The following is a 114518-nucleotide window of genomic DNA, read 5'->3' as shown; positions in this document are numbered from 1 at the left end:
CTTGACCGGCGTGCCGGCAAAGAATGCCGCATTGAGCTTGCCCGCATCGAATCCTGACATCGGCGCGCAATCGAGTCCGACCGCACGCGCGGCCATGATGAAGTAGCCCCCCTGCAGCGAGGAGTTACGCATGGCCGTGGCTTCGATCACCGGCTGGTTGCCTGCAAACCACGAGCGCGCATCGGTGGACGGATAGAGCTGCGGCAGCTTTTCATAAAACTCCATGTCCATGCCGATGATTGCCGTCACCGGGGCGGTGCGGGTCTTTTCGACATTGCCTGAATTCATGCAGCCCAGGAGTTTGTCCTTTGCCTCCGGCGATTTAACGAAGACAATGCGCGCGGGCGAACAGTTGGCCGATGTTGGCCCCCATTTCATCAGATCGTAGATCTGCTGCAACTGTTCGTCCGACACCGGACGGTCCTGCCAGCCCTGTTGAGTGCGTGCCTGCAGAAAAAGGGCATTCAGTGCGGATTCGTTCAACATGAGGTTTTCCCTTTTTGATGGTCGTTGTTGAAAGTCGTGCTTTTGGCACAGGCCGATCATGTTAGACGAATCGCGTTTCGGCTGCCGGTATCGGTACAATGACCGCTTCTCGCAAACCTGAAGTTCTCCACAACGATGTTTACCCCATCCCAGCATGACGTGCGCCGTTTTTTCTGCGAAACCTTTCGCAAGGTGCGCGCCAACGAAATCCTGACGCCACTGGAAGCGATTGCCCGCGACTGGATCGTGCAGCATGAGGAATATGCGGATGCACTCAAGGATGTGGAGGCAGCACTTGCAGCCGACTATTCCGTCGAGCGTGGACAAAGCAATCCATTCCTGCATCTGTCCATGCATCTCTCGATTGCAGAGCAGATCTCGATCGATCAGCCGCCGGGTATTCGCGCCGCGTTTCTCGGCCTCGCGCAGCGCCTCGGCTCCGAGCATGATGCGCATCACCAGATGATGGAGTGTCTGGGCGAGATGATCTGGACTTCGCAGCGCAGCGGCCTGCCTCCGGACGGTGCCGCCTATATTGAGTGCGTCAAGCGCCGATAACCCGGCGCAGCCTCGCCTGAACAGCGAGTGTTCATGAAGGGTCCCGAAGACGGGACACAAAAGCCTGATGAAAAAACAAAGGCCACGCTGAACGTGGCCTCTGCGGTTCGTGCCTTGGCCGGAGGATTACTTGCGCAATACCAGCGTCCCCGGCAGGCTGTTCAGGTAGGCGGCGATATTCTGGATGTCTTCTCGCGACAACGGTTGCACCTGCGCCCCCATGATCGCGTTGCCGCGCCCGTTCGCTCCGTTAGCGCCTCGCTTGTACGCGGTCAACGCAGCGGCGAGGTAATCCCGGTGCTGACCCGCAAGCTTGGGATAGGAAGGATCGATCGGGGTGTTGTAGTCCTTCCCGTGGCAGGAAGCACAATTGTATTTTTCCGCCGCGGCCTTTCCGGCATCGACATCACCGGCGGCAAGGGCATTGAAGGAAAACAAGGCGGCAGCGGTTGCGACAATTCTCTTCATCATGCGTCCCCTTACTTTTGCTGTGAGTAGTAAGCCGCAAGATCGGCAATATCCTGATCCGACAGGCCGGCGGCAATGCCGCGCATGCTCGGATTCTTGCGGTCACCCTTCTTGTAGGCGTTGAGCGCACTCTCGATGTACTTGGCCGACTGGCCGCCGATCATCGGCACCTGGTAAACCTCGGGGAATGCTGCCTTGTAGCCCGGGATACCGTGGCATCCGATGCACATGGCAATCTTGTTTTCTGCCGCCTTGGCATTGCCGGTGATTTCGGCAGCACCTGCAACGTTGGCAATACCCACGAGCGCAAGAAACGCAAATAGTTTTTTCATGGTATTTGGGGATGGTAGGTACGACATATCAGGAACTCGCCCACAGATGCGCCCGCTTGCTCACCGGCATGGCCGCATCGCGGACAAGGCCTTGATGTTCTAGGCGATTGCCGTCTCCCTGCAATCTGTAGGTGTTGCTCCTACACACCAAAGCGAATTGATTCTACATCAAGAATTTCTATCCGTCCGGGCAACACTCACTTATATTGCTGTACCTCATCCAACCCGGCGTTCGGCCATCTCGCCGGGTCGCCGCACGTCATTGTGGCCTTCTTCGGGCAAGGGCAGCGGCAGCACCGTCGCAGACCTTCTCTCCGGCAGCAGGAAAGAGCGCGACGCGAGCAAAATGCGCTGCAGCGCGGCTTGATAAACTTTGCGCCGCAGGCGTCTTGGCACCTCTCTCGCCCGCAATGCCAGCGCAAGCGCACAGAAGACGGCAATCCCCACGTTGAGTATTCCTGTCAGCACAACGCCGCCCAGCGCGAGCCAGAATTCAGCGCTGGTTACCACCGACCAGCCGATGCTTCCGGCCGCAGCGCTCAGCTCGCCCGCAGACACGGTGACATGGCGGATATCGAAAGGCAGCCCGAAAAACTGGGCGAGTGCGGGCGCCATGCCTAACAGCAGCGCCAGCGAGAGGACGCCGGCAATCGCCGCTACATGTTTCTCCAGCCACGCGGCCATGCGACCGGCGCGCGCCATGCCAAGCACGCGCGCAAGGCGGCGATGGCGGGCAAGTGCTGCGCGCATGCGGTTCAGCGCAAACCAGTTATCGACAAAGCCGGCAACCACGCTCGACAACCAGAACAGGACGCCGGTGACGGCCGCCATCAGCGGTGCGGTTCCGACAAGCGACAACCCCTTCAGCATTTCATGCGCCCTTTCAACATTCATGACGGGCGCGCCCAGCATGAATGTCATCATCCCCGCGATCACAGCAATGACCGGCACGACGGTCATCAGGTTGCCGCACAGCGTCGCTACCTGTGCCCGCACGATTCCGGCCACTTCCGTCATCAGGCCGCGCAAGCCATTGTCGTTGTCGAGCGCCTCCATGCTGGACGCGAGAACGGGCGCGATGACAGGCGACTGCATCGCAGCAACCGCACCACCGACCGCCAGGGCGACAACCAGCCCCGCCGCATAAATCAATGACGATGCAAGGCCGCCGAAGAAGCCTGTAGCGTCCATCGCGGGCAGGACACCTGCAAGCAGCACAACCATTGCCATTGCCGCCCCGCCACGCCAACCGGCCTTCAGCCTGGAATGGCACTCGGCCCGGTCGCGGGCGGCGTATTGCTCGCCATGGCTGGTATTGCGCTCGACCATTTTTCGGGCGAGCAGGGAAAAACTTCGGCTGAACAATCCGCTCACGGATGAACGATGGTGATGCGCATGAACGAGATCCGCGAGCAATGCCTTTACCTGCGACGGCAGCTCCCCTGTCATCGCTCCGGAACGCAGCTCTATCAGCCGTGCCATGCGCATCAGCTGGGCACGCATGCGCTCGACACGATATACAAGGCTGACTGATACGCCATGTTCGTCGAGGTGCGCGTAGATCCGGTCGGTCTGCGCCTGGCATACCGCGATCAGCATGCGCACGCTGCGCAGTGCCGACTCGTCGCCTGCCCCGGCCAGCAGGTACTTCTCAAGCTCCCTGCGCAGCGCCATGAAGGGCGTGGCCTGCAAAGGCATCGCAGGCTCCAGACGCTGGCGGAAATCGGGACTGATGCCCACAGCAATGATCATTGATGTGAGATAGGTGAGCGCTTCATCGATCTGTTGTTGTAGCTTGTGCGCAATGCCGTCATCGGCGCACAGCTTCCACAGGCGCACCAACGTTGTGTGGTCGAGCTCCGTCAACCAGACGGCGTCTGACGGCTGCGGGAACATCGCAGCAAACAATAAAGACAAATCCGTCTGCACTAGCGCCCTCGGCAACACTGCCTTGGCGATGCGGCCGGACAGTTCGCTGAAGAATGCGGGTTCGCCCGGCAGGCCGGTGGCACAGAACAATTCCGGCCCCAGCGCTTCACGCAGCGTCTTCTGCAAGGTCAGCTGGACCGTACGCCGCACATCGCGGTGTTCGTCGAGCCAGTCCAGAAGGCATCGGGTGCGTGTGTGCCGAATGCGGGTCCACGCCTGATCGCCCAGCCGGGAAACATGCGGTCGCCTGCGCAGCCATTCGGCGACATCAATCATCCAGTTCGCGCGCTCCGTCCAGTCCGCCGAGGGATTGGCACGGCGCATCAGGGCTTCGACCTGCATCTGGCATTCCAGGAGATGGTCGCCATGCTTCGGTGATCCTTGGCGGAAGCGTCGCCAGATCACCCACACTTTCATCAGGGAGATTTTCATGAACTTGTTTTCAGAGGGAATATTGATGCGACGGACGCAGGGCCGTGTGGCAACGGTCTGCGATCGCGTTCTCGCTTATACTTTGTTTTATTTTCTTCTCGATGACACAACGCTATGCGACAAGAAACACGCTTCGAAGGTTCCCAGAACTATGTTGCAACCAATGATCTGAAGCTGGCAGTCAACGCCGCGTTGACGCTGCAACGGCCGCTGCTGATCAAGGGCGAGCCGGGCACCGGCAAGACCATGCTGGCCGAGGAAGTCGCCGCCGCGCTCGGCATGCCGCTGCTGCAATGGCACATCAAGTCCACCACCAAGGCGCAGCAGGGCCTGTATGAATACGATGCTGTGTCGCGCCTGCGCGACTCGCAGCTTGGCGACGAACGCGTAAAGGACATCCACAACTACATCGTCAAGGGCGTGCTGTGGCAGGCGTTCACGTCGGACCAGCAAGTGGTGCTGCTGATCGACGAGATCGACAAGGCCGACATCGAATTCCCGAACGACTTGCTGCGCGAGCTCGACCGCATGGAGTTCTATGTGTACGAAACCCGCGAGATGGTGCGCGCAAAGAACCGCCCGCTGGTGATCATTACGTCGAACAATGAGAAGGAATTGCCGGACGCCTTCCTGCGCCGCTGCTTCTTCCACTACATCAAATTCCCGGACAAGGACACGATGGAACAGATCGTCGATGTCCACTTCCCGCAGTTGAAGAAAGACCTGCTCGCCCAGGCGCTGCAAACCTTCTACGAAGTGCGCGACGTTGCTGGCCTGAAGAAGAAGCCGTCCACTTCCGAACTGCTCGACTGGCTGAAGCTGCTGCTGGCGGAAGACATTCCCGCCGAGGCGCTGCGCAGCAAGGATGCAAAGGCGGTGGTGCCACCGCTGCATGGCGCGCTGCTGAAGAACGAACAGGACGTACACCTGTTCGAGCGGCTGGTGTTCATGTCGCGCACGAACCGTTAATCAATTCCGCACATCGCCATGGCCTTCGTCGCGCCCATTACTCTCGCTGGACGGCACGCCACGCTGGAGCCCTTGTCGTTCGAGCATGAGGAAGGCATTCGCCTTGCCGTTGCCGACGGCGAACTCTGGAAGCTCTTCTTTACCACCGTGCCGAAACCGGAGAACGTGCGCACCTACATCGAAGGCCTGCTGGGACAGCGTGAACGCGGCACGGCAATGGCATTCGCCGTACGTGACAACAGCAACGGCGAGATCGTCGGCGGCACGCGCTACCTGAACATCGATGCGCCCAACCGTCGCCTTGAGATCGGCGGCACCTGGTATGCATCGCGCGTGCAGCGCACCGCCGTCAATACCGAATGCAAGCTGATGCTGCTCACGCATGCGTTCGAGACGCTCGGCTGCATCGCGGTGGAGTTCCGCACCGACTGGTTCAACAAGCGTTCGCAGGCGGCCATCGAGCGCCTCGGCGCTAAACGCGACGGCCTGCTTCGCAACCACATGATCATGCCGGACGGGCGAGTTCGCGATACCGTCGTGTACAGCATCATCGAGAACGAGTGGCCGGGCGTAAAGCGCAATCTGCTCCACAAGCTGGAGGCGTAATCATGCTAATCGATTTCTTTTTCACCCTGAAAGACGCAAAGATTCCGGTCTCGATCAAGGAATTCCTGGTCCTGCTGGAAGCAATGCAGAAGAACGTGATCAGCCCGTCGCTGGACGACTTCTACTACCTGTCGCGCGCGACGCTGGTCAAGGACGAGGCGCATTACGACAAGTTCGACAAGGCGTTCGGCCTGTACTTCCGCGGCGTCGACGCGATCTTCGAGAAACACCCCGAGATTCCGCTCGAATGGCTGCAGAAGCGCATGGAGCGCGAGCTGACGCCAGAGCAAAAGGCGGCGATCGAGAAGTTCGGCTATGACAAGCTGATGGACCGGCTGAAGGAGTTGCTCAAGGAGCAGAAAGAGCGCCACGAGGGCGGCAACAAGTGGATCGGCACCGGCGGCACTTCGCCATTCGGTAACGGCGGCACCAACCCGGAAGGCATCCGCATCGGCGGCGAAGGCGGCAACCGTTCAGCCGTGAAGGTGTGGGAAGCACGCGCATTTCGAGATTATGACGGCGAACGCGAACTCGGCACGCGCAACATCAAGGTAGCCTTGCGCCGCCTGCGCAAGTTTGCGCGCGAAGGGGCGGAGGAAGAGCTGGCGCTGGACGACACGATTCGTGCGACCGCGAACAATGCCGGGTACCTCGACATCAAGATGCAGCCGGAGCGCAAGAACAACATCAAGGTGCTGATGCTGCTCGATGTCGGCGGCACGATGGACGATCACATTGCGCGCACCGAGGAACTGTTTTCCGCGGCGAAGACCGAGTTCAAGAACATGGAGTTCTACTACTTCCACAACTGCGTGTATGACTACCTGTGGAAAAACAACCGCCGCCGCCACGCCGAACGCTTCCCGACGTGGGATGTGCTGCGCAAGTACACGCCCGACACCAAGCTGATCTTCGTCGGCGATGCGACCATGAGCCCGTATGAAATCCTGTCCCCTGGCGGTTCCGTCGAGTACAACAACGAGGAGCCGGGCTCGGCCTGGCTGCAACGCTTCACCAGCACTTTCCCGAAATTCATCTGGCTGAACCCGGAGCCGGAAGGCCTATGGCAGTATCGCCAGTCGATTTCCGTCATCCGGCAATTGATGAACAACCGGATGTTCCCGGTCACGATCGATGGACTGGAGCGGGGAATGCGCTTGCTGAGCAAGTAAGCATCAGGCAGACCTGCGCAGACTCATGCGCGGGATCCGGGCAGTCGTCACGCTCGTGCCGCATCCCGCACCAGGGGCAGGAACCGCTTCAGGACGCTCTTGAGCTGATTGCTGGCTACGGGCTTGTTCAAATAACCGTCGACGCCGACGCGCCGCGCCTGCTCTATGTCGTAGACGAAGGGTTCTCTTGTCAGGAAAACCACCGCTGTCTTGATGGAACGGTCTTTTTCCTTTACGGTCCAGCAGAGTCGATACGGGTCGACAGCCGGCGTTGAGGTATTGATCAGCACCATTGCTGTCGGGGATTGACGGCTGAGCGCAACCGCCTTTTCCTCATCCCCGGCCCATTCCACGGGAAGGTTGTAGCGAGAAAGAATATCGGACAGATGGTCGCGAAAGGCGGGATTCTTGTCGACGACCAGCACCATGCCGTCACCCGGCACATGCTGTCGCAGCTTGAGGTATTTGCCCGGATCCGCCAGATCGATACCCAGCCGGTCACGGTGCCGCCGTTCCGGCACAACGATGATGTCCGATGCCTCCAGCCGGGATAAGGCATCCGCGCGCTGTTCGACCAGGCGGTCGAGCTTCTCGATGAGGTGCGCCCAGCGGATCGGTCTCGGCACCCGCGGATACGGCAAATCGATCGCTTGCGCGCCAACCAGCAATGCCGGACGTACGGGACTCGGACGCAGTTCGGCGAGGATCAGCAACGCCTTCATTTGTCCGGCATTGACGACATACAAATCAGGGTCTTGCAGGTTGCCTTCCAAAAGGCGTGCATATGCATATCCCTTGCCCCACCCTGCCGCAAAGGCAACATCGAAGGCAGCGTTTTCCTCGTCGGAAAAACCAATGAGGCGGACAGCGAACGGGAAACTACGTTTAAGCATCTCGCGATTCTATAAATAATTCCTGCCTCCGGTAAAAAACTTGTTGTTTACACGATGTGGTTAACTGGTAACAACCGTAACAGAGTGTTGATGCCCCTTGTCGTTGCAGCGTATCGTTGCGCCTTAGCGTTGCATTTTCATATTTCGTTTTCACCCTTGCGCACCGCTGCCAACACGTATTTCAAACCAATTCCCCAAGTGCGCCCTCCAACGCGCAGGCGGTCGGCTTTTTTCATTAGAATGCAGGAACTTATGTTTAAATGCGTTCTTTCAAGCAACAACCGCAATCACTGATTCCAGGTGTTTCCTCTGAATGGCAACTAAAAAATCCTCAGCTTCCGATTACAGCGAATCATCCATCCGGGTCTTGAAGGGACTCGAGCCGGTCAAGCAGCGCCCGGGCATGTACACCCGCACCGAGAATCCGCTGCACATCATCCAGGAAGTCATCGACAACGCGTCCGACGAAGCGCTGGGCGGCTTCTGCAAGAACATCGTGGTCACCCTCAATACCGACGGCAGCGTCAGCGTCGAGGACGACGGCCGCGGCATTCCGGTTGGCCTGCATCCGGAAGAAAAAGTTCCGACAGTCGAAATCGTCTTCACCCGCCTGCATGCCGGCGGCAAGTTCGACAAGGGTTCCGGCGGTGCCTACTCCTTCTCCGGCGGCCTGCATGGCGTCGGCGTGTCGGTGACCAATGCCCTTTCCACCCGCCTCGAGATCACGGTCTGGCGTGAAGGCGGCATGCACCAGCTCGCGTTTGCCCACGGCGACGTAGTTGAAAAACTGAAGACGCGCCCGCTGGCCCGCGACGAGAAAAAGAACGGCACGCGCGTGACCGTGTGGCCGGATGCGAAGTACTTCGATTCGTCCGCCATCCCGATGGCCGAGTTGCAACGGCTGCTGCGCTCCAAGGCAGTGCTGTTGCCGGGCGTGAAGGTCACACTGGTCAACGGCAAGAACGGCGAGAGCCAGACGTGGCACTATGAGCAGGGCTTGCGCGGTTACCTGATCGAATCGCTGGCACAGACATCCAGTGCCGAACCGCTGATCCCGCTGTTCGAAGGCGAGCAGTATGCGAATGGCAATGCGGAGTCGGAAGGCTTTGCCGAGGGTGAAGGCGCAGCCTGGGTGGTCGCCTGGACCGAAGAAGGCAACGTGGTGCGCGAATCCTACGTGAACCTGATCCCGACGCCGGCTGGCGGCACGCACGAAGCCGGCTTGCGCGAAGGCCTGTTCGGCGCGGTCAAGAGCTTTGTCGAAATGCATGCGCTGCTGCCGAAGGGCGTGAAGCTGCTGCCGGAAGACGTCTTTGCGCGCGTGTCCTTCGTGCTGTCCGCCAAGGTGCTGGACCCGCAATTCCAGGGTCAGATCAAGGAGCGCCTGAATTCCCGCGATGCCGTGCGCCTCGTCGCGAGCTTTACCAAGCCGGCGCTGGAGCTGTGGCTGAACCACCATGTCGACTACGGCAAGAAGCTGGCCGAACTGGTGATCAAGCAGGCCCAGTCGCGCCTGCGCTCGGCGCAGAAAGTGGAGAAGAAAAAGTCGTCCGGCGTCGCCGTGTTACCGGGCAAGCTGACCGATTGCGAATCGGACGATATTTCCCGTAATGAGCTGTTCCTCGTCGAGGGTGACTCGGCGGGCGGTTCCGCCAAGATGGGCCGCGACAAGGAATTCCAGGCAATTCTGCCCCTGCGTGGCAAGGTGCTGAACTCCTGGGAGACCGAGCGCGACCGCCTGTTCGCCAACAACGAGATCCATGACATCGCCGTCGCCATCGGCGTCGATCCGCACGGGCCAAACGATACGCCAGACCTGTCGGGCCTGCGCTACGGCAAGATCTGCATCCTGTCCGATGCGGACGTCGACGGCTCTCACATCCAGGTGCTGCTGCTGACGCTGTTCTTCAAGCACTTCCCGCAACTGATCGCACGCGGCCACATCTGCGTCGCGCGTCCGCCGCTGTTCCGTGTCGATGCGCCCGCGCGCGGCAAGAAGCAGGCGCAGAAGCTGTATGCACTGGATGACGGCGAACTGACGGCAATTGAAGACAAGCTGCGCAAGGACGGCGTGAAGGAAGGCGGCTGGGCGATCTCCCGCTTCAAGGGTCTGGGCGAGATGAATGCGGAGCAGTTGTGGGAAACCACGATGAATCCCGATACACGCCGCCTGCTGCCGGTGTCGCTGGGTGACTTTGACCTCGCGGCGTCAGAATCGCGCTTCAACATGCTGATGGGCAAAGGCGAAGCTGCCGCCCGTCGTGCCTGGCTGGAAGAACACGGCAACGAAGCGGAAGCGGATATCTGATTACGGTGTAGGGTGCGCTTTGCGCACCAGCATCGGTTCAACATTTTTTGGTGCGAACTGCGCACCCTACTATCAACATGACTGAACAAGCAAACCTGTTTGACGACATGCCTTCCGGCAGCAGCGGTGGTGGTGGCGACAGCGAAGCGCTGACGCTGGCGACCTTCGCCGAGCGCGCCTACCTTGACTATGCGATCTCTGTTGTAAAGGGGCGCGCACTTCCCGATGTCTCCGACGGCCAGAAGCCGGTGCAGCGCCGGATCCTGTACGCGATGAACGAGCTGGGACTCAACTCGACCGCGAAGCCGCGCAAGTCCGCTGCGGTGGTCGGCGACGTGCTGGGCAAGCTGCATCCGCACGGCGACCAGTCGGTGTACGACGCGCTGGTGCGCATGGCGCAGGACTTTTCACTGCGTTATCCGCTGATCGATGGCCAGGGTAACTTCGGCTCGCGCGACGGCGACGGCGCAGCGGCGATGCGTTATACGGAAGCGCGGCTGACGCCGATCTCCAAGCTGCTGCTCGACGAGATCGACATGGGCACGGTCGATTTCCAGCCGAACTACGACGGTTCGACGCAGGAGCCGAAGCTCTTGCCTGCGCGCCTGCCCTTCGTGCTGCTCAATGGCGCTTCCGGCATCGCGGTTGGCCTCGCGACGGAAATTCCGTCGCACAACCTGACCGAAGTCGCAAAGGCTGCGGTTGCGATGATCCGCAATCCGAAGCTCACGCATGCGGAGGTGATGGAAATGATCCCCGGACCGGACTTCCCGGGCGGCGGGCAGATCATCACGCCGGCGGCGGCGATCACAGAAATGTACGAGAACGGCCGCGGCACGCTGAAAGTGCGCGCGCGCTGGAAGATTGAAGACCTCGCGCGCGGCCAGTGGCAGGCAGTCGTGACTGAACTGCCGCCCGGCACGTCGGCGCAGAAGGTGCTGGAAGAAATAGAGGAACTCACCAATCCGAAGGTCAAGACCGGCAAGAAAACGCTGCTGCCCGAGCAGCTCGCACAAAAGCAGATGATCTTGTCGGTGCTCGACACGGTGCGCGACGAGTCCGGCAAGGATGCGCCGGTGCGCCTGGTGTTCGAGCCGAAGTCGAAGAACCAGGATCAGACCGAGTTCATGAACATCCTGCTGGCGAATACTTCGCTGGAGACCGGCACGTCGATCAACCTCGTGATGATCGGCGGCGACGGCCGTCCGCGCCAGAAGGGGCTGTCGCAGATCCTGCGCGAATGGATCGAGTTCCGCTTCGCGACGATCACGCGCCGCACGCAATTCCGCCTGCAGAAGGTGGACGACCGCATCCATATCCTCGAAGGCCGCGAAGCGGTGCTGCTGAACATCGACAAGGTAATCAAGATCATCCGCGAATCGGACGAACCAAAGCCGGCGCTGATCAAGGCCTTCAAGCTGTCCGACCGCCAGGCGGAAGACATCCTGGAAATCCGCCTGCGCCAACTGGCGCGCCTGGAAGCGATCAAGATCCAGCAGGAGCTCTCCGAGCTGCGCAACGAGAAGCAAACGCTGCACGATCTGCTCGACAATCCGGCCTCGATGAAGAAGCTGGTGATCAAGGAAATCGAAGGCGATGCCAAGCAGTTCGGCGATGCACGCCGTACCCTGATCGAGGAAGCGGAACGTGCCAGCGTCGAACAGAAAGTGGTCGACGAGCCGGTCACGGTCGTCGTCTCGCAGAAGGGCTGGGTGCGTGCGCGTACCGGCCACGGCCATGATCCGGCCCAGTTCACTTTCAAAGCGGGCGACAGCCTGTACGGCACGTTTGAATGCCGCACCGTCGACACTTTACTCGCCTTCGGCTCCAACGGCCGCATCTACTCCGTTGCGGTATCGGCATTGCCCGGTGCGCGCGGTGACGGCGTGCCGGTCACAACGTTGATCGAACTGGCCAGCGGCACGCGCTTGCTGCACTACTTCGCCGGCCCGGGGGACACGACGCTGATGCTGGCGTCGACCGCCGGTTACGGCTTCACTGCGAAGGCAGGCGACATGGTCAGCCGTATCAAGGCAGGCAAGGCGTTCATGACGCTCGATGAAGGCGACGAGCCGCTGGCGCCGCGCGTTGTCGCCGCTGACGCGAGCGCGATCGCATCGCTGTCCGAGAAAGGACGCCTGCTGGTGTTTGGCATGGATGAGATGAAGAGCCTGTCCGGCGGCGGCCGCGGCGTGATCCTGATGGAGCTGGAGAAGAACGAGAAGCTGCTCGCAGTGCAACCGATCAGCCAGAAAGGTGTCGTCGTGTCCGGCGTCGGTCGTGGCGGCAAGGCGCAGGACCTGCCGCTGTCCGCTTCCGCACTCGCGCCGCATATCGGCAAGCGTGCGCGCAAGGGCAAGGCGCTGGAAGGAACGAAGCTGAAGCCGGCAGTGCTTGCAGCGATACGGTAGGCCGTAGCGGCGCTTTGCGCATCCTGCAGCGTATAAGGAAACGGGCCTCTCTTTCGACAGGCCCGTTCTTTATTGAAGCCAATGCTGCAATTCTTCGCCGGATCAGTCCGGCTCTTGTCCGGCGCTTAAATGCGGTCTGTAGGGTGCGCTGTGCGTACCGCTTTTCGGCGTTGGGAAGGTGCGCAGAGCGCACCCTACCTTTGTCTTGGTTCCGCCTCTCTCAGCCGGTGCTTGAGAACCGTAGCGCGGTATGAGCCTGGACGGGAAAATCAGTTTGTAGGGTGCGCTCGGCGCACCGCTTTCCGGCACTGGTAAAGGTGCACAGCACGCACCCTACATCCGATAAAAAAGCGGGGCTGTCCAAAGACAGGCCCGCTTTTTCACTGGTGCTCCGGCAATGACGGCTTAGAGCTTCGAGGCAATCAGTTTTCCGAGTCGCGCCACACCTTCGCGGATTTTCTCCGGCGGCACAGTGACGAAGCTCAGGCGTAGCGTGTTGTTCTCCGGCGTATTGGCGTAGAACGGCGCACCCGGCACGAAGGCGACATTCTGTGCAACCGCCTCGTCCAGCAGTTTCATCGTGTCGATGTGCTTTGGCAGCGTGACCCAGATAAACATGCCGCCTTCCGGCTTGGTCCAGGTGACGGACGCCGGGAAGTGTTCCTTCAATGCAGCCATCATTGCATCGCACTGGTCCGAGTAGAGTTTGCGGATAGTCGGGATGTGCTGGTCGAGGAAACCGTCCTTGATCGCTTCGTACACCACCATCTGCGTCAGCTGCGCGGTGTGCAGGTCGGCCGCCTGCTTTGCCTGCTCCAGCTTGCGCACCAGCGGCAGCGGCGCGACCACGTAACCGAGGCGAATGCCAGGCGTAAGCACCTTGGAGAAGGAGCCCATGTAGATGACGCCGTCCGGGTTCATCGAGATCATCTTCGGCAGCGGCTCGCCGCGATAGCTGAGCGCGCCGTAAGGATCGTCCTCGATCAACGGCAGGCCGAGGCGCGCGCAGGTTTCCACCAGCGCGGTGCGGCGCTCTACCGACAGGGTGCGGCCGGTCGGGTTCTGGAAATTCGGCAACGCGTACAGCAGGCGTGCGCCCTGCGCGACGCCGGCCACCTGTTCCGGCAGCAGGCCGTGGTCGTCGGTCGGCACCGACATGAATTCGGGCTGGTAGACGGAGAAGGCCTGCAAGGCGCCGAGATAGCTGGGCGTCTCGACCAGCACCTTGCTGCCTTCATCGATCAGGACTTTCGCGAGCAGGTCCAGGCCTTGTTGCGACCCGGATACCATCAGTACCTGTTCCGCGGAGATTTTCGCGCCGCCAGTGGAAAGCGACGCGGCGATCCATTCGCGCAGAGGGCCGTAGCCGTCGGTCGGGCCGTATTGCAATGCGACCTTGCCCTGGTTCGCCAGCACCGTATCGAAGGCGGCGCGCATGTGCTCGACCGGGAAGGTCGCCGGGGACGGCAGGCCGCCCGCAAAAGAGATGACTTCCGGACGGACTGTCACCTTCAGGATTTCGCGGATGACCGAGCTTTGCAGCTGCTCAGCGCGTTTGGAGAATTGCCAATTGATCGGTGCGGGGTTTTCCATTTTCATACTTATCTCATTAATGAATGACGGCTTGCGCCGCGATGTCGGGCTGCTGGTGGCAGCCTTCTGGAGAACGGCGCCGGGTACACGTCGTCCGCATTTAACTTGTCTTTACTGCCTGTCTTTGATGCTTGTACTTCCATCGGCGGCTATTACGCCACCAAGTTCCCTTCGATACAGGTGACGGCTTCGCCACCCAGCCAAATCACATCCTGTTCGTGCACGATTCGGAGATGGCCGTCACGGCCGATGCAACGCCCTTGACGCGCCGCGTAATCAACGGCACCGCGACGCTCGCGCAGGTAATACGCGACGGCACCATTGCCGCTGCCGCAGACCGGGTCTTCCGGCGTGCCTTCATGTGGCGCAAAGGAACGCACTTCCACTATTTCACCATCGAACCCGAACAGGTTCACGCCATTCGTGCCGGCAAGCCGCGCGGTTGCCGCGACCGTCGCCATGTCAGGGCGCAGGCTGCGCAGCGTTTCGCCACTGGCAACCGGTGCGGTGAGCCAGGTAATGCCGAGATCGACCACGACAGGTGCGTCCTGCAGCTTGGCGCCAACCGCTTCTTCGAGCGCCATGCGCACCGCGTCGCTGACCGGCCGGAAGGTCGCCTTCGGCAACGCGAGGCGGATGCCCGCACCATCGGTCTTAAGCCGGACCAGTCCGACGCCGCATTCCTGCACCAGCTCGCCCGCTTTTTTCGGCACGCCGCCGGATGACAGCCATGCATGCGCACTGCCGATCGTCGGATGGCCGGCAAACGGCAGTTCGGTCAGCGGAGCAAAGATGCGCAAGCGGTAATCCGCTTCCGCATGCTCGGGCTTGCAGACGAAGGTGGTTTCCGACAGGTTGGTCCAGCGCGCGATCGCCTGCATCTGCTCCGTCGACAGTCCGTCGCCGTCGAGGATCACCGCCACCGGGTTGCCCTTGTACGGCACGGTGGTGAAGACGTCGACTTGCTTGAACCGGCGTTGCATGCGTGATTACCCTTGCGTGGAAATCAGGCGACTTCGGCGATCAGTTCGATCTCGACGCAGGCGCCCAGCGGGATCTGCGCGACACCGAAGGCCGAGCGGGCGTGCTTGCCCTGCTCGCCGAACACCTCGCCCAGCAGGTCGGATGCGCCGTTGGTCACCAGATGCTGCTCGGTGTAATCCGGTGTGGAATTCACGAGACTCATCACCTTCACGATGCGCTTGACGCGGTTGAGGTCGCCACCACAGGCTGCCTGCAGCGTCGCGATCAGGTCGATGGCAACGGCACGGGCCGCCTGCTTGCCTTCCTCGGTGGTCATGTTCTTGCCGAGTTGTCCAACCCAGACCTTGCCGTCTTTCTTGGCAATATGGCCGGAGATGAAAACGGTGTTGCCTGTCTGCGCAAACATCACATAGGAGGCCGCCGGTGCAGCGACCGGAGGAAGTTCGATGTTGAGTGCTTTGAGTTTTTCGTAGAAAGACAAGATGGTCTCCAGATCGTGATAGCCGGGCGATGGGGTAAAGCTGTCGATTTTACCCGTTAGCGTCGGATCGTCATACGGCGTCCTGCAGCAACGACCGCAATCACCGCAAGCGCGAACATAAGGTTGTTTGCCTCCAGCGTTTCGCCCAGGATCAGTGCGGCGCCGACCAGCGTCATGAAAGGTTGCAGAAGTTGCACCTGTCCGACGCGGGCAATGCCGCCAAGCGCCAAGCCTTTATACCAAAAGAAAAACCCAATAAACATCGAAAAAAGTGACACGTAACCGAATCCTATCCATGCCTTGGCAGAGGCGGTGATGCCGTATTGCCAACCCAGCCATAGGGTGATCGGCAACAGGACGGGCATGGACAGCACCAGCGCCCAGCAGATCACCTGCTGCCCGCCCATGGTCTGCGACAGGCGCCCGCCTTCGGCATAGCCCATAGCGGCCGCAGCGACCGCGCCGAGCAATGCAAAATCGGCAAAGTGCAACGTGCCTCCGCCTTGCATCAGCGCAAAAGCAATGACGATCAGGCTGCCGATGACGGCAGCGATCCAGAATCCGGCCGACGGCCGCTCGCCGAAGCGCAGCGCACCGAACAAGGCGGTTGCCAGTGGCAGGATGCCGACTACGACCGCACCGTGAGACGCGGGCACATAACGCATTGCAATCGACGACAGGACCGGGAAGCCGACCACAACGCCTGCGGCGGTGATCAGCAGCGCCCGCATCTGCGCTGATGTCGGGCGTGGCGCGCCGAGCCACCACAGCAGGACGGCCGAGCCCATCGCCGCGACGACGGCACGGCCGAGCGCCACCAGCACGGGGTTCAGTTCGGCTACCGCCATGCGGGTGAAAGGCAGCGTCAGGCTGAAGATCGCCACGCCCACCACGCCAAGCAGCATGCCGCGGGTTTCCTGTGTCATTGTGCGTTCCATCTTTGCCTCGCTTCTGTCATTTGGCTGGTTCAGCACGGTGCGCCATGCGGCGCGCTCAGGATGCGTGCGAATTGGTCATGATCCACATTCCCACCGCACAGCGGCAGGCCGACCCGGCGACCGCGCAGGCCATCTTTCCTCTGCAATGCGGCGGCCAGTGACGCAGCACCCGCGCCTTCCGCAAGGTTATGCGTGGCGATGAAGTACAGACGCATTGCAGCCGCAACCTCGTCATCGCTGACCGCAACGATGTCTTCGGCGTACTTGAGGATGATGCCGAGCGACGTGTCGTCCGGCACACGGCACGCCATGCCGTCCGCAACGACGGTCGAGACTGGCGACTCCAGCTTGCGCCGCTGTTCGAACGACAGTTTGTACGCCAAGGCATGGGCCGACACCACGCCGACGATGCGCGTCGACAGGCTCAACGCATTGCGGGCGGCGATTGCACCGCAGATGCCGGAGCCCTGCCCGATCGGGACGAACACGACGTCGAGATCGGGCTGCGCCGTGAACAGTTCCATCCAGTAGGTACCGACGCCGCGCACGAGGTCGCGGTGGTAGGAAGGAATCATGTGCAGCGACCGCTCCTCGGCAAGCTGCATCGCGTGTTCCCGGCTTTCCTGGAACTCGCGCCCGTGCTCGATCAGGTTGACGCCGAGCGCACGCATCGCCGCGTTCTTTTCCCTGCTGTTGCCATGCGGGACGACGATGGTCGCCTGTATGCCGTGGCGGCGCGCTGCATAACCGATCGACTGGCCGTGGTTGCCGCGCGTAGCAGAGATCACGCCGTCCACATCCGGCGCGCGCCGCGCCAGCTCATGCATATACACCAGCCCGCCGCGCACCTTGAACGCGCCAGTCGGCGTGTGGTTCTCGTGCTTGATCCAAACCTGCGCGTCGAGTGCCTCGTCCAGCAAGGGCCAGCGGTATTGCGGTGTGGGCGGCATCGCGCGATAGACGATCTGCGCGGCGGAGTCGAGTTCGCTCTTGTCGGGAAGCTGGTGATTCATGGTTGGCTCGGGTTGGCTTGAGGTTTGTTGTCGGTTGAACTATCCTAAACGACGAAACCAATACAGTACCAGTACAGTTACCCAAATAATCCTGACCACTGTCACGGCAAAATGACCAGTACAGCCCAACTCCGCAAAGTCGCCGATATCGCTGCCGCCGCACCACAGGTGCTCTCGCGCGAATCCGGCGAATCGCTGGTGGACCAGATTGTCCGCTCCATCGAGTCACGCATTGACGACAGGCTGTTGCGCAGTGGCGTGCGCATGCCGTCGATCCGCCAGTTTGCCGAGACGCACCGCGTGTCGCGCTTTACGGTGGTGGAGGCATATGACCGCCTCGTGGCAAAAGGTTTCCTCGAATCGCGGCGCGGGTCGGGTTTTTATGTGCGGGAACGCTCACCGTCCATCGTCGCGGCACAGGGCCCGCGACCGGTGGATGCCGTGCCACAGCAACTCGATGTGGTCTGGCTGGTGCGCAACATGTTCCGCCAGCATCCGCCGCACAAGATGCCGGGCTCCGGCCTGCTGCCGTCCGACTGGCTCGACGGCGAACTGATCGCCAACGGCCTGCGCGCCATCAGCCGCCAGCACCAGAACCTGCTGCTGCAATACGGCAATCCACAAGGCTTCCTGCCGCTGCGCCAGCAACTGCAACTGAAGCTGGCCGAGCTGGAAATCGCCGCCACGCCCGAGCAGATCGTCACCACCTCCGGCATCACGCAGGGGCTGGACCTGATCGCGCGACACTTCACGCTGCCGGGCGACACCATCTTCGTCGATGATCCGGCGTGGTTTTTGATGTTCGGCTCCTTCGCCACGCTCGGCGCCAAGGTGATCGGCATCCCGCGCCTGCCAGACGGGCCGGACATCGCAAAGCTGGCCGAGCTGGCGGCGGTCCACAAGCCGAAGTTCTACGTCATCAACTCGGTACTGCACAATCCGACCTCCACCTCGCTGTCGGCGGCCAAGGCCTTCCAGGTGCTGAAGATCGCCGAGCAGCACGACATCATCATCGTCGAGGACGACATCTACTGCGACCTGCATCCCGGCAGCGCGGTGCAGCCCGCCACGCGCATCGCCGCGCTCGACCAGTTGAACCGCGTGATCTACCTCGGCGGCTTTTCCAAGACGCTCGCGGCCAACCTTCGCGTCGGCTTCATCGCCACCTCGCCCGACATGGCCCAGCGCCTGTCCGACCGCAAGATGCTCACCACGCTCACCACCTCCGACCTCGGCGAACGCGTGGTGTACAAGATCCTGTCCGAAGGCCACTACCGCAAGCACGTGGACCGGCTGCGCAGCAAGCTCGACGGCATCCGCGACAAGACCATCAAGCAGCTGGAACGCACCGGCGTCACTGTCGACATCGCGGCACCAGCCGGCATGTTCGTCTGGGCCGATACCGGCCGCGACACTAACGTGCTCGCCGAAAAGGCCTTGGAAGAAGGCTACCTGCTCGCGCCCGGCAGCCTGTTCTCGCCCAGCCAGCTGCCTTCGACGCGGATGCGGATCAATGTCGCGAATATGGGGGATGCGGGGGTGTTGCGGTTTTTGGAGAGGCGGCTTGGGGAGTGAGTGGCAAACATTAGCAAGGTGCGCCATGCGTACGGCCTTTTCGTCGCGCATTGAAAAGGGGGGCTAGCCAATCCGTACGATTCAGTGCGCGGAACGCCCTCCCCTTGCTCACGCCCACCGCCAATTGACGGGATAACGCAGCAGCCTGTCGCTGATCGACCGAAGATGCGACCGCGGCGAATCAGCCGCGGCGCTCATCACCTGCCTTTGCAATAGGCGAACACCGTGTTTGGATTACAACGGAAAGTGCCTCGGTCAGGGATATGGTTGACACCGAGACTCGCCGGAATATCGCGATTAGGGGCGTCGCGGTCGGTGGGATGAATGCCAAAACCGCAGCCATAGGCGCGGTAGCCCGCAACCATACCGAGGTCCCGGATATTATTTCCTCCGCATGCCTGACGGACGGCCACGTTGCCGGACTGAGTGTCGAGCACGCCGCTCATGTTTTGCAAGGGACCTCGGCAAAGCCACGCCTTGCCGCCGTTCTTGGGCGGCTCGCACAGGGTAATGCCTTCCCGGTAGATAACCGGTCGGTTGCGCGCCTCTTCCTCCTGGCGCTTGACCTCCTCTTCCAGCTGCTTGCTGCGCGCGAGCATGTCCCGCTCCGCCCGCTCCCTTTGGGCGGCTTCCTCCCGCCGGCGGCGCTCTTCCTGCTCTGCCTCGGCCTCCTGCTGCCGTTTGCGCTCGGCCTCGGCAGATTCGCGTCGGCGAGTGTCTTCCACGCGCCGCTGCTGCTGCGTAGCCTGCGCCACGCTCTGCTGTTTGCGCTCGGTCTCGGCCTCTGCCCGGCTCGCCCCGGCCCTGTCCTGGCGCGCCTGCTCCTGCTGAGCCAGCACTTTCCTGGCGTGCTGCCAATCGGCTTGGTATTGACGCTCCTTTTCCTCGCGCTCCGCCCTAGCCCTTTCCGCCGCAATGCGGCGCGCATTTTCGAGCGTCTGTTCACTCCTGCGCCGACTTTGCTCGACATAATCATTGACCACCGGCTTCACGCCCGACAGCACTTGCCCCACCGCCTCAGAAGCACGGATTGATGCCCGGGTGCGTTCCCTGGACGCCTTTTCTTCCGCGAGGCGGGCCAGTTCAAACAAACGCCTGCTTTTCTGTTGTGGCGTCTCACGAATGAACCTCTCGGTGTAGACAGTTTCCCAACGCCCGTTGTTCAGCTTCTGAAGCTGCCGAACCAGAGTCGTCGGATCATCGAGCTGAAGGACCCGGCGGGCATTTTTCTGGTGAAGATCGGGGAAGATTAGCTGCTCATCGGTGAATTGCGCGTTCCAGGGTTGCGTCCTGCGCGAGACATTATTACCCTGCCAAAAATTGTATTCGACGTATCCCTCCAATTCCTCCGGATTACGACCGATCATGTGGATGCTCATGGTCGTCCCACCGGATGAATCTGCGCGCCAGGCCGTCTCTATAGTCTGATCGACAGGCGACCATGAAAATGTCAGGCATCCGTCGTACCTGAACCTAAACAACCTGTCGCCGGTGGGCTGAGCCGGAAGCTCCGATTCATACCAGCTATAGCCCACCAGTTGACGCATAAGCCCCCAGCGTTCGTCAGGCAGGAAGGCCCAATATCGCGTGCTGCGCGCGGTCTCCCAGTCAGTGCCGAAAAACAAAGGCATTTGCTGTTCGGTCTCAAGCAGCGTCCCTTGCGGTTCGAGCTTGTAGATAAACCTGAGCCGCTTTTCTTCTGTAAAAATCGCCTCCCCATCCATTCCAAGCGTCAGGTCGCCGCTTGCGGAAACCACGCCGTGCTCATTGCGACGGCTGACTTCCATGCGCGGGGATGGCCCCGCATGCCAGGTGAATTCCAGAAGCTGCGCATGACTGCTCCAGTCGCCTGTGCCTTCCTTGCGCCATACCTGACTGGCCAGGGGAAGCCATGCGCCCCAATCGGCGAGAGGGTTCGCATCGGTCGGTGAACCTGCGCCGATTACTGCCTGCACCGCAGGTGCGTCGGTCGCGGCACGAGATGGGGCTTGTACTGCCGCCGCCGACGCCACACGCGGGTCATTCGCACTGACACCGGACTGACTCTGGAAACGCCAGACATCCTTGATGCCGGCAATCTCCGAGCCGTTCAGGCTGACGTAGTGTTGCTCCCACACACCGCCCTGGGGGGCGACCACATGCATGGGCCATTTGAAGAATCCGGTGCAGACGAAAAGCACGCTGCCGTCGGGCTGCACTGTACCGGTACGGCTGTCGCATACGCCATTCGTCGCAGCCATGCGCAGCTCACCGGGTTGATCGCCACGGGTAATAACATGTGTCATCACTCTACCGGACTTGTCCAGCAACTCCCAGCGTTCGACCAGCTCGACGCCGACCTCACGCCACTCGACCGTGATCTTCCAGTTGCTTCCGAAGCTGTTATCCCCAATCCGATTGCCTCCCAGCCAGGCGGTCCCCGCCAAGTTGGCGTAGACCCCCCACTGCTCCGAGCTCACAGGAGACGCTTCGCCGTGCACGGGTGTCGTTAAGAAGATCCATCCCAGGAAGAGGGTCGAAAAAAATCTGGTCACCAGCGTTTTCATGAGTCTGAAAGTGTATTGCGTTAAAGCAAGGATACAGGTGATCGATACAACTGCACACTGTGTCAAGGAGGTCAGACGCTGATGGTGTTCAAATCCGCCCCAAATCCGGGCTTCATGGATGAAGGTTCTTGTCAGATGGCGCTATCCTTCTCGGCCTACTTGTCCTAGCGAGCGCCGGGTGCGCTCTACGCACCGTTTTTTATCGGGCGCTGGAAGCTGAGCCAAACCATCATGTGTGAATCGGTGCACAAAGCCTACTCCTCCTTCCATCCCCCACCCAGCGCCTGAATCAGTGCAATCGCCGCCGTCTGTCGATCCGCCTGCGCCTGCACCAGCGCGCGCCTTGCATTGAGCGCACTGACCTGCGCGCTGACCACTTCCGAGAAGCTGATCTGCCCGGCGCGGTAGCGGTTCAGCTGCAGCGCCTCCGCTTCGTCGGCGGCCTGCGATGCCTGCCGGCGCAGTTCCAATTGGCGCGAGAGCACCTGCGACGCCGACAGCTGGTCTTCGACATCCTGGAAGGCGGCGAGCACGGTTTGCCGGTAGCGCGCGGTTGCCTCGTCGTGCGCGGCCCGCGCACCTTCCACGCGCGCGCCGGTGGCGCCGGCATCGAACACCGTCTGCGCAACCGATAGGCCCAGCGACCACAGCGCGTTGCCGGCGCTGAACAGGTCCGAGACGCGGCTGCCGCTGGAGCCGTAGGAGGCGCTCAGTCCAATGCTGGGGAAGTAGGCGCTGCGCGCGATGCCGATCTGCTCGTTGGCGACGGCGACGCGCCGTTCCGCCGCCGCGATATCGGGCCGGCGCTGCAGCAGCGTCGAAGGCACGCCGACCGGCACCTGTGGCACAACCGGATTCCAGTCGGCGGGCGCGAGCGTGAAGTCGCCGGGCGCCTTGCCGATGAGTACGGCGATCGCATGTTCGAGCTGTGCGCACTGGCGCTGCAGTCCGGCCTCGTCCGCCTGCGCGTTCGCCAGCTGCGTTTCGGCCTGCAGCACGTCGGTTTTCGGCGCGATGCCGGCGGCGTAGCGGTTGCGGGCGATCTGCAGCGCGCGCTGGTAGCCGGCGATGGTGTCGCGCAGCAGCGCGGCCTGCGCATCGGTCTGGCGCAGCGACAGGTAGTTCGTTGCCAGTTCGCCCTGCGCCGACAGCGTGGCGGAAGCGAGATCAGCGGCGCTGGCCTGCGCACTGGCGGTGGCGCTGCTGACGCCGGCGCGCAGCCGGCCCCAGACGTCCGGCTCCCAAGTGCCGCCGATGGAGAGCCGCACATTGTTGCCAGTACGGCTGCTGCTGCCAGCGCCGGCAGTGGTGGAGCTTCCGCCGCCTCCGGAGCGCGTAGCGCCGCCATCCAGCGACACCACCGGGAACAGCGCGGCGCGCTGCTCGCGCACCAGCGCGCGGGCCTGCACGTAGGCAGCGGCGGCGGCAGCGACGTTCTGGTTCGATACCTCGACGGCGGAGGCCAGCTCGTTCAGCAGCGGGTCGCCGAACAGCGTCCACCATGCGCCGCGATCGATTGCATCGGCGGGCGTGGCCGGCACCCAGTCACGCGCTTCCTTGAACACAGCAGGCACCGGCGCGGCCGGACGCTCGTAGGTGGGACCGACGACGCATCCGCCAAGCAGGACAGGCAGCAGGCAGAGGGACGCGAGGCGGCGGGTCTTCAGCTTTGGAAAGTCAGGCATTGTCTGGTTCATCTCAGGTGGATTCGGGGGAAGGCGCATCGTCGCCCAGATGGCTCTCGCGGCTCAGATGGCGCTCGTCCGTGCTGCGGCGGCGCAGCTTGTCGAGCAGCAGATAGACCACCGGCGTGGTCAGCAGCGTCAGCAGCTGGCTGGCGATCAGGCCGCCGATGATCGCGACGCCGAGCGGACGGCGCAGCTCCGCGCCTTCGCCGAAGCCGATCGCCAGCGGCAGCGCGCCGAGTGCCGCCGCCAGCGTGGTCATCAGGATCGGGCGGAAGCGAAGCAGGCAGGCTTCGCGCACCGCCGCCAGCGGCGTCAGGCCGCGCGCGCGTTCGGCTTCCAGCGCGAAGTCGATGATCAGAATCGCGTTCTTTTTCACGATGCCGATCAGCAGGAACACGCCGATCAGCGCGATGACGGAAAACTCCATCTTGAACAGCAGCAGCGCCAGCACCGCGCCGACGCCGGCCGACGGCAGCGTGGACAGCACCGTGACCGGATGCACCAGGCTCTCATACAGGATGCCGAGCACGATGTAGATCACCACCAGCGCCGCGAGGATCAGCAGCGGCTGCTGGCGCTGTGATTCCTCAAAGCTGCGCGCGGTGCCGGCAAAGCTGCCGCGCACATTGGTCGGCATGCTGATGTCAGCCTCCGCCTGGCGGATCGCCTGCTGCGCTTCGCCGAGGTTGACGCCTTCGGGAAGATTGAAGGAAATCGTTGTCGCCAGTTCCGCATCTTCGTGGCTGATCGAAGCGGGCGTTGCGCGTTCGGAAAAGCGGGCGAACGCTGACAGCGGCACCATGGTTTTCTGCGTGTTGCTGAGGGCCTGTCCGCTCGATGGGTCGCGCAGCGCGGGGTTGACGGTGGCGGCTGCCGTGGTTGTAGGTGCCGTGGTTGACGTTGCGTTTGACGTTGCGGTTGCTGCTGTGGTTGCTGAAGACACATTCCCGCTGGCGGGCACATAGATATCCTTCAGCGCCTCCGGGCTGGTCGCGTACTTCTTCGCGACCTCCATGACCACGTGGTACTGGTTCAGCTCGTCGTAGATGGTCGCCGCCTGCCGCTGGCCGAAGGCGTTGTACAGCGCGTTGTTGACGTCGCGTGCATTGATGCCGAGCCGCGCGGCGGTATCACGGTCCACTTCGACGTAGGTTTCCACGCCGTTTTCCTGCTGGTCCGTGTCCACATCCGTCAGCGCCGGCTGCCGCTTCATGGCGTCGGCCAGCCGGATGGCCCAGGTGCGCAGATCCTCTCGGTTGTCGCTCTTCAACGTGTACTGGTAGGTGGAGTTGCTCTGGCGTCCGCCCATGCGCAGGTCCTGCACCGGATTGAGGAACAGGCTGATGCCGGTGACTTGCGCCAGCTGCGGCCGCAGCCGCGCGATCACCGCCTGCCCGCTCTCGCCGCGTACGTCCGCCGGCTTCAGGTTGACGGACACGAAGCCGCCGCCTGCACGCGAGCCGCCGGTAAAGCCGACTACGGTTTCCACCGCCGGGTCGTGCCGGATGATGTCGACCATTTCGCGCAGCTTTCCTTGCAACGCCTGGAAGGAAATGCTCCGGTCCGCGCGCAGGCCGCCGCTGAGCAGGCCGGAATCCTGCTGCGGGAAAAATCCCTTGGGCGCCGCCATGAACAGATACACGTTGAGCCCGACCACTGCCGCCAGGATGAACAGGATCAGCCAGCGGTGGTACAGCGCCCAGTCCAGGCTGCGCTCGTAGCTGCGGTGCATAAGGTCGAAGCCGCGCTCGAAGAAACGGGAGATCCTGCCGGGCGGGCGCTGCTCGGCACCGGGCTTGAGCAGCCACGCGCACATCATCGGCGTGGTGGTCAGCGAGATCAGCATCGAGATCAGCACCGCCGCCGACAAGGTGACTGCAAACTCGCGGAACAGGCGCCCGATCTGCCCGCCCATGAACAGCAGCGGGATGAAGACCGCAACCAGCGACAGGCTGATCGACAGCACGGTGAACCCGACCTCGCGCGCACCGAGCAGCGCCGCGCGGAAGCGGTCCATGCCGGCCTCGATGTGGCGGCTGGTGTTCTCCAGCACCACGATCGCGTCATCCACGACGAAACCGGTCGCCACCGTCAGCGCCATCAGGGAGAGGTTGTTCAGGCTGAAGCCGAGCAGATACATCACGCCGAAGGTGCCAAGCAGCGATACCACCGTCGCCACGCCGGGAATGATCGTGGCGCGCAGGTTGCGCAGGAAGGCGCTGACCACGAGCACCACCAGCACCACGGCGATCACCAGCGTCAGCTCGATTTCCTGCAGCGACGCGCGGATGGAATGCGTGCGGTCGGACGCGACCTGCAGCTGCACGTCCTGCGGCAGCTGCGCCTGCAGCGACGGCAGCTGCGCGCGCACTGCATCCACGGTATCGATCACGTTGGCGCCGGGCTGGCGCGTGACCAGCACGATCACCGCCGGCTGGCCGTTGAACAGGCCGAGCGTGCGCACATCCTCGGGGCCGTCGCTGACTTCAGCGATATCTTCCAGCCGCACCGCTGCGCCGTTGCGCCACGCCACGACCAGCCCGCGATAGTCGGCTGACGTGGGACGGCCGGCGCCAGCATCGGCCTGAGAGTAAATCTGCAACCGCCGCCCTTCCCCTTCGACCACACCCTTGGGCCGCGTGGCGGAACCGGACTGGATTGCGGCACGCACGTCTTCCATGCTGATGCCGTGGCGGTTGAGGGCGAACGGCAATAGTTCCACGCGCACCGCTGGCAAGGAACCGCCGCCGATTTCGACGTCGCCCACGCCCGGTACCTGCGCCAGCCGCTGCTGCACCAGGTTCGACACCTCTTCGTAGATCTGGCCCGGCGAGCGCGTGGGCGAGGTCAGCGCGAGGATCAGCACCGGCGCATCGGACGGATTGATCTTGCGATAGGTCGGATTGCTGCGCAGCGTCGCCGGCAGATCGGCGCGCGAGGCGTTGATTGCCGCCTGCACCTCGCGCGCGGCAGCGTCGATCTTGCGGTTGAGCTCGAATTGCAGGCTGATGCGGGTCGAGCCGTTGCCGCTGTTGGACGTCATTTCGTTGACGCCGGCGATGGTCCCCAGCCGCCGCTCCAGCGGCGTGGCCACGCTGGTCGCCATGGTCTCCGGGCTGGCGCCCGGCAGCGAGGCGCTGACCGAGATCACCGGGTAATCCACCTGCGGCAGCGGCGCGACCGGCAGCACGAAGAAGGCCGCGATGCCGGCAAGCGCCAGCCAGATGGTCAGCAGCACCGTGGCCACCGGGCGGCGCACGAAAGGTGCGGACAGGTTCACTGCGCGCCTCCGGTGTCAACTCCTGCGCCGGCCTCTCGCCGCGCGGCACGGCGGCTGCCGAGGCGGTCGAACGCCAGATAGATTACCGGCGTGGTGAACAGCGTCAGGAGCTGGCTGAGTACCAGTCCGCCGAAGATGGACAGGCCGAGCGGCCGGCGCAGTTCCGCGCCATCGCCCCAGCCAAACATCAGCGGCAGCGCCGAGAACAACGCGGCCAGCGTGGTCATCAGGATCGGGCGGAAGCGCAGCAGCGCTGCCTGGTGGATCGCCTCGCGCGGCGACTTGCCTTCGTTGCGTTCGGCGTCGATGGCGAAGTCGATCATCATGATCGCGTTTTTCTTCACAATGCCGATCAGCAGGATGATACCGATGATGCCGATCACGCCGAGCTCGTGCCCGGTGAGCATCAGTGCCAGTAGTGCGCCCACCCCGGCCGAGGGCAGCGTGGACAGGATGGTCAGCGGATGGATGTAGCTTTCGTACAGCACGCCGAGCACGATGTACACGCACACCACCGCCGCCAGGATCAGCCACAGCTGGTTGGTCAGCGACGCCTCGTAGGCGCCGGCCGCGCCGAGGAAGCTCATGCTGACCGAGGCCGGCAGCTCGATGTCCTGTGCCGCCTGCCGTACCGCGTCGACCGCCTTGCCGAGCGATACGCCGGGTGCAGTGTCGAAGCCGATGGTGGTGGCCGGATACTGCGCCACATGCGTGATCTGCAACGGTGCCTGCCGCTCGGTGATGGTCGCTACCGCCGACAGCGGCGTGGTCTTGCCGGACGCGGTGCGCAACGGCAGCTGGCCGAGCATCGCCGGCGTCGCCATGCCGGGATGCGCTTCAAGGATCACGCGGTACTGGTTGGTCTGCGTGAAGATGGTGGACACGATGCGCTGGCCGAACGCGCTGTACAAGGCGTCGTCGATGGCGGAGGCGGTGATCGACAGTCGCGCCGCCGTGTCGCGGTCGATATCGATAGCCAGCGCCGCACCGGTGGCGCCGGCATCCGACACCACCTCGCGCAGTGCATCGGACGCCTGCATGCGCTGCGACAGCCGCGTTGCCCAATGCTGCACGGCCGCGCTGTCCGCACCTTGCAGGGAGACACGGAATTGCGTCGGGCCGGTTTCCGCATCGATGGTCAGGTCCTGCGTCGGCTGCAGGTAGAGCTTGAGCCCGGCAATGTGCGCCACCCGCTCGCGCAAGCGGTCCATCGTCTCCTGCTGCGAGCCGCTGCGTTCCCGCTTCAGGTTGATCAGCATGCTGCCGGTATGCATCATCGTGTTGCTGGCCGCATCCACGCCGACCAGCGAGCTGAGCGACTCAACGTCCGGGTCTTCCATGATGGCCCGCGCCGCGTCCTGCTGCAGCCGCGCCATGCGCTCGAAGGACACCGATTCGGCCGCCTCCACCCGCGCCCGCAGCTGTCCGGTGTCCTGCACCGGGAACAGCCCCTTGGGGATCAGCACGTACAGCAGCACGGTCAGCGCGAGCGTTGCCAGCGCCACCAGCAGCGTCAGCGGCTGCCGTTCCAGCACCCATTGCAGAGCAACATCGTATCGCCCGATCAGCCGGTCGAACAGGCGTTGGATGCGCGCGCCGATGCCCTGTTCGCCGGGCGGCGTGGTGGAATGCCAGCGTGCCGCCATCATCGGCACCAGCGTCAGCGACACCACGGCGGAAATCAGGATGGTGATCGCGAGCGTGACCGCGAATTCGCGGAACAGCCGCCCCACCACGTCGCCCATGAACAGCAGCGGGATCAGTACCGCGACCAGCGATACCGTCAGCGAAATGATGGTGAAGCCAATCTGCGTCGCGCCCTTGAGCGCGGCCTGCATCGGCCTTTCGCCCTTTTCGATGTAGCGCGCGATGTTCTCGATCATCACGATCGCATCGTCCACGACGAAACCCGTTGCAATAGTCAATGCCATCAGGCTCAGGTTGTTCAGGCTGTAGCCGAGCAGGTACATCGCGCCGCAGGTACCGATCAGCGATATCGGCACCGCAAGGCTGGCGATCACCGTCGCGCGCAGGTCATGCAGAAAGGCAAAAATCACCAGCACCACCAGCACTACCGCAAGGATCAGCTCGATTTCCACATGCTGGACGGAAGCGCGGATGCCGTTGGTGCGGTCGCTCAGCACGTCCACCTGCACCGACGCCGGCAGGCTTTCGCGCAGTTCCGGCAATCTTTCCTTGATCGCATCAACGGTTGCAATCACGTTGGCGCCCGGCTGGCGCTGCACGTTCAGGATGACCGCCGGCTTCAGACCGGACCAGGCGGCTAGCCGGACATTCTCCGCGCTGTCGACTACCTGCGCGACTTCCGACAGGCGCACCGGCGCGCCATTGCGCCAGGCGACGATCAGGTTCTTGTAATCATCGACGGTCAGCAGCTGGTCGTTGGCATTGATGGAAAAGGAGCGCGTCGGCCCATCGATGCTGCCCTTGGCGCTGTTGGCGTTGGCCGCGGCGATCGCCGTGCGCAGCGTGTCCAGCCCCAGCCCCTGCGACGCCAGTGCCTGCGTGTCGGCCTGGATGCGCACCGCCGGCCGCTGGCCGCCCGACAGCGTGACGAGGCCGACGCCGGACACCTGGCTGATCTTCAGCGCCAGACGGGTGTTGACGAGGTTCTGCACCTCGGTCAGCGGCAGCGTGTCGGACGTGATCGCCAGCGTCAGCACCGGTGCATCGGCAGGATTGACCTTCGCGTACACCGGCGGCGCCGGCAGGTCGGCCGGCAGCAGCGAGGCGGCGGCATTGATTGCGGCCTGCACTTCCTGCTCGGCCACGTCCAGCGCCTCGCCCAGGCCGAACTGCAGCGTGACGATGGACACGCCGGCGGCGCTGGTGGAGCTCATGCGCTGCAGCCCCGACATCTGGCCGAACTGCCGCTCCAGCGGCGCGGTCACGCTGCGGCTCATCACCTCCGGGCTGGCGCCCGGGTACAGCGTCTGCACCTGGATGGTCGGGAAATCGACCTGCGGCAACGCCGACAGCGGCAGGAAGCGGAAACCGATGAGGCCAGCCAGCACGATCGCCAGCATCAGCAGCGAGGTGGCGACCGGCCTTTCGATGAATGGGCGTGACGGGCTCATTGCGCCGCCCCGGCCCCGGCGCTGCGCCGGCGTTCGCCAGCCGGCCGCTGCCCGCTACCTTGGCTCCCCTCCTGTGCTCCGCCTGGCGGCGATGCGGACGCTTGCGGCCTGCCCGGCCGGTCGCCCGGCACGTTGACGCGCGCGCCGTCCTTGAGCCGGTCCGCGCCTTCGGTGATCACCTGCTCACCGGCCGTCAGCCCCGATACGATCTGCACTTTATCTGCGGTCATCAGGCCGCGCTTCACCGGACGCAGCGACACGGTTCGCTCGGCGGCATTAAGCACATAGACATAATCGCCGTCGCCGCCATGCCGCAATGCGGTCACCGGCACGGTCAGCGCCCCTGCAAGGGTGTGCAACTGCAGCCGCACATTGACGAACTGGCTGGGGAAGAGCGCGTGTTTCGCATTCGTAAAACGCGCTTTCGCACGCACCGTGCCGGTCTGCACATCGACCTGGTTGTCCATTGCCAGAAAGCGGCCGGTATCCAGCAGCGTCGTGCGGCTGCGGTCATATGCCTCCACCGGCAGCACGGCGCCCTCGTTGATACGTATGCGCAGTTCGCCGATGCGGTCCTGCGGTACCGCGAATTCGACGTCGATCGGCTCGGTCTGGGTGATGACGACGATGCCGTTGGCGTCGCTCGGCCCGATCACATTGCCGATGTCGGCCGCCCGCAGGCCTACCCGCCCGCCGATTGGCGCGTTGACGCGGGTATAACCGAGGTTCAGCCGCGCGGTGCCCTCGGCAGCGCGGTTGGCGATCACCGTGCCTTCCAGCTGCTTGACCAGCGCCGCCTGCGTATCGACTTCCTGGCGCGCGATCGAGTCTTGCGCCAGCAGCGTGCGGTAGCGTTCCAGCGTCAGCCGTGCGTTTTCCAGCTGCGCCTCGTCGCGCTTGCGCTGGCCGGTCGCCTGCATCAGGGCCATTTCGAACTGGCGCGGATCGATGGTCGCCAGCAGCTGGCCGGCCTTCACTGTTTCTCCCTCGCGAAAATGAATCTTCTGCAGCACGCCCGACACCTGCGGCCGCACGACGGCAGTGGCAGCGGCGGCCACCGTGCCAAGCGAATCGACGATCACCGGCAGGTCGGCCTGCTCGACGCTCGCCACGCCGACGGTGGTCATCGGCGGCCCGCCCCGCCATCCGCCGCCCGGGCCGCGCCCGTCCTGCGTCGGCTGGTGCGTCAGGTACCAGGCGAGCCAGCCAAGCGCAACCAGCGCCAGCAGGGCAACGATCACGCCGATGAGGGATTTTCTTCCTGGTTTGTTCGCTGTAGGGTGTCCGGCCGCGACCGGAGAGGTTTCTGTTTGCCGATTGTTATCTTTGTCCGACTTCATTGATTTCCCTTGCAGTACGGGGGGCGAATAGGGTCCGACCAGTTCCCGAGATGAGTGTTTCCGAATGTTCTCGTTTTTTTGTATCCCTGAATTGTCTCTCAGCGCGGGATTTGTATCGAAATGTGTACGCTGGACCTGACGGGCTCTTGAAATATTTCAACCTGCCCCAATCTTGGCAAAAATTCATTTTTACCACCCTCAACGACTCTCCACTCTAGAGGTAACAAATGGCTGTAACCGAAAAGCAAACCCTGGGTTTTCAGGCAGAAGTCAAGCAACTGCTGCAGTTGATGATCCATTCCTTGTACTCCAACAAGGAAATCTTCCTGCGCGAGCTGATCTCCAACGCGTCCGACGCCGCCGACAAGCTGCGCTTCGAGGCAATCAACAACAGCGCCCTGTTCGAAAATGATCCCGATCTGAAGATCCGGATCACCTTCGACAAGGCCGCGCGCACGATCACCATTTCTGACAACGGCATCGGCATGAGCCGCGAGGAAGCCATCGAGCATCTCGGCACCATCGCCAAGTCCGGCACCAAGGAATTCTTCTCCAAATTGTCCGGCGACCAGCAAAAGGATGCGGCGCTGATCGGCCAGTTCGGCGTCGGTTTCTACTCCGCCTTCATCGTCGCCGACAGGATCACCGTCGAGACGCGCCGCGCCGGCCTGCCGGCCGATCAGGGCGTGCGCTGGGAGTCGGCGGGCGAAGGCGATTTCAGCGTCGAAGCCATCGACAAGTCGTCGCGCGGCACCGACATCACGCTGCACCTGCGCGAAGGCGAGGACGAACTGCTGTCGGTGTGGAAGCTCAAGTCGATCATCCGCAAGTATTCCGACCACATTTCGATTCCCATCCTGATGAAGAAGGAGGAATGGGATGAGGAAAAGAAGGAAACCGTCGTCAAGGACGAGTTCGAGACCGTCAACCAGGCCAGCGCGCTCTGGACCCGCAGCAAATCCGACATCACGGCGGAACAGTACGACGAGTTCTACAAGCATGTGTCGCACGATTTCGAAGCCCCGCTCGCGCATACGCACAACCGCGTCGAAGGCCGCAGCGAATACATCCAGCTGCTCTACATCCCGGCGCGCGCGCCGTTCGACCTGTGGGATCGCAACAAGCGCGGCGGCATCAAGCTGTATGTCAAGCGCGTGTTCATCATGGACGATGCCGAGCAACTGATGCCGGTCTACCTGCGCTTCGTCAAGGGCGTGATCGATTCCTCCGACCTGCCGCTGAACGTCTCGCGCGAGATCCTGCAGGAATCGCGCGACGTCAAGGTCATCCGTGAAGGTTCCACCAAGCGTGTGCTGGGCCTGCTGGAAGAAATGGCCAACAGCGACGAGCAGGCGCAGAAGGACAAGTACACGACCTTCTGGAAGGAATTCGGCCAGGTGCTCAAGGAAGGCATCGGCGAAGACCATGCCAACAAGGAGCGCATCGCCAAGCTGCTGCGCTTCGCCTCCACGCACAATGACAGCGCCGAACAGAACGTGTCGTTTGCCGACTACATCGGCCGCATGAAGGAAGGCCAGGACAAGATCTACTACGTCACCGCCGAAAATTACGCCGCCGCGAAGAACAGCCCGCACCTCGAAATCTTCCGCAAGAAAGGCGTCGAAGTGCTGCTGCTGACCGACCGCGTCGATGAATGGATGCTGTCCTTCCTGCACGAAGTCGAAGGCAAGGAACTGGTGTCGGTTGCCAAGGGCGACCTCGACCTCGGCAAGCTGGAAGACGAAGCCGAGAAGAAGCAGCACGAGCAGACCGAATCCGAATACAAGGACCTGGTCGAGAAGATGAAGACCGCGCTGGCCGACAAGGCCAAGGATGTGCGCGTAACCTTCCGCCTGACCGATTCGCCGGCCTGCCTGGTGGCGGACGAGCACGAGCTGTCCGGCAACCTGCTGCGCATGCTCAAGGCGGCCGGCCAGAACGCGCCGGATGCCAAGCCTATCCTCGAAATCAATCCGGATCACCCGCTGGTGCAGCGCCTGAAGTACGAGGACGCGAAGTTCAACGACTGGTCGCTTATCCTGTTCGACCAGGCAGCGCTGGCCGAAGGCGGCACGCTGTCCGATCCGGCTGGCTTTGTGAAGCGTCTCAATGAAATGTTGCTGGGGATGGCGGGCCGTTAAGGTCGACAGCGAACTCAGGCAATACAAAAATCCGCTGCATGCTACTCAGGCATGCAGCGGATTTTTTATTCAATGCTCATGTAAGCGCGGGTTCGCCCCTCCCCGCCCCCGCACGACCTCAAGCAACCGAAACGTTCTCGCCGATACGCTGCTTGGTCCTGAACGAAAACCGGTGCCCGTTCAGCAGCGTGCTGATCGGCGTGTATCGCACCAGCAGGTGATAACTCACAATGCCTGCAATCGTCGTGGCAAGAATATTGATGCCCATCTTGGTCACTGCACCGAACGGCATGCCGTACAAGAGAATGCCAAAGCCGATGGTGCCCAGCATATGTACCAGGTAGACCCAGTAGGAACTTTCCGCCACATAGCGCAGGAAGCGGTTCTGGTTGGGCAGGTAACGCAGAAAAAGCCCGATCAGTGCAAAGCTCCACATCCAACTGATGAAGTTGTACATCAGCGCCAGCCCAAACCGCACTCGCATGTTCGTTGCCTCGTCAGCGCGGAACACTTCCGCAATCACGAGATAAGCCATGAACAGAACCATGCCGGCCATCGCATAGCGCCATCCGTTGTTGGAGCACAGCTCCAGCACCGCATCGCGATGGCGCCAGACATATAGTCCCGCCATGAAGAACAGGCCGTTGTGCATGAATTCATGGATCTGCGGCACGAACGATCCGCTCGAGACGACTACGCCCCATTTGTACGGCAGACCGGCGAAGGCCAGCGGCAACGCCAACAGGAGAAAGCCCCACCATCTCGACACAAGGACGAACCACATTCTGGACAGACCATCCTTGAAGCCGGCAGGGATGTGCTTTGCAAGGCTGCCGACAAGCGCCGTAGCGATGCAGAACCAGAGCAGGTAGTAAATGAACCACATATGCATGGTGTTGATGAGCGGCCGCGCCGGATCCACCGGCATGATGGACTCATCGATGCCGAGCGTGCCACGTACCATCAGGTGCACGTAGTTCATCGCCAAAATACCCATGCCCACATAGATGACCGGCCAGAACAGCACAAACGGCAGGCCGATGCGCCGCACGCGGTGCTTGAGCATGCCGCCATAGCCGCGACGTGATGCCAGCATCGCGGCAAAGAATCCGGCGAGGATGAAAAACACCGGCATCCGGAAGGCATGGATGAACACCAGCGACAGATCGGCGACCCTGGACCTCGCCGGATCATGCCATGGCAGTAGGCCCGGCTCGACGGTGTGGCTGACCGCGACGTGCAGGACGATGCCGAGCCACATCATGATGGCCCTGAGGTTGTCGAGCGAATGGAATCGTTGTGTATGGCTCATGCGGACAGCTCCTGTTCTTGTTCTTCGGTGTTTGTATTTGTTGGTCTTCTTCCGTGCCAACGCCGTCATCCGGTGCTACAGCTCGCAAGCGGAAACATGCTGCAGGCTGACGCATTATCCGGTGCTTTTCGCCGGGTGGCGATCGTCAAAATGGATGATATGAACAGGAACGTGTTTGATACTCGGCAACAGTTGTCGGCAGCACCGGCTACGATGCACAGTGCTTGTCGTGCCGCTGGGCGAACTGCTCCATCCATCCCACCGCCTGGTTCCACAAGGTCGGCTGGAATTCCGGCCGGAAGAATCCGAAGTGCCCGATGCGGCGCGCCTGCACGTCGTCAGGCTTGATGTAGCGCCGCTCGACGTCGGCATTGCGGTAGAAGTCATGCAGGCTGTCGATGCTGCGCCTGCTCATCATTTCGTCGTCGGTAAAGCTCATGGCCAGCAGCGGGACGCGGAGATTGTCATAGCCCGACCGGATCGGCTCTCCTTTGCGATCCACGACGTAGTGGGGATTCTTGCACCATTGCATCCACTGGAAGATCACGCCTTTCGGCAGGTCGCCGACGATCTTCATCTTCTTGCCCGGGAAGTAGCCGAACAAGGTCGTGCTGACCGGCGCCACGAAATACCAGATGAACCACACGATGCGCTTGAGTTGCGGCACGTTGTCTCGCCAGTAGCCGCTGCCGGCGGCGACGGTGACAATGCCGTCGATCAGGTGGTTGTCCGGCAAGAGGCCGGGCAGCTGGCCGCCAAGGGAATGGCCGATCACGAGCAACGGCAGGTTCCTGTGCCACGCCTTCGCTGCACGCACTGCGGCGTTGTAGTCCTCAACCCAGTCGAACAGGTTGGCCTTGAAGCCGCGCAGGGAACGCCTGAAACGCGCGGGGACCGAGGCCCCCGATCCGCGGTAATCAAAAGTGAGCACTGCAAATCCCTGCTGCGCGAGGAACTGCGCGAACGGGAAGTAGAAATCCTGCTTCACGCCCATGGCGGTCGGCAGCACGATGACTGCCTTGGGCGTGGCCGATGGCGCGAAACGGTTCGCCGCCAAAGTGAATCCATCCTTGGTATTGATCGTGATCGGTTCCATCGTCAGCTCCCGGAAAACACCTGCCTGCCCGGCGTGCACGTTCACGCATTGATGCGCGCCGCCGAACACTTGGGCCGCACCGCGGCTACTTCAGGTTCATCGTGATCGTTGCGGTAAAGACATGCTTACCCTCGGTATCGAAGGCATCGACCGGCACATCGACGTTGCCGACCTGATCCCAAGGCACGTTTTCGCCATTGGCGACGACGCGCATGTCCGTCTTTGCCTTGGCCAGGTACTGCACCTTCATGCCGACCGGGATCCACTGGCGTCCGTCCGGGATCGACACGGTAGTCATCGTGCCGGCGGCAAGCTCCGCAGCATTGCATAGCGCAATCGCATGCACCGTGCCGATGTGGTTGTGCACCGCGCGGCGATTGGCGAACTTCACCTCCGCAAAACCGGGGCGCAGCTCCGAGAACATCGGCTCGATCGTCGAAAAGTAAGGCGCGAAATTGCTGACGGCCTTGCTGAAAGCGTCATTGCCCATCTGCTGGTACATGCTCAAGGTCTGGTTCATCGTCTTCTCCTGTGGTTGTTCTATCGCGCAGCCGGTTGGCTGCGCCACCTGCATCGCTTTTCAAAAGCGTCACTAGAATACTATTCTAGAATATAATTCCAGTCAAACCAGTATGACGACCATGACCACGACCAAGAAAAGCAGGAAACAGGAAATCCTCGACGCGGCACTGAGCTGCTTCACGGAAAACGGCATCGAGGCGACGACCATCGACATGATCCGCGAGCGCTCCGGGGCAAGCGTCGGCAGCATGTACCACCACTTCGGCAGCAAGGAGAGCATTGCCGCGGCGCTCTATATCGATGCGCTGGCAGAGCACAATGCCTATCAGCAGGAATTGCTGTCAGCGGCGCGCGACGCGGAACAGGGCGTGAAGGCGATTGCCTATGCCTATATCGACTGGGTGTCGGCCAACCCGGACAAGGCGCGCTTCGTGCTATATAGCCGCGGCGTGCTGGCGAAAAGCGAGATGGCGGGAGAACTAAAGGAGCGCACGCGCAAGCACATGGGCGAGGTGTTTGCGTGGTTCCAGCCGCATATCGACAGCGGCACGTTGAAGAAACTGCCGCTGGAAGTGTACGGCTCGCTGATCACCGGGCCGGCGCATGACTATGCGCGGCTTTGGCTGTCGGGACGCGCCAAGACCAATATCAAGGCGTACCGCGAGATTTTTGCGGAAGCAGCATGGCGCGCGGTGAAGCCGTAGCTCCACCGCGGCAACGTTCAATAGGCTCAATAGGCGATATGGAAGCGCCGGTAGAGGAAGCTCAGCACAAACAAGGGCCCGATCAGCAGGAAGCGCAGGTCATCGAAAAAAGATGGCTTCTTGCCTTCGATCTTGTGTCCGATGAACTGCCCTATCCATGCAATCACGAACACCGCCAGCGAAACCGACAGGACATCGCCCTGCGGCAGAACCGACAGGATCCACAGCATCACGCCGGACATCAGCAGCATGCCGAATGCAAACGGCACCGACAGTCTGAAGTAGTACACCAGCGATGCCAGTGTCACGCCCAGCGCCGCCAGCGGATGCAGCGCCCACAGCAGGCCGAGGAAGGAAAACACAATGGCCGGGATACAGACGATGTGGATCAGTTCATTGGTGTGGTTGCGGTGGCTTTCCGCATACTTCGCAAGCAATGCATCCACTTGCCGATTTGCAATGGTATCCATGATGGTCTCCTGTTAAAGGCGGCTCTTGATGACCGCTCTGGCATTTGATGCATTCAGAAATGATGCCGGCTAATTATGCACGTTGCTTCGACATAGCGTGCGGCGGCGCCGTTGCGCATTTGGCGTTAGATCAATACCCGGCTGGCCTTTCCCGGCTAAGCCGACGGCTGCGCAGCCCCCTTGGGTAGAATGCGTGCATGCCCGCCGCACGCAAACCCGTCCCACCAGCCCTGCTCACCGGCTTTGCGCCGGTCCTCGATGCCGACATCCGCATCCTGATGCTCGGCAGCTTCCCCGGCGAGGCATCGCTTGCTGCCCAGCAGTATTACGCCCATCCGCGCAATATGTTTTGTTCAGTTTGACACCGACCTCTATAACCTCGTCGCTTCAAAAACCTCTAAAAACGCCAGAGATTACTCGTACAAATCTGCGCTCGCATTTCCATAACCATTTGATTTTTTGAAGAAATATGTACTTCCTCCAAAAAGCTGGATAGTATTTTCTTGTCGTTGTGACAATTTATGGAGAAATTCGCATGGCTACGAGCACCAAACCCGAACTCAAACAATCTCCTGCTGCTGGGGCTCCGTCGCCCTCCAATATGCAGCAAGAAGCGACGCAATCTGAGGTTCCGGCCAATACCTTGTCGGCCCAAGATAAGTTCAGGGCTGCAATCGAGGAATTGGACGCCGAGCGTACTGCGCTGGTCAAAAACACCATCGAAAACCTAAAGCCCGGCAAGCCCTTCGATCACACAGTGATCCGGGCCATTAATAAGATCGAGACAAGGAAGAATCGCCTGATCATTTCGCGATTTGCTGCCATGTTGAAGAAGAACGAACCCGGCATTATTCCAATCGTCCATCAGATCATCGACATTTGATTGCCATTGCTAATCGTGGAAGTAGACGCCCCACCCCGCTTCGCGTCTTTGGGGAATCGGCAAATTCAATGTAGATGAGAAAGAAGAACGGATAAAATGGCGCTATGAGCGTACTACCTGATACCCCCGAAACGAATACCCGACATCGCTATAGCGAAGTCGATCGTCAAAAAGCCACTGGCGCAACATATACCCCAGCAAAGTTTGCAGCATTCGTTGCGGAACAGATTATGCGAGTAGCCCAGCTTCCCAAGGATGGAGCAATTCGAGTCCTTGATCCGGCAGTGGGAGATGGAGCGCTTTTAGATGCCCTAATAGCACATTTGCCCCGAGAAACGCGCGAGCGAGCGGAGGTTGTTGGCTATGATACTAACGACAACGCAGTAAGACTTGCTTCCGAACGTCTTAAACAACGGTTTCCAGACGTAAAAGTGCAAATTGAGCAAAAGAATTTTCTTGAACATGTGCTGAATCTCCAAAGCTGTGGAGATTTGTTATCACAGGGCGAAAGGCAAGAACGCTTCCATCTAGTAATCGCGAATCCTCCATACGTCCGAACCCAGATTATTGGAGCCACTCAGGCCCAAGTGCTTGCACAACGTTTCGGCCTAACTGGTCGAGTCGATCTCTACTATCCATTCCTGTTAGGTATCTCAGAGGTCCTGGACGAGTCAGGGGTGGCCGGGGTAATCACATCGAACCGATTCATGACTACTAAATCAGGACAGGCAATACGCAAAGCGCTTTTGACACGTTTTCATATTTTGCATGCCTGGGATTTTGGTGACACGAAACTATTCGATGCAGCCGTCTTGCCGTCCGTACTCTTGGCACGCGGTACTCTAGACGTTCGCCTACCCCACACAAAAGATGTATTGTTCTCATCCATCTATGAAACGGATGAACCGGAAAATGTCGCTTTAGACGATGTATTGTCCGCGTTGCGTGTTGAAGACACCCAGGTAGTCGCCATTCCAGACGGTCGCCGATTTCGTATTCGGCACGGAGGTTTAGATAATGGTGGTGATCCGGAGGGCACCTGGAGAATTGCCACTCAAGCGACCGATCACTGGCTAATGACAGTAGAAAGCAACACTTGGGATACGTTCCGCCGGATTGGCAAGATTAGAGTGGGAGTAAAATCCACAGCAGACAAGGTTTTTGTACGTAGCGATTGGAACGATTTAGCCGGAGGACGCCCAGAACTATTGAGGCCTCTGATTACCCGTCATTGTGCTAGACGTTTCAAAGCTCTCATTCCAGCTAAAGCAAAACAAGTCAAAGAGATACTCTACCCTCACGAAGCGACGCAGAACGGCCGTCGCGCGGCGGTTGATTTAAATCTCTATCCGATAGCAGCGCGCTACCTTGAGGAACATCGTCAAGTCCTCGAAGCCAGAACTTACGTAATCGAGGCAGGGCGTCAGTGGTATGAGCTATGGGTTCCGCAAGACCCGGCCGCGTGGCCGGCACCTAAACTCGTATTTCCAGATATTTCTGAAAAACCGATTTTTTGGATTGACACGGATGGTGGGGTTGTTAATGGTGAATGTTATTGGCTGCGAGCGGACAATGAAAGCGAACAAGATCTACTATGGTTGGCACTTGCTGTAGCCAATTCCAGTTTTATCGAAGCATTCTATGACCATCGCTTTAACAATAAATTATATGCTGGTCGTCGCCGTTTTATTACCCAGTATGTTGAACAGTTTCCTTTGCCAGACCCGAATCATGAAGACGCAAAAACGATCATAGCTCTAGCAAAGGAAATACACGCAAAGACGCCCTCCCTCGAAGCCGATCAGATGGCCACCGACCTCGACGCTCGCATCTGGCGGGTATTTGGGCTAAAGTCCGAAAAAATTACGGGGTAACGGAATTTGAATTTTTCCGTTTGTAACCTTGCCTTCAAATTGACGGAAACGTTTGAAAAAATCTAAACCAGTTGTTACAAATAAATGGGTCAACATTACAGTGCGTCCATCTGTTCTTGCATAAAACAGAGCATAACGAGTATCACAATGACGCGGGTGATGTTGCCCTAATTGGCGGATATCTAAATAATCTTCACTGCTGGGAAGCACCAATCCCAAATCAATTGTCGGTGAAGTTTGTAATTTAACTTCAAGCAACTGGTGCCGAATATCAGGAAATTGTCCCTTATCCTCGTAGCGACTGTACCCTAAGCGTTCACAGATTAACCGATGCAGCGCAGCCCCTCTATTTCGTTCTTGATCGGTACCTGGGTCGGGAAAAGTTGCTCCGACCAAAGACGATAAACGCTCGAATATCTCGTTTATTGGAAGTAACGCTCCACTTTCAGGCTCGTCTATAGGGCTGACCCGATGATCAAACGAGATGCCTGTACGGACATGTGGAACAATGGGGAGTGTATCTTGTACAGAGATCAATTCGTAAGCGTGTGAACTTGTTTCCAGGCGGGCCTGATACTTGGTTGTAATTGTTCCCGTTGTATCAAGTAGAGCAAGCTCCTGTCCATTCACCACCTTGACTCTTAAAATCGTGTCATTCTCGGAGATTTGGATAATCGCATAACGTCGCGTGGGCGAAAGTTCCTCGTTCCAAATCTGGAGATTTAAAGACTTCTGGGTATATGTGTCGAGTTGCTGCCCCGGGAATCTGGGTTGCGTTTTTGCAAACGAGTTGGGCGCTGGATAGCCCAAGGCGTGACATACTGCTGTTTTTACCACCTTTGACCGAGTTCGAAGCGGTAGTCCTGCCAAAGAAAGTCCGCTCAATCCTTGATTGAGTAAGGCTTCTAGATGCAGCGTCGGGATCCAATAATGTTCGTGTCCAACCTCGATTGGTGTGTAAATATTAAATCCCGAATGTTGGATAGCATTTCTATAATCTAGGGGCGTCTTTTCCGTCATAATGCAGTCACAATGTTAAATTGTCATCAGGGTCACGCGACATAAGTAACGACTTCAATGGCCTTAAACATCGGCGTTCTACGAGATTGTCACAGTAGCCATAGCGAATTCACAGCCCTTCCGCTCACCCAGTAGGTTGAGCGTTTCTATTCCTCAGAAGCGGGGGTTCGTTCTAAGCCCCCCTCCTTTCAGCGCCTCGAATCTGCTTGACACGTTGATATTAAGCAAGCATTTTCCTGTATGATAATTGGTTTTGAAGTCCCTAGCTTCGAATGTTCAGAATCGCGAACCCGTTATCCAACACGACACAAGCGACGTCAATTCGCAGATGGTAGCTATCCGACCATCGTTGCATCTACAGTAAAATCCGAAAGAAGCAATAGAGCCAAGCTAGCTTCTGATCAGTTATTAATCCGGAGTAGTGAGAGGAAGACAATGGCCGAACTAAACTATTTGATTGCCCGTGCATTCGATGAAACGAAGCCCCTCCGTATACAAGATGCTCTTGTTCGTGTTCTATGGAGAGTAGACGCGAATCAGCCTTGGCCTGAGCTCACCTTTCCCGAAATGACTGCAGCTGCCTCACAGCTTATGGACTATCCTGTGGGGCAACCTACAGTCCGTGGGATTGTTTATCGAAATCCGGAAATCTTTGAAAAAGTAGAGTCTGACAGTTATTCCCCTAGATGGCGAATTTGTCGCGCATGCCGTTCTAAGCGTTAAACCGCAATTCCGATCTTATAGGACTGGCTGATCTGGATACTTTTTATTCAATTACGATGAATCCAGATCTAACTCTCTGAAAAAAATAAGACTTCCCACTTTAGCAGTTAGAGTGCTAATGCTCACTCGTTGCCACCAGTGCGACTGCATTGAAGCCGAACACTTGCGGGCTCTCCACAACTAACTAATTGCTATCACAAGAAAGTGCGCCTCCGGTCGCTATGGACGTACAGCGTCTTGATAAAGAAAGGCACGATTGTCGCATGCCACTATCCTTTCCACCCGTAGAAAAGACGGCACTCACCCCTCCTGAAGTCATTGCAAACCACCTACAATGTCTTATAGGGAAAAAACTAACGCTCACTGGCAAATCAAGAACTGATGGATCGAATCTGCGAAAACTGGTGACTGTAGCGCTCACTCAAAGCAAACTTCCTGCTCCTTGCCTCAAAGGCGATTTTCAAGTTATTCCTCCTAGAAGGAAAGGTGTTCCTCGCCTCCTGCTTGAGTACGTTGATACCTACATTGTCACTTCCGGCAGCTCATACAACCTCCAAGTATGGAACAGAAATCCAGCATCCGAATCCGTCCAAATTCAATACCTCGATGGCTCAACTCTAAAATCCAACGAGATTCGTTTTGTACTTGTAAAGGTCCACGTCAGCTCACACCTAATTGAGTCAGTCGTTGTTCTTACACCGGATTACATTGAGCGCAAATTCGGATGCTTCGGCAAGCCAACGATAAAGCAGCAGTTGATTATTTCTGATATTGCAAGGGCTGGCATTCTGGAGATGCCCGGCAAACTGCTTTTTTACCCAGACGCTATTAACGTTGGAGCCCCAACTAATCGCAGCAATTTAGCCTCTTCAAATATACACGCAGCGCCGTCCAGTAGCCATCTGCTCCCATTAACTGAAATTAAAGCCGTGGTATCCAATCGTGTCATAGGTCGACAGATTGCCGCCGGGCCGACAAAAACGCGCGGACAAGCGCTCGAAGAGTTAGTGGCCACTGAGCTAGGGTATTCAATTCAGCCAGGTGATTTATTGGCAGGTGGGTATCCCGATATACGAAATCAGGCGCTCGAGGTGAAGGTTCAGGATTCACCTACTGTTGACCTCGGCATGTTTAGTCCCGCTTTTGCTGAGAATATTCCGCTTTGCGATGGCTTTAATACGAAAACGGTGCGATATCTCATTGCGCTGACTAATCGCCTAACTGGAGTTATTGAAGGCGCAATACTTTGCCCTGGCAGTCATCTAGGTAGGCATTTCACGTATGTGTCGGATGTCAGCTATAAGTGTCAGCGATCAATCCCAATGAGTTTCTTTACTAAACTTGAAGGACGCTCTGTATTTAACCCCAGCTGAACCTCATAGAGAAGCTGACGAAAATCGCCAAGAAATAATGGATATCGTGAGGTGTCGGTAGTTAAAAGATTTCGTTACAAATCTGTTTCAAGCGAACAGGGTTGTCTTCAACGTATTGCGCCGTCATGGCGATTGACGCATGCCCCATCAAGGTTGAAACAGCCTTGATGTCTGTTCCTTTCTCAATGAGGCGCGTCGCGAATGTTCTTCGGCCGCTATGGCTTGACGCGCCTTGCATCAATCCCCACGCATAAAGCCGATGAAAAAGCTGCTGAAGCGTGTTCGCTGAAAAGTGGCCGCCCTTTTGTGAACGAAAAAGCGCGGCTTCATAATTGAAGAGAATTCCATCGCCTTCAATCCGCTCATCAATGTATTCCCGGATTGCCCGACGCGCATGCTGATTCGTAAGGTAAACCACCCGCTGCTTACCGCCTTTTGTCATCGTGCGGGTCAGATGGATTTCGTCGAGCAGTTGGCCGTCGATGCCAAGAACATGTTTGATTCGAAGCGCCGCCATTTCCTTGGCCCGAAGGCCGAGTCCAAAACTGATGTAGAACATGGCGACATTCCGTTTCGCGTGCCGTAATCTACGCACTACGTTTAAGACTCTTTTGAATTCCTGCTCGGTCAGGACCTTGGCCTTGCCGTGACTCACGCCCTACCCCAATAATGTTTTAAAACTATTGCGTTTATGCAATATAAAAACATTATATCTTTACCAACATGCCTCGTACACTGGAAAAGTGGCTCCAGGTAACGTAATGTTTTCTAATTGCATTTAGTAAACATTCTTATCCTAGGGGAAAGAAACCTCATTGGATTGATGCGCCGATGCCCTGGCCGCCGTCAGGGAAACCCAGCGGCAGTGGCTGACAGTGACATACAGGCAGGGCTTACCTTCTCCCTGCCTCCGTCCAACCAGACTGTACAAATTTGCAGGCTTCTGCAGTAGAAATAAGTACGTAGTCATATACTGCGCCACTGCAAAACCAAGCAAAAATGTACGCTCCTACGTAGCAGCCTCTTCCAGCCAAAGGTCGCTTCGCGTCGCAGCAAGCTCCATAACGCGGTCGTAGTCAATAATGAAATAGGAATAATGCTCGCCATTGACCATCCGCCGATCCAGCCTGATTGCTACGCCACATTTCCCTAACACTGCATTGAATACCTTCTTTCTGTTCTCAGGTATCTCAGGCTTTTGAAATCTCGTACCGAGGAACATATGAATCGCCCCCGGTTTTGTAGGCACTTCCGAGCCTTACAATTTGGCTAAAGGGAGGTGTTATGAGCGGCAAGCGGTACACAGAAGAATTCAAGGTTGAAGCGGTCAAGCAGGTAAGCGAGCGCGGCCATCCGGTGGCAGAAGTGGCCAGTCGACTTGGGATAACGACGCACAGCCTGTATCAGTGGATCAAGAAGTACAGCGTATCGGCCCCTGAACGAGCCGCAGCCCAGGACCAGCAAGCCGAGCTGCGTCGCCTGAAGGCTGAGCTGAAGCGGGTGACCGAAGAGCGAGACATCCTAAAAAAGGCCGCCGCGTACTTTGCCAAGACGTCCGGGTAAAGTACGCGTTTATCCGTGAGCATGAAGCGCAATATCCGGTGCGTCGGCTGTGCAAAGTCATCATGGTCCATCCCAGCGGCTATTACGCCTGGCGCTTGAATCCAGAATCGGCTCGCAGTATCGAGGACCGTCGCCTGCTTGGACACATCAAACAGTCCTGGCTGGAAAGCGGCGCCGTCTACGGGTATCGGAAGGTGCATGACGATCTGCGGGATCTTGGCGAGACTTGCGGCCGCAATCGTATCCACCGCTTGATGCGCATGGCTTCGCTGCGGTCCCAGACGGGCTATCACCGCCGTCCTGGTCATCGCAAGGGACAGCCCTCTGTTGTTGCGCCGAACCACTTGCAGCAACAGTTTGATGTTGCTGAGCCGAACCGCGTTTGGGTGACCGACATTACGTACATTCGGACGCACGAGGGCTGGCTATTCCTGGCTGCCGTCATTGATTTGTTTTCACGTCAGGTAGTCGGCTGGTCCATGCAGCCGCGCATGGATCGCGAGCTGGCCTTGAATGCTCTGCTCATGGCAGTGTGGAGAAGACAACCCAAGGAAACGGTGACCGTGCATTCGGATCAGGGCAGCCAGTTCAGCAGCTACGACTGGCAGGATTTCCTGAAGGCGCACAACTTGAGGGCAAGCATGAGCCGACGTGGAAACTGCCACGACAACGCTGTGGCGGAGAGCTTTTTCCAGTTGCTCAAGCGCGAGCGGATCAGGCGCAAGATCTACAACAGCAGGGAAGAAGCCAGGCAGGACGTGTTCGACTATATCGAGATGTTCTACAACCCGAAGCGTCGCCACGGTTACAACAACCGGCTTTCGCCGGTAGACTACGAGAAGCAGTATTTCAAGAGACTCGCCAGTGTCTAGGATACTGGGGGCGATTCAATATTCACCATGTCGATGTTTTCGCTTACGTACTCTGCGACACGCCGAAGCTGATCATCATCGACCACACGCTTCAGTTTTTCAAACTCAGATTTGAATTTCGCTGTCGATGTACGATCTTGCCTAGATCGCGGCTTATGCTGTCGCCTTGCCTGTTCCAATTCAGTTTTCAGTTCTGCATAACGCTTCGCATCTCGAAGAACATCCTTGGGATGAATACCTGAAGCGTCTATTGCACTAAAAAGCAATTGATGCTTCATCGTGCGATGATCAAACAGCGTGAACGTCTTTCCATCCGGATTCTCTCGCTGTATTCGATCAAGATAACGAGCGTATTCCTCTTTCTCGGAAAGCAGCTTGATGTTTCTAACTATTCCGCGCACATCGTCTTCGTAGTATTTCATTACATGATCCAATGTAACCAATACCGGTGACGACAACCCAAACAATTCAGCGATTCGATACTTGATTACTGCTCTCCGCTGCTTCGCCCGGAGGCTGCGATCGTCCTTCAATAATTCATACTCATGTGATTCCAGATTTTCGGCCTCCATAATCGGTTTGTATTTGCGCGTTCCGGTCGGATCCTTCGCGATGCGCAGCATCTCCTTCCCAGCAGCTTTCCAATCTTTGTTTTCAGGCCACCATTGCACTTCCCAACCGCTGTCCTTTTTGAGCTCAATAAACTTGTGGCAACGATCCATTTTCCAGTTTTGCTCGCACCAACCAATTCGCGTATGCACATCGAGATACAGTTTTTCCGCCTCAGATAGTTCAATCCTTTCACCGGGCATGCAAAGACGACGAGTCTGCAATTCCTTCTGCTCGGGACCGCTCCACATCGCTTTCTCTGACGTGTACTCCGCTGCGCGTCCACGATGAATCCAAACGTTCACCGATGGGCAGTGACGTACTCGACTAATTGCCTGATCACAGTCTTGATAGGTATAGACCGAGCCGTCAAACAGACCATAAACAGCATCGAACCAAGTTCCATCAATGCTGACGCCAGTACTCAACGTTGAGGTGGCAATCAAAACATCGTACTTCTGCGATTCACCGGTTGGATCGGAGAAAAAAGTTTGTGCCGCATCTTCACTGCTTGTATCACCCGTCAACAATAAAACTGCTACCGGCTCATCGTAAGGGCGGCGTACATATTTCATGAGTTCTTGGATTTCATTTGCCAAGTCCTTCTCTCCGACAGGAACATAAACACGCTTCCCATCTTCAACATCACATATCATCTTCGCTAATGCTTGATATTTGCTTTCATATACGTTGATCGAACGGTCGGTCTTCCATTCATTCACTATGCATAAAACACGGTCTTCTTGTTCGAAATTGCGACGCAATTTCGACATCAAGTGACAAGTGAGTTCACTTGTCAAATCCGCATCGCAGCACACAATTTGCTTCGCGAAATGAATGAGCTTCAGTAGGATGTTGAAAATCGCTTCACGCCGATCTTTCGTCGTATCGCCAATAAGATGACGAAAGACTTGTTCACTTTCGTCAATGACAATAACGTCATATCCTCTGATCTTATTGGCCCTTTCCAAACTGTCCAAGCTAAGCGTGTACCTCCAATGCAATTCAGGTTCGTCTAAGTAACATTGAACGTCCAATGAGTTGGAAAGCGTTCGCGCCAAAGATCGTCGATGAGTAAGAACAAGAACACTCCGATATTCCGGTATGGATTTAAGATATTTCCTTAGCCATTGCGTCTTACCGGTTCCCTTATCAGATTTAACAAATACTAGATTGGCATCTCGCAGGCGATCATCCGTAACTGGTACATCTTCTTCCAGATAGCGAGAATTGGCCGATACGAACTCAATACCTCTTTCATAGCTGGAATCCAATTCAATCGCCGCGGACATCTCATGCTTTGAAGGCGTACGTCGATAGACCAATTGCGGATAGTCTTCGTACCGACGGGCTTTCTTATTAGTTTTGAGATATTGTTCAAAGGGGCTTAAGCTCATTGCTTTCTCCCTTCTGCCTGCCGCTTAAGTTTAATCTTAGCTATGCCGTCGACAATCGGATCAGACTGAATTCGCTCCATGTAGAACGTCCCACATTTTTTGCAAACCAAGTACGGAGTGCCAGCTCGGGTCACATCAACAAATTCGGACGGCCTTCTATCAGGATGAAACGGGCATCTTACATACGAGATTTTCCGGTCTATTTCACGCACGGCAATGATCCCTCCAGCCGTCTCAATTACATCTTCAGGTGCTAATTTTTCTCTTCTTACCTGAAAACCACCTTCACGGCACCGCATAGAAATATGGCGCAGATCTGGCTTTGGCATGGATTCGAATAATCGCCAATCGAATAGCACTCCATGGTTGCGGAGCGCTTGCGCATTCGAGCGATGTTCTACACGTATCGCTGGCAATATAAACATCCGTCCGATGTCGCATGTGGACTCGTCCGCTTGTTGATCGATAGCCCATTGCTTCATTTCCAATTGCAGCCGTTTGAAATCAGCCACAGGCATTGGATGTGAAAATGGAAGCACAACGCGGAACTTGTCGAGTCCCTCGACCAGATGATTGATGGACGTATAGCAGACATATTCGTAATTGCCGAAACGCTGATTGACCTCAGTAATGGGCAACATACCGTCATAGTCCAGCACCAACATGGACATTTCGACGAGATTGGGCGCGTGACGCCTAACATGCGTGGAGCTGAAAATCTTTACTGCAATGCCGTTCTTGTGAATCCCGTTATCCACGGAGGGATCGGAAGCGTCTTTGTAGCGCCAAGCGTTGAACAGAGGTAAAAGCGTTTTATCCTCAGAGACAATTGAATGCCCAGCAGTTAATGAATGGGCGAATTCTCCCCAAGTGATGTTGACTGATTTTGCTGCGTTATCCGCCATCTCATTGAATGGCGTAATGCAAACGGGATGCTCGCAATTTGACATGATGAATTCCTAGGAAAAGGTTATCCATGCGGAATCATCATTGAAGGATTCCGCTTCGCTGATTAGGGTCGAGTTACCAAATCGACCGAGGCATGAAACAACCAATCCGGACATCATTTGGCGGAGGTAACTGCGCGAAGCGGTGATACCCGGATGGCTGTCTATGCGCTCGGTTTATTTATGAGCTTTTTATTGCATGCTGATGTTCGACTCGATAAAAATCGCAGTCCACCGAAAATCGAAATACAAGTTAGGTGGGGCCAGATGTTTTCGTTTTATTGATTCATAACGGGCCGAATCAACTCAATACCGTCGGCCCCATGGTGCCAATTACGCCGCACCGAACAACGGTTGATTGGAAATCAGAAGCGGACTTTGAGGCCCCAAATCATGTCCTTCAGCCCATTTCGGTCTGTTGCCGCGGCCGCTCCAGGTTTTGCCAGAAGCTGGATCACGATATTTCGGAGTTAGGGGTGACGAAGCTGACACTTTGCCTTTTTTGGGCAAGCCAAGTTCGGAAGCGCTTACGCCGAGCGCTTTGAGTTGAGCAATCAGAATGGGAAGCTGCATTTCGCGCTGTTGCTTGCGTAGGTTTTCACGGTGCGCTATGCACGATTCGAGGTTTGCCTTCGCTGACGCAGCAGCGCTTTCAGCTTTTTGAACTGCCGCGTCTGCTTGGATCAGTTCGTTGTTGATGGTTTGGTCGGCGACGGAGCTATAAGTCAGCATTTGTGGTTCCTTTTTAATTGGTTAATTTCATTTGTCAGTTCATCTTCTTGCTGTTCGACGAACGAATCCAATGATGCCGGTGACACAAAAGCCGCACTGCGAAAAGCTGAACGCATCTGCGTTTCGCACTGTTGGTGTCGAAATGTGCTACGCAGTTTGTTTACCTTGATTGAAAAAAAAAAGCCCCAAGAATTACTTTGAATCCTTGGGGCGTAATGATTAGCTAGCCGTTTTATGAATAAGGCCGCTATGACTTGAGCGTTGCTGGGAACTCTCCGTGTATCGTGTTTTTGATGCACGCCTCGTAAAAGTCTTTCAAATTTTTCACGGTCCGACTGTAGGTGCGAATGTCTGGCTCAGAAAGTATCGATATGCCTTTATCAATGAAATCTTGCTGCTTGCCTCTTGGGTACCATTTAAATTCTTGCTGGAGGCTGGGCACTTTCAGAACTAGAGCGGCGAATTCGGCGAGTGTGTATTTAAACTCATCTTCACCCGATATGAGGTCGTAAACAAGATCAGCATTATCCAGCCTTTGCAATAGCTCCTTCGGATTCTTGCCACTAATTGCCTTAATTGAATATTTCGGTCCAGCTGCCAACAGTTCTGGATGATCATCCAGAAATTCATCAAACAGATTTTTTAATTGATCTCTTCCCAACCCTTTGGGGATCGTTATTTGAAACCCTTTTGAACCAGTCTCGGTGACTTGCGGTGTAAGCAATTCGATTTTCTCGGCACCGAATAAGTGGCGATGTTTAGCTAGCCAGCTTCTCCATTCCGACGATTCTTCGTCATGCATGCTGGGGAGTATGTGTATATCCCCCCAGTCTTTGTACAGGTCTGCAATTCGAGGGAAATCGCCCTCAAGTCCGGTACAAACCACTGTATTTCCAGCGCGTTTGGCTTCGCAATACGTTTCGAAAATTTCATTCTGACGTAAGAAATAAAACCACCACCAGATCAACTTGTCACGGATTTCAGAGGCGGACAGTTTTGAATAGTCAATGGCGTGGCAATCATCATCTTGGTCGTACATTGCAACAGCTTCGTATGTTTTCAAAAGGTTATTAGGATTTGCGTGTATGTTTCGAAGTCGTTAAATGCCTGGCACTGACGGATCGATTTGCTTGGTGATTTTACCAGTAGCGAATATCGTCACTTTGCTTGCGGCTTTGCATTGATATTTGAATTTCATTTTTGATGACTACATGCATTGCACAAACCGATCTATCTTCTGTTGGGCCTTCGAAAGCAGCAAGGGATTTCTGAGTAATTGACCGGAACAGGAAATTTCCCTCCCCATAAATGCAGTCACAGGTTCGATACTGATCGTCCCTGAGAGCGATTCCAATAAATATCTCTGAACTCCGCCGCTAACCGGCAAACAGAAGGGAAAAAAATTTGGACGAGCTAGCACACTTGCCACCCAATGTGGCGGCACTCATTGCGAGGATCAACCAGAAGTTCGGGGCGCTTCCGAAGGACTGGCAATATCCAACATACGGAAAGTTAATGGATGAAGACCGTGAGCTGGACGCTCAACGCGAAATCTCAGTATGGTTTCGGAGGCTTCACGCGAACGATTGGAAGATTAACGACATTCCGCTTCGGACGCTTGGGGAAAAATAGTTAGAGAAGCTATTGGCACTCGGGTTCACTACTTGCGCAGCAAAAACTCAGGAATGTCCAGTGCTTCACGGCGATCTCTTGGCGGTGGCGGCTCATTCGTAATCAGACGGTCCGATTCAATCACGCCGGATTTCACGGTGATGATTAGCTCTCGTTCATAAATGCACTTGAAGTCAAAATGAATGTACTTAAGCAGCTCACCTTTTGGACAGCGCAGTTCGCCGGAAAACCAATGTGCGAATACCGGAAATTCCTGCCCCTCGAAGAACTCTTTAACAGCAAGATTCTCTCCGCGCACAGTTTCCATGGCTTCGAGGTATAACCGATTTTCTATTACTTTCCAGATCCCGACATATCGTCTTTCGCACGCTGTATGTGAGTGAACGCCGTGGAAGCTCGCTCGGATTTGCGCGATGTTTGTATGGGAATCAAGCGGCAATGTGCAAAGGGAATGATACTTGTCCTTGTAGTACAGAATTTCTGTCAATTGCGCTGTCATGATTCAGCTTGGCCGAAGAAACGTGGAATAAACACGTAGAAGGAATTGAACATCAAGTAAACCCGAAAATGCCGTAGCTGATTCTCGGAAAATCGACCACCGTTATCGCGTTTGAGGATGTCCGCAACCCGTTTCGGCGTCATTTGAATTCCGAAGATCCGAATGCCATAGATATCGTAGGAAAAGTAAGGACGGACAATTCGATTCCAGAGCCGCCACAACCAGAAATACCATTTATCGACCGTGGTCAAAGCCAATTGCACCTCCTATCAATGAAAGGGTAGAACCGGAAAGCGTTCGTTGCTCTATTCCTGAGATTGTCCGTGCGCGATAAGGCATGGAAATATCATTCCATCGACAGATTCGCCAAGCTCACTTTTTTTCTCAGCAGAGAAGCTTTGCCATTCCCTGGTCACCTCTGCGGTCAAGCAAGCTGAGGTCGATGAGGTGCGCAAGACAATGTGTCGGTTTCGATCAAAAAAGCCGGAATCGCGATCCAAACTCCAATCCGCTGCGTCACCAAGTATTCGGCAAAGCGTTTCGACGCAGGCGAATCGAATGTGCCCAAGATTTGCTTCACCACGCGAGGCGAAAATAGAAAGCCAACGTCTTTCCAGCGGAACGTCCTCATCACTTTCACATTCGGGACGGCCATATTCAAACAATGTTAGCCAGCCTGCTACGAACTGCATCGCTGGAATGTTACAACGTCGATTACCTATGTTCAGCGATATACTTTGGGGCATTCCTTTTCCTCGATGCGGCAGATACGGCGGCGAACATCGCGAAAGCTAACGATGAGCTACTACCCCTGAATACGTACTTCATTCCTTGTCCGGCATTTCTGGCAATGGAACGAGCCGGTCAAAATACTTCCGATTGCCGGAGCGCTCGTCGTAGTGCCACCGCCTTCGACATAACCGCAGTATTCGCATTTTTTCCGGTAATTCATCGTGATGCCTGGTTGGTTGATGATAATTGCGCCTGTCAATGCGATCGCCATTTTTATTCTTCCGGTAGCATGTTTACCGCCAGGATTACTCTTCGACTCTTTTTGCTAATTTTAAAAAGTCGGTCTTAGACAGATACCGGATTTCTTCTGTCGATTCTGATTGCAGGACAATACGAAATTCGCGCCCCACAATACCCATTACCGCGTAAATCTCCGGGTCGTCAGCGATCCGGAAGCGCCTCCCGAGAATAGTCGGCGCAAGCGGTCGATCACTTGGGAATGCTTTTAGAAACGCTTTCTCCTCTTTATTCATTGTTTATACCTTTCTGTGCTTTCACCAATATTTATTGGGGTGGTATTGCGGACCTTTAGCAAGGAATCAGCTGCCGCCCCTGTCCTATCCGCAAGGTGTAATGGAAGCCGCAATTGTTAACTGTTGTTACCTGGGACTATTCTATCCAGCCTGCAAGAGAACTGAGCGGAATTTGTGCGGACGGGAAGTAATGTATGCGCAGGGATCAACGAACGATTACACCACTGCGGGTTGTAACGCGTGAGGGGTTTAGCGCACCCAATTTCGAAGCGCCAACCACGCATTCAACTTCTCTTGATATGAAAGCGTATAGGCTGGACTGCTCGACGGAAGGCGAATGATTTGAAATCGATTGGCAGACTGACCCAATGCCTTCAGTCCAAGTCTAGCTGCGGTTCCACCGTTGAATGCAATTGCTTCCAGCTTTGGCAGCCTTTCTAACAGCCCGACGAGATCATTATGGGCATGGTCCCGAATTCGGCCATCGAGACTTCCTTCACGATTCGCTTCCGCAACAGAATCCCACAAACCGACGCTATGGAGTAGTAACGCCTGAAGCCGTTCCGAATATGTAAGTGAATTCAGCTTTTTGCCAATGACCTCGGACATCAAAGTCCAAAATCTGTTTTGTGGATTCGCGTAATACTGACTATGAGTTAAAGATAATTCGCCCGGCAAACTACCCAATATCAGGACGCGGACATTTTCATCTACTACTGGCGGAAAGCTGCGCTTACGGCTCATGTTGCATCATTCGACTTCAACAATTCAGAATTCACAGCATCGCGTTTTATTTGTCGAAGTCTTGCGAGTGCCGCTTCTCTCGTCCGCTCCACTTCCTTTGGATTGGTTTCCAGCATCTTGCCGTTCACAACCGTCCGTATAACTCCGTTATGTAGATGAGCTATGAACATTCTGGCGTTCCTATCCGGCTTGAATTGAATTTCACCGAGATATTTAAGAATGCGGTCCTCGTCATAACCATATTCCTGACGAAGCTCAGCCACGAGCCTTTCTGGGTGCGTGGGCGTGGTGTTTAATCCACCTGGATAAAGATCAATCCGGCGAAACACTTTCTGAACCTCGGTTAGAAGGCGAAAACGCAAGCGGAGTTTGTCATCTAGATCCGAATCTTTTGACTCAAGTCGATCGAGTAATTTTGTAATGTTCTCGACAAATAATTGATCGCTTTGACTCACATTCTTGAATGTCGCGATCTCGGTTTGAAGCTCCAGTCGTCGCTTCTTCAGTTCGTTCAGTTCAGCTTCCGACTTGCGCATTCTTTCTACAAGAAAACGTACGTCACCGCCGGTTTCAAGCGCTGTCGCAAGATTATTCAATCGCCGCTCAAGTTCTTCCAGTTTTCCATTGCAAGCCGTCAGCTCACTTTGCTTCGCGGTCAAGCTATCTACCTGTGACGATTCGCCCAACACCTTCGCTATATTCAGCTCCCTCGTGAAGGATAATAACTCTTGCTCCAGATGGCGTATGTTGTATGAGACGCCGATACAGCCACCTCCTTGAAGCGATTTCGCGCAATAGAGGAAGCCGGTGTTATATCCGGGTTTCCGCCTGATATGTACCGGCCCGCCGCAATATCCGCACCTCGCCGTCCCTTGGAAGATGTTGTAGCACTGCCCCTTTCGACCAGCATTGACTGTCGTTGCTCCACGACGGCGAGAAGCCCTCAGTGCCTGCACTTCGTAAAACAGTTCTTTTCCAATGATGGACGGATAGTAGTCCTCAACGAACGTATTGGTTGTAGTGCGGCCATTATTATCTTGATCAAGCTGGAGCACACCAATTACAGCAATGTTCTGGAGATTGAACCCGACGGTACTGTTTTGCCAGTATTTTGCATGTTGAGCAGTCGGAATTTCCCGCTCATTCAGGTATTTCGCGATCGAGACGTTTCCAAGTCCGTCTTTGGCCAGTTGAAACATCAAACGAACGGTATCGGCCTTTTCTTCATTGATTTCGTATTTCGAGCCGTCAGCAGATGGCTTTAACCACCATGGGCATCTGCCTGACATTACCTCTTTGTTCGATTTGACGCGCTCCTTCTTCTGCTTCCATGCTTCGGTAATCCGCCTTGACTTAACAGCGGATTCTTCATGTGCGCGGGACATGGAAACCAACGCCATAATCAAAGGCGTCCAGTCATCCTTCAGCTTTTCGTTGCTGTAGGCCGCAGAATCGGTGAGCGTGACGATTGTGATTCCGCGATTGATGATTGCTTGAAAAATCTGCAATGCATCGGGGACTGGCAAGCGCGAAAGGCGATCCAGAGACTCAACAAGAAGGAATGAATTTGGTGCCACTCGTCCTTCGTCAATCGCCGAGATGAATTTACCTAGTGCGCCACGCTCGACATTGCTTCCTGTGAACGCCGAGACACCCAAGTCGTGGACGTTGAGCGTTTCGTCTAGGATAAGGTTGTGCTCTGCTGCATAGCGGCGCGATGCGTCGAGCTGGCGTCGCATTGAATCGCCATGCAGTTGGACTGGTGTGGAAAAGCGGACGTAGGAATAGGCGACGGACATGGAATTGCGCACAGGAAACTCGACTGACCGATTATAACCATCCAGGTGTCAAACTGACCAAAACTTAAACCGCTTATTAATTTAATACCCGCAGCAAGATCGGTTATAGAAAGCAACACGTCCTCGCGCATCACGTAATCGACCCATAGGCCAAAAAGTACCTCGACATGCACGGTGTTGCTGGCAGCACATAGTTGCCCTTCATTGCCAATACATTCCCATAAAGTTATAGCCAAAATATGGCTAAAGTATATTTACTTTTGTCCTTACTGCGTATAACATGACTGTAATTAGCGCTACGTTCTCTATACTTTTAGGATAAAGATATGGATAAGAATATGGCAATTTTCGTTTTAACGGGACGTGGAATCGAAACGATGCTGGCCGAGGGAGGATCGCAGGCCTGGACAATTGACGCGAGCAGAGCCCGAGACTGCAAATATGTCGTGTGCATTCAAAATCACAAGCAAGACTTCTTTAATCCGAGGCAACTGTCCGCTCCACATCACACGGCGTTTTTAATCGGCAAATTAGCTGGTATTGGCGCACCGGATGATGGCGAAGACCAAAAGGGAAACAGGAAGAAGCTGTTATTCAGTGAGTATGCTGAGATCAACATCCCTGACGCTTGGCCCGGCAATCGCAATCCTGTGTTCTACGGTGCACTAGAGGACTTGGATATTAATGTTGACGCATTGCATTTTCGCCCGATGCCCGAGATTGAACCGACCACGTCAAACTCGGGGAAAGTGCAGGCACTAACGATTCAAGAAGCTAAGGCCGGATTGGCTTTAACTTTCGGCGTGGACCCCGCGAATATTGAAATCTTGATTCGCGGCTAACAACCGATTTGTTATGAGGCACGTTAGATTCATATATCGACTTTCCGCAATAAGGTGACGTCATGACAAGACTTAGTGATTTAAGACCAAAGCGAAAGGACAACATCATTGACGTCGTTAGGGCTGCTGGCATTAACGTCAATAACTGGTCTGGGCCGGCAGATCCTTCAAAATGCTTTAACTGGAGTTTTGGTGGAGATCCAGAACCGTCCCTATTGTGTGTCTGGCACGTCCACCTCTTCGAAAGAAATGGATTGATATGCTACGAAGACGATTCTCACCAATGGGCCTTGAAGCTAGATCGAATTGGTGGAAAGAGCGCGAGTAGCCAAGCTAGACGCGCGCATAATTTTCACCGCCTTGTAAACCGAGCCTATTTCGGCAAACATCCTGTTCGGATAGCCATTCTCGAAGGGGATATGGTCGACGAAAGCGATCTTGGTCACGATTTTTCCAAAGTTCGTCTTCGAGAATTAGACACAGCAGAATGGTACGTGCACGAATTTGATCTGGAGACCTTTAAGGCTCTGCTTGTTCGAGGTGTGCGTCCGAAGGATCAAGAAACGAGCAAAAACGAAAAGCCTTCCAGTGAAGAAACCTCGGACGATAACGGCGCGGAGGATCCAAATGATCCGCCCGAACGTCATGAAACTCCCCCGGGCACTGCTTTTAATCGTGATCCCGAAGTACGCCGTCAAGTAAAGGTACGTGCAAACGGTGTTTGTGAATACTGTAAGGAACTTGGGTTTGAAACTGCGAGTGGCGACGGGTATTTAGAAACCCACCATGTCATTCCTTTGTCATGTGGCGGGGTCGACAAAATATGGAACGTCGTTGCCGTATGCCCTAATGATCATAAACGCGCGCATTTTGGAAAAGACCGAATCGAAATACGAAACAAACTAATGATTTTCCTTGCTGAAAAATATCCCGGTCGACGTACAAGTCTTATTGATATGGCTAAAGCAATGGACACCGATTTTGACAGTAAAACATTGCTTGAAGCCGACACCGATTAATTCGTTACTTATATTAATTTACGCCAAATCCAGAATGAGCCAAGAAATTGCGAACGCCATTAAGAGCGAATTCGAACAGTTAACTTCCATAAGGGTAGCTGCAACCTATATGTCAAAAGGAGCTGCGCATATCCCTACATCTCTTCGGACAGGGGCATCTGGCGTATACGTCTTCATGTCTGGTGAGCGATGCTTTAAAGTTGGCAAAGCGGGGCCCAAGAGTAAGGCTCGGTGGAACTCCCATCATTACAACCTTGATGAAACAACACCTAGCACGCTGCCGAAGTCCATTCTCAAGCATAAGGCAGAATTCAAATGTCACTTTCCCTCCGAAGTTCATAACGAGATCGATACGCTGGATAAATCGAATATCCAAGAGTGGATTAGAAATAACATGTGCCGAATTGAATTTCTTCTAACCGACAGTAGTGATGTATTTGCTTTAAACCTTCTGGAAGCTCTGGCGCAATTCCGTTTGAAGCCAATTTTCGAGGGGAAAAACGCCTAATCCCATTCCTACAAAAGATGGGCTGTCCGTGTTTACCTTGCTTTAGCCAATAAGAGTGTTATTCCCCCCTAGTATCGCTGCCAACAGGGTGTCAAACTGACCAAAACTTAAACCAGTTCTGGCGCCTGCTGTCGACCGTCCTTGCTGACGATCTCGTTGCACTGTCCTATGAGCAGCGCCTGGACCGTCTTCTTGCCCATCACATCGGACTATGGGACGTACTGGCTGCCTGCGCCCGTGAAGGCAGCCTCGACACCGCGATCCGCCATGCGCAGGCCAACGACTTCGCCGTGCTCAAGCACGAGTGTCCGCGACTGCGCCGTATTTGCTTCAATGGCAAGACTTCCGGCAAGCTCGAGCCTCAGTTCGCCGATGCCGGATTTGAAACCCTGGTACTCCCGTCGTCGTCTCCCGCCCACGCGTCGCTCTCCTTCGAGCAGAAACTGGGGATATGGCAGAACATCATTCTGTAGAATGGCGGAAACACGCGCCGCCCCAAGCGGTGTCTGACAGCCATAGCGAAGGCGGGGTACGCCGAGCACCGCGTCCCTCAAGCCGAGCCGCACGGAACCATCAACAGCAAGCGCACATGCTCATCAAACGCAAGTCCATCGAAGCACAAGCCAACACCAAGGCCGGCCCCGGCAAGGCCAAGCCTGTGGCAAAAGCACCACGCAAGCCCAAGTTCGCCCCGATTACCCTGTCCGAGGAAAACGGCGTCGTCTTCCTCCACTTCGGCAATGAATGGGTACAAGGCGCCATGCGCACCCGCAAGCCTTTCTGGATCGAGCTCGAATATGCGCAGCAGATGATGGCGTGGATGCTGTTCATCCGGCAGCCACTGCAGGTCGCACAGCTCGGGCTCGGCACCGGGGCGCTGACCAAGTTCTGCTACCGCGAGTTTCCGCAGGCGCAAGTGACGGCTGTCGAGTTGAATCCGCAGGTCATCGGTGTCTGCCATGCGATGTTCAAGCTGCCGTCGGAAGACGACCGCCTGTCCATCCTTGAAATGGATGCGCTGGAATTCGTCAATGATCCCGCCAACCATGGCAAGTTCGATGCATTACAGATCGACCTGTATGACGCGACCGTCAAGGGGCCGGTACTCGATACGCCGGACTTTTACGAAGCCTGCGCCGCCTGCCTTGCACCGCACGGCATCGTGACGGTCAACCTGTTCGGCGACCATCCGAGCTATGCGAAGAATTTCAAGGCGATGAAATACGCCTTCGATGAAGTGATGTGCCTGCCGCCTGTCCATGAAGGCAATGTGATCGCCATCGGCTTCAAGAAAGCTCCACAAATCGATTTCCCGGCCTTGTACGACCGCGCCGCAGAAATCACCGCCGCGACCAAGCTGCCCGCGAAATCCTGGGTCAACGGACTCAAGGAGTGGCGGCAGGTGCGCGAGAAAGCCACTGCAGCAGGCCCCCGACATGAACGCAAGACCTGACCAGCACGGTTCGCCCATGACCAAAGCCCCGCACAAAGCCATTGACCTGCACCAGATCTTTACGTGGCTGGTGGCCGACGGCATCATCGAAAAGGCCAATGTCAAGGCGCCATACAACCAGGCGCTCGCCTTCCTGCGCAATACCAGCATTGCGACGCATCCGCTGACGGCCGTGGCGCAATGCAAGATCCAATCAGCGCTGCCGCCGAACAAGATGCTCACGCTCGACTGGCTGACGGAATGGATGGCACACAAGGCCAAGCTGCCCTTCTTCCGCATCGATCCGCTGAAGATCGACTTCACGCGCGTTGCCGATGTGATGTCCGCGACCTATGCCGCGCGATTCAACATCCTGCCGGTGGAGCTGACGCAGACCGATGTCGTGATCGCGACTGCGGAGCCCTTCGCCATCGAATGGGAGGCGGAGATTGCGAAGATCACGCGCCGCAACGTCAAACTGGTCATCGCCAATCCGCTCGACATCGCACAATACACCTCGCAATTCTTCACGCTTGCGAAATCGATCAAGGGTGCAAACAAGGCCGGTACCGCTGACCTCTCGCTGCGCAACAACTTCGAGCAACTGGTCGAGCTCGGCAAGAGCAACAAGACTCTGGATGCCAACGACCAGCACATCATCAACATCGTCGACTGGCTGTGGCAGTACGCATTCGAGCAGCGCGCATCGGATATCCATCTCGAGCCCAAGCGTGACCTCGGCGTGATCCGTTTCCGCATCGACGGTGTGCTGCATCAGGTGTATCAGGTGCCGGCGGCCGTCATGATTGCGATGACCGCACGCATCAAGCTGCTTGGCCGCATGGACGTGATCGAAAAGCGCCGCCCGCAGGACGGCCGCATCAAGACGCGCACCACCGGCGGTCAGGAGATCGAACTGCGTCTGTCGACAATGCCCACCGCCTTTGGCGAAAAACTGGTGATGCGTATTTTCGATCCGGACGTCGTTGTGAAGACATTGCCCGAGCTCGGCTTCCCGCCCGACGACGCGAAGCGCTGGGACGACCTCACCAAGCGGCCGCACGGCATCATCCTTGTCACCGGTCCCACCGGCTCCGGCAAGACCACGACGCTGTACACCACCCTCAAGGCACTGGCCACTTCCGAGGTCAATGTCTGCACCGTCGAAGACCCGATCGAAATGGTCGAGGGCAGCTTCAACCAGATGCAGGTGCAGCACGGCATCGACCTGTCGTTCGCCGACGGCGTGCGCGCGCTGATGCGGCAGGACCCGGACATCATCATGGTCGGCGAGATCCGCGATCTCGAAACCGCCGAGATGGCGATTCAGGCTGCACTCACCGGCCACCTTGTCCTGTCGACACTGCACACCAACGATGCGCCGTCATCCGTGATGCGCCTGCTGGAACTCGGCGTTCCGTACTACCTGCTGGAGACGACGCTGATCGGCATCATGGCGCAACGCCTCGTGCGCACGCTGTGCCCGGCCTGCAAGAAGGAGGATGGCGAGATCAGCGATGAAGTCTGGAAAGGCCTTGCAGAAGGCTGGAACATGCCGAAGCCGGTCAAGGTCTACCGCCCCGTCGGCTGCCCGGAATGCCGCCAGACCGGCTATCGCGGCCGCACCGGCCTGTACGAATTGCTGACGATCACACAGCCGTTCTCGAAACTGATCAAGGAAGAAACCGACATTCATGCATTGCGCAGACAAAGCATTGCCGACGGCATGAAGCCACTGCGCATTGCAGGCGCAATCAAGGTCAGTGAAGGCGTGACGACGGTCGATGAAGTGCTGAAGGTCACCTCTGCACTCACCTGATTTTTCAGGAGGCAATTTTTTGCTGCTTGGGGCTAGGCTGCACGAATCATTGTTGCTATAATTCCGGCCTCGTTGGGTCGTTAGCTCAGCTGGTAGAGCAGCGGACTCTTAATCCGTTGGTCGTAGGTTCGATCCCTACACGGCCTACCAACAATTCCAAGGGCTTAGGTGAAAACCTAGGCCCTTTCTGTTTTGCGCCGCGGGAATGTGCCACATCCATGCATGGATAATGCACGCATCCGGGCCGATGGCATCGTGCCCCTGCTGCGCGCCATTCAAAACCGGTACTCCGGATTCTTCGCATCAAACGCATCGGGAGCAAGCTTCTTTCTCTCCAGCGACTCAAACACGATGTGCTCGAACACTTCGCCGCTGTTGTCGCGGCTTTCGACCATGCGGATCAGCGGCTGGCGCAGGTCGAGCCAGAAGCGCGTCTGCTTGGCGTAGTATGGCGGCGTGCTGGGGTTGTCGTACACCACCTCGGCATACCGGCGGCCGCCTTCACGGGCGACCTTGACGCTGGCTGGCCTGGTGGAGGCGTTCCGGGCGCGTGATCTTTCGAGGTCGGCTTCGAGCTGCGACAGGATGAAGCCCATGCCGAGGTCGCGCACGGTGTGTCGTGATTGCGCCCGTGCGATGGCACCGTCGATGGCGACGTTCATCGACACCACGCCGAACAAACCACCGACATGGGCGAGCATTTTCCTGCTGTCCTTGCTGGCGTCGTACAGGACTTCCTGCCCTGCCCGCGCGCCGTCGTTCTCCCAGCGGGCATAAAGGGTCAGCGGGTCGTGCCGCATGCGCACGAACATGCGCTCGGGAACATCGGGCAAGGTATCGCTTTCACGCACGCGCTCGCGGCGCAGCATGAGGAACTCGTATTCAGGCGTTTGCTCGATCATGCGCTTGATCGGGCAGAACAGTGCTGACGACTCCAGTGATTGCAAAGTGGCGAGCAACTGCGCGTCGGATGCTTTTGCCAGCCGGTTCTGCCCCATGCTTTTGGCGAACCAGTCGCACTGCGCGTCCGGGGCCATCGCCGACAGGCGGCTGCGCAGGTCTTCCGGCGCGCCGAGTGCGGCCTCGTCCGCTGCTGTGGCGACCGACATGCCAAGCAGCATTAACAATACCGCGACCCATCGCGTATGCCCTGTCCGTCTCATTGTGTTCTCTCCTCCATTCGATGCGGTGTCTCCCCCAGTTCCTCCAGCGAGGCAAGCGCCTGCCTGATCAGATAACGGTCATCGTCGTCCCAGGGATGAAAACTGCGCTTGAAGAAGCGCAGGTAAGCCGGCAGGATCTTCCAGAACAAACCGGGGTCGCGCCCGAAGAAGAACCGGACGCCATGCCACCAGGTGCGGGGACGGAACAGCTGCTTGTCACGATACAGCAGCACGGTCAGGTTCCATAGCGTGTCGAACGGGAAGAAGAACGACATCATCAGCATCACCCGCACGCGGCGCGCATAGCTGCCGCCGACCTTTGTATACAGGTCGAAGGCGACCGCCTTGTGCTCCAGCTCTTCCAGCGCATGCCACAGCCACACCGTGCGGAAATGCGGATGCATGTCGGCCAGCCAGTCCGGATGCTTCAGCAGGGCCTGCGCCATGATGGCGGTGAAATGTTCGAGGCAGACCGTTTGCGCGAGCCAGTCGATCTTTGGTGCAATCTTCTTGACGTTGTCGAGGTTGCGCCGGATGCGCGCCTCCAGCTTCGCCGCCGGAAAGCCAAGCGAATCGAGCCAGCGGTTATAGCGCCCGTGCTCGTGCCGGTGCCAGCCTTCCTGCCCGATGAAGCCGCGGATTTCGTGCTCCAGCCTCGGGTCGTCGTTGGCATGACGGAATGCCCGGACAGAATCGATAAAGTGCTGCTCGCCGTCCGGAAACAGCAGACTCAGCGCATTCATGTAATGGGTGCGGAATGCCTCGCCACGATTCCAGTAGCGCGGCAGGTGATCCGGCCAGGTATGCTGCAGGCGGCGCGGTTGCAGCAACGGATGCGGCACGTCGTGCAGTTTCATTCGGCCTCCGTCAGGTACGGCAGGCGTTCCCGCATGAATTTCAGTCCTGTCATTCTCTCCTCGCCCACCCAAGTCGTTCTTCCGAAGGTCGATCTGCTGAACGAATGTAGCGAGGGCATGCAAGGTAATCTGAATCTAAATCAATGTTGATCTATTCGTAGGCAGGTTCAGGAAAACCCAAGCGACGCAAACCGATCTGCGATCAGGATGTGCCGAACGACGCCGCGGCGGTGTGCATGGCAGCACCTGCCCTGCTTCCATGACGGATCGGCCGCGACACTGGACGCTTCGCTCTGTTTGACGCACTCGCTGCATGCCGTTAGGCTGGCATGAAAACAGACCTCCTCCAGGCATGCGCACTCTTCTTACCATCATGGCTATCGGTGCATTCACCGCCGGGTTGTTCCTTGCCTTGATTTACTTCTGGCAAAGCAGCCTGATTCTCCTACCCGGCGTCGGCAGCAGTGGCGCCGATCTGTTGTCCCAATGCAGGCCGGGATCGTCCGTGTGGCAGGAAGACGGCAAGTATCGCGGCAAGGTGTGCGAACCGGCCGGCGCTGCAATAGGCACGGTCGTCGTCTATCACGGCAATGCCGGCACCATCGACGACCGTGCCTATCTGGCGACCGTGTTTTCTGGCAGGGGATTGCGTGTGGTATTGCCGGAATATCCCGGCTACGGGCAACGCGAGGGGAAAGCGACCATCAATAAGGTGCTGGCCGCCTCGCTGGACGATTTCGAGAAGGCGCGTGCGAAGTGGCCTGGACCGATGTATGTACTGGGCGAATCCTTCGGTGCAGGTGTTGCCGGAGAGGTCACCAAGAAGTACGGCGACAGTATCGACGGCGTGCTGTTGTTTACGCCCTGGGATTCGCTCGCCAATGTGGTGAATGCGATGTTCCCCATCCCGGTCAGCTTCCTCCTGCAACAACGCTTCGATACTGTGGAAGCGCTCTCGGCTTACCACGGCCGGAAAGTGATTGTCGCTGCCGGACAGGATGAAGTGCTGCCAGTGGCGCACGCCCGGACGCTCGCCAAGGCCGTGCCTTCCGCCGCATACCTCGAGCTGCCGCACGCGGGGCACAATGACTGGCCTGCACATATGACCGAGCGGGACTGGGACCGGATTACTGGATCGCTTACGCACTAGGCTGTGTTTGACAAGCTACTGCGCGGCCCGGATTGATGTCTGCGGTGCTCGGCGTACCAGTCGTACGCGTGCGCTCCTCGACGCCACTCCGAACCGCTCGCTACACTTGTCAAACACAACCTAACGCCATTCCACCCGCAGTATTTCATTCGCGGCACTCTCCTCAGAAACGGCTCTACTGCGCAATGGCACGGACCACGCGGCATGGATTGCCGGCGGCGAAGACATCGTCGGAAATGTCCTTCGTCACCACGCTGCCTGCGCCAATGACGGCGCGATTGCCGATACGGACACCGGGGCAGAGGATCGCGCCTCCGCCGATCCACACATCATCGCCAATCTCGATGGGCTTGCCTGCTTCCAGCCCCGACCTGCGCTCTCGGGCAGACATCGGATGGGTTGCGGTATAGACCTGCACTGCCGGGCCGAACAGTACGCCGGTGCCAATACGCACCTGAGCGACGTCGAGGATGACGCAATTGAAGTTGAAGAAGACCTTGCCCGCAAGGATGATGTTGCGGCCGTAATCGCAATAGAACGGCGGCTCCAGCCAGACATCCTCCCCGGCTGAAGGAATGAGCTCCCTGATGAGCCGGCTTCGCTCCCCTTCCTGGTCATCGCGCGTGTCGTTAAGTGCTTTGGCCAGCAGGCGGGCGCGCCTGCGTTCGGCGCAGAGGTACGCGTCCAGCGGGTCGTACAGCTCTCCGGCCAGCATCTTTTCCTTTTCCGTTTTCATGGCTTCTCCTGCCGCGGATCCGATGAACTCGCATCAGTAGACCCATCTCCGTGGAGCCGGTTCGAGCTCCCGATTCGGACTGGCAAGGAGGACGCGATCCTGCTCATGACAATCTGCGCATAGCCGTGCACGACAACGCAACGAGTAATCAGAATGACAATGAACACGATAGATTCGGGGAGATCGCTCACCGCTCCATCCCGCCGTGGCCGCATCCTTCCTGGCGACAGCGCACATCGGGAACTTGCCATGCCTGACATGTCTCCAATACGATCAGTAAAAGGGACTGTCCCGGCGCGCCGCTGCCGCTTGCAACAGGACGATAACAATACAAGCCACTGCCACCGCCTCGTAGCCCTTTTCCACCAGCGAGAAACTTATTGGTGCAAGGCTGGATATTGCAGCCTCCGCCACCATATTGGTCTCATAAATCGCCCTGATCGGAACCTGTTCAGTGTCGTGGCAACGGCAACCCGCCGTGGTGCGCCTGCACTTCAGCAGGAACCATTGCTTTTTCGTGCCTGCGCCGGGCGCTTTTTCACCATCTCTTGGATCAAGCAAGTGACTACTTCTCATTTTGACTACGAACCGAACACCGCCTTCGCGCCGGAAGCGGCATATGACGAGGGCAGGGGCGATGGCGGTGCGTACCAGGCTTCCACCTTGAATCCGGCTGCCACCGACAGCCGTGATGCACACGTGAAATCCCTTGTGAAGATGGCAAAGGAGCGCGGATTCCTTACACATGACGAGATCATCGACTGCCTGCCGCAGGAGCTTGCCGACAGCGAGGCCGTCGAGGAGCTCGTCGTCGGCCTGCGCGCACTCGGCATCGCGGTGCATGAGGTGGCGCCGGGCAACGAGACCTTGCCCTGGCTCGGCAACGAGCACGAGCAGATTGCCACCGTGCTGAACGACGACGATGCCGAGGGCGCGATCGAAGCGGCCCTGTCCGCCGTCGACCCGGAATCCGGCCGCACCACCGATCCGCTGCGCATCTACATGCGCCAGATGGGCGCAACCAATCTGCTCACGCGCGACGAAGAGATCGCCATCGCCAAACGAATCGAGGCTGGACGGCAAGACATGCTGCAGGCTGTTTCCGCATGTCCGTCGGCCATCCATGAAATGCTCCTCGCGGCAAGAAAAGTGGCGCAGGACGAGATGAAGCTCACTGACCTCGTCGAGAACATCGGCATCGCGCCCGAGGATGCCAATGCCGCCGATGACGTGGAGGAAGCCGGCGAGGACGAGGATGCTGCCAAGCTGTCCGCGCGGCAGTTGCAGGAATTAAAAGTGAACACGCTTGCCACGTTCAGCCGTATTGGCGACGCATTCGACAGGATGGGGCATGCTTATGAACGGGATGGCCGTCTGTCGCAGTCCTACCTGAACGCACAGCAAACCGTGTCGCAGGAGTTGGCAGGTCTGCACCTCACGGAAAAAAGCCTGTCCGCATTCTGCGACGCAGTACATGCACCCGCCGCAGAAATGCGCGACAACGAGCGTGCCATACGCGACATTTGCGTTGGCAAATGCGGCATGCCGCACGACGACTTTCATGCCAGTTTCCCGGGCAATGAAACCAACCTGGACTGGGTTGCCGACGAAGTCGCATCCGGGAAACCGTACAGCACTGCGCTCAGCCACTATGCCGCACGGGTGAAAGAAGCGCAGCGCCGGCTGATCGCGGTGCAAGAGCGCACCGTCCTGCCCCTGGACGAATTACGCCAGATCCACCGGCAACTGACGCAAGCGGAAATGCGGGTTCGCCGCGCCAAGGAAGACATGGTCAAGGCGAACCTGCGCCTTGTGATTTCGATTGCAAAGAAATACGCCAATCGCGGCATGCCCTTTCCCGATCTGATCCAGGAAGGCAACCTTGGCTTGATGAAAGCGGTGGACAAGTTCGAATACCGGCGCGGCTTCAAGTTTTCCACTTACGCGACGTGGTGGATCCGCCAGGCGGTGTTGCGGGCGATTGCCGACAAGGCGCGCATGATCCGGGTGCCGGTGCACCTGATGGAAACGCTCAACAAGATGAACCGCATCACGCGTGAAATGATCAGCACAACCGGAAGGTTCCCCGACCCGGCGACGCTGGCCGCAAGAATGGCACTGCCGGAAACAAAGATCCGCGAACTGCTCAGTGTCGTGAAAGACCCCATGTCCCTCGACATGCCGGTGGGCGAAGACGGCGAGATGGACCTCGCCGACCTGGTTGAAGACACATCGGGCGTGTCGCCGGAGGAAGCGGCCGTGCAATCGTCGATGCGCAGCATCATCAAGGACTTGCTCGGACAGCTGACGCCGCGTGAGGCAGCCGTCCTGCGCATGCGTTACGGCATCGATTCCTCGACGCATACGCTGGAAGAGCTCGGCATTCGCTTCAATTCATCGCGCGAGAACATCCGCCGGATCGAAGAATCTGCGATGAAAAAGCTGCGCACTTCGGCGTCGGCAAGGAGCGGAAAACTGAAGAGCCTCCTGTAACCGGAAAGCGTACTTCGGCCGGCCCACCGAGGATCGCGACAAGGCACAATGCCGTCCGGCACCGGCATGATTGCCGCGCCGGACGGCAAGGATCCGGTACTACAGCTTTGCGTCCGTCTTCAATTGCCGCACCGCTCCCACCATGGCGATAAAGGCCTTGGTGCACGGCGTGCCGCTTCCCAGCATCGCCTGCGCCTGCTCGTATTCGCCCAGGTTGACCTGACGCGCAACCTTTTCCACTTCGGCATGGAAGGCATCATGCGCTTCTACTGCGGGGCCGAAGCTCTTCACGAACGGAAACTTGCGCTCCCCTTCCCCATGCAGCCAGTTGCCAAGCATGCATGCATCGATCTTGCCGACCGATTTTTCATCGAGCGGATGTTTGGAGGCAATGGCGGAGAGGATCTTCGGTCTTAACTCCGCTTCTTTTGCCAGTGCTTCTTCCAGATTCATGATGCTCCCTCTTGCGGTTTCAGGTCGTCGTACAGGCTCGGTATCTGCACGACGGCGACGGTGACACGTCAGGATGCGCTCGTTGCGCACAGGCTGATGATCATAGCAGGCGGATCGAGCAATGGCTTGGCGAACAGAAGGATTAAAACTATCCGGAAGCAGTGTTGGAAGACGTACGTCACTCGTCCAGGCTCAACGCCTTTCCTTCGAGGATCTGGCGGAAGAAGCGATCACCGTTTTCGGGCCGTTGAAAGTGCCAGTAAGCGTGCGCACCGAAGGCGAGTTGATCCGTCAGGTACAGGATGGCGGGATATTTCAACCAGTCTTCGTCATAGTCGTAATGCCAGAGAACATCGTCACACTGGCTTTTTTCCAGTGCATTGAATAAGACGACAAATGCGATGTACTCCTGGCCAAGAAGCGTGGGCGGTACGCGGAAGTTATGAAACGCGATGGCATGGGCGACTTCATGTGCGACGACGGCACGGTAAGCGGATTCGTCGACGGGGATGTTGAACAGTCCGAATTCCTCGCTGCGGTCGAGGAACGCAGGAAACGCGAGAATGAAGACCTCGTTGCGCGAGCGCGAATAGGCCCCCAGCGCCGATTCGGGAATATTTTCGGGCATCGCATCAACGATCTTGATGGTGACAGGCGGGATTGTGAATCCGTGGGATGACAGGAACCGGACCGCGATTTCGGCGCCACGGCAAGCGTGTCTTGTATCCGACCGGTTTGCCGACTCGATCACGATGCCGCTCGGCACCCGGCATTCATGCACGTGTGCAGGCAAGGAATCCGCAATGACCTGGGAGAACGGGAGATGGGCGACAACAGCGCAGGCAAAGATCCATGGTCGAAGGAGTGCATGAAACGCCATGTCGCTCGACCGGATCGGGGACCGGCAGGGGTGTGGAGATACGCACCTATGTTAGGAGCGGGAGGCCGTGAGGGTTTGCTTCAGGTCAAAGCTGGAGAGGCTGGATGAAGCCCGGGCAGCATTGCGCTGCCCCGGCTTCTTTTTCGCTCAGGGCGTATAGGTAATCACCTTGTTGCCATTGGCAGTGCCGCCGTTGGCCACTACCGTGGATCCGACCGGGATATAGATGGTGTTGTTTGTGCCGGTCACGTCCAGGCTCATCGCGGTGGAACCGGGCAGGAAGACGATGGTATTGCCGGTGCCGCTCAGGTAAAAGCTGCCCACGGGCTGGTTGTGTGCAATCCATACATTGTTGGATGAAGCGGGCAAGGTGATGTTGACGGTGCCGTTCATCTTGACCAGGTAGTTGTTGCCGTTGGTGTTCATGGTCAGGTAGTTGCCGCCGACGACGGTGGCATTCGACGGCACCGCAGGCGCTGTCGTGGTTGCGCCCTGAACCTGTTTCGGCTGATTGTCCCCGCCGCCGGACCCGCCGCATGCGGCGAGTGCCAACGCAGTGAGGAGCACTATGCTTGTTGTTTTCATGCTTGTCTCTCTCCCGTTGAAAAAACCGATCATAGCAAAAGAGCAATAGAGGGTTTCCACCATTTCCGGCTGTTTACATCAGGGGGAAAAACAGTGGTCTGAATCTTGCTTTTTTGTATTGAATTGTCCTGCCCGCCTCGCTGCGTTGCAGGCAAAAGAGCCGGCCATGGTCTCATTTCCCTTGCAGTGCCTGATGCGCGGGGAAGCGGCTTGCCTTCGAGGGAGTGTGCAGCATCCCGCCGACGGCAATGGCTGAACAACAGATTTCCCAATTCCAAGAATCCACCATGTCAGAATTAAAAACCGTCCAGCAGGAAGTGGACGAGAGAACCAACCTTGCCGGCTCCAACAAATTCGAAATGCTGCTGTTTCGTCTCGGCGCCGCCGGCGACAGCGATCAGGCGGAACTGTTCGGCATCAACGTCTTCAAGATCCGAGAAATCGTGCCGATGCCGCATGTGACGACGCTCGCCGGGTCGGTGCCGCACATGATGGGCGTGGTGAACCTGCGCGGTCAGATCATTCCGGTCATCGACTTGCCTGCCATCGTCGGCTGCACCCCGCAGACCGGCCTGAACATCCTGCTGATCACGGAATTTGCCCGCACGACGCAGGCATTTGCCGTCGAGTCCGTCGAGGAAATCGTGCGGCTGGACTGGAGCCGGGTGCTGTCGGCGGAATCCAATTCCACCGGCGGCATGGTGACCAGCATCGCGCGTCTTGACGGCGACACCGGCACCTCGCGCCTGGCCCAAGTGCTGGACGTGGAAACCATCCTGCGCCAGATGACGCCGAGGGCGGAAACAAGCACCAGAACGGATACCGGCCCCAGGCTGTCTCTTGAGGAAGGCAAGATCATCCTTGCTGCAGACGACTCTGTCGTTGCCCGCCGGCTGATCGAACAGGGCCTGAAGGACATGGGTGCGCCCTTCGTGATGACCAAGAGCGGCAAGGAAGCGTGGGAGCGCCTGCACGCGATCGCCATGGCTGCGGAGGCCGAAGGCAAGACTGTCCGTGACAAGATCGCGCTGGTGCTAACTGACCTTGAGATGCCGGAAATGGACGGCTTCACCCTGACCCGCAACATCAAGGCCAGCGACCGCTTCAAGGCCTTGCCGGTGGTGATCCATTCGTCGCTGTCGGGCTCGACCAACGAGGAGCATGTCCGCAGCATCGGCGCCGATGGGTATGTCGCGAAGTTCCACGCGGAAGAACTTGCGCAGGCGCTGCGTCGCACACTGTCGAAAGCGTCGCCCCAAGCGGTCGCATGATGCCTGCAGGAGATGCTTGACCTTCCCACGGTGGGAAGTTTTACAGTAGAGCTCTTCGCTAACCAACCAGGAGCCATGTCATGTATGAACTCAAAGTCGAAGGAATGAGCTGCGGCCACTGCGTCAATGCCGTGACCAAGTCGGTGCAGGGCGTCGATGCCGGTGCCAAGGTCGACGTCGACCTCGCACAGCAAAAGGTCCGCATCGATTCCTCCGCCAGCCTCGATGCGATCAAGTCTGCAGTGGAAGATGCAGGCTATCCGGTGCTGCAGAGCGCCGGCTGATTGCCGACTGATTGTCACGCCAGCTGATTGTCACCTGCCATTGCGGGCGACAGGCAGCAAGCCCCCGCCTCGAGCCGGTTGGTTTATGTGCAGAAGGTGCCAAAGATCAACCGGCTTTTCCTCGCCTGCCCATCACTTCAGTGATAACGGCGGTTCCTCCCCAGAACGCAGCCCTTCCCACTCAAGCCCGCTTTCCGGGCATTCTTCCTTGCAGTACGCCAAGACTTACGCCGGAGCCGGCTCGGAATAGCCGTATCGCAATTAAAACAGCTGCATTCCCACGGCCGCGATGATGCGGCTCCTGCGACATCCGGGCAGGGAGGAATCTTTTTGTTGTCCAAATGTCTAGCCTTACACGTTCACTTAACCGAGCGCAGCTAGCTGCGCGGCAATGGGAGGCGATGTGCACTGGAAGGCCGCTTTGACCATTCTCCTCTGTTCGGCATTGACGCCTTTCGGCGTACGCGCCCAGACCGGAGTCCCGGCCGCAACTCCCCTACCTCCCGACACGATGAAAGAGCGCGTGCGGGGATGCGTGACGTGCCACGGCGAAAACGGACGCGGCACCAGCAACGTCTACTATCCGCGACTGGCCGGCAAACCCGCCGGCTATCTGTACAACCAGCTCGTTGCCTTCAAGGAGGGCCGCCGCAAGTACGCGCCCATGAATTACCTCCTCGCCTATCTTCCCGACGAGTATCTGAAGAAGATGGCCGAGTACTACGCCGAACAAAGAGAACCGTACGAGACTCCGAGCCCGCCGGCCGTATCGCAGGAAGTCCTTGATCACGGGCGGACATTGGTAATGAAGGGCGCGCCGAACCGCGCGATCCCGGCGTGCGTGAGCTGCCATGGAGAGAACCTGAGCGGACGGGAGCCCGGCATCCCGGGCCTCGTTGGCTTGCGCCGCGATTACGTCAGCGCCCAGCTCGGCGCCTGGCGCTACGGAACGCGCACCGCCATCGCTCCCGACTGCATGCAGCTCATCGCCGCGCGCATGACGGAACAGGATGTGGCAGCAGTGTCTGCCTGGATTGCCGCCATGCCGATACCGGCAAATACAGAGCCGGCCGGCCAGTCCACCGAGCGGCTGCCTTTTGCCTGCGGCAGCCAGAAGCAGTAGCACTCATTGCATGAGTAGGAGGGTTTGCAAACACACCTACTCATGCAATGAGTTCCAGCAAGGAGACGGAAGGTGCTGTCATTTAAGGCTACGCTGAACAAGTCCCGCGATGGCACGCGCCTGAATTCGGGATGGGACGCAAGGCCGACGCCGGCCGCGCGCAAACCGCAGCCATGGCGGGACCATGGCGAGGATTTGCAACGCTGCGGACCGCCCGCAGTCAGGATGCGTGGCGCGCGTGTACTTGTTCAGCGTAGCCTTAAAGCACGTACGAAGTTGGGCCTATTGGGCGTGGCCATTCCGTTGGCCGTGCTGCTTTTCCTGCCGGCGATTTCGCATACCCAGACCGCCAAATCCGACCGCGCCGCGTCTCCCGGCCAGATCGCAAAAGGGAAATATCTTGCGCAGGCCGGGGACTGCATCGCCTGTCACACCATACCCGGGCAACCGGAGTTTTCCGGCAACCGGCCGCTTCCCACGCCGTTCGGCACCCTCTATTCGCCAAACATTACGCCCGATCCCAAGACAGGGATCGGACGATGGACCGCGCAGGAGTTCTACAACATGATGCATACGGGCCGGGGAAGGGACGGCAAGCTGCTCTATCCCGCGATGCCCTTTGCCAACTACACCAAGGTGACGCGCAAGGATTCAGATGCGATCTATGCCTACCTGATGTCGGTCAGGCCGATCGTGCGGGAGAACCGGCCGCACGAGCTGAAGTTCCCCTACAACAATCGCAACCTCCTGATCGGCTGGCGCACGCTGTACTTCGAGCAGGGCGAATACAAGCCCGACAAGACCAAGTCGGCAGAGTGGAACCGCGGCGCCTACCTTGTCGAGGGTCTCGGCCACTGTTCCATGTGTCACACGCCGATCAATATGCTCGGCGGTTCTTCGGAAGAAAAGGCGTTCCAGGGCGGACTGATCCCGATGCAGAACTGGTATGCGCCGTCGCTCACCTCCAATCGGGAAGGCGGCCTCGGCGAGTGGGAGATCCAGGACATCATGGACCTGCTGCAGATCGGCATATCGCAACGCGCGACGGTGTACGGCCCCATGGCGGAGGTGACGTATCACAGCCTCCAGTACATGACCGACGAGGACACGCGTGCCATGGCGGTGTACCTGAAGAGCCTGCCTGACAAGGAAACTTCGGTGCGCGGGCCGAGCCAGCTCCCGAACACGCCGGAAGCCAGACAGGTGTTCTCGGAAGGGCAGCGCATCTACGAGGACAAGTGCGCCACCTGCCACGGCTCCGAAGGCCGGGGCATGCCGCCGCACTATCCGCCGCTGGCCAACAACCAGTCGATCGAAATGGTGTCTGCCGTCAACCCCATCCGTATGGTGCTCAACGGCGGATATCCGCCCGGCACCCGGAAGAATCCGATGCCGTACGGGATGCCGCCCTTTGCGCAAGAGCTGTCCGACGCCGAGGTCGCAGCAGTCGTGACTTACATCCGTACAGCGTGGGGCAACCGCGGCGCGCCCGTCACCCCGCGCGAAGCCAACGCGCTGCGTGCAGCCACCATGGAGTAGATGACACCGTCATGATTTACGAACCTGATGACACCAGCCTTGCCTCGCCCGATGCGAACCAGCGTGCCGTGGACGACATCGTCAGCCGCGGCCCGGGAGGAGCAATCGCCGTGGCCGGCACCGCCGTTCTGATCGTGCTGGCGATGTGGTTTGCGTTCTATTTCTTCGTGTTCCTGCCCAGAGCCTAGCTGGCCATTACTGCCTATGCCCACGACTCCCGACGCCCCGCATTCCCACAGCGAGCAGGTTGCCGCCACAGCCGAAACGCGATGGGCCGTGTTCGTTATCGCGGTGATCGCACTTCTTCTCGGCATGATCGCGTACACCAGCCTGCATTGGGTATTCATGCCGTCGAAGACGGTGGAAACGATCAGTCCCTCGACGCTCCATCTTTCCGGCGAGTTCACGGAAGACAACCTCGGCTCCGCGGTGGAACAGGATGGCACGGTGACCGTGCGCCTGATCGGCCAGCAGTACTCCTTCGTCCCGCAGTGCATCCTCGTGCCGGAAAAAACGCCGGTCAGGTTCCGCGTGACCAGCTCGGACGTGATCCACGGCTTCATCATCTCCGAAACGAATGTCAACGTCATGCTCGAACCCGGCTACATCTCGAACTTCCATACCGAGTTCAAGCAGCAAAAAACGCACGTGATGCCGTGCCATGAATTCTGCGGCGTCGGCCATGCGGGCATGTGGGCAAGGGTGAAGGTCATCGACAGGGAAACCTTCTTCAAGCAGGCGGCGACCGAGCGGAGACAGAGCTGTGTTCAATAGCAGAAAACTCGTTTTGGCCCATTTCTGGTTCGCCTTCGCGGCGTTCTTCCTCGCGCTGTGCCTTGGCGAGTGGCAGATGTACGTGCGCAGCCCGCTGCACCCCGGCCTGAGCAATCCGGAGCTGTACTACCGCGCAGTGACCGCGCACGGCTCTGCGATGGCCTATGTATTCCCGACACTGGTCGCGATGGGTTTTGGCTATGCCATCGTGGAGCTCGGCCTGAAGCGCCCGCTGGCCGGGCTGAAGTGGGCCTGGGCAGGCTACTGGCTGGTGTTGGTAGGCACCGTGGTCGCCATGGTGCCGGTGGCAATGGGCCTGGCGTCGGTGCTCTATACCTTCTACCCGCCGATGATCGCCAACGCCTTCTTCTACATCGGCATCGTCCTGGTGGTCGTCGGTTCCTGGATCTGGGTAGCCCTCATGTCCATCAACCTGCGGCTGTGGAAAAAGGACAATCCGGGTGTGCCGATTCCGCTGGTCATGTTCGCCAACGTGGCGGGCGCCTATCTCTGGGCGTGGACATCGATTGGCGCCGCCACCGAAATCCTCTTCCAGATCCTGCCGGTGGCGCTCGGCTTCAAGTCGACCATTGACGCCGGGCTTTCCCGGATCCTTTTCTCATGGACGCTGCATGCGATCGTCTATTTCTGGCTGATCCCGTCGTACATCGCGTTCTACACCATCATCCCCCGCGCCATCGGCGGCCGGCTTTACAGCGACATGATGGGGCGCGTTGCCTTTGTGCTGTTCCTCGTGTTCTCGATGCCGATCGGCATACATCACGTGTTCCAGGACCCGCAAGTGGGCGAAGGCTTCAAGTTCGTCCATGCGGTCTTCACCGGCATGGTTTCCGTACCTACGCTGCTGACGGTGTTCACCATCACGGCGTCCGTGGAGATTGCCGCGCGTCTGCGTGGCGGGAAAGGCGTGCTGGGATGGGTGAAGGCGCTGCCATGGAAAAATCCCTTCATGCTTGCGGTCGCCTTCTCCTTCATCCTGCTCGGGTTCGGCGGTGCCGGCGGCATCATCAACATGAGCTACCACCTCGATTTCACCGTGCACAATACGCAATGGATCACGGGGCACTTCCACCTCATCTTCGGCGGCGCGGTGGTGATCATGTACTTCGTGATTGCCTATGACCTGTGGCCGCACCTCACCGGCAAGGCGCTGTCCAGCATCGGTCTCATGCGCACCCAGCTCTGGTTCTGGTTCGTCGGAATGATCGTTGTGACCTTCCCGTGGCACTACGTCGGCATCCTCAGCATCCCGCGGCGCATGGCGTATTTCGACTACAGCGATCCTGCAATTGCGCCGCAGGCCTTGTCGGTCACCATCACCTTCTTTGGCGGGCTGCTCCTGCTTTTGTCGGGCATCCTCTTCATCGTCATTCTGCTCAGGGGGCATCGCGCACCGCGCATCGACTTGCCGGAATTTCGCTTCAGCGCTCCCGTCCACCAGCCGACGCGCGTGCCGATTGCGCTCAACAGCTTCGCGTTGTGGGTCAGCCTCATGATCGCGCTGACGGTAGTGAACTACGGGTATCCCATCGCGAAGCTGCTGGGTACCGAGGAAACCTCGGTACCTGCCGTTCCTGTAGGAGTAAAGCGATGAGTGCGGAAAAGCTCTTCTCATTCCGGAACCCGTGGTTTACCGGATCCGTCGCCATTGTCGGCGGCGTGTTCGCCGTTTCTGCCCTGATCGGCTTCGTCTGGGTGCCGTACAAACAGAATGGCCAGACGATCGAAGGACTTTGGGATGCAATATGCCGTGCCGCCGGCGCGCCAGCCGCTGCGCCCGGCAAGGAAGAAGCGGCGCGCAAGGTCGTCAAGTCCAGCGATGTGATCGTCAAGGCAGGAATGGTTGCCACCGACGAACTATCGATCGGCCGCGGCGGCACGCTCGCCCAGCGCTGCACCATGTGCCATGGCGTGCGAGGCATGAGCGGCGCGGACACACCCAACCTCGCCGGGCAGTATGCGGAAGCGACCTACAAGCAGCTGCGCGACTTCAAGGACGGGTATCGCAAGAGCGAGATCATGGTTCCGCATGTCCGGGGACTGAGCGACCAGGACATGCTGGACCTGTCCGCCTACTACGCCTACCTGCCGAGGGAACATCCGCCGCCGAGCCTGGTGGAACAGCTGCGGGCGCCAGCCATCGTCCAGATCGGCGCGCCGATGCGCAACATCCCGCCATGCATCTCCTGCCACGGCGGAAGCGACTACAAGAATGCCAGCCCCTTGCTGGACGGCGCCTCCGCGTCTTATCTCCGGGAGCAGCTCTACGCGTTCGCCAACGGCACCAGAACAAATGACATCCACGGGCAGATGCGAAACATCGCGCGACAGATGACCCCGGAGGAAATCGAGACGGCGGCGCGCTACTACTCGAGAAGATAGCGTCTGCGCCAGGCGGCCGAGCGGATATCTGGTACTGCGGCGGATGATGGCCGCGCCAAATTTCAATGCACGCAGCACGTTTTCAAAGCTCTTTTAGTGATGCGCGCAGCAGTGCTCAGCCTCATCCGAAGCTTCGGCAAGGCTCTTCAGGATCGGGCAATCCGGACGCTGATCGCCGGCACAGCTCTGCGCGAGGTGGCTGAGCGTATCGCGCATTTCCTCCAGCTCGCGTATGCGTTGCTGCAGCTCCTGCACATGGGACTGCGCAATCGCCTTCACGTCCGCGCTGGCGCGTGCCGGGTCCTGCCACAGCGACAGCAGGTCCTTGATCTGCTCCAGCGAAAAGCCGAGTGTGCGCGCCCGCTTGATGAAACGCAGCGTATGCACGTCGCTCTCGCCGTAGGTGCGGTAATTGGCGTCGGTGCGCCGGCTTGCCTTGATCAGGTCGATGCTCTCGTAATAGCGAATCATCTTGGCCGTAACGCCGGATTCCTTTGCTGCCTGTCCGATATTCATGCTGCCCTCCCTGTGTTGATCATTGCCTGCTTCGGTTTCCAGCGGCGCAGCAGTAGCGCATTGCTGACCACACTGACCGAGCTGAATGCCATCGCCGCCCCTGCCACGACCGGGTTGAGCATGCCGAACGCCGCCAGCGGTATACCGACCAGGTTGTAGATGAATGCCCAGAACAGGTTCTGGCGGATCTTGCTGTAGGTGCGCCGCGAAATGTCGATCGCATCCGCGACCAGTGCCGGCTCGCCGCGCATCAGCGTGATGCCTGCCGCATGCATCGCGACATCGGTGCCGGTTGCCATCGCGATGCCGACGTCGGCTGCCGCCAATGCCGGCGCGTCGTTGATGCCGTCGCCAACCATCGCCACCACCTGCCCCTTGCCTTTCAGGTTTGCGACCTTCTCTGCCTTGTCTGCGGGCAGTACCTCCGCGACAACTTCGTCGATGCCGAGCGCACTACCCACTGCTGCGGCACTGCCCTTGTTGTCACCGGTGAGCAGCACGGTCTTTGCGCCGAGTGCGCGCAGGCCGTTGATCGCCGGTGCAGCACCCGGCTTGATCCGATCACCGAAGGCAAGCAGGCCGAGCAGGCGGTTGCCCTCATTGCCGACGGATGCCACCCACGACACCGTGTTGCCATTGCGTTCCAGTGTGGCGGCGCTGTCGGCCAGCGGAGCAAGGTCGATACCGAGTTCCTGCATCAGCCGGGTGCTGCCGAGTTGCAGCGTTCGCCCTTCCACCGTCGCCGCGACACCGCGCCCGGGCAAGGCCCGCACATCGGTCGCTGCGCTTGCTGCGATGTTCTCTGCTTGGGCTGCATCGACGACGGCATGTGCCAGCGGATGCTCGCTGCCCTTCTGTATCGATGCAGCCAGCCGCAGCAGTTCGCCGCGCTCGACGTTGTATGGGATGGCCTCGGTCAATGTCGGCTTGCCGATCGTCAGCGTGCCGGTCTTGTCGAATACAACCGTCGTTACCGCATGCGCAACTTCCAGCGCTTCCGCATCCTTGATCAGGATGCCGTGCCGCGCGCCGACACCGGTGCCGGCCATGATGGCCGTCGGCGTCGCAAGGCCCAGCGCACAGGGACAGGCGATCACCAGCACGGCGACCGCATTGATGATGGCCTGCTCGGTGCTGGCACCGGCCAGCCACCAGCCGAGGAAAGTGACGGCGGCAATCACCAGCACCACCGGCACGAAGACTTCGCTGACACGATCGACCAGGTGCTGGATCGGCGCCTTGGCCGACTGCGCGCTTTCCACCAGGCGGATGATGCGCGACAGCGTGGTTTCCTTGCCGACCGCGCCGGTCTGTACCAGCAGCAGGCCTTCTGCATTGATGGAGCCGCCGGTTACCTTGTCGCCGACCTGCTTCGCGACTGGCAGGCTCTCGCCGGTGATCAGCGATTCATCGATATGGCTCAAGCCTTCCACCACCACACCATCGACCGCCACCCGTTCGCCGGGGCGCACCACGACGATGTCGCCAACCTTGACCTGGCCGATCGGCACGTCGCTATCCACGCCGTTGCGGCGCACACGTGCGACATCGGGTCGCAGCACCTGCAAGGCGCGGATCGCGTCGGCGGTCTGGCGCTTGGCGCGCGCTTCCAGCCATTTGCCGAGCAGGACCAGGGTGATGACGACGGCGGAAGCTTCAAAGTACAGGTGCATCATGCTGTCCGCGCCATACGCGAGCAGGCTGTACACGCTCAAGCCGTAGGCGGCGCTGGTGCCGAGCGCGACCAGCAGGTCCATGTTGCCGCTGCGCGCCTTCACTGCCTTCCAGCCGGCGCGATAGAAACGCGCACCCAACCAGAACTGCACTGGCGTCGCGAGCGCAAGCTGTATCCAGCCGGGCAGCATCCAGTGCATGCCGAGCAGGTCGGCCAGCATCGGCACCACGAGCGGCAAGGACAGGATGCTTGCAAAGATGACGTGCAAGCGCTCCTTGTCCTGTTTCTTTTCCGGCTCGGCGACGGTATCGGCCTGGTGCAGCCTGGCCGGATAACCGGCCGCATCCACTGCCTGGATCAGCGTGTCCGGGGCAATACCGGCATTGAAGCGGACGTGCGCGCTCTCGGTCGCAAGATTCACACTGGCATCCGTCACGCCATCGACCTTGCGCAAGGCTTTTTCCACGCGGCCGACGCAGGACGCGCAAGTCATGCCTTCAATGTCGAGATCGACTTCCTGCTGCGCAACCGTATAGCCGGCCTTTTCGACCGCTTGACGCACGGCGCCGAACTTGACTGTGTCGTCGGCAATGACCCTTGCACTTTCGGTGGCAAGGTTGACATTGGCCTGCGTAACGCCGGGAATCGCGCGCAGGGCACGCTCGACGCGCGCCACGCACGACGCGCAGGTCATGCCTTCGATGTTGACATCCAGTTCACGCGCAGCGGCGTGGGAGGATAAAGGTAGTGCTCCGCCCATGATCGTTCCTCGTTGACTCATCTGGGCTCATTATTAACCTTCCCATGATAGGAGGGTCAAGCGGGAATTCAAGCCAATGGAGACACCTGTCCTTTTGTCATTGCAACCAGCGCATCGCCGACTCGCGCGTAGCGCAACCGCACACCCAGTTCTTTCTTGATTCTTTGATTGGAAAGGCGGCGCGACTCGGACATGAAGGAAAGCAACACCGGCGACACCAGCTTGCGCAATTCATCCCTTGGCAGGCGCGTCGGCTTCGGCAGTGCGAAGGCATCGGCGACCAGGTCAAAGTAGTCGGCCATCTTCATGTCCGAATCATCGACGGCGTGGTACACGCGGCATGGCGTGGCGCGGAACAATGCCTTGTTGATGATGGCGGCCAGGTCGTCGGCATGGATATGGTTGGTATACACATCATCCTGCGGCGCAAGCGCCGGCGTGCCTTTCTGCAGGCGCTCGATGGGCAGGCGGTCCGCAGCATAAATGCCCGGCACGCGCAGGATGGACAGGCATGAATGACTGCGCCGCGCCCAAGTACGCAGAACCTGTTCGGCATCGACGCGGCGCTTGGCACGCGCATTCTGCGGATTCACGGTGCGGGTTTCGCCCATCAACAAGCCGCCGCAATCGCCATACACCCCGGTCGTGCTCACATAAACCATGGTCGCCCGGTCGGGTAAAATGGCGGTCAAATTTCGGGTGCGCCGGTCTTTCGGGCCGTCGGATTGGGGAGGCGCCAGGTGCACGATGTTGTGCGCCAGACCATACAGCCGCTTCAGGCTCGCGGGATTGTCGAGGTCGGCAATCACCGGCACGGCACCAGCGGCGCGCAGTTCTTCCCGGCGCGATGCCTGGCTGGTCAGGGCGAATACGCGGAAGCGGTCGCACAGCAGCGGCAGCAGGCGCATCCCGACGTCGCCGCAACCAATAACGAGCAAGCGCGGCTTGCCGAGCTTTTTTCTATCACTATTTTTCATCATCGGAATTGTATGACTTTCCAAGTAACAGTTCAGCCGAGCGGTCGGCAATTCACCTGTGAAGACGACGAAACCATCCTGAATGCAGCAATCCGCGCCGGCGTCGGCCTGCCCTACGGCTGCAAGAACGGGGCCTGCGGCACCTGCAAGGGCAAGCTGCTTGACGGCACGGTGACGCATTCGGCTCATCAGGAAAAGGCTTTGCCGGTGGCGGAAGAGGAAAAGGGCATGACGCTGTTCTGCTGCGCGACGCCGCATTCTGATGTGGTGATCGAAGCGCGCGAAGTGCTCGGCGTGGGGGAATTCCCGATCAAGAAGCTGCCGACGCGCGTTGCCAAGCTCGACCGCGTGACCGATGACGTGATGATCGTCTCGCTGCAATTGCCGGCCAACGAACGCCTGCAATACCGCGCCGGCCAGTACATCGAATTCCTGCTCAAGGACGGCAAGCGCCGCAGCTACAGCATGGCCAACGCGCCGCACCTTGACGAGCACATCACGCTGCACATCCGCCACATGCACGGCGGCGTGTTCACCGACCATGTGTTCAACACGATGAAGGAGCGCGACATCCTGCGCTTCGAGGGTCCGCAGGGCACCTTCTTCCTGCGCGAGGAGTCCGACAAGCCGATGGTGCTGCTGGCATCCGGCACCGGCTTTGCGCCGATCAAGGCCATCATCGAGCAGGCGATCCACAACAAGTCCACACGCCCGATGGTTCTGTACTGGGGCGGCCGCAGGCCGAAGGACCTGTACATGCACGCACTGTGCGAAGAGTGGGCGAAGACGCTGCCGAACTTCAGGTATGTACCGGTCATCTCGGACGCGCTGCCGGAAGACGGCTGGACCGGCCGGACGGGCTTCGTGCACCGTGCGGTAATGGAAGACTTGCAGGACATGTCCGGTTACCAGGTGTATGCCTGCGGCGCGCCGATCATGGTCGACTCCGCCAAGCGCGATTTCGTGGCGCAGTGCAAGCTGCCGGAAGACGAGTTTTACGCCGATGCCTTCACGTCGGAAGCGGACTTGGCGCCGGCCGATTTGACGGCAAAATAGTTTTTGACGCACTGCGGGAAACCGCATACCATTAGCGCCATGAAAACTACCGCCAGACTCTTGCGACGCCGCATCCCTCTGCCCCAGGCCGGGAAGCTGTGCATGTAAGCGTTTGACGCGCACAAAGCCACAGGCCTGCCCTGTGGCTTTTTTTTATCCATTTTTTCAATCGCTTTTCGTTCAGGAGTTCGAGATGGAATTCAGCCAGTACGACGTCAATGCCCTCATGTACATCACCAACAGGCCATCGCTGGTCTTCACCGAGGGCCACGGCATGTGGCTGACGGACAATAACGGCAAGCGCTATCTCGACTACCTGCAGGGCTGGGCCGTCAACTGCCTCGGCCATTCGCCGCAATGCATCGTCGATGCAATCAATGCGCAAGCGAAGAAGCTGATCAACCCGTCCCCCGCGTTCTACAACGAGCCGTCGATCCAGCTCGCGTCGATGCTGACGCAAAACTCCTGCTTTGACCGCGTGTTCTTCGCCAACAGCGGCGCGGAAGCGAACGAAGGCGCGATCAAGCTCTCGCGCAAATGGGGCAAGGTCAATAAGAACGCAGCCGGCGAGAACCGCTACGAGATCATCACCTTCAACCACGGCTTCCACGGCCGCACGCTGGCCACCATGTCCGCCAGCGGCAAGACCGGCTGGGACAGCATGTTCGCGCCGCAGGTGCCGGGTTTCCCGAAGGCGGAACTGAACGACATCGCCAGCGTTGAAAAGCTCATCACCGACAAGACTGTCGCGGTGATGCTGGAGCCGGTGCAGGGCGAAAGCGGCGTCATGCCGGCCACGCGCGACTTCATGAAAGCGCTGCGCAAGCTGACCAAGGAACGCAACCTGCTGTTGATCGTCGATGAAGTACAGGCCGGCATGGGCCGCACCGGCGAATTGTTCGCCTACCAGCTGTCGGAGATCGAACCGGACATCATGACGCTGGGCAAAGGCATCGGCGGCGGTGTGCCGCTGGCTGCCCTGCTGTGCCGCGAGGAAGTCGCCGTGTTCGAACCGGGCGAGCAAGGCGGAACCTACAACGGCAACCCGGTCATGACCGCCGTCGGCGTGGCCGTGCTGACCGAGCTGCTGTCGGACGGCTTCCTGCAATCGGTGAAGGACAAGGGCGCGTACCTGAGCGGGGAACTGCTCAAGCTGTGCGCCAAGCACGGCCTGGAAGGCGAACGCGGTGAAGGCCTGCTGCGCGCGCTCAAGCTGGGCAAGGACATCGGCCCGAAGATCGTCGAACTTGCCCGCGACATGGAGCCGGTCGGCCTGCTGCTGAATTCACCGCGCCCTGACTTGCTGCGCTTCATGCCCGCACTGAACGTGACGACGGAGGAAATCGATCAGATGATTGCAATGCTGTCGGACGTGCTGACGAAGCTCGGCAACTGATGCTCCTGCCTGCCGGTCTCGCCCTGCACAGGGCGGCACCGGCAAAGCGGCCTGCGCCTCTCCTACTGGCGCAGCCGCTGCAGGAAGGCGGCATAGATTTGCGCGCTTTCCTTCGGCCTTTCCATCATCGGCAGATGTCCGACTCCCGGCAGCACCTGCACCTCGGCGTTTCGCAAACGTGAGCGCAGAACCTCGGCACCGGATACATTGAATATCCGGTCGCCCTCTCCCCAGAGCGCAAGCGCAGGCTGTGGCAATTGCGCGATGCGCTCATCCAGCAAGTACCTGTTCTTCAACTGCGCTTCCCACAGGCGCCGGTTCGACTGTGCATTCTGCACTGCGCCTGACTGCGCAGCATGCAGGATCGGATATGGCAGGAAGGGACGCTCGACGAACAAGAGCGACATCATCTGTTCGAACTCTTCTTCATTGTGCGCGATCAGCGGCGCCTTGCCTGCGTCGATCAGCCGGTCCATCTCGCTCGGCTGCGGCGAGCGAATGCCGTGCGGCGCGCCGATCAAGGCGACACTGTGGACGCGCTCGGGATACTGCGATGCAAACAGCGCTGCGATGGTGCCGCCCATGGAATTGCCCGCCAGATGCACGCGTTCGACGCCAAGTGCATCGAGCAGTGTTTTCAGCATTTCCACTTGTGCCGCGTAGTCATACACCTGATTGTCCAGCCGGCTGCTTTCGCCGTAACCCGGCAGGTCGGGAACGACGACGCGGTAGCTGCCGGTAAGCGGCCTTGCGAAATCCACCCAATGGTCCTTCTCCGCAAAAATTCCGTGAAGAAGCATCACGGTCTCTCCGCTTCCGCCCTGCAGATAGTGGATTTGATGCTCCTGCACCGCCACGGTCTGCTCGGACAGGCCGGACAATTCCCGGTTCAGGTTGACGAGCGGCGCGTGGAACAGATGCGGGAAGCTGTAATATGCAGCAGTCAGGACGGCAATCGACAGAATGGCCGCAGCGAGGACAATACGCTTCAATGTGTTCTCCTTGATGATGGGTCGATAAGTCATGGAACCTGACGGCAAGACTATCGGAGACTTCGCCGGAAAACTTGTATGTTTGGGCTATGCGCGCAACCAATACCTTGACTCTCGGCCCGGACCGGGCGCTTTACATCGGTGAGCTGCCATCCACCGGATGGCATCGGCATGCGTCACCGGTCTTGCTGATCGGCCTGTCGGGGCGTTTCTCGGTGGAGCTTGCAGGCGGGCAGCGGGAAAGCTGCCACAGTGCGCTGATCGACGCCGGCATCGACCATGTGTTCGATCCCTGCGGCGAGCGCGTCGCGCTGATGTACCTGGAGCCGGATTCTCTGCAGGCGCGCCGCTTGCGCGGCCAGTTCCGCGCGCAGGGGCCGGTGCTGTTCGACCCGGCAGTGCGGCCGGTCTCGCGCAGCATGTTCGCGGCTTATCTCCATGGTTTCGATCTGCAGTCGCTGCTGCGACACTCCTCCCCGGAGGTGGCGCCACTGGACTGGCGGATAGCACACAGCCTGCACTACCTGCGTGCGCTGCGCGAAGAGCCGCTGGGACGCGATTGTGCCGCATCCGGCGCCCGACTGTCGGCGTCGCGCTTCAACCATCTGTTCCGTCTTGAAACGGGCGTGAGCTTTCGCAGCTACCGGTTATGGTCGCAGGTACGCGCCGCGATGACGGGATTGACGCAGGGCGGGAGCCTCACGCGGGCCGCTTTGCATGGCGCGTTCTCCGATTCCTCCCACTTCAGCAACACATTCCGGAAGACATTCGGCATGACGCCATCGACAGTGCTCAAGCCATTGAAAGACATCACCCTGGTTCGTTAAGCATGAAAAAAGGGCGATGCTTTTCGGCACCGCCCTTTTCCATTCCCGTATCGCCGCTTATTTCTTGCGTGCCGGCGGCAGGTCGGTGCACACGCCTTCAAAGGCCTCCGCCGCCATGCCGATGGATTCTCCCAGCGTCGGATGCGGGTGGATGGTCTTGCCGATGTCGACCGCATCGGCACCCATTTCGATCGCCAGCGCGATCTCGCCGATCATGTCGCCCGCGTGCGTGCCCACGATACCGCCGCCGACGATGCGGTGCGTCTCGGCATCGAACAACAGCTTGGTGAAGCCCTCATCACGGCCGTTCGCGACTGCGCGCCCGCTTGCCATCCACGGGAACAGGCCCTTCTCCAGTTTGATGCCCTTGGCTTTTGCTTCGTCTTCGGTGATGCCGACCCAGGCGACTTCCGGATCTGTGTAGGCGACCGAGGGAATCACGCGCGCGTCGAAATACGACTTCTGGCCCGCTGCCGCTTCCGCCGCGACATGCGCTTCGTGCACCGCCTTGTGCGCCAGCATCGGCTGGCCGACGATATCGCCGATTGCAAAGATGTGCGGCACGTTGGTGCGCATCTGCGCATCGACGTTGATGAAGCCACGGTCGGTGACTGCGACGCCGGCCTTGTCGGCGGCAATCTTCTTGCCGTTCGGGCTGCGGCCGACCGCCACCAGCACCATGTCATACAGCTGCGGTTCGGGTGCCGTTACCGACGGATCGGCGCTTTCAAACGTGACCTTGATACCTTCAGGCAGCGCTTCAACGGCGACCGTCTTGGTCTTGGTCATCACCTTGTCGAAGCGCTTTTCGTTGAACTTCTGCCAGACCTTGACCATGTCGCGGTCGGCGCCCTGCATCAGGCCATCCATCATCTCGACCACATCGATGCGCGCACCGAGCGTGGAATACACGGTCGCCATTTCCAGGCCGATGATGCCGCCGCCGATGACCAGCATCTTCTTCGGCACCTGGCGCAGTTCCAGCGCGCCGGTGGAGTCGACGATGCGAGGATCTTCCGGCACGAACGGCAGCTTCACTACGGACGAGCCGGCGGCGATGATCGCCTGCTTGAACTGGATCGTTTTCTTGCTGCCGTCGGCGGCAGTGACTTCGAGGTGATTCGCGCCAATGAACTGGCCGATGCCCTGCACGACATTGACCTTGCGTGCCTTGGCCATGCCGGCCAGGCCGGTGGTCATCTTCTTGATGACCTTGTCCTTGTATTCACGCAGCTTGTCAATGTCGATCTGCGGCTTGCCGAAGGTGACGCCGTGTGCCTGCATCGCTGCGGCTTCGTCAATCATCGCAGCCACATGCAGCAAAGCCTTGGACGGGATGCAACCGACGTTCAGGCAAACGCCGCCGAGCGTCGAATATTTCTCCACCAGCACCGTGCTCATGCCGAGGTCGGCAGCACGGAAGGCGGCGGAATAGCCACCCGGGCCTGCGCCGAGCACCAGCATGTCGCATTGAATATCAGAGGTACCGCTAAAGCTTGTCGCCTGAGGCGCGACCGCAGGCTGGGCGGGTGCCGGTGCTGCCGTTGCAGCAGCAGGCGTCGCCGTGCCGTAACCCGCCGTCGCTTCCGCACCTGCGGCTGCAGCTGCACCGGAAGCTTCCACCATGAGCACGAGCGAGCCTTCGGAGACCTTGTCACCAACTTTGACCTTCAGTTCCTTCACCACACCGGCATGGCTGGATGGAATCTCCATGCTGGCCTTGTCGGATTCAACAGTGACCAGGGACTGATCGACCTTGATGGTGTCACCGACCTTGACCAGCACTTCGATGACTTCCACTTCCTTGAAGTCACCGATATCAGGGACTTTTACTTCGGTCATGCTCATAGCGTTAGCTCCGTTTGTTCCCTTCCTCTTGAAGGAGAGGGCGCTTTATTTATTAATCTCTCATCGGAATACTGAAAATCCGGAATGGTCCCGATGTGCTCTTGTCGAATTCTTCACCTGCCTTGACGCCGATTTCTGCAATCTCGCGCGCAGTCATATTGCTTTCATACACGGCATACATCGCGCCAAGGGCAAAATTGCGTCCGCTGCCGATGCCCCAGAAGCGGTCGAAGCTGAATACTTCCCGATAGGAGTACACGCCGAAGATGCCATTCGGATTGGCGATCAGCGCCGTGATCTGCGACGACTCGTACGGATCGTCCTCATCTTCCTTGGTGTTCAGAAAGTATTTTTCCTTCAGGATCTCGTGCACCTTCGAGAAGGTCTCGAACACCTCGTCACGGCTGTCCAGCCTGCACTCTTCGCCCATGCCGGTCAGCAGCTTGCGCATGACCGGGAAGTGGGCGGCGGTACCCGCTAGCGTCACGTAGGAATCCTTGACCGGAAAAATCTTTTCATTCACTTCGTATGCATGCGACAGGCGGGTATCACCGAAGGTGACCAGCGAATCGGATGCAATGGCAATTTCGTTGTTCTTCTTGACGACGACGCAGGTGGTCATTGTTGTTCTCCACAAGAAAGGAAAGGAGGCACCATGGCCAAATGAAAAGTGAGCGATTTTCTCATTTTCGTTATGGCCGGGTGCCTTCCCTTGCCCTCCGGATTACAGCAATGTCTTGCGCATGTCGCCCAGCACTTCCGCCAGGTAGGCAGCGAAGCGCGCCCCCATCGCGCCGTCGACGACACGGTGGTCGTACGACAGCGACAACGGCAGCATCAGGCGCGGCGCGAACTGCTTGCCGTCCCACACCGGCTTGATTGATGACTTCGACAGGCCGAGGATTGCTACTTCCGGCGCATTCACGATCGGCGTGAAAGCCGTGCCGCCGATACCGCCGAGCGAAGAAATCGTGAAGGTCGCGCCCTGCATGTCGGCCGGCTTGAGCTTGCCGTCGCGCGCCTGCGCGGACAGCTCGCCCATTTCCTTCGCGATCTCGGAAATGCTCTTCTTGTCGGCGTTTTTCACGACCGGCACCACCAGCCCTTGCGGCGTGTCGGCGGCAAAGCCGATGTTGTAGTACTTCTTGAGGATCAGGTTTTCACCCTTCTCGTCCAGCGAGGAATTGAAAGCCGGGAATTTCTTCAGTGCCGACACGCTGGCCTTGATGACGAAGGCAAGCATGGTGAGCTTGACGCCAGATTTGGCCAGAGCGTTGTTGGACTCCTTGCGGAATTCTTCCAGCTCGGTGATATCGGCTTCGTCGAACTGCGTCACATGCGGGATCATCACCCAGTTGCGATGCAGGTTCGGGCCGCTGATCTTCTTGATGCGCGACAGCGGCTGCAATTCGGTTTCACCGAACTTGGAGAAGTCGAGTGACGGCCATGGCAGCATGTCGAGACCAGCGCCACCGCCCTTGGCTGCCGATGCGGCCATCGGCGCCGCCGCAGCGCCCGACATGACGGACTTCACGAATCCCTGGATGTCAGTGTGCAGGATGCGTCCCTTCGGACCGCTGCCTTGCACGCGGCCGAGATCCACACCGAGCTCGCGCGCAAATTTGCGCACGGACGGCGACGCATGTGCTTTGGTGTTGGCAGCGGGTGCGGGCTCCAATGCGGCAGTGGGAACCGGTTTTGCCTCCGGCGCGGGAGACGGCGCACTGATGACATTTGTTGCTGCAGGCGCGGGGGCCGCTGCTGCAGCCTGCACCGGTGCAGCGCCGGCAGCACCTTGAGCGCCCTGGGTTTCCAGCGAGAGGACCAGCGATCCTTTGGACACCTTGTCGCCCACCTTGACTTTGACTTCCTTGACGACACCAGCATGGCTGGAGGGAATCTCCATGCTCGCCTTGTCGGACTCGACCGTCATCAGCGACTGGTCGACCTTCACTGTATCGCCCGGCTTGACCATCAGCTCGATGACTTCCACTTCCTTGAAGTCGCCGATGTCCGGGACCTGCACATCGACGATGGCTGGCGTCGCGGATGGCGCCGCTGCTGCCGGTGCCGGCGCTGCCGCTGGAGCAGGTGCGGGTGCCGCCGCCGGTGCAGCGGCGGATGCGCCGGCGCCCTCTTCCAGCAACAGGACGAGCGTGCCTTCCGCCACCTTGTCGCCCACCTTGACCTTGACTTCCTTGACGACACCGGCGTGGCTGGAGGGAATCTCCATGCTCGCCTTGTCGGATTCGACCGTGATCAGCGACTGATCCACCTTGACCGTGTCGCCCGGCTTGACCATCAGTTCGATGACTTCCACTTCCTTGAAATCGCCGATATCCGGGACTTTGACTTCTACCATGCTCATAGTTTTTGCTCCGTTCTTTTTCTTACGCCTACCTGCTCCTTCCCCCTTCCAGGGGGAAGGTTGGGATGGGGGTACGGAGGTTATGCCACAGCCAGCAATGGCTCGAGCTATCTACCCCCACCCTGGCCCTCCCCCTTCAAGGGGGAGGGAACCCGTCGCGGGCGAGCAAAGAGATGATTATTCTGATTTACACAGTCACCGGATTCGGCTTGCTCGGATTGATGCCGTACTTGGCAATCGCCTGCGCCACCACCGTCGCATCGATCACGCCGTCTTCCGCGAGCGCCTTGAGTGCGGCAAGCGTCACGAAGTAACGATTGACCTCGAAGAACTCACGCAGTTTCGCGCGGCTGTCGGAGCGGCCGAAGCCGTCGGTGCCGAGCACCTTGTAGTTGCGGCCCTTCGGCATGAAGGCGCGAATCTGCTCGGCAAAGGTGCGCATGTAGTCGCTGGTGGCGACGATCGGACCGGTCGTGCCCTGCAGCTTGCCGGTCACGTGCGCCACACGCGGCGTCTCGGTCGGATGCAATAGGTTCCAGCGTTCCGCATCCTGGCCATCGCGCGCCAGCAGCGTGAAGGACGGCGCGGACCAGATGTCGGCGGCGATGCCCCAGTCGTTCTGCAGCAGTTCTGCGGCCGCAATTGCCTCACGCAGGATGGTGCCGGAGCCGAGCAATTGCACGCGCTGTTTCGCGTTCTTGTCACCCTCTTGCAGCAGGTACATGCCCTTGAGCAGATCCTGCTCGGTGCCCGGCTTCAGGCCCGGATGCGCGTAGTTCTCGTTCATCAGCGTGATGTAATAGAACACGTCTTCCTGCTTTTCGACCATGCGCTTCAAGCCGTCGTGGATGATGACGGCAACTTCATGGGCAAAAGTCGGGTCGTACGGAATGCAGTTCGGGATCGTCGACGCGAGGATGTGGCTGTGGCCGTCCTCGTGCTGCAGCCCTTCCCCGTTGAGCGTTGTGCGCCCAGCCGTACCGCCGAGGATGAAGCCGCGCGCGCGCATGTCACCCGCCGCCCACGCCAGGTCGCCAAAGCGCTGGAAACCGAACATCGAGTAATAGATGTAGAACGGAATCATCACGCGGTTGTTGGTCGAGTACGACGTTGCAGCCGCGATCCACGAACTCATGCCGCCCGCTTCGTTGATGCCTTCCTGCAGGATCTGGCCGGCCTTGTCCTCGCGGTAGTACATCACCTGATCGCGATCGACTGGTTCGTACAGCTGGCCTTGCTGGTTGAAGATGCCGATCTGGCGGAACAGGCCTTCCATGCCGAAGGTGCGCGCTTCATCGACCAGGATCGGCACCACGCGCTTGCCGAGATGCTGGTCGCGCAGCAGCGTGGTGATGATACGCACGTAAGCCTGCGTAGTCGAAATTTCGCGACCTTCGGCGGTCGGGTCGAGCACTGCCTGGAATGCGGTCAGTTCCGGAATCGGCAGGGCTTCTTCGGCCTTCATGCGGCGCTGCGGCAGGTAGCCCCCAAGCGCCTTGCGGCGCTCGTGCAGGTATTTCATTTCCGGAGCGTCATCGGACGGCTTGAAGAACGGGATGTCGGCCAGCTTGTCGTCCGGAATCGGAATATTGAAGCGGTCGCGCATCTCGCGCACCGCCTGGTCGTCGAGCTTCTTGGTCTGGTGCGCGGTATTGCGCGCTTCGCCCGACTTGCCCATGCCAAAGCCCTTGATGGTCTTGGCGAGAATGACGGTCGGCTGGCCCTTGTGCTCCTGCGCCTTCTTGAACGCTGCATAAATCTTGTGCGGGTCGTGGCCGCCGCGGTTCAGGCGCCAGATGTCGTCATCGGACATCTTCGACACCATTTCCAGCAGCTTCGGATGCTTGCCGAAGAAATGCTTGCGCACATAGGCGCCATCCTTGGCCTTGTAGTTCTGGTATTCGCCGTCGACGGTTTCCATCATCACGCGCTGCAGGATCCCTTCCTTGTCGCGTGCGAGCAGCTCATCCCAGTAGCTGCCCCAGATCACCTTGATCACATTCCAGCCGGCGCCGCGGAAATCGGCTTCCAGTTCCTGGATGATCTTGCCGTTGCCGCGCACCGGGCCGTCCAGGCGCTGCAGGTTGCAGTTAATGACGAACACCAGGTTGTCGAGCTGCTCGCGTCCGGCCATGCCGATTGCGCCCATCGATTCGGGCTCGTCCATCTCGCCGTCACCGCAGAACGCCCACACTTTCCGGTTGTCGGTCTTGGCGATGTCGCGTGCATGCAGGTACTTCAGGAAGCGGGCCTGGTAAATCGCCATCAACGGTCCCAGACCCATCGAGACTGTCGGGAACTGCCAGAACTCCGGCATCAGCTTCGGATGCGGATAGGAAGACAGGCCCTTGCCATCGACTTCGCGGCGGAAGTTCAGGAGCTGTTCCTCAGAAATGCGGCCTTCCAGGAAAGCGCGGGCATAAATGCCGGGGGCCGAATGGCCCTGGACGTACAGCAGGTCGCCGCCATGGTCTTCGCTCGGCGCATGCCAGAAATGATTGAAGCCGATGCCCAGCATGTTAGCCAGCGAGGCAAAGCTGGAAATATGGCCGCCGAGGTCGCCGTCGGCGCGGTTGGTCTTCACGACCATCGCCATCGCATTCCAGCGCATCCAGGAACGCAGGCGCTCTTCGTACTCGAGGTTGCCGGGGCAATGCTCGCCGAGGTGGGAAGGAATGGTGTTGACGTAGGCGGTATTGGCCGAGAACGGAATATAGGCACCGCGACGGCGGGCCAGGTCGACCATGCGCTCCATCAGGTAGTGCGCCCGCTCCGGGCCTTCGGTTTCGATCACGGCCTCAAGGGCATCGAGCCACTCTTGCGTTTCCATGACATCGGGATCGTTGGCGGCTTGCGCCAACACTTGGTCGAGCTGGGCGGACATGTTGCGTCTCCTGTATTGAAGGCATGTCCCGAACCGAGGTACGGCCGGGAGTTTTTTGACAAGAAATTGCCGGGATGGTGCGCGGTGAAAAGATTCTAACAGCAGAATTTCTATTTTCCAAATTACGATATTCACTTTCATAATGTGGAATTCAGTGCGGCACTGCAGCATCCCGATGCTTGGGTTGCGGCTTCGGCAAGCTCTAGCGACTTATAATCTCGATTTTGAACCGCACTCCATCCTCAACAACACCATGTCTGCACAACTCATCAACGGAAACGAGCTCTCCAAACAAATTCGCGCCGACGTCGCCCAGCGCGCCGCCGCACTGACCGCCAAGGGCAAGCAGCCCGGCCTGGCAGTGATTCTCGTCGGCGACAATCCGGCGTCTCAGGTGTATGTGCGCAACAAGGTGAAGGCCTGCGAGGACAACGGCCTCCACTCCGTGATGGAAAAATACGGTGCAGACATGAGCGAGGAAGCACTGCTTGCGCGAATCGATGCGCTGAACAAGGATCCGAAAATTCACGGCATCCTGGTGCAACTTCCCTTACCGCCCCACATCAATGCTCATAAGGTGATTGAAGCGATCGCGCCGGAAAAGGACGTGGACGGCTTTCACATCAGCAATGCGGGCCTCCTGATGACGGGCCAGCCGCTGTTCCGCCCTTGCACTCCCTACGGCGTGATGAAGATGCTGGAGTCGATCAACTACCCGGTGCGCGGTGCGACAGCCGTCGTGGTCGGCGCCTCCAACATCGTCGGCAAGCCGCAAGCGATGCTGCTCTTGCAGGCGGGCGCAACCGTCACCATTTGCAATTCCAAGACCAGGGACCTCGGCCACCACACGCGGCAGGCGGATATCCTGGTCGTCGCAACCGGCAAACGTAATATCGTCACTGCCGACATGATCAAACCCGGCGCGGTCGTGATCGATGTCGGCATGAACCGCGATGACGAAGGCAAGCTGTGCGGCGACGTCGATTTCGCCAATGCCAAGGAAGTCGCCGGCTACATCACCCCGGTTCCGGGTGGCGTGGGCCCGATGACGATTACGATGCTGCTCGTCAACACTATTGAGGCTGCAGAAAGAGCTTAACGACATGAACGCCAACCTGAATCCCCTGCTCGATTTTTCCCACTTGCCGCGCTTTGACGCGATCAAGCCCGAACATGTAACGCCGGCAATTTCCGCACTGCTGGACGAGAATCGCGCAGTGGTATCCAGGCTGGAAGCGCCCATGGAAGAAGTCACATGGGAGAACTTCGTCGTCCCGCTCGACAATGCGACGGAAAAGCTCGGCCGCGCCTGGGGCATCGTCGGCCATCTGAACTCGGTGGTCGATACGCCGGAACTGCGCGCGACCTATAACGAAAACCTGCCGAAAGTCACGGAATTCTGGACCCAGCTCGGCCAGAACCTCGCCCTGTTCGAGAAATACAGGGCACTCAAGGCAAGCCGCGCATACGAGAAGTTGTCGCCGGCACGCAAGAAAATCATCGAAAACGCACTGCGCGACTTCCGCCTCGGCGGCGCGGAACTGCCGGACGACAAGAAAGCGCGTTTTGCCGAGATCCAGGAAAAGCAGGCGGCACTGTCGACCAGATTCTCCGAGAACGTGCTTGACGCAACCAATGACTATGCCCTGTTCGTGACGAACGAGGCCGACCTGTCCGGCCTGCCGGATGACGTGAAACAGGCAGCACGCGCCGCAGCAGAAAAGGATGGCAAGCCGGGCTTCAAGTTCACGCTGCATTTCCCGTCTTACTTTCCGATCCTGCAGTACGCGGACAAGCGCGAATTGCGCGAAACGATTTACCGTGCCAATGCGACCAAGGCGTCCGAGCTCGGTGCCAAGCCGGAATGGGACAACACGCAGAACATCGCCGAGATCCTGAAGCTGCGCGACGAGGAAGCCAAGATCCTCGGCTTCAACAACTTCGCCGAAGTATCGCTGGTGCCGAAAATGGCCGAGACGCCGCAACACGTCACAGCCTTTCTCGAAGACCTTGCCAGGCGCGCCCGCCCCTTCGCGGAGAACGACCTCGCAGAACTGCGCACCTTCGCGAAGAAGGAGCTCGGCCTCGAGAAGCTCGAAGCCTGGGACATCACCTATGTGTCCGAAAAGCTGCGTGAACAGCGCTATGCCTTCTCGGAACAGGAAGTGAAGCAGTACTTCCCCGAGCCGAAGGTGATCGAGGGCCTGTTCCGCGTGATCCAGTCGCTGTTCTCGGTTGAAGTGAAGCCGGATACCGCGCCGACGTGGCACAAGGACGTGAAGTTCTTCCGCATCGAAAAGGATGGCGAACTGGTTGGCCAGTTCTATCTGGACCTGTACGCGCGCCACGGCAAGCGCGGCGGGGCCTGGATGGATGATGCGCGTGGACGCCGTCTTCTGCCTTCCGGTGAAGTACAGACGCCGGTCGCCTACCTCACCTGCAATTTCACCGAACCAGCCGTCATCGACGGCAAACAGAAGCCGGCGTTGTTCACGCACGACGAAGTCATCACGCTGTTCCATGAGTTCGGCCATGGCCTGCACCACATGCTGACCGCGGTGGACGAGCTGGGCGTGTCGGGCATTTCAGGCGTGGAATGGGATGCGGTCGAACTGCCGTCGCAATTCATGGAAAACTTCTGCTGGGAGTGGGATGTATTGCAGCATATGACGGCGCATGCGGATACCGGCGAACCGTTGCCGCGCGCGCTGTTCGACAAGATGACCGCTGCAAAGAACTTCCAGTCCGGCCTGCAGATGCTGCGCCAGGTCGAATTCGCATTGTTCGACATGCATTTGCATTTTGATCACGACCCGTACGGCAGCCGCACCGCGCAAGATGTGCTGAACGATGTGCGGCATCGTGTTGCGGTAATGATACCCCCCGACTTCAACCGCTTCCAGAATTCCTTTGGCCATATCTTTGCAGGCGGGTATGCTGCGGGATACTATAGCTACAAGTGGGCAGAAGTCCTGTCCGCCGATGCCTATGGCGCATTTGAAGAAGCCGGCGCGACGGGTGGCAATATCCTGTCGATCGAAACCGGCCGCAAATTTCAACGCGAAATTCTGGGAGTGGGTGGCGCGCGTTCTGCCTTGGAATCCTTCAAGGCATTCCGTGGCCGGGAACCGAGCATCGACGCCCTGTTGCGGCATAGCGGCATGGCGTCCTGAACCAAAGGGGTAGTGTTATATGAAACGTGTGTTGCGTAGCTGTTCCGTACTGATGCTGTTGTGCGCCGCAAGTGCACATGCCCAACTGTATAAATGGGTCGGGCCGGACGGCAAGGTGACCTACAGTGACACACCGCCTCCAAAGACTGCTGCCCGCGTCGAAACCAAGACTGCCATTTCCGGCGGCATGGATACCTCCAACCTGCCGTATGAGCTGGCACTGGCGGTAAAGGGCCATCCTGTCACGCTGTACACGACCAAGGACTGCAGCGCCTGCGACGAGGGCCGCTCGCTGTTGTCGTCACGCGGGATTCCGTTTACCGAGAAGACGGTCAACACACCGGAAGACGCCGCACAATTTCGCCAGGTTGGCGGTGGCGAGAGACTCCCGGTCCTGACCGTTGGCCGCACCAAGGAGCGCGGTTTCGAAGCGAGCGCCTGGAACAATGCCCTCACCGTTGCCGGTTACCCGGCCAGCAGCGTGCTGCCGAAGAGCTACCGCAATCCGCCGCCAGTCGCTGCTGCTCCGCAAAAACCGGCGGCACCCAGGCAGGAAGTCAAGAAAGAAGCCGTCGTCGAAGCGCCTGCCACAGATCTGCCTCCACCCACCGGCAACGCGCCGCCAGGATTCCGTTTCTAGCGTGACGCCCTCCGTTTCTTGTCTGCGTCATGACCCGTATCGATTTTCACACCAACATCCCCGACAAGCTCGCTTATGCCTGCCGTCTCGTGCGCAAGGCGCGCGCAGCGGACTGCCGCATTGTGGTGCGGACAACTGACCGGAACGAGCTCAACGCGCTGGACCAGGCGCTCTGGACGTTCTCCGAGCATGACTTCCTTCCGCATGCCCCCGCGGGCGATCCGCTTGCTGCAAGCACTCCTATCATCCTGACGGACAGCGACTCAACGGAATTGCCGCATTACCATGTACTGATCAATTTATCCGCTGGCACACCGGCACACTTCGCGCGTTTTGAGCGCATGTTTGAAATTGTTTCGTCGGACGAGGCAGATACACTCGCCGGGCGCGAGCGCTTTCGCTTTTACAAGCAGCGCGGGTATCCATTAACGCATTTTGTTGCGGACAAAGCATGAGCTCCCTCCCTCCCCTGGAAGCAGGCATTCCGGTTCTGACCGAAATCATCCCGAGCCCACCTCTGCAAAGCATGCCGGAGACCGCACCTGTTGTCCCGCGCCCTGCCCCGGAGCCTGAGTCTGAGGAAGACATCGTCACGCTCGAGCAGCGCGCGACCATCATCTTCAATGAAGGGCAATGGGAACGCCTCGAGCGCGAAGTCCGAGAACGCGTGCTGCGCCAGGTACTGGACCGCATCGACTTCGTGCTGGAGCAGCGCGTGCGCGACAGCCTCGCGGATGTCTTGCAAACTGCTGTCGAAAACCTCGCCGCAGAGATCAAGGGCGGCTTGCACCATTCCATTCGTGAGGTCGTCACGCGTGCCGTTTCGCAGGAACTGACCAAGCTGCAAGGCACGAAGAAATAGGCTGCGTGGCCAACCTATGCCGAATGCTGGGCCCTGCATACTGCCTTGCAGTACTCCGGGTCAACTTTCCAGTGCATTACCATACCTAAGCACGCGATAACTTCCTACAATGTCGTTTTCGCGTCACTGAGGTTCCCTCGTCATGAAAGTCATCGTTCTCGGATCGGGCATTATCGGCACCGCTTCCGCATGGTTCCTGAACAAGGCCGGACATGATGTGACGGTCGTCGACCGCCAGCCCGGCGTAGCGCAGGAAACCAGTTTCGCCAACGGCTGCCAGATCTCCGTCTCGCATGCCGAGCCTTGGGCCAATCCCTCTGCACCGCGCAAGGTATTGAAATGGCTGGGCCGTGAAGATGCGCCTCTCTTGTTCCGCCTGCGCCCCGAATGGCTGCAATGGAAATGGGGTATGCAGTTCTTGCGTGAATGCGCGCCGGCACGCACCGCCAGCAATATCCGCCAGATCGTTGCCATCGCTGAATACAGCCGCCAGACGCTTCAGGCGGTGCGCGCGGAGACAGGTATCGAGTACGACCAGCTCAGCCGCGGCATCCTGCACTTCTATACCGATCCGAAAGAGTTCGAGCATGCGCTTGCAGCAGCGAGGCTGATGCGGGAATTCGGCTGCCCGCGCCAATCCATCGGCCCGGATGAAGTCGTGAAGATAGAACCGGCGCTGGCCACGATGCGCGACAAGATCGTCGGTGGCGACTTTACTGCGACAGATGAGTCGGGCGATATCTACAAATTCACCACCGGCCTCGCGAAAAAAGCTGCCGCCGCCGGTGTGGATTTCCGCCTTAACACCATGGTGACTCGCCTGCTGCCCGAAGGGAGCGGCGCTGCTGCACGGATCACGGGAGTGGAGGTCATCGACCACGAAGGCCGTCACCACACGCTTCACGCGGATGCATTCGTTGTCGCCATGGGAAGCTTTTCCGTCCCTTTGCTCAAACCGCTCGGCATCGATCTGCTGATCTATCCTGGCAAAGGCTACTCCGCCACCTACAAGGTCACCACCCCGGAGCGGGCACCCAGCGTCTCCTTGACCGACGACGGCTACAAACTGGTGTTTTCCCGCCTGGGTGATCGCCTGCGTGTGGCTGGCACCTGTGAGCTCAACGGCTATACGCGCGACTTGAACATGACACGCTGCACGGCAATTACACGCCGCACGCGCGAACTGTTCCCCGGTGCATGCGACTACGACGACCCCGCCTATTGGACAGGGCTGCGACCACTGACACCATCGAACGTCCCCTACATCGGCAAGACACGTTACAGCAACCTGTTCCTTAACACCGGCCATGGCACGCTTGGCTGGACCATGGGCTGCGGGTCCGGACGCGCGATTGCGGAGATCATCTCCGGGCGGCGGCCGGAAGTGGACTTCGCCTTCACCGACATGCCGCCGATGCGGCGGAGTTCCGGCGTGCAGTCGCTTGCAGCGAGGGTTTAAGCAATACTCGACATCTGCAAAGAAGTGCCGTTCTTTGAGAAGAAATTATTTCGCTGCGCGCACGTGGACTTCGGCAGCCTTTTCGTCGAATGCAATACGAGTCGCAAACTTCGCGCGCTTCATCGGAAACCGCGACTGGAAGTGCCGCACATTGCCGGAGCCGGAAATCACCCTGCGCACGAACTGGTAATACGCATCCATGTCGATCACATGCACGACCAGGAAGTAATCATATTCACCGGACACGAAGTAGCACTGCATCACTTCGGTTTCCTTGGCCATGCGCGCTTCGAATTCCTGCATGTGTTCGTCCGACTGATTGTTCAGTGACACCTCGAGGAATGCCAGCATGCCGTAACCCAGCGCAAATGGATCAACCAGGGCCACATCGGCGCTGATGATGCCCGCTTCACGCAGTTCTCGTATCCGCCGCAGGCAGGTCGGCTGCGAAATATGCACCTTTTCGGCCAGTGTCCGCGTCGGCGTCTGGTTATCCTTCTGCAGAAGATTCAGCAGTTTGCGGTCCACCTTGTCGAGTGCGTGAAATTTAGGCATATAAAAAATGGACGATATTGCGAAAAACAATAGAAAAAGTACTTTTCGAGCCGGTTTTTCTGATGTACCGTCTTGCTGTTCAGAAATCTGAATGGCTCGGCTCAGGGCGAGTGTTGCAGTAACCTGATGTTTTTTCAATCCAGAGGAGAATAATTTTATGCAGTTCACTAAAAAAATGATTCCGTTGGCTGGCGCAATCGCATTTGCCTTTGCAGGTGCTGCATCGGCACAGGAACAGGTCGTCAGGATCGGCCACGTCGGCCCGATCTCCGGCTCCATCGCTCACCTCGGCAAGGACAATGAAAACGGCGCGCGCATGGCCATCGACGAGCTCAATGCCAAGGGCGTGACGATCGGCGGCAAGAAGGTGAAGTTCGAACTGCTGGCCGAGGACGACGCAGCCGATCCGAAGCAAGGTACTGCAGCAGCACAGAAGCTGGTCGACGCGAAGGTCAACGGCGTGATCGGCCACCTCAACTCCGGCACCACCATTCCCGCCTCCAAGATCTACAGCGACGCCGGCATCCCGCAGATCTCGCCGTCTTCCACCAATCCGAAGTACACGCAGCAAGGCTTCAAGACCGCCTTCCGCGTGGTGGCCAACGACGGCCAGCTCGGCGGCACGCTGGGCCGTTACGCGGCTGACCAGCTGAAGGCGAAGAAGGTTGCCGTGATCGACGACCGCACCGCCTACGGCCAGGGCGTAGCGTCGGAGTTCGTCAAGGGTGCCAAGGGCAAGGGCGTGCAGGTGGTGTCGCAGCAATACACCAATGACAAGGCAACCGACTTCAACGCGATCCTGACCGCCATCAAGGCAAAGAATCCCGACGTGATTTTCTACGGCGGCATGGATGCTGTGGCGGGTCCGATGCTGCGCCAGATGAAGGCACTCGGCATCAACGCCAAGCTGATGGGCGGCGACGGTATCTGCACCGAAAACCTGGTTACGCTGGCTGGCGATGCGATCGGCTCCCCGGGCCAGGTCGTCTGCGCTGAAGCAGGCGGCGTCGAAGAAGCGCAGAAGAAGGGCATGGACGACTTCCGCGCTGCGTACAAGAAAAAATTTGGTATCGACGTGCAGCTCTACGCACCGTACGTGTACGACGCTGTGATGGTGATGGTCGAGGCAATGAAGAAGGCCGACTCCGCCGAACCGAAGAAGTACCTGCCTGAGCTGGCAAAGGCCAACTATAACGGCGTGACCGGCAATATTTCCTTCGACGCCAAGGGCGACATGAAGAACGGCACCCTGACGCTGTACACCTACAAGGGTGGCAAGCGCGACGTGATCGCTGTCGTGAAGTAATCACGTCACCATCACATCAGCGCATCATTACGGCTGAAAGCCCCGGTTAACAACCGGGGCTTTTTTATGCTGAAATAAAAAAAGCGCCCTTGCGGGCGCTTTCCGTCAGGCTCAAACCTGAATTACTTCTGGCTCAGAACCCACTTCACCAAAGTGCGTGCTTCTGCTTCATTCACTTGGGCATTTGCCGGCATCGGGACCGGGCCCCAAACGCCGCTGCTGCCCTTCAGGACTTTTTGCACCAGATTGTTCTCTGCATCCTTTTGACCGGCATACTTCTTCGCCACGTCCTTGAATGCCGGGCCAACCAGCTTGCTTGCCACAGAATGGCATGCCAGGCAGTTCTTGGCCTTGGCCAGATCGGCATTGGCCATTGCTGCATTCGAAACCAGAGCGGCAGCTGCCGCAACTACGACCATCAAACGCTTCATACATCTCTCCCGAGTGAAAAACCGGAATATTTTAACCCAAGACATACCGTGTCTTAGTAACCTCAACGACAAATTACCACAAGCGCTTGACCTCGAAATTGACCGTTACAATCTTTCGCAATATCCTGCGGGAAATGGAGATGTCATGCCTATCATTATCGTTATCGTATTGCTATCAGTCCTGAAGTATCTGGAATTCGGTCCGGTTGCCGACATCTCCTGGTGGTGGATTGCCGGCCTGTTTCTGGTCGCGTTTATCTGGTTCGAGTTCATTGAGAGAATGCTTGGCCTCGACAAGCGCAAAGCCCACGAAGAACTGGAAAAGGCGCGTCGCGAGCGCGTCACGAAAGCTTTCAAGAAATAACAAAGGCGGCACATTGGCCGCCCTTGTCATCCGCATCAACTACTCGCCTTACCTTTTCAGTTGCGACAGGTCGCGCACTGCGCCACGATCGGCCGACGTTGCCAGTGCAGCATAGGCTTGCAGCGCCTGTGATACCACACGCTGCCGGTTTTCCGGCTTCCATGCCTTGTCGCCTTTGGCTTCCATCGCTGCGCGGCGCTGGGCGAGTTCCGCATCGCTGATCTTCAGGTGGATTCTGCGTTCCGGGATGTCGATTTCGATGATGTCACCATCGTTCACAAGCCCAATTGCACCGCCCTCTGCCGCTTCAGGCGACGCATGGCCGATCACCAGGCCGGAAGAGCCACCTGAGAAGCGACCATCGGTAAACAGCGCACATGCCTTGCCCAGTCCCTTCGACTTGATATATGAGGTCGGATACAGCATTTCCTGCATGCCCGGGCCTCCCTTCGGGCCTTCGTAGCGGATGATGACCACATCGCCTTCTTTCACCGCATCACCAAGGATGCCTTCGACAGCCGCATCCTGGCTTTCAAACACGCGAGCCTTGCCGGTGAACTTGAGAATGCTTTCATCGACACCGGCGGTCTTCACGATACACCCCTTCTCCGCCAGATTGCCATAGAGGACGGCCAAACCGCCATCCTTCGAATATGCATGTTCCTTGTCACGGATGCAGCCATGGGCGCGGTCGTTATCGAGCTTGTCGTAACGCTTGTCCTGCGAGAATGCGACCTGTGACGGCACGCCGCCCGGCGCCGCGAGGAAACGCTGGTGCACTGCCGGATCATTCGTGCGCATGATGTCATTGGCGGCAATCGAATCACCCAGCGTCTTGCTGTGCACGGTCGGCACACTGGTATCCAGCAGGCCTGCGCGCTCAAGCTCGCCGAGAATGCCGACGATGCCGCCAGCGCGGTGCACGTCCTCGATATGGTAGTCCTGCGTCATCGGGGCCACCTTGCACAGGCACGGTACCTTGCGCGAGATGCGGTCGATGTCGGCCATGCTGAAATCCACGCCAGCCTCCTGTGCTGCCGCCAGCAAATGCAGCACGGTATTGGTGGAGCCACCCATCGACACATCGAGCGCCATTGCGTTTTCGAACGCCGTCTTGCTTGCAATGCTGCGCGGCAGGACGGATGCGTCGTCCTGCTCGTAATAGCGTTTGGCGATCTCGACGACAAGGCGACCGGCGCGCAGGAATAACTGCTTGCGGTCCGCATGAGTAGCGACAATGGTGCCGTTGCCCGGAAGGGAAAGGCCGAGTGCCTCGGTCAGACAGTTCATCGAGTTGGCAGTAAACATACCGGAGCAAGAACCGCAGGTCGGGCAGGCGGAACGCTCGATGTCGGCAACCTGCGCATCCGAAACGGTAGGGTCGCCCGCCTGGATCATGGCGTCGATCAGGTCAACCTTGATGATCTTCTGCGTGCCTTCCTGCTTGCCGTGCAGCGCTTCGATCACCTTGCCAGCCTCCATCGGGCCACCGGACACGAATACCGCCGGAATGTTCAAACGCATGGCTGCCATCAGCATGCCGGGGGTAATCTTGTCGCAATTCGAAATGCACACCATCGCGTCGGCACAATGCGCATTCACCATGTACTCGACCGAGTCCGCAATCAGTTCGCGTGATGGGAGCGAATAGAGCATGCCGCCGTGGCCCATGGCGATGCCGTCATCCACGGCGATCGTATTGAATTCCTTGGCGACACCACCGGCGGCCTCGATTTCGCGCGCCACCATCTGACCAAGGTCTTTCAGGTGCACGTGGCCCGGCACGAACTGGGTGAAGGAGTTGACCACCGCAATGATCGGCTTGTCGAAATCCCCGTCTTTCATGCCGGTGGCGCGCCACAGGGCGCGTGCGCCGGCCATGTTGCGGCCGTGGGTAGTAGTGCGGGAACGGTATTGCGGCATTGTCAGTCTCCGGAAAAAATCTCGAAAATCCACCGGCAAGCCAGTAGAAGGCAATCAGAAACGGCTAGAGTGCCTTGCCCTTAGCTGTGTGTCAAATATATGATTCCTTGCTTATTAATACGGATTGCATATGAATATTGAGCTGCGGCAATTGCGTTACTTCGTCGCCGTTGCCGAGGAAAGCCACTTTGGCCGGGCGGCCGCGCGCCTGCATATGACGCAGCCGCCGCTGTCGCAGACCATTCAGTCGCTGGAAGCCGCCTTGGGCACGCCGCTGTTCGCTCGCACCAAGCGCAGCGTCGCCCTGACGCCTGCGGGCGCGGCACTGTTGCCGGAGGCCCGCCGCATCCTGCTGCAGGCGGGCGCCCTGCCCGACCTTGCCCGTCGTGCTGCATCAGGAGAATCCGGTTTGCTGTCGCTGTCGTTCGTTTCCACAGCCGATTACAGCATCCTGCCGCCATTGCTGCGAGAATTCCGCGAGCGCTTTCCGCAAGTGCAGATCGAATTGCGGGAGGCCACCACCGACGTGCAGCTCGAAGACCTGATGCAAGGCAGGATCGATGCCGGCCTGCTGATTCCTCCCCTGCATGACAAGGCAAAGGCCGAGCTTGATTACCTGACCGTCCTGTCCGAGCCACTGATCTTGGCGGCGCCGCACGGTACCAAGGCTTTGCGGGGCAAGGAAACAGTCTCGCTGAAATCCGTTGCCGACATGCCGTTGATCATTTTCCCGCGGCGCATTGCACCGGCATTTCACGACGCGATTCTTGGTTGCTTTCGTGATGCCGGGCTTACGCCGCGCATCGGGCAGGAAGCCATCCAGATGCAGACCATTGTCGGTCTGGTTTCGGCGGGCATGGGCATCGCGCTTGTGCCACAATCCGTGTCGAACTTGAAGCGCCCCGGCGTTGAATACAAGCTGCTGTCGGACCGGACCACAACAGTGGAGACTGGGCTGGCATGGCGGCGCGCCAACCAGTCGCCGGTGCTGCACACTTTTCTCGAACTCTTGCGAAAGAAACGATGCTAATTCACCCCCTTCCCGATCCGATCGCATTCTCCATCGGCCCTGTCTCTGTGCATTGGTACGGCCTGATGTACCTGGTGGCCTTTGTGCAATTCATCGTCCTCGGCCGGGTGCGTGCAGCGCAGCCCCACATGGCTGCGGTCGGATGGAAGAAGGAAGACCTGGACGACATGCTGTTCTATGGCGTGCTCGGCGTGGTGATCGGCGGACGGCTTGGCGAGGTGCTGTTCTATAACCCTGCCTATTACTTCAGCCATCCCTTGGAAATCTTCGCAGTCTGGAAGGGCGGCATGTCCTTCCATGGTGGTTTCCTCGGTGTGCTGATTGCCATGTCCCTGTGGGCGCGCAAGAGTGGAAAGCGGATCGTGGATGTCTATGATTTCATCGCACCGATGGTGCCGCTCGGTTACGCTGCCGGCCGCATCGGCAATTTCATCAACGCGGAACTGCCGGGCCGAGTCGCCGATCCTTCACTACCCTGGGCAATGATCTGGCCAAACGTCGACAACCTGCCGCGCCATCCTTCACCAATCTATCAGGCACTGATTGACGGCGTACTGCTCTTCATCATTCTCTGGATCTACGCGCGCAAGCAGCGCCCGCCTCTGGCGGTTGGCGCGATGTTTGTCGGCTTGTATGGTGCCGCTCGTTTCACCACGGAGTATTTCCGCACGCCTGACTACGAAGTCCATTTTGCCGGCTTCACCATTTCCGCCGGTCAGATGCTGTCACTGCCGATGGTCGCCGTCGGCATAGGCGTGCTCTTCATTACTTACCGCAAGTATCGGGCATAACCAATCATGTCTGGCATCCATGTAGAACGAGACAACGTCATTGCCACGGTAACGCTCTCCAACCCGGGCAAGCTTAACGCGCTCAGTATTGCCATGTGGGGTGAGCTCGCGCAGGCATTCACGATGCTGTCGCAGGATGAAGCGCTACGTTGCGTAATCGTTCGTGGGGAGGATCACAACTTTGCTGCGGGCGCCGACATCGAGGAATTTCCGACAGTGCGCAGCACACTGGAACAGGGCATGCGTTACCACAACGAAATTATCGCTACGGCATTGCAGGCGATCTCGCATTGCCTGCACCCGACGGTTGCGGCCATCGAAGGCGTCTGCGTCGGAGGCGGGCTGGAAATCGCCTGCGCATGCGACCTGCGCATTGCGGCACCCAATTCCCGTTTCGGCATTCCAATCAATCGTCTTGGCTTTCCATTGGCGCCGGGCGAGTTGCAGCATGTGCTGCAATTAGTGGGCAACGCAACGGCATTGGAAATCCTGCTTGAAGGCCGGGTATTCGATGCGGCAGAAGCCAAAGAAAAGGGCCTGCTCAACCGCATCACCGAGGATGTTCCCGGCGAAGCCCGTCGTACAGCACTACGCATTGCACAAGGCGCGCCACTCGCTGCGCGTATGAACAAGCGCCTGATACAACGCCTCGCCGCACAACCAGATCCTCTCAGCGAGCAGGAATTACGCGATGCATTTGCATTCCTTGAGTCTCATGACTACCGCGAAGGGGTGCAGTCCTTCCTCGACAAGCGCAAACCGACATTCTCCGGCAAATAAGCAAACCGAAAATGAACACCAACCTGTACGCTCTCTTCGAATCCCGTTTCCCCCAAGACCGAACAGCCTGCTGCATCGAGACGCACGACGGACTGTATTACTCATGGAACGATCTCGACCGTGCCACCGCTAAGATGGCAAATCTGCTGGCAGGACTCGGTCTGCCCAAGGATGCGCGCATCGCCGTGCAGGTGGAAAAATCGCCGGAAGCGCTGCTGCTTTACCTCGCGACGATTCGTGCGGGCTTTGTCTACCTCCCGCTCAACACCGCCTATCGCGCTGCGGAGATCGAGTATTTCATCGACAACGCCAAGCCGTCGGTCGTCGTGTGTTCGCCGCAAAACTTTGGCTGGGTATCGCAGATCGCATTTGCCCGCGGCACCAGCCATGTCTTCACCCTTGACGACGACCGCACGGGTTCCCTTCTGAATCGCGCTGCGTTGCAATCCAACAGCTTCGATACCGTACAAAAGCAACCGGACGACCTTGCCGCAATCCTGTACACCTCCGGCACTACCGGGCGCAGCAAAGGGGCCATGCTGACGCATGAAAACCTGGCATCGAACGCCAAAGTGCTGCAGGACTACTGGCACTGGCAGCCCGGCGACGTGCTTCTGCACGCGCTGCCTCTGTTTCATGTGCATGGCTTGTTCGTCGCATCGCATGGCGCGCTGCTTAACGGCAGCAAAATGATGTTTCTGCCGAAGTTCGACAGTACCGAAGTGATCAAGCACCTGCCCCGCGCAACGGTATTCATGGGTGTGCCGACCTACTACGTGCGCCTGCTGTCGGATCCGGCGTTCGACAGGGATGCCTGCGCCAATATGCGTCTGTTCGTTTCCGGCTCTGCTCCGCTACTCACAGACACATTCAACGCGTTCATCGAACGCACGGGACACACGATCCTGGAACGTTACGGCATGAGCGAAACAACGATGCTCGTCTCCAATCCATATGAAGGAAAACGCATCGGCGGCACGGTTGGCTTGCCGCTGCCCGGTGTATCAGTACGCGTCGTCAAGAGCGACGGCACGCCATGCGCAACTGACGAGATCGGTGACATCCAGGTCAAGGGGCCGAATGTTTTCAAGGGCTACTGGCGCATGCCGGAGAAAACTGCCGAAGAATTCACGTCCGACGGCTACTTCAAGACCGGCGATGTTGGCCGCTTCGATGCGAATGGATACCTGTCCATCGTCGGGCGCAGCAAGGACCTGATCATTTCCGGTGGCTATAACGTGTATCCGAAGGAAGTCGAGTCCTTCATCGATGAGATGGATGGCGTGGTCGAATCCGCTGTCATCGGCGTGCCGCATCCCGATTTCGGCGAGGCCGTGACCGCGGTCGTCGTAACCAAGCCAGGAAGCGTGCACAGCGAATCAGGGGTGATCGACTATCTCAAATCGAAGATCGCCAACTTCAAGGTGCCGAAACGCGTGTTCTTTGCCCCGGACCTGCCGCGCAACACGATGGGCAAAGTGCAAAAGAACCTGCTGCGCGAACAGTACGGAAAGGCCCGACTGGCCGTACTGTTCCTATCCTCAGCGCAGTGCCTTGTAAAGCATGTAGCCGGCCAGTGCGTAGAGCAGCAGCGCGAACACCTTCTTCAGTGTCTTCACAGGCAGGCTGTGCGCAGTCTTCGCACCGAGCGGTGCGGTAGTCACGCTGGCGAGCGACACGACCAGCAGTGCGGGCAAATAAATGAACCCCAGCGAGCCCGCAGGAAGATTGGGCTCCTTCAAGCCGAAATAGACATTGGAGAGCGTCCCGGCCAGCGCGATCGGGAAGCCGAGGGCAGCACTCGTCGCGACCGCATTGTGGATCTTCACATTGCACCATGTCATGAACGGGACCGAAACAAAACCGCCTCCCGCACCAACGAGGCCGGCCAACGCGCCGATGATGCCGCCAGCGCCCAGCATGCCGGGTGCCTGCGGCAGGCCGCGCGATGCTGCCGGCTTCTTATCCAGCAGCATCTGCGTGGCCGAGAACGCGACGAAGACGGCGAACGACAGTGCGAGCGCCGACGAGTCCATTTTCGACCCGATCCACGGCCCGATCCAGGAACCAATCAGGATGCCCGGCGCGAGCAGCTTCACCACGGGCCACAGCACCGCCCCGCGCGTATGATGCGCGCGCACCGACGACACCGAGGTAAACATGATGGTGGCCAGCGAGGTCGCAATAGCCATGTGCACAATGACATCCGGCGGGAACTGCTTCGCCGTGAGGATCATGGTCATGAACGGCACGAGCAGCATTCCGCCGCCAATACCCAGCAAGCCGGCTGCAAATCCAACCGCGGCGCCCAGCACCAGCAGTCCCGCGATCAGGGAGATGTCCATCGAGATGTTTCCTAATGCTATTGAATGTGCCGGATGATACACCGCCATTCTGCTGGCGTTACCGGGGTAATTGAAAGGCGGTTTCCCCGCTTGAGGATCTGCATGTCGGCCAGCTCGGGAATTGCACGAAGCTCCGCCAAAGACATCAGCCGCGTCTTCTGCAGCGCACGCACATCAACCAGTATCCAGCGCGGGTTTTCCTGTGTAGCCTTGGGATCGAAGTACTTGCTATGCAGGTCGAACTGCGTGGCATCCGGATAAGGCGTGCTTGCGACTTCCGCGATTCCTGCGATGCCCGGTTCCGCACAGCTTGAGTGATAGAACAAGACACCATCACCGACACGCATCGCATCACGCATGAAATTGCGTGCCTGATAATTGCGCACACCGACCCATGGCACGGTGCTGTCAGGCGCGGCGAGCGCATCGTCAATGCTCACTTCATCCGGCTCGGACTTCATTAGCCAATACTGCATGCACAGTCCCACAACGATAAGCATGCGCGCAAATGCAATCGCGACGTATGCCGCAAACACGACGCGCACAAAAAAGCGGCTGCATGAATGCAGCCGCTCGTGAATTAGCCCCGCCTGTGCCGTCTTTGCCGGCATCCCGAACCTTACGGTTCAAGGTGGTCACAGTTAGTTCAATTTCGGGTGCATCGGACTAGCGACGCGCACGCCCATCAAACAAAATTCCGCGACCTATGCACATAAATGGTTCAAGGAATATATGGCAATCGCGAACACGGCAGGAAGTTTTAGTGTACCCCAATCGTCCGGTATGTCAAAGACTTTGAGGGTGATTTGAAAAAAGTTTTCGACGCTCAGAAGAGGTTTTCTTGCGGTGCAAGTGCGACGTCAAGCACTGCATGCATCGATGCGATTTTCTGCTTGACTTCGGCAAGCGTCATTCCAGCAAAAGGTCCCTCTTCCGATTTCGTGGAGAGCAATTCGGCTGCGATGCCAAGTGCGGCCATCACTGCAATGCGATCATTTCCCTTGACCTTGCCTGCATCGCGAATCGTGCACATGCGATCGTTGAGATATTCAACGGCGTGCTGCAATGCGGCCTCCTCACCTTCCTTGCACGCCAGCCTATATGGCTGGCCCATGATCGTGACATCAAGCTGGATCATGCTGCCTCCTCATCCGGCTCATCGCCTCCCGTGGGGATCTTGTCCAGCAAGGCAGATACGCGACGGTATGCTTCTTCGATGCGTTTGGCGAGATCCTTGTTTTCTTCGGACAATGCTGCCAGAGTCAGTCGCAGATCAGCGTTTTCACGCCGCAGGGACTGTGCCAGTTCAGCCAGCTGGCTGACTTTCTCGGAAAGTTGATGAAAATCGGAAATCATGCCGCAACTATAGTGGCGCAAACGATTTTCCGTCAATAGATTCAAATACTTGGAGACGTTTTTTCAAGACAGCTCTCATCAAGCGATTGTTGCATTGGCGCTTGCATCGTCGCAGGGGAGCCAATAAAATTGCTCGCAATGGGGCGGTAGCTCAGCTGGGAGAGCGTCGCGTTCGCAATGCGAAGGTCGGGAGTTCGATCCTCCTCCGCTCCACCAGTTCCGACCAGCACCAATCAGCACCTGAGACCGGACACATATTTTTGCACCGGATGCAACGAGATGCATCCCATACAAAGTGCAAAGATATGCATGCGCACGCTTTGGCACGTCATACGAGGTCAAGCTGATCGAGCCCTGTGATATATACGGCGCTGTGCTTCCCAGTGAATTGCAAAAGGGAGCAGATGTTTTGAGGCAAAAAGTTAACAGCGAACCTATCTTTCACGATAAGAATTCGTCCCCTTGGAACCCATTCCGGCACTCATTACAAGAATGGCCAAGCAGAAAGCACCACAATGCGGCCGTGCAGGTATATTGATTCCTACCGCTTGTAGCCACACCGCGTCCGCGGACATCATGCCGTCGGCTACGAATCAGCAGGACGCTTAAATGTGCGGCTTGTAGCTATACCTCGGTTTGTTCGGCAATTTCAAGCGCGTCGTCAACCTCAATCCCAAGATACCGGACAGTGCTCTCAAGTTTGGTATGTCCAAGCAGGAGCTGCACCGCACGCAGGTTCTTGGTCCTCCGGTAAATCAGCGTTGCCTTGGTCCGTCGCATGGTATGCGTCCCATACGCAGCAGAATCCAAACCGATGGACTCCACCCAGGATTCGACAATTCTTGCGTACTGTCTCGTCGACAGGTGGGGAGAGCTCGTTATCCGGCTCGGAAACAAAAACTGGTTGCCGGCCAAGTGCGCCTTTTCCATCCAGGACGCCAACGACGTCCGCGTTTGCTCGGTGATCTCAAACTGGACCGGACGCTTGGTCTTCTGCTGCATCACAATCGCACGCGGCAGTATCCGGTTTCCTTGTGCGATGTCGCTAACTTTTAATCCAGTGAGATCGCAACCACGCAGCTTGCTGTCGATCGCCAGATTGAACAGCGCTAAGTCGCGGACACGCTTTTCCATCTGCAGTCGTATGCGAATCGCCCAGATCTCCTTGAGGCGCAAAGGCGCTTTCTGGCCAACCAGTTTTCCCTTGTTCCACGGGATATGCGTTGCCGCTTGGTGAAGGTTCGCTTCCATGGCATCCTCCCATTTCGGTTGAAAGGAATCCCATTGTGGGCCGATTCATTTGAATGGGCGATAACATGCTTAGAGCAGACATTCAGATTTAATCAGTAATCTCGAAGAATCGACCCGGAGCAGCCGTTCGATACCCGGGTGTTACACTTTCGTGTGACAAGATAACGCTGTGGAGATAGGGGCGTATGAATCAGCAGCAGCTTTGGGTGGAACCAGTAGGCGGGATCATTACTGCCCGCATTCGCGGGAAGTGCACCGAGGAGATAATGAGGGAGTGTCAAGAACGCGTACTCCTGCTGACGAAGGATACACGGCAGGTCAAAGTGTTGTATGACGCACTTGAGATGGAGGACCCCGGAGTGGACCTCGCCATCTTGCAGCAGCAAATGGATTCAGACGCTTGGAAACAGTTTGGACCGATACCTTTGCGACGAGCAATTCTCGTCCCCAATACTCGGATCGCCTTTTTAGCTCGGCTCGCATTCGGTCAGTTTGGTGAAGGCGCGTACCGTGTCTTCTATAACGACCTGACGCAAGCAGTCTTGTGGCTAGAGGAACGGCTTTAGCGATTACGCCCCTGCACCGACCCTCTCGCTTTTGGCCTGACGCAATGTCCGCTCGTGGCCGCCTGCTGCCCTTTGGCGAATTCTCTTGAACGTCTGCTCGTTTACCGAAAGCTGTCGTTCACCGGGCAATATTGGCTGACAGGAACCGGCCATTTGCTGACATTCAAGTACCTCTCGTAGTGCACGAAAGCAGACGTCGGTTCCACGCTCTGTTTCATGCTGTCTATCGGCGAGACTACGCCGCTGGCATCGGTCAAGCACTCCCCAAAAAGCTTTCCAGAGAACGTTTTTGCTGAGTCTCTCTGTCAGTTGTCGCGCAAATTTCGGTGCGCAAAATCTCCAAGAGGAATTGCGCAATAGGTAAGAAGGTATAGCCGGACGCCAAGTTAGCGACGATTCGGCCTGTATTCTTCTTCAACAGCTCGTTATGGCCTTACATCCTTTTGGGCAAAAGAGACATCCCCTATTTATGGGATAAATCCTAAGTTTTTCAAGCACTTACCGATTTATTTGTCTCTATTTCGTTGTCGATGCATCCCTCTAAGAAAAGCGTTTGACAGTAATGCAACGCTGTCATTAGCATTGCGAAAAATCAAACAATGGTCGGGAAGTCGTGATGGCAGAACTCATGATGTCGCCAGGAGGGAAACTACGACGCGAGGAAGTTTTATGGCTTCTCGGTAGCATCAGTGCGCTCTTTCGCATGCCATTCGATGCCGGGCTGGTAAGCCAGCAGTTCCCGCCGCCGTATAGCATCACGACATTCCACGAAATCGCTCGAACTCTCTCGCTAAAAACCGCTAGCTGCAGCACGACGAATATTGACTGGCAAAAGCTCCCTCTTCCGGCTGTGGCGTTTCTGAAGCAAGGAGCCGAACCTGCCTCTGCTGCCATAGACAATACCTCGCTTGCGGCCAGTGACGACAATGCCGGTGAAGACCTGGCCGGTGAGCTACCACCCAAGACCGCAGTCCTGATTCTTAAAACGGACGGCCATAAGCTCGTCTACTTCCGTTGTGGCGCACAAACGCCGGAAACCATCAGCGTAGAAGAGACTATCTCGAAGTTCGAATCGGACCTCATCCTAGTCGGCAAAGAGCCGACCACCGCTACTGGCGAAGAGGGTGACGTTCCTGGCTTCGCAACGCAGAAGAAAGAATTCGGCTTTCGCTGGTTTATCCCGGAACTCCTCAAGCACAAGAACATCTGGCGTGATGTGCTACTTGCATCGCTGGCGATCCAGTTAGTCGGTCTCACCACCCCGCTAGTCACCCAAGTCATTATCGACAAGGTCGTCGCACACCAGACGCAAAACACGCTGCTGGTACTGGGCATCGCGCTGGTGATGTTCATGCTGTTTACGTCAGCAATGACCTGGCTGCGGCAGTACCTCGTGCTGCATACCGGCAACCGCATCGATGCGGTCTTGGGTAGCGAAGTGTTCCGGCACTTATTGCGGCTGCCTCTTCCGTACTTCGAACAGCGTCCCACTGGCACCCTGGTTGCACGCCTGCACGGCGTGGAAACCATTCGCGAGTTCATCTCCGGCGCCGCTGTCACCCTCATCCTCGACCTGCCGTTCCTGCTGATCTTCCTCGCAGTGATGTTTGCGTATAGCTGGCAGCTGTCGCTGATTGCTGTTGGCCTGCTTGCGGTGGTTGCTGTAATGAGCGTGGCTATCACCCCCATCTTCCGTACCAAGCTCAACAAACAGTTCATGCTTGGTGCACGCAACCAGGCCTTTCTTACCGAATACCTGTCCGGTATGGCAACGGTCAAATCATTGCAGATGGAGCCAGATATTGACCGCAAGTACGGCGACTACCTCGCCGAGTACCTCGCGGCCGGCTTCTCCACCAAGCAGACGGGCAATACCTACAACGTGGCCGCCAGCACGGTGGAGCAGGTCATGACGATTGCCATTCTGGTCGTCGGTGCACTGCTCGTGATGCAAAACGACGGCTTTACGATCGGCATGCTGATCGCGTTCCAGATGTTTGCCAGCAGGATGAGCCAGCCGATGATGCGCTTGGTCGGTTTGTGGCAGGAATTCCAGCAGGCCGACATCGCCGTCAAACGGCTTGGTGACGTGCTGGACATGCCAATGGAGCCTTATGCGCTCACACCCAGCCGCGAATCAAAGGGTGACGGCAGCGTCGAGCTGGTGAATGTCGCGTTCCGCTATTCCGAACACCATCCCTGGCTCTACCGCAACCTGAACATGAAGCTGAAGCCCGGGCACCTTACGGTGCTGATGGGCCCGTCGGGATGCGGCAAGAGCACACTCGCAAAACTTCTGCTTGGCTTCTATCAACCGAGTGACGGGCAGATTCAGCTGGACGGCCGGGACATCCGCTATCTCGCTGCGAATGAATTGCGCCAGACCTTCGGCGTGGTGCCGCAGGAGACGGTGCTCTTCTCCGGCACGATCTACGACAACCTGGTGATGGCCCATCCGCATGCCAGCTTCGACGAGGTGATCGAAGCGTGTAAGGCAGCGGAGATTCACCAGGTACTAGACAAGCTGCCGAACGGGTACCAGACCGAAATCGGTGAACGCGGGACGGGACTATCCGGTGGCCAGCGCCAACGGCTGGCGATTGCCCGGGCGCTGCTGAAGAAGCCGCGCATCCTGATCTTCGATGAGGCAGTGTCCAATCTCGATCAGCAGACGGCAGAGCATTTTGCGAAGACCATCAACAAACTGAAGGGAAAAGTGACGATGCTGTTCATTACGCATCAGATTCCACGGGGGCTCCAGGTGGATGAGGTGATCAGCTTCAGCGGCAATCAGCAGACATTGAAGATGAAGGTAGTGGACGATGAGACAACGAACTGAAATGACGAATACCACTATAAATACTCTTAAATCAATACAACAATTTTCGCTATTTGCAGCCGTTACTTTTCTATTTCTATCCATTGTTTGCGCTTACAACGGCAACGGCGTGGATGCCTACCCAAGTACACGCATATTTAGGCCGCTGTTTGTTAGTGTTTCAAACGACGTATGGGGCGCCCGAGGTGTTCCTCTACTTCTTATTCTGCAATTGGTATGTTTAATGACCTTCTTTGGGATTGCTATTTATATCGGCTTGAAGATATTGCCGATCCCACTCTCAGAAAATGATAAGAAAGAGGTCATCACATCACCATACGAAGCATTCAACCGAATGGTTTTTTCTCGAACATTATTAGGAGGGGTAAAAAGGGCAAAAAATCAGATGCTCGATTTACGCAACCTAACGCCGACTTACACCGCAGATGTGTATTTAATTCACTTTGACGTTTCTGGGAAAAAGAACTTCCTTGCCTTCTTATTCATTTTCGGTTTTGTGGTTCCTAACTTCGTTAGTTTTTCCTCAAAGGCAGAATTTGTTCAGCTATTAATTAATTTCGCCCTTTTAAATCTCTATTTTTTCTTCTTGTATGACGTCGTCTTATTGGTGTCCAGCAAAATATTTATAAAAGGAAAGCGCAATGCCTAGAGGATCGGATGTTTTTGTAAAGATTTATACGGATGCTATTGCGAAAGCAGCCGATGAAGGGTCCGCCTTAGCTAGAGATCTGTCAAGACAGGCCGACGAGGTAATGGATATGGCCGATGTGAGCTCTGCAATAAGTGAAATCGCGGGAAATATAAATGAAGAAGGTAAGCGCCCGGCCATCCCGTCTTGAGGCTGGAGGAGCGTGAAGTTACGCGGCGGGACGCCAGCGATGCGGCAGGAGTTCGTCGATACGGCGGGCCGGCAAGGACGGCAAACGTTCCAGCACATCCT

General features: G+C 58.3%; 101 protein-coding genes, 2 tRNA genes, 1 other RNA gene and 3 pseudogenes (1 of these 107 running past the window's edge). 51 read left to right on the top strand and 56 right to left on the bottom strand.

Features of this window, described 5'->3' with window-relative positions; genetic code table 11:
- A protein-coding gene (locus ACYVIA_RS08780) for a malonic semialdehyde reductase (protein ID WP_460840523.1) crosses the window boundary here: on the bottom strand, positions 1–486 show its 5' portion. It extends 96 nt beyond the left edge of the window; 486 of the gene's 582 nt are visible here — the first part of the coding sequence; the start codon lies at positions 484–486; its stop codon lies off the left edge, out of view.
- 135 nt (positions 487–621) lie between these two features.
- On the opposite strand from ACYVIA_RS08780, the gene ACYVIA_RS08775 reads away from it, so the two are divergent.
- Positions 622–1044 carry a DUF1841 family protein gene (locus ACYVIA_RS08775; protein WP_460839911.1) on the top strand — a complete coding sequence of 141 codons (423 nt, stop codon included), beginning with the start codon at positions 622–624 and terminating at the stop codon, positions 1042–1044.
- A 126-nt stretch (positions 1045–1170) separates the two neighbouring features.
- Here the strand turns inward: ACYVIA_RS08775 and ACYVIA_RS08770 are convergent, their stop codons facing one another.
- The 3 genes from ACYVIA_RS08770 to ACYVIA_RS08760 all read right to left on the bottom strand — a co-directional run bounded on the left by ACYVIA_RS08770 (position 1171) and on the right by ACYVIA_RS08760 (position 4205).
- Positions 1171–1512 (bottom strand): c-type cytochrome, encoded by a 342-nt coding sequence (locus tag ACYVIA_RS08770; RefSeq protein WP_460840520.1) that lies wholly within the window; start codon positions 1510–1512, stop codon positions 1171–1173.
- Positions 1513–1523: 11 nt separating this feature from the next.
- Positions 1524–1844, bottom strand: a complete 321-nt coding sequence (locus tag ACYVIA_RS08765) for a c-type cytochrome (protein WP_460839909.1) — start codon at positions 1842–1844, stop codon at positions 1524–1526.
- A gap of 216 nt (positions 1845–2060) precedes the next feature.
- Positions 2061–4205 carry a preprotein translocase subunit TatB gene (locus ACYVIA_RS08760; protein ID WP_460839907.1) on the bottom strand — a complete coding sequence of 715 codons (2145 nt, stop codon included), beginning with the start codon at positions 4203–4205 and terminating at the stop codon, positions 2061–2063.
- Between the two features lie 114 nt (positions 4206–4319).
- Here ACYVIA_RS08760 and ACYVIA_RS08755 point away from each other — a divergent pair, with 114 nt between their 5' ends.
- Genes ACYVIA_RS08755 through ACYVIA_RS08745 form a run of 3 tightly spaced genes read left to right on the top strand, consistent with a single transcriptional unit; the run spans position 4320 to position 6952 of the window.
- Positions 4320–5174 carry an AAA family ATPase gene (locus ACYVIA_RS08755; RefSeq protein WP_460839904.1) on the top strand — a complete coding sequence of 285 codons (855 nt, stop codon included), beginning with the start codon at positions 4320–4322 and terminating at the stop codon, positions 5172–5174.
- Positions 5175–5192: 18 nt separating this feature from the next.
- A complete protein-coding gene (locus ACYVIA_RS08750; RefSeq protein ID WP_460839903.1) occupies positions 5193–5780 on the top strand; it encodes a GNAT family N-acetyltransferase in 588 nt (195 codons plus the stop codon).
- A 2-nt stretch (positions 5781–5782) separates the two neighbouring features.
- Complete coding sequence (locus ACYVIA_RS08745) at positions 5783–6952, top strand: vWA domain-containing protein (protein ID WP_460839901.1); 1170 nt, start codon at positions 5783–5785, stop codon at positions 6950–6952.
- A 47-nt stretch (positions 6953–6999) separates the two neighbouring features.
- On the opposite strand, the gene ACYVIA_RS08740 is transcribed toward ACYVIA_RS08745, so the two are convergent.
- Entirely contained in the window at positions 7000–7845 is an 846-nt protein-coding gene (locus tag ACYVIA_RS08740) for a response regulator (protein WP_460839899.1), read from the bottom strand.
- 313 nt (positions 7846–8158) lie between these two features.
- On the opposite strand from ACYVIA_RS08740, the gene ACYVIA_RS08735 reads away from it, so the two are divergent.
- Both ACYVIA_RS08735 and parC read left to right on the top strand, forming a co-directional pair.
- Positions 8159–10153: a DNA topoisomerase IV subunit B gene (locus tag ACYVIA_RS08735; protein ID WP_460839897.1), complete on the top strand. Its 1995-nt coding sequence runs from the start codon at positions 8159–8161 to the stop codon at positions 10151–10153.
- 77 nt (positions 10154–10230) lie between these two features.
- Positions 10231–12564 carry a DNA topoisomerase IV subunit A gene (parC, locus tag ACYVIA_RS08730; protein ID WP_460839895.1) on the top strand — a complete coding sequence of 778 codons (2334 nt, stop codon included), beginning with the start codon at positions 10231–10233 and terminating at the stop codon, positions 12562–12564.
- Positions 12565–12969: 405 nt separating this feature from the next.
- Here the strand turns inward: parC and ACYVIA_RS08725 are convergent, their stop codons facing one another.
- The 5 genes from ACYVIA_RS08725 to ACYVIA_RS08705 all read right to left on the bottom strand — a co-directional run bounded on the left by ACYVIA_RS08725 (position 12970) and on the right by ACYVIA_RS08705 (position 17573).
- Positions 12970–14163: an aminotransferase-like domain-containing protein gene (locus ACYVIA_RS08725; RefSeq protein ID WP_460839893.1), complete on the bottom strand. Its 1194-nt coding sequence runs from the start codon at positions 14161–14163 to the stop codon at positions 12970–12972.
- A 146-nt stretch (positions 14164–14309) separates the two neighbouring features.
- Positions 14310–15140 (bottom strand): PhzF family phenazine biosynthesis protein, encoded by an 831-nt coding sequence (locus ACYVIA_RS08720; RefSeq protein ID WP_460839890.1) that lies wholly within the window; start codon positions 15138–15140, stop codon positions 14310–14312.
- Positions 15141–15163: 23 nt separating this feature from the next.
- Positions 15164–15622, bottom strand: a complete 459-nt coding sequence (locus ACYVIA_RS08715) for a RidA family protein (protein WP_460839888.1) — start codon at positions 15620–15622, stop codon at positions 15164–15166.
- A gap of 56 nt (positions 15623–15678) precedes the next feature.
- Positions 15679–16548: a DMT family transporter gene (locus ACYVIA_RS08710; RefSeq protein ID WP_460839886.1), complete on the bottom strand. Its 870-nt coding sequence runs from the start codon at positions 16546–16548 to the stop codon at positions 15679–15681.
- Positions 16549–16589: 41 nt separating this feature from the next.
- Positions 16590–17573, bottom strand: a complete 984-nt coding sequence (locus ACYVIA_RS08705; RefSeq protein WP_460839884.1) for a threonine dehydratase — start codon at positions 17571–17573, stop codon at positions 16590–16592.
- A 111-nt stretch (positions 17574–17684) separates the two neighbouring features.
- Here ACYVIA_RS08705 and ACYVIA_RS08700 point away from each other — a divergent pair, with 111 nt between their 5' ends.
- Positions 17685–19148, top strand: coding sequence for an aminotransferase-like domain-containing protein (locus ACYVIA_RS08700; RefSeq protein WP_460839882.1), 1464 nt, complete (start codon positions 17685–17687; stop codon positions 19146–19148).
- A gap of 197 nt (positions 19149–19345) precedes the next feature.
- Here the strand turns inward: ACYVIA_RS08700 and ACYVIA_RS08695 are convergent, their stop codons facing one another.
- The 5 genes from ACYVIA_RS08695 to ACYVIA_RS08675 form a co-directional block, all read right to left on the bottom strand.
- Positions 19346–21694 carry a hypothetical protein gene (locus tag ACYVIA_RS08695; RefSeq protein ID WP_460839880.1) on the bottom strand — a complete coding sequence of 783 codons (2349 nt, stop codon included), beginning with the start codon at positions 21692–21694 and terminating at the stop codon, positions 19346–19348.
- A gap of 254 nt (positions 21695–21948) precedes the next feature.
- Positions 21949–23379, bottom strand: a complete 1431-nt coding sequence (locus tag ACYVIA_RS08690) for an efflux transporter outer membrane subunit (protein WP_460839879.1) — start codon at positions 23377–23379, stop codon at positions 21949–21951.
- Between the two features lie 13 nt (positions 23380–23392).
- Entirely contained in the window at positions 23393–26662 is a 3270-nt protein-coding gene (locus ACYVIA_RS08685; protein ID WP_460839877.1) for an efflux RND transporter permease subunit, read from the bottom strand.
- A complete protein-coding gene (locus tag ACYVIA_RS08680; RefSeq protein WP_460839875.1) occupies positions 26659–29760 on the bottom strand; it encodes an efflux RND transporter permease subunit in 3102 nt (1033 codons plus the stop codon). The genes ACYVIA_RS08685 and ACYVIA_RS08680 overlap by 4 nt, the downstream gene beginning before the upstream one ends.
- Positions 29757–31100 carry an efflux RND transporter periplasmic adaptor subunit gene (locus ACYVIA_RS08675; RefSeq protein WP_460839873.1) on the bottom strand — a complete coding sequence of 448 codons (1344 nt, stop codon included), beginning with the start codon at positions 31098–31100 and terminating at the stop codon, positions 29757–29759. The genes ACYVIA_RS08680 and ACYVIA_RS08675 overlap by 4 nt, the downstream gene beginning before the upstream one ends.
- A gap of 227 nt (positions 31101–31327) precedes the next feature.
- On the opposite strand from ACYVIA_RS08675, the gene htpG reads away from it, so the two are divergent.
- Positions 31328–33241, top strand: a complete 1914-nt coding sequence (gene htpG, locus ACYVIA_RS08670) for a molecular chaperone HtpG (RefSeq protein ID WP_460839871.1) — start codon at positions 31328–31330, stop codon at positions 33239–33241.
- A gap of 118 nt (positions 33242–33359) precedes the next feature.
- Here htpG and ACYVIA_RS08665 read toward each other — a convergent pair whose 3' ends face one another.
- The 3 genes from ACYVIA_RS08665 to ACYVIA_RS08655 form a co-directional block, all read right to left on the bottom strand.
- Complete coding sequence (locus ACYVIA_RS08665) at positions 33360–34553, bottom strand: acyltransferase family protein (RefSeq protein ID WP_460839869.1); 1194 nt, start codon at positions 34551–34553, stop codon at positions 33360–33362.
- A 208-nt stretch (positions 34554–34761) separates the two neighbouring features.
- On the bottom strand, positions 34762–35694 hold the full coding sequence (locus ACYVIA_RS08660) for an alpha/beta hydrolase family protein (protein WP_460839868.1): 933 nt from the start codon (positions 35692–35694) through the stop codon (positions 34762–34764).
- Positions 35695–35734: 40 nt separating this feature from the next.
- Positions 35735–36169, bottom strand: coding sequence for a hotdog fold domain-containing protein (locus ACYVIA_RS08655; protein ID WP_460839866.1), 435 nt, complete (start codon positions 36167–36169; stop codon positions 35735–35737).
- A 112-nt stretch (positions 36170–36281) separates the two neighbouring features.
- Between ACYVIA_RS08655 and ACYVIA_RS08650 the strand changes: the two genes are divergently transcribed.
- Positions 36282–36875 (top strand): TetR/AcrR family transcriptional regulator, encoded by a 594-nt coding sequence (locus ACYVIA_RS08650; RefSeq protein WP_460839864.1) that lies wholly within the window; start codon positions 36282–36284, stop codon positions 36873–36875.
- A 26-nt stretch (positions 36876–36901) separates the two neighbouring features.
- On the opposite strand, the gene ACYVIA_RS08645 is transcribed toward ACYVIA_RS08650, so the two are convergent.
- A complete protein-coding gene (locus ACYVIA_RS08645; protein WP_460839863.1) occupies positions 36902–37345 on the bottom strand; it encodes an Mpo1 family 2-hydroxy fatty acid dioxygenase in 444 nt (147 codons plus the stop codon).
- A gap of 197 nt (positions 37346–37542) precedes the next feature.
- On the opposite strand from ACYVIA_RS08645, the pseudogene ACYVIA_RS08640 reads away from it, so the two are divergent.
- The 3 genes and pseudogenes from ACYVIA_RS08640 to ACYVIA_RS08630 form a co-directional block, all read left to right on the top strand.
- Positions 37543–37695 (top strand): annotated as a pseudogene (locus ACYVIA_RS08640) (DNA-deoxyinosine glycosylase); the annotation flags it as partial.
- A 185-nt stretch (positions 37696–37880) separates the two neighbouring features.
- Positions 37881–38228: a hypothetical protein gene (locus ACYVIA_RS08635; protein WP_460839861.1), complete on the top strand. Its 348-nt coding sequence runs from the start codon at positions 37881–37883 to the stop codon at positions 38226–38228.
- Between the two features lie 104 nt (positions 38229–38332).
- Complete coding sequence (locus tag ACYVIA_RS08630; RefSeq protein ID WP_460839860.1) at positions 38333–40102, top strand: Eco57I restriction-modification methylase domain-containing protein; 1770 nt, start codon at positions 38333–38335, stop codon at positions 40100–40102.
- Here ACYVIA_RS08630 and ACYVIA_RS08625 read toward each other — a convergent pair.
- Positions 40076–41122, bottom strand: coding sequence for a hypothetical protein (locus ACYVIA_RS08625; RefSeq protein ID WP_460839858.1), 1047 nt, complete (start codon positions 41120–41122; stop codon positions 40076–40078). The genes ACYVIA_RS08630 and ACYVIA_RS08625 overlap by 27 nt on opposite strands.
- Before the next feature lie 986 nt (positions 41123–42108).
- Between ACYVIA_RS08625 and ACYVIA_RS08620 the strand changes: the two genes are divergently transcribed.
- Positions 42109–43218: a hypothetical protein gene (locus ACYVIA_RS08620; RefSeq protein WP_460839856.1), complete on the top strand. Its 1110-nt coding sequence runs from the start codon at positions 42109–42111 to the stop codon at positions 43216–43218.
- Positions 43219–43279: 61 nt separating this feature from the next.
- Here the strand turns inward: ACYVIA_RS08620 and ACYVIA_RS08615 are convergent, their stop codons facing one another.
- Together ACYVIA_RS08615 and ACYVIA_RS08610 are read right to left on the bottom strand one after the other, a co-directional pair.
- Positions 43280–43873 carry a tyrosine-type recombinase/integrase gene (locus tag ACYVIA_RS08615; RefSeq protein ID WP_460839855.1) on the bottom strand — a complete coding sequence of 198 codons (594 nt, stop codon included), beginning with the start codon at positions 43871–43873 and terminating at the stop codon, positions 43280–43282.
- 354 nt (positions 43874–44227) lie between these two features.
- Complete coding sequence (locus ACYVIA_RS08610; protein WP_460839852.1) at positions 44228–44440, bottom strand: hypothetical protein; 213 nt, start codon at positions 44438–44440, stop codon at positions 44228–44230.
- A gap of 62 nt (positions 44441–44502) precedes the next feature.
- Between ACYVIA_RS08610 and ACYVIA_RS08605 the strand changes: the two genes are divergently transcribed.
- Positions 44503–45653 (top strand): IS3 family transposase gene (locus ACYVIA_RS08605; RefSeq protein ID WP_460839850.1). Its coding sequence is split into 2 segments (ribosomal slippage): positions 44503–44746 and positions 44746–45653, totalling 1152 coding nucleotides; the frame shifts between segments, so codons are not numbered across the junction.
- Here ACYVIA_RS08605 and ACYVIA_RS08600 read toward each other — a convergent pair.
- The 10 genes from ACYVIA_RS08600 to ACYVIA_RS08555 all read right to left on the bottom strand — a co-directional run bounded on the left by ACYVIA_RS08600 (position 45650) and on the right by ACYVIA_RS08555 (position 55277).
- Positions 45650–47659, bottom strand: a complete 2010-nt coding sequence (locus tag ACYVIA_RS08600) for a plasmid replication protein, CyRepA1 family (protein ID WP_460839848.1) — start codon at positions 47657–47659, stop codon at positions 45650–45652. The two genes, ACYVIA_RS08605 and ACYVIA_RS08600, sit on opposite strands and share 4 nt — an antisense overlap.
- The gene (locus ACYVIA_RS08595) at positions 47656–48609 is read right to left on the bottom strand and encodes a hypothetical protein (protein ID WP_460839846.1); all 954 of its coding nucleotides are present in this window, start codon (positions 48607–48609) and stop codon (positions 47656–47658) included. The genes ACYVIA_RS08600 and ACYVIA_RS08595 overlap by 4 nt, the downstream gene beginning before the upstream one ends.
- 330 nt (positions 48610–48939) lie before the next feature.
- Positions 48940–49338 carry an H-NS histone family protein gene (locus ACYVIA_RS08590; RefSeq protein ID WP_460839845.1) on the bottom strand — a complete coding sequence of 133 codons (399 nt, stop codon included), beginning with the start codon at positions 49336–49338 and terminating at the stop codon, positions 48940–48942.
- Between the two features lie 247 nt (positions 49339–49585).
- Positions 49586–50377 carry a hypothetical protein gene (locus ACYVIA_RS08585; RefSeq protein WP_460839843.1) on the bottom strand — a complete coding sequence of 264 codons (792 nt, stop codon included), beginning with the start codon at positions 50375–50377 and terminating at the stop codon, positions 49586–49588.
- A gap of 621 nt (positions 50378–50998) precedes the next feature.
- The gene (locus ACYVIA_RS08580) at positions 50999–51469 is read right to left on the bottom strand and encodes a hypothetical protein (RefSeq protein ID WP_460839842.1); all 471 of its coding nucleotides are present in this window, start codon (positions 51467–51469) and stop codon (positions 50999–51001) included.
- Positions 51466–51726: a hypothetical protein gene (locus tag ACYVIA_RS08575; protein ID WP_460839840.1), complete on the bottom strand. Its 261-nt coding sequence runs from the start codon at positions 51724–51726 to the stop codon at positions 51466–51468. Before ACYVIA_RS08575 ends, ACYVIA_RS08580 begins: the two co-directional genes overlap by 4 nt.
- Before the next feature lie 48 nt (positions 51727–51774).
- Positions 51775–52215 carry a hypothetical protein gene (locus tag ACYVIA_RS08570; RefSeq protein ID WP_460839838.1) on the bottom strand — a complete coding sequence of 147 codons (441 nt, stop codon included), beginning with the start codon at positions 52213–52215 and terminating at the stop codon, positions 51775–51777.
- Between the two features lie 291 nt (positions 52216–52506).
- Positions 52507–52734 carry a hypothetical protein gene (locus ACYVIA_RS08565; RefSeq protein ID WP_460839836.1) on the bottom strand — a complete coding sequence of 76 codons (228 nt, stop codon included), beginning with the start codon at positions 52732–52734 and terminating at the stop codon, positions 52507–52509.
- A 249-nt stretch (positions 52735–52983) separates the two neighbouring features.
- The gene (locus ACYVIA_RS08560) at positions 52984–53478 is read right to left on the bottom strand and encodes a DNA-deoxyinosine glycosylase (RefSeq protein ID WP_460839834.1); all 495 of its coding nucleotides are present in this window, start codon (positions 53476–53478) and stop codon (positions 52984–52986) included.
- On the bottom strand, positions 53475–55277 hold the full coding sequence (locus ACYVIA_RS08555) for a recombinase family protein (RefSeq protein ID WP_460839833.1): 1803 nt from the start codon (positions 55275–55277) through the stop codon (positions 53475–53477). The genes ACYVIA_RS08560 and ACYVIA_RS08555 overlap by 4 nt, the downstream gene beginning before the upstream one ends.
- A 326-nt stretch (positions 55278–55603) precedes the next feature.
- Here ACYVIA_RS08555 and ACYVIA_RS08550 point away from each other — a divergent pair, with 326 nt between their 5' ends.
- The 7 genes and pseudogenes from ACYVIA_RS08550 (at position 55604) to ACYVIA_RS08520 (ending at position 61047) form a co-directional block, all read left to right on the top strand.
- Positions 55604–56119: a hypothetical protein gene (locus ACYVIA_RS08550; protein ID WP_460839831.1), complete on the top strand. Its 516-nt coding sequence runs from the start codon at positions 55604–55606 to the stop codon at positions 56117–56119.
- Positions 56120–56181: 62 nt separating this feature from the next.
- Entirely contained in the window at positions 56182–57138 is a 957-nt protein-coding gene (locus tag ACYVIA_RS08545; RefSeq protein ID WP_460839829.1) for an HNH endonuclease, read from the top strand.
- Between the two features lie 34 nt (positions 57139–57172).
- Positions 57173–57646, top strand: a complete 474-nt coding sequence (locus ACYVIA_RS08540; RefSeq protein WP_460839827.1) for a hypothetical protein — start codon at positions 57173–57175, stop codon at positions 57644–57646.
- Positions 57647–57756: 110 nt separating this feature from the next.
- Positions 57757–58119 (top strand): annotated as a pseudogene (locus ACYVIA_RS08535) (DNA-deoxyinosine glycosylase); the annotation flags it as partial.
- A gap of 116 nt (positions 58120–58235) precedes the next feature.
- Positions 58236–59099, top strand: coding sequence for a spermine/spermidine synthase domain-containing protein (locus tag ACYVIA_RS08530; RefSeq protein WP_460839825.1), 864 nt, complete (start codon positions 58236–58238; stop codon positions 59097–59099).
- Positions 59100–59115: 16 nt separating this feature from the next.
- Positions 59116–60897 (top strand): GspE/PulE family protein, encoded by a 1782-nt coding sequence (locus ACYVIA_RS08525; RefSeq protein ID WP_460840519.1) that lies wholly within the window; start codon positions 59116–59118, stop codon positions 60895–60897.
- A 74-nt stretch (positions 60898–60971) separates the two neighbouring features.
- A tRNA-Lys gene (locus tag ACYVIA_RS08520) sits at positions 60972–61047 on the top strand.
- A gap of 125 nt (positions 61048–61172) precedes the next feature.
- Here ACYVIA_RS08520 and ACYVIA_RS08515 read toward each other — a convergent pair.
- Both ACYVIA_RS08515 and ACYVIA_RS08510 read right to left on the bottom strand, forming a co-directional pair.
- Entirely contained in the window at positions 61173–62060 is an 888-nt protein-coding gene (locus ACYVIA_RS08515; RefSeq protein ID WP_460839824.1) for a DUF1571 domain-containing protein, read from the bottom strand.
- A complete protein-coding gene (locus tag ACYVIA_RS08510; protein ID WP_460839822.1) occupies positions 62057–62917 on the bottom strand; it encodes a metal-dependent hydrolase in 861 nt (286 codons plus the stop codon). Before ACYVIA_RS08510 ends, ACYVIA_RS08515 begins: the two co-directional genes overlap by 4 nt.
- A gap of 352 nt (positions 62918–63269) precedes the next feature.
- Here ACYVIA_RS08510 and ACYVIA_RS08505 point away from each other — a divergent pair, with 352 nt between their 5' ends.
- A complete protein-coding gene (locus tag ACYVIA_RS08505; protein WP_460839821.1) occupies positions 63270–64067 on the top strand; it encodes an alpha/beta hydrolase in 798 nt (265 codons plus the stop codon).
- Between the two features lie 175 nt (positions 64068–64242).
- Here the strand turns inward: ACYVIA_RS08505 and ACYVIA_RS08500 are convergent, their stop codons facing one another.
- Together ACYVIA_RS08500 and ACYVIA_RS08495 are read right to left on the bottom strand one after the other, a co-directional pair.
- Positions 64243–64803, bottom strand: coding sequence for a sugar O-acetyltransferase (locus ACYVIA_RS08500; RefSeq protein ID WP_460839819.1), 561 nt, complete (start codon positions 64801–64803; stop codon positions 64243–64245).
- A 273-nt stretch (positions 64804–65076) separates the two neighbouring features.
- Positions 65077–65364: a hypothetical protein gene (locus ACYVIA_RS08495; RefSeq protein WP_460839818.1), complete on the bottom strand. Its 288-nt coding sequence runs from the start codon at positions 65362–65364 to the stop codon at positions 65077–65079.
- Between ACYVIA_RS08495 and rpoD the strand changes: the two genes are divergently transcribed.
- Positions 65365–67296, top strand: coding sequence for an RNA polymerase sigma factor RpoD (gene rpoD / locus ACYVIA_RS08490; RefSeq protein WP_460839816.1), 1932 nt, complete (start codon positions 65365–65367; stop codon positions 67294–67296).
- Between the two features lie 99 nt (positions 67297–67395).
- Here rpoD and ACYVIA_RS08485 read toward each other — a convergent pair whose 3' ends face one another.
- The 3 genes from ACYVIA_RS08485 to ACYVIA_RS08475 form a co-directional block, all read right to left on the bottom strand.
- Positions 67396–67749, bottom strand: coding sequence for a CZB domain-containing protein (locus ACYVIA_RS08485; protein ID WP_460839814.1), 354 nt, complete (start codon positions 67747–67749; stop codon positions 67396–67398).
- A 178-nt stretch (positions 67750–67927) separates the two neighbouring features.
- Positions 67928–68629: a DUF6639 family protein gene (locus tag ACYVIA_RS08480; RefSeq protein WP_460839812.1), complete on the bottom strand. Its 702-nt coding sequence runs from the start codon at positions 68627–68629 to the stop codon at positions 67928–67930.
- 147 nt (positions 68630–68776) lie between these two features.
- Positions 68777–69214: a hypothetical protein gene (locus ACYVIA_RS08475; protein ID WP_460839810.1), complete on the bottom strand. Its 438-nt coding sequence runs from the start codon at positions 69212–69214 to the stop codon at positions 68777–68779.
- Positions 69215–69501: 287 nt separating this feature from the next.
- Here ACYVIA_RS08475 and ACYVIA_RS08470 point away from each other — a divergent pair, with 287 nt between their 5' ends.
- The 8 genes from ACYVIA_RS08470 (at position 69502) to ACYVIA_RS08435 (ending at position 76608) form a co-directional block, all read left to right on the top strand.
- The gene (locus ACYVIA_RS08470) at positions 69502–70485 is read left to right on the top strand and encodes a chemotaxis protein (protein ID WP_460839808.1); all 984 of its coding nucleotides are present in this window, start codon (positions 69502–69504) and stop codon (positions 70483–70485) included.
- Positions 70486–70565: 80 nt separating this feature from the next.
- The gene (locus tag ACYVIA_RS08465) at positions 70566–70769 is read left to right on the top strand and encodes a heavy-metal-associated domain-containing protein (protein ID WP_460839806.1); all 204 of its coding nucleotides are present in this window, start codon (positions 70566–70568) and stop codon (positions 70767–70769) included.
- A gap of 511 nt (positions 70770–71280) precedes the next feature.
- On the top strand, positions 71281–71892 hold the full coding sequence (locus tag ACYVIA_RS08460) for a c-type cytochrome (RefSeq protein WP_460840517.1): 612 nt from the start codon (positions 71281–71283) through the stop codon (positions 71890–71892).
- Between the two features lie 72 nt (positions 71893–71964).
- Entirely contained in the window at positions 71965–73431 is a 1467-nt protein-coding gene (locus ACYVIA_RS08455) for a c-type cytochrome (RefSeq protein ID WP_460839804.1), read from the top strand.
- 11 nt (positions 73432–73442) lie between these two features.
- Entirely contained in the window at positions 73443–73619 is a 177-nt protein-coding gene (locus ACYVIA_RS08450) for a hypothetical protein (RefSeq protein WP_460839802.1), read from the top strand.
- A 16-nt stretch (positions 73620–73635) separates the two neighbouring features.
- The gene (locus tag ACYVIA_RS08445) at positions 73636–74205 is read left to right on the top strand and encodes a cupredoxin domain-containing protein (RefSeq protein ID WP_460839800.1); all 570 of its coding nucleotides are present in this window, start codon (positions 73636–73638) and stop codon (positions 74203–74205) included.
- The gene (locus ACYVIA_RS08440) at positions 74195–75820 is read left to right on the top strand and encodes a cbb3-type cytochrome c oxidase subunit I (protein ID WP_460839798.1); all 1626 of its coding nucleotides are present in this window, start codon (positions 74195–74197) and stop codon (positions 75818–75820) included. The genes ACYVIA_RS08445 and ACYVIA_RS08440 overlap by 11 nt, the downstream gene beginning before the upstream one ends.
- A complete protein-coding gene (locus tag ACYVIA_RS08435) occupies positions 75817–76608 on the top strand; it encodes a c-type cytochrome (RefSeq protein ID WP_460839796.1) in 792 nt (263 codons plus the stop codon). Before ACYVIA_RS08440 ends, ACYVIA_RS08435 begins: the two co-directional genes overlap by 4 nt.
- A 93-nt stretch (positions 76609–76701) precedes the next feature.
- Here ACYVIA_RS08435 and cueR read toward each other — a convergent pair whose 3' ends face one another.
- From cueR to ACYVIA_RS08420, 3 genes are all read right to left on the bottom strand, one after another.
- Positions 76702–77124, bottom strand: a complete 423-nt coding sequence (cueR, locus tag ACYVIA_RS08430; RefSeq protein WP_460839794.1) for a Cu(I)-responsive transcriptional regulator — start codon at positions 77122–77124, stop codon at positions 76702–76704.
- Entirely contained in the window at positions 77121–79559 is a 2439-nt protein-coding gene (locus ACYVIA_RS08425; RefSeq protein WP_460840514.1) for a heavy metal translocating P-type ATPase, read from the bottom strand. The genes cueR and ACYVIA_RS08425 overlap by 4 nt, the downstream gene beginning before the upstream one ends.
- Before the next feature lie 68 nt (positions 79560–79627).
- Positions 79628–80536, bottom strand: a complete 909-nt coding sequence (locus ACYVIA_RS08420; RefSeq protein ID WP_460840512.1) for an SDR family oxidoreductase — start codon at positions 80534–80536, stop codon at positions 79628–79630.
- 12 nt (positions 80537–80548) lie between these two features.
- Between ACYVIA_RS08420 and ACYVIA_RS08415 the strand changes: the two genes are divergently transcribed.
- Positions 80549–81592 (top strand): CDP-6-deoxy-delta-3,4-glucoseen reductase, encoded by a 1044-nt coding sequence (locus tag ACYVIA_RS08415; protein WP_460839792.1) that lies wholly within the window; start codon positions 80549–80551, stop codon positions 81590–81592.
- Positions 81593–81785: 193 nt separating this feature from the next.
- Positions 81786–82988 carry an acetylornithine transaminase gene (locus ACYVIA_RS08410; protein ID WP_460839789.1) on the top strand — a complete coding sequence of 401 codons (1203 nt, stop codon included), beginning with the start codon at positions 81786–81788 and terminating at the stop codon, positions 82986–82988.
- A 62-nt stretch (positions 82989–83050) separates the two neighbouring features.
- Here the strand turns inward: ACYVIA_RS08410 and ACYVIA_RS08405 are convergent, their stop codons facing one another.
- On the bottom strand, positions 83051–84013 hold the full coding sequence (locus tag ACYVIA_RS08405) for an alpha/beta fold hydrolase (RefSeq protein ID WP_460839786.1): 963 nt from the start codon (positions 84011–84013) through the stop codon (positions 83051–83053).
- Positions 84014–84069: 56 nt separating this feature from the next.
- Here ACYVIA_RS08405 and ACYVIA_RS08400 point away from each other — a divergent pair, with 56 nt between their 5' ends.
- Complete coding sequence (locus ACYVIA_RS08400) at positions 84070–84807, top strand: helix-turn-helix transcriptional regulator (RefSeq protein ID WP_460839784.1); 738 nt, start codon at positions 84070–84072, stop codon at positions 84805–84807.
- 57 nt (positions 84808–84864) lie between these two features.
- On the opposite strand, the gene lpdA is transcribed toward ACYVIA_RS08400, so the two are convergent.
- From lpdA to aceE, 4 genes are all read right to left on the bottom strand, one after another.
- On the bottom strand, positions 84865–86655 hold the full coding sequence (lpdA, locus tag ACYVIA_RS08395; protein WP_460839782.1) for a dihydrolipoyl dehydrogenase: 1791 nt from the start codon (positions 86653–86655) through the stop codon (positions 84865–84867).
- A gap of 52 nt (positions 86656–86707) precedes the next feature.
- Positions 86708–87277 (bottom strand): MFS transporter, encoded by a 570-nt coding sequence (locus ACYVIA_RS08390; RefSeq protein ID WP_460839780.1) that lies wholly within the window; start codon positions 87275–87277, stop codon positions 86708–86710.
- Positions 87278–87379: 102 nt separating this feature from the next.
- Positions 87380–89023, bottom strand: a complete 1644-nt coding sequence (gene aceF, locus ACYVIA_RS08385; RefSeq protein WP_460839778.1) for a dihydrolipoyllysine-residue acetyltransferase — start codon at positions 89021–89023, stop codon at positions 87380–87382.
- Positions 89024–89210: 187 nt separating this feature from the next.
- Positions 89211–91907 (bottom strand): pyruvate dehydrogenase (acetyl-transferring), homodimeric type, encoded by a 2697-nt coding sequence (gene aceE, locus ACYVIA_RS08380; protein ID WP_460839776.1) that lies wholly within the window; start codon positions 91905–91907, stop codon positions 89211–89213.
- A gap of 253 nt (positions 91908–92160) precedes the next feature.
- Between aceE and folD the strand changes: the two genes are divergently transcribed.
- The 6 genes from folD (at position 92161) to ACYVIA_RS08350 (ending at position 98041) form a co-directional block, all read left to right on the top strand.
- The gene (gene folD / locus ACYVIA_RS08375; RefSeq protein ID WP_460839774.1) at positions 92161–93006 is read left to right on the top strand and encodes a bifunctional methylenetetrahydrofolate dehydrogenase/methenyltetrahydrofolate cyclohydrolase FolD; all 846 of its coding nucleotides are present in this window, start codon (positions 92161–92163) and stop codon (positions 93004–93006) included.
- Positions 93007–93010: 4 nt separating this feature from the next.
- On the top strand, positions 93011–95080 hold the full coding sequence (locus ACYVIA_RS08370) for a M3 family metallopeptidase (RefSeq protein WP_460839772.1): 2070 nt from the start codon (positions 93011–93013) through the stop codon (positions 95078–95080).
- Positions 95081–95099: 19 nt separating this feature from the next.
- Complete coding sequence (locus tag ACYVIA_RS08365) at positions 95100–95720, top strand: DUF4124 domain-containing protein (RefSeq protein ID WP_460839771.1); 621 nt, start codon at positions 95100–95102, stop codon at positions 95718–95720.
- A gap of 29 nt (positions 95721–95749) precedes the next feature.
- Positions 95750–96175, top strand: a complete 426-nt coding sequence (locus tag ACYVIA_RS08360) for a DNA polymerase III subunit chi (RefSeq protein ID WP_460839769.1) — start codon at positions 95750–95752, stop codon at positions 96173–96175.
- Positions 96172–96582, top strand: coding sequence for a hypothetical protein (locus ACYVIA_RS08355; RefSeq protein ID WP_460839767.1), 411 nt, complete (start codon positions 96172–96174; stop codon positions 96580–96582). The genes ACYVIA_RS08360 and ACYVIA_RS08355 overlap by 4 nt, the downstream gene beginning before the upstream one ends.
- A gap of 142 nt (positions 96583–96724) precedes the next feature.
- Positions 96725–98041 (top strand): D-amino acid dehydrogenase, encoded by a 1317-nt coding sequence (locus ACYVIA_RS08350; RefSeq protein ID WP_460839765.1) that lies wholly within the window; start codon positions 96725–96727, stop codon positions 98039–98041.
- A gap of 45 nt (positions 98042–98086) precedes the next feature.
- Here ACYVIA_RS08350 and ACYVIA_RS08345 read toward each other — a convergent pair whose 3' ends face one another.
- On the bottom strand, positions 98087–98596 hold the full coding sequence (locus ACYVIA_RS08345; protein WP_460839763.1) for an Lrp/AsnC family transcriptional regulator: 510 nt from the start codon (positions 98594–98596) through the stop codon (positions 98087–98089).
- A 157-nt stretch (positions 98597–98753) separates the two neighbouring features.
- On the opposite strand from ACYVIA_RS08345, the gene ACYVIA_RS08340 reads away from it, so the two are divergent.
- Positions 98754–99902: a branched-chain amino acid ABC transporter substrate-binding protein gene (locus tag ACYVIA_RS08340; RefSeq protein WP_460839761.1), complete on the top strand. Its 1149-nt coding sequence runs from the start codon at positions 98754–98756 to the stop codon at positions 99900–99902.
- 122 nt (positions 99903–100024) lie between these two features.
- Here the strand turns inward: ACYVIA_RS08340 and ACYVIA_RS08335 are convergent, their stop codons facing one another.
- Positions 100025–100333 carry a c-type cytochrome gene (locus ACYVIA_RS08335; protein WP_460839760.1) on the bottom strand — a complete coding sequence of 103 codons (309 nt, stop codon included), beginning with the start codon at positions 100331–100333 and terminating at the stop codon, positions 100025–100027.
- A gap of 145 nt (positions 100334–100478) precedes the next feature.
- Between ACYVIA_RS08335 and ACYVIA_RS08330 the strand changes: the two genes are divergently transcribed.
- Positions 100479–100697: a TIGR04438 family Trp-rich protein gene (locus ACYVIA_RS08330; RefSeq protein ID WP_460839758.1), complete on the top strand. Its 219-nt coding sequence runs from the start codon at positions 100479–100481 to the stop codon at positions 100695–100697.
- Between the two features lie 48 nt (positions 100698–100745).
- Here ACYVIA_RS08330 and ilvD read toward each other — a convergent pair whose 3' ends face one another.
- Positions 100746–102620, bottom strand: a complete 1875-nt coding sequence (ilvD, locus tag ACYVIA_RS08325) for a dihydroxy-acid dehydratase (RefSeq protein WP_460839757.1) — start codon at positions 102618–102620, stop codon at positions 100746–100748.
- 130 nt (positions 102621–102750) lie between these two features.
- Between ilvD and ACYVIA_RS08320 the strand changes: the two genes are divergently transcribed.
- From ACYVIA_RS08320 to ACYVIA_RS08305, 4 genes and pseudogenes are all read left to right on the top strand, one after another.
- The gene (locus tag ACYVIA_RS08320) at positions 102751–103650 is read left to right on the top strand and encodes a LysR family transcriptional regulator (RefSeq protein ID WP_460839755.1); all 900 of its coding nucleotides are present in this window, start codon (positions 102751–102753) and stop codon (positions 103648–103650) included.
- On the top strand, positions 103644–104441 hold the full coding sequence (lgt, locus tag ACYVIA_RS08315) for a prolipoprotein diacylglyceryl transferase (protein WP_460839753.1): 798 nt from the start codon (positions 103644–103646) through the stop codon (positions 104439–104441). The genes ACYVIA_RS08320 and lgt overlap by 7 nt, the downstream gene beginning before the upstream one ends.
- 6 nt (positions 104442–104447) lie before the next feature.
- Entirely contained in the window at positions 104448–105221 is a 774-nt protein-coding gene (locus ACYVIA_RS08310; RefSeq protein ID WP_460839751.1) for an enoyl-CoA hydratase/isomerase family protein, read from the top strand.
- 11 nt (positions 105222–105232) lie between these two features.
- A pseudogene (locus tag ACYVIA_RS08305) lies at positions 105233–106729 on the top strand (malonate--CoA ligase); the annotation flags it as partial.
- Positions 106730–106762: 33 nt separating this feature from the next.
- Here the strand turns inward: ACYVIA_RS08305 and ACYVIA_RS08300 are convergent.
- From ACYVIA_RS08300 to ACYVIA_RS08280, 5 genes are all read right to left on the bottom strand, one after another.
- On the bottom strand, positions 106763–107566 hold the full coding sequence (locus ACYVIA_RS08300) for a sulfite exporter TauE/SafE family protein (protein WP_460840511.1): 804 nt from the start codon (positions 107564–107566) through the stop codon (positions 106763–106765).
- Between the two features lie 17 nt (positions 107567–107583).
- A complete protein-coding gene (locus ACYVIA_RS08295; protein ID WP_460839750.1) occupies positions 107584–108042 on the bottom strand; it encodes an EVE domain-containing protein in 459 nt (152 codons plus the stop codon).
- A 103-nt stretch (positions 108043–108145) separates the two neighbouring features.
- Positions 108146–108326: non-coding RNA, 6S RNA (ssrS, locus tag ACYVIA_RS08290), on the bottom strand.
- Positions 108327–108392: 66 nt separating this feature from the next.
- A complete protein-coding gene (locus ACYVIA_RS08285) occupies positions 108393–108704 on the bottom strand; it encodes a cell division protein ZapA (protein WP_460839748.1) in 312 nt (103 codons plus the stop codon).
- Complete coding sequence (locus ACYVIA_RS08280; RefSeq protein ID WP_460839747.1) at positions 108701–108943, bottom strand: DUF904 domain-containing protein; 243 nt, start codon at positions 108941–108943, stop codon at positions 108701–108703. Before ACYVIA_RS08280 ends, ACYVIA_RS08285 begins: the two co-directional genes overlap by 4 nt.
- Before the next feature lie 119 nt (positions 108944–109062).
- Between ACYVIA_RS08280 and ACYVIA_RS08275 the strand changes: the two genes are divergently transcribed.
- A tRNA-Ala gene (locus ACYVIA_RS08275) sits at positions 109063–109138 on the top strand.
- Positions 109139–109546: 408 nt separating this feature from the next.
- Here ACYVIA_RS08275 and ACYVIA_RS08270 read toward each other — a convergent pair.
- Positions 109547–110173: a tyrosine-type recombinase/integrase gene (locus tag ACYVIA_RS08270; RefSeq protein WP_460839745.1), complete on the bottom strand. Its 627-nt coding sequence runs from the start codon at positions 110171–110173 to the stop codon at positions 109547–109549.
- 185 nt (positions 110174–110358) lie between these two features.
- Between ACYVIA_RS08270 and ACYVIA_RS08265 the strand changes: the two genes are divergently transcribed.
- The 4 genes from ACYVIA_RS08265 to ACYVIA_RS08250 all read left to right on the top strand — a co-directional run bounded on the left by ACYVIA_RS08265 (position 110359) and on the right by ACYVIA_RS08250 (position 114417).
- The gene (locus tag ACYVIA_RS08265; RefSeq protein WP_460839743.1) at positions 110359–110739 is read left to right on the top strand and encodes a SpoIIAA family protein; all 381 of its coding nucleotides are present in this window, start codon (positions 110359–110361) and stop codon (positions 110737–110739) included.
- A 616-nt stretch (positions 110740–111355) separates the two neighbouring features.
- Positions 111356–113578 (top strand): peptidase domain-containing ABC transporter, encoded by a 2223-nt coding sequence (locus ACYVIA_RS08260; RefSeq protein ID WP_460839741.1) that lies wholly within the window; start codon positions 111356–111358, stop codon positions 113576–113578.
- Position 113579: 1 nt separating this feature from the next.
- Complete coding sequence (locus tag ACYVIA_RS08255; protein ID WP_460839739.1) at positions 113580–114227, top strand: hypothetical protein; 648 nt, start codon at positions 113580–113582, stop codon at positions 114225–114227.
- Positions 114220–114417 carry a hypothetical protein gene (locus ACYVIA_RS08250; protein WP_460839737.1) on the top strand — a complete coding sequence of 66 codons (198 nt, stop codon included), beginning with the start codon at positions 114220–114222 and terminating at the stop codon, positions 114415–114417. The genes ACYVIA_RS08255 and ACYVIA_RS08250 overlap by 8 nt, the downstream gene beginning before the upstream one ends.
- Positions 114418–114518: the final 101 nt, after the last annotated feature.

It is taken from the genome of Noviherbaspirillum agri, assembly GCF_054780595.1.
Note: the sequence above shows the minus strand (reverse complement) of the source record. Positions and strands in the feature narration are given on the sequence as shown.

Coding starts and splice junctions, on each gene's coding strand:
- ACYVIA_RS08270 (WP_460839745.1), bottom strand. CDS start 110,173: ATGGAAGCGAACCTTCACCAAGCGGCAACGCATATCCCGTGGAACAAG.
- ACYVIA_RS08420 (WP_460840512.1), bottom strand. CDS start 80,536: ATGAAAAATAGTGATAGAAAAAAGCTCGGCAAGCCGCGCTTGCTCGTT.
- ACYVIA_RS08330 (WP_460839758.1), top strand. CDS start 100,479: ATGCCTATCATTATCGTTATCGTATTGCTATCAGTCCTGAAGTATCTG.
- ACYVIA_RS08540 (WP_460839827.1), top strand. CDS start 57,173: ATGAGCCAAGAAATTGCGAACGCCATTAAGAGCGAATTCGAACAGTTA.
- ACYVIA_RS08360 (WP_460839769.1), top strand. CDS start 95,750: ATGACCCGTATCGATTTTCACACCAACATCCCCGACAAGCTCGCTTAT.
- ACYVIA_RS08770 (WP_460840520.1), bottom strand. CDS start 1,512: ATGAAGAGAATTGTCGCAACCGCTGCCGCCTTGTTTTCCTTCAATGCC.
- ACYVIA_RS08600 (WP_460839848.1), bottom strand. CDS start 47,659: ATGAGCTTAAGCCCCTTTGAACAATATCTCAAAACTAATAAGAAAGCC.
- ACYVIA_RS08475 (WP_460839810.1), bottom strand. CDS start 69,214: ATGAAAACAACAAGCATAGTGCTCCTCACTGCGTTGGCACTCGCCGCA.
- ACYVIA_RS08720 (WP_460839890.1), bottom strand. CDS start 15,140: ATGCAACGCCGGTTCAAGCAAGTCGACGTCTTCACCACCGTGCCGTAC.
- ACYVIA_RS08740 (WP_460839899.1), bottom strand. CDS start 7,845: ATGCTTAAACGTAGTTTCCCGTTCGCTGTCCGCCTCATTGGTTTTTCC.
- ACYVIA_RS08690 (WP_460839879.1), bottom strand. CDS start 23,379: ATGCCTGACTTTCCAAAGCTGAAGACCCGCCGCCTCGCGTCCCTCTGC.
- ACYVIA_RS08480 (WP_460839812.1), bottom strand. CDS start 68,629: ATGGCGTTTCATGCACTCCTTCGACCATGGATCTTTGCCTGCGCTGTT.
- ACYVIA_RS08425 (WP_460840514.1), bottom strand. CDS start 79,559: ATGGGCGGAGCACTACCTTTATCCTCCCACGCCGCTGCGCGTGAACTG.
- ACYVIA_RS08515 (WP_460839824.1), bottom strand. CDS start 62,060: ATGAGACGGACAGGGCATACGCGATGGGTCGCGGTATTGTTAATGCTG.
- aceF (WP_460839778.1), bottom strand. CDS start 89,023: ATGAGCATGGTAGAAGTCAAAGTCCCGGATATCGGCGATTTCAAGGAA.
- ACYVIA_RS08350 (WP_460839765.1), top strand. CDS start 96,725: ATGAAAGTCATCGTTCTCGGATCGGGCATTATCGGCACCGCTTCCGCA.
- ACYVIA_RS08450 (WP_460839802.1), top strand. CDS start 73,443: ATGATTTACGAACCTGATGACACCAGCCTTGCCTCGCCCGATGCGAAC.
- ACYVIA_RS08565 (WP_460839836.1), bottom strand. CDS start 52,734: ATGAATAAAGAGGAGAAAGCGTTTCTAAAAGCATTCCCAAGTGATCGA.
- ACYVIA_RS08530 (WP_460839825.1), top strand. CDS start 58,236: ATGCTCATCAAACGCAAGTCCATCGAAGCACAAGCCAACACCAAGGCC.
- ACYVIA_RS08485 (WP_460839814.1), bottom strand. CDS start 67,749: ATGAATCTGGAAGAAGCACTGGCAAAAGAAGCGGAGTTAAGACCGAAG.
- ACYVIA_RS08765 (WP_460839909.1), bottom strand. CDS start 1,844: ATGAAAAAACTATTTGCGTTTCTTGCGCTCGTGGGTATTGCCAACGTT.
- ACYVIA_RS08550 (WP_460839831.1), top strand. CDS start 55,604: ATGGATAAGAATATGGCAATTTTCGTTTTAACGGGACGTGGAATCGAA.
- ACYVIA_RS08400 (WP_460839784.1), top strand. CDS start 84,070: ATGCGCGCAACCAATACCTTGACTCTCGGCCCGGACCGGGCGCTTTAC.
- ACYVIA_RS08620 (WP_460839856.1), top strand. CDS start 42,109: ATGCCACTATCCTTTCCACCCGTAGAAAAGACGGCACTCACCCCTCCT.
- ACYVIA_RS08610 (WP_460839852.1), bottom strand. CDS start 44,440: ATGTTCCTCGGTACGAGATTTCAAAAGCCTGAGATACCTGAGAACAGA.
- ACYVIA_RS08560 (WP_460839834.1), bottom strand. CDS start 53,478: ATGAGCCGTAAGCGCAGCTTTCCGCCAGTAGTAGATGAAAATGTCCGC.
- ACYVIA_RS08445 (WP_460839800.1), top strand. CDS start 73,636: ATGCCCACGACTCCCGACGCCCCGCATTCCCACAGCGAGCAGGTTGCC.
- ACYVIA_RS08725 (WP_460839893.1), bottom strand. CDS start 14,163: ATGAAAATGGAAAACCCCGCACCGATCAATTGGCAATTCTCCAAACGC.
- ACYVIA_RS08555 (WP_460839833.1), bottom strand. CDS start 55,277: ATGTCCGTCGCCTATTCCTACGTCCGCTTTTCCACACCAGTCCAACTG.
- aceE (WP_460839776.1), bottom strand. CDS start 91,907: ATGTCCGCCCAGCTCGACCAAGTGTTGGCGCAAGCCGCCAACGATCCC.
- ACYVIA_RS08760 (WP_460839907.1), bottom strand. CDS start 4,205: ATGAAAATCTCCCTGATGAAAGTGTGGGTGATCTGGCGACGCTTCCGC.
- ACYVIA_RS08705 (WP_460839884.1), bottom strand. CDS start 17,573: ATGAATCACCAGCTTCCCGACAAGAGCGAACTCGACTCCGCCGCGCAG.
- htpG (WP_460839871.1), top strand. CDS start 31,328: ATGGCTGTAACCGAAAAGCAAACCCTGGGTTTTCAGGCAGAAGTCAAG.
- lpdA (WP_460839782.1), bottom strand. CDS start 86,655: ATGAGCATGACCGAAGTAAAAGTCCCTGATATCGGTGACTTCAAGGAA.
- ACYVIA_RS08470 (WP_460839808.1), top strand. CDS start 69,502: ATGTCAGAATTAAAAACCGTCCAGCAGGAAGTGGACGAGAGAACCAAC.
- ACYVIA_RS08250 (WP_460839737.1), top strand. CDS start 114,220: ATGCCTAGAGGATCGGATGTTTTTGTAAAGATTTATACGGATGCTATT.
- ACYVIA_RS08775 (WP_460839911.1), top strand. CDS start 622: ATGTTTACCCCATCCCAGCATGACGTGCGCCGTTTTTTCTGCGAAACC.
- ACYVIA_RS08295 (WP_460839750.1), bottom strand. CDS start 108,042: ATGCAGTATTGGCTAATGAAGTCCGAGCCGGATGAAGTGAGCATTGAC.
- lgt (WP_460839753.1), top strand. CDS start 103,644: ATGCTAATTCACCCCCTTCCCGATCCGATCGCATTCTCCATCGGCCCT.
- ACYVIA_RS08645 (WP_460839863.1), bottom strand. CDS start 37,345: ATGGATACCATTGCAAATCGGCAAGTGGATGCATTGCTTGCGAAGTAT.
- ACYVIA_RS08750 (WP_460839903.1), top strand. CDS start 5,193: ATGGCCTTCGTCGCGCCCATTACTCTCGCTGGACGGCACGCCACGCTG.
- ilvD (WP_460839757.1), bottom strand. CDS start 102,620: ATGCCGCAATACCGTTCCCGCACTACTACCCACGGCCGCAACATGGCC.
- ACYVIA_RS08340 (WP_460839761.1), top strand. CDS start 98,754: ATGCAGTTCACTAAAAAAATGATTCCGTTGGCTGGCGCAATCGCATTT.
- ACYVIA_RS08630 (WP_460839860.1), top strand. CDS start 38,333: ATGAGCGTACTACCTGATACCCCCGAAACGAATACCCGACATCGCTAT.
- ACYVIA_RS08320 (WP_460839755.1), top strand. CDS start 102,751: ATGAATATTGAGCTGCGGCAATTGCGTTACTTCGTCGCCGTTGCCGAG.
- folD (WP_460839774.1), top strand. CDS start 92,161: ATGTCTGCACAACTCATCAACGGAAACGAGCTCTCCAAACAAATTCGC.
- ACYVIA_RS08285 (WP_460839748.1), bottom strand. CDS start 108,704: ATGATCCAGCTTGATGTCACGATCATGGGCCAGCCATATAGGCTGGCG.
- ACYVIA_RS08365 (WP_460839771.1), top strand. CDS start 95,100: ATGAAACGTGTGTTGCGTAGCTGTTCCGTACTGATGCTGTTGTGCGCC.
- ACYVIA_RS08260 (WP_460839741.1), top strand. CDS start 111,356: ATGGCAGAACTCATGATGTCGCCAGGAGGGAAACTACGACGCGAGGAA.
- ACYVIA_RS08465 (WP_460839806.1), top strand. CDS start 70,566: ATGTATGAACTCAAAGTCGAAGGAATGAGCTGCGGCCACTGCGTCAAT.
- ACYVIA_RS08345 (WP_460839763.1), bottom strand. CDS start 98,596: ATGCCTAAATTTCACGCACTCGACAAGGTGGACCGCAAACTGCTGAAT.
- parC (WP_460839895.1), top strand. CDS start 10,231: ATGACTGAACAAGCAAACCTGTTTGACGACATGCCTTCCGGCAGCAGC.
- ACYVIA_RS08590 (WP_460839845.1), bottom strand. CDS start 49,338: ATGCTGACTTATAGCTCCGTCGCCGACCAAACCATCAACAACGAACTG.
- ACYVIA_RS08370 (WP_460839772.1), top strand. CDS start 93,011: ATGAACGCCAACCTGAATCCCCTGCTCGATTTTTCCCACTTGCCGCGC.
- ACYVIA_RS08435 (WP_460839796.1), top strand. CDS start 75,817: ATGAGTGCGGAAAAGCTCTTCTCATTCCGGAACCCGTGGTTTACCGGA.
- cueR (WP_460839794.1), bottom strand. CDS start 77,124: ATGAATATCGGACAGGCAGCAAAGGAATCCGGCGTTACGGCCAAGATG.
- ACYVIA_RS08635 (WP_460839861.1), top strand. CDS start 37,881: ATGGCTACGAGCACCAAACCCGAACTCAAACAATCTCCTGCTGCTGGG.
- ACYVIA_RS08335 (WP_460839760.1), bottom strand. CDS start 100,333: ATGAAGCGTTTGATGGTCGTAGTTGCGGCAGCTGCCGCTCTGGTTTCG.
- ACYVIA_RS08580 (WP_460839842.1), bottom strand. CDS start 51,469: ATGACAGCGCAATTGACAGAAATTCTGTACTACAAGGACAAGTATCAT.
- ACYVIA_RS08595 (WP_460839846.1), bottom strand. CDS start 48,609: ATGTCAAATTGCGAGCATCCCGTTTGCATTACGCCATTCAATGAGATG.
- ACYVIA_RS08255 (WP_460839739.1), top strand. CDS start 113,580: ATGACGAATACCACTATAAATACTCTTAAATCAATACAACAATTTTCG.
- ACYVIA_RS08460 (WP_460840517.1), top strand. CDS start 71,281: ATGAAAGAGCGCGTGCGGGGATGCGTGACGTGCCACGGCGAAAACGGA.
- ACYVIA_RS08585 (WP_460839843.1), bottom strand. CDS start 50,377: ATGTACGACCAAGATGATGATTGCCACGCCATTGACTATTCAAAACTG.
- ACYVIA_RS08390 (WP_460839780.1), bottom strand. CDS start 87,277: ATGACCACCTGCGTCGTCGTCAAGAAGAACAACGAAATTGCCATTGCA.
- ACYVIA_RS08525 (WP_460840519.1), top strand. CDS start 59,116: ATGACCAAAGCCCCGCACAAAGCCATTGACCTGCACCAGATCTTTACG.
- ACYVIA_RS08665 (WP_460839869.1), bottom strand. CDS start 34,553: ATGAGCCATACACAACGATTCCATTCGCTCGACAACCTCAGGGCCATC.
- ACYVIA_RS08500 (WP_460839819.1), bottom strand. CDS start 64,803: ATGAAAACGGAAAAGGAAAAGATGCTGGCCGGAGAGCTGTACGACCCG.
- ACYVIA_RS08695 (WP_460839880.1), bottom strand. CDS start 21,694: ATGAAAACGCTGGTGACCAGATTTTTTTCGACCCTCTTCCTGGGATGG.
- ACYVIA_RS08415 (WP_460839792.1), top strand. CDS start 80,549: ATGACTTTCCAAGTAACAGTTCAGCCGAGCGGTCGGCAATTCACCTGT.
- ACYVIA_RS08755 (WP_460839904.1), top strand. CDS start 4,320: ATGCGACAAGAAACACGCTTCGAAGGTTCCCAGAACTATGTTGCAACC.
- ACYVIA_RS08745 (WP_460839901.1), top strand. CDS start 5,783: ATGCTAATCGATTTCTTTTTCACCCTGAAAGACGCAAAGATTCCGGTC.
- ACYVIA_RS08675 (WP_460839873.1), bottom strand. CDS start 31,100: ATGAAGTCGGACAAAGATAACAATCGGCAAACAGAAACCTCTCCGGTC.
- ACYVIA_RS08410 (WP_460839789.1), top strand. CDS start 81,786: ATGGAATTCAGCCAGTACGACGTCAATGCCCTCATGTACATCACCAAC.
- ACYVIA_RS08700 (WP_460839882.1), top strand. CDS start 17,685: ATGACCAGTACAGCCCAACTCCGCAAAGTCGCCGATATCGCTGCCGCC.
- ACYVIA_RS08735 (WP_460839897.1), top strand. CDS start 8,159: ATGGCAACTAAAAAATCCTCAGCTTCCGATTACAGCGAATCATCCATC.
- ACYVIA_RS08505 (WP_460839821.1), top strand. CDS start 63,270: ATGCGCACTCTTCTTACCATCATGGCTATCGGTGCATTCACCGCCGGG.
- ACYVIA_RS08310 (WP_460839751.1), top strand. CDS start 104,448: ATGTCTGGCATCCATGTAGAACGAGACAACGTCATTGCCACGGTAACG.
- ACYVIA_RS08655 (WP_460839866.1), bottom strand. CDS start 36,169: ATGAACCAGACCTTGAGCATGTACCAGCAGATGGGCAATGACGCTTTC.
- ACYVIA_RS08510 (WP_460839822.1), bottom strand. CDS start 62,917: ATGAAACTGCACGACGTGCCGCATCCGTTGCTGCAACCGCGCCGCCTG.
- ACYVIA_RS08625 (WP_460839858.1), bottom strand. CDS start 41,122: ATGACGGAAAAGACGCCCCTAGATTATAGAAATGCTATCCAACATTCG.
- ACYVIA_RS08405 (WP_460839786.1), bottom strand. CDS start 84,013: ATGACTTATCGACCCATCATCAAGGAGAACACATTGAAGCGTATTGTC.
- ACYVIA_RS08545 (WP_460839829.1), top strand. CDS start 56,182: ATGACAAGACTTAGTGATTTAAGACCAAAGCGAAAGGACAACATCATT.
- ACYVIA_RS08265 (WP_460839743.1), top strand. CDS start 110,359: ATGAATCAGCAGCAGCTTTGGGTGGAACCAGTAGGCGGGATCATTACT.
- ACYVIA_RS08355 (WP_460839767.1), top strand. CDS start 96,172: ATGAGCTCCCTCCCTCCCCTGGAAGCAGGCATTCCGGTTCTGACCGAA.
- ACYVIA_RS08300 (WP_460840511.1), bottom strand. CDS start 107,566: ATGGACATCTCCCTGATCGCGGGACTGCTGGTGCTGGGCGCCGCGGTT.
- ACYVIA_RS08710 (WP_460839886.1), bottom strand. CDS start 16,548: ATGACACAGGAAACCCGCGGCATGCTGCTTGGCGTGGTGGGCGTGGCG.
- ACYVIA_RS08570 (WP_460839838.1), bottom strand. CDS start 52,215: ATGCCCCAAAGTATATCGCTGAACATAGGTAATCGACGTTGTAACATT.
- ACYVIA_RS08650 (WP_460839864.1), top strand. CDS start 36,282: ATGACGACCATGACCACGACCAAGAAAAGCAGGAAACAGGAAATCCTC.
- ACYVIA_RS08680 (WP_460839875.1), bottom strand. CDS start 29,760: ATGAGCCCGTCACGCCCATTCATCGAAAGGCCGGTCGCCACCTCGCTG.